This window comes from Tardiphaga sp. 813_E8_N1_3, from assembly GCF_051811025.1.
Classification (GTDB): Bacteria; Pseudomonadota; Alphaproteobacteria; order Rhizobiales; family Xanthobacteraceae; genus Tardiphaga.
Genome location: NZ_JBPWQE010000001.1, coordinates 230,277 through 342,614 on the forward strand (window position 1 = coordinate 230,277; position 112,338 = coordinate 342,614).

Genomic DNA, 112,338 nt, shown 5'->3' on the forward strand with positions numbered 1-112,338 from the left:
TGCAGGTGGAACATCCGCATGTGGCGCATCAGTCGTGGGCTCAGGAACTGGCTGACGAAGCTCTCGTCGCGGTAGTTCGCCCAGATATCGCGCAGGACCGCCATTGCATCGCCTTTGCCGGCGATATCGGGAAACCACGCGCGGTCTTCGTCGGTCGGATCGGTGACGATTTTTTCGATGTCCTGCATCATTGCGAAGCCGAGCGCATAGGGGTTGAAGCCCGAGAAGCGCCGGTCGTCGTAATTCGGCTGGAACACGACATTGGTGTGCGATTGCAGGAATTCCAGGAAGTTGCCATCCGAGATCTGTCCGGTCTGATGCAGCCGGCTCATGATGCGATAGTGCACGTAAGTGGCCGTGCCTTCGTTCATCACCTTGGTCTGACCTTGTGGGTAGAAGTATTGCGAGATGTGCCGAACGATGCGGATGAGTTCGCGCTGCCAGGTCTTCAGGCGCGGTGCGGACTTCTCCAGAAAGTACAGCAGGTTCTCCTGCGGTAGGCCTAGCAGTGCACGGCGCCGCTCGGTGCTCAGCACCGCGGCACTCTTCGTCCGCCCTGTGGGCACTGTGCGCCACAGATCGTTGAAGGCGGCCTCTGCATGGTCGCGGCGTTCCCGCGCGCGCTTTTCCTCGGCCCGCAAATCCAGTGATTTCTTGCCGGGATAGCGATCGACGCCATGCGACATCAGCGCGTGCGCGGCGTCGAGTGTCTGCTCCACCGCCGCGCGGCCGTGTTTTTCCTCGCACTGCGCCACATAGCCCTTGGCAAAATCGAGATAGTCGAGAATGCCGTCGGCGTCGGTCCACTGCTTGAACAAATAATTGTTCTTGAAGAAGTGATTGTGGCCGAAAGCGGCATGGGCAATGACCAGCGTCTGCATCGTCGCCGTGTTTTCCTCCATCAGGTAGGAAATGCATGGCGACGAGTTGATGACGATCTCATAGGCGAGACCCATCAAGCCCTTGCGATATGAGGCTTCCTGATGGGCGAATTGTTTTCCGAACGACCAGTGCTTGTAATACAGCGGCATGCCTACGGACGAGTAAGCGTCCAGCATCTGTTCGGCGGTTATGACTTCGATCTGGTTCGGGTAGACGCTGAGGCCGAGCTCTTTTTCGGCAATCTCCTCGCAGGCATCGTGGATGCGCTGCAATGTGGTGAAGTCCCAGTCGGCGCCTTCGTAGAGACGGTCTGTCATGGAGCTACCCTCTCCTTGGCCTGGCGACGCTGAAACAGGTCGTGGAACACCGGAAAGATCTCGCTGCGGTCGTTGACCTTGCGCATCGACAGCGGTGCACCTTCCGCGCGCAGCCGCTGATACAGCGTCCACAGCGAGGATTCCGACATTTCGAACGGATGGCTGCCGGATTCGCCCACTTCCAGATAGGCGAAGAACTGCGTCACCGGCAGGATCATGTCCTTGAGCAGGCGGCCGGAGAGATCACCGTCGGCATAGGAGTTGTCGCCGTCCGAGGCCTGTGCAGCATAGATATTCCAGTCGGCGGGGCGATAGCGTGACTGCACGATTTCATGCATGGCCTGCAGTGCGCTGGAAACCAGCGTGCCGCCCGATGCAGGGCCGTGGAAGAAGGTCTGCTCGTCGACTTCCTCGGCGCGGTCGGTGTGACGGATGAAGACGATCTCGACTTTGCGATAGCGACGCGTCAGGAAGACGTAGAGCAGCATGTAGAATCGCTTGGCGAGATCCTTCATGTGCTCGGACATCGAGCCGGAAACGTCCATCAGGCAGAACATCACAGCCTGCGCCACCGGCTTTGGCACGGTCTCGAAGCGGCGATAGCGGATATCGATGGGATCGATGAATGGAATCCGCCGCATCTTGGATTTCAATCGCTCGATTTCTGCCAGCAATTCGGGGCGGCGCTCGTCACTGCAATGCTCCAATTCTGCTTCCAGCTGCGCAATGGCTTCCGGTCGTGGTCGTTGTAGTGCAACCCGTCGCGCCATGGCCAAGCGCACGGTGCGGCTGACCGAGATATTGGCAGGCGAGCCGGACGTCGTATATCCGGCGCGACGCAGGCCTTCGTTTTCGACTTCGGCCAGCTTGCGCTTGGAAAGATCCGGCAGTTCCAGGTCGTCGAGGAAAATATCGACGAACTCATCCCGGCTGAGCACAAACCGGAACGCATCCTCGCCGTCGCCTTCACCGGCATCGTTCGATCTGCCGCTCTTCGATTGCGGCCGCTGAAGGTAATCACCTTCCACGAATTTCACGTTGCCGGGTAATACGCGGTCGCGAACTCCGCCTTCGCGATGAAAGCGGGGTTCGTTCATCCCGTCGAGCGGGATGGAGACTTCCCCGCCTTCCAGGACGTCTTTGATGTCGCGGTCCTGGGAGGCTTTCTTGACGGCTCCCTGAACCAGAGCTTTCGCGCGCCGCAAGAACCGCTGGCGGTTCTCTAGACTCTTGCTGCTCGGGTTCAGGCGTCTATCGACGATATGCATGGCCACGTTATGTTGGCTCCTCGCGTCAGCCGGCCTGTTTCACGCGCATATACCATTCGACGAGACGGCGAACCTGGCGTTCAGTGTAGCCACGATCGACCATTCGCGCGACGAAGTCGTCATGCTTTTTCTCGGTCTCGCCGTCCTTCTTCGATCCGAAGGAGATCACCGGAAGCAGATCTTCGACTTGAGAGAAGATGCGCTTTTCGATGACTTCCCTGATCTTCTCATAACTCGTCCAGGCCGGATTCTTTCCACCGTACTGTGCCCGCGAGCGAAGCGAGAACTTCACGACTTCGTTGCGAAAGTCCTTGGGGTTGGCGATTCCGGCCGGCTTTTCGATCTTGCTCAGTTCCTGATTGAGCAATTCGCGATCGAGCAATTGTCCGGTGTCAGGATCCTTGAAGTCCTGATCCTCGATCCAGGCATCGGCATAGTCGACGTAACGATCGAACAGGTTCTGGCCGTAGTCCGAATACGATTCCAGATAGGCTTTCTGGATTTCGTGACCGATGAACTCCGCGTAACGCGGCACGAGCTCGGCCTTGATGAATTCGAGATAACGTTTTTCGACTTCATCAGGCATCTGCTCCCTGCGGATCGCCTGCTCCAGCGTATACATCAGGTGTACGGGATCCGCCCCAATCTCCGACGTGTCGTGATTGTAGGTTGCGGCCAGGATCTTGAACGCGAAGCGCGTCGAAGCACCGTCCATGCCTTCATCAACACCGGCGGCGTCCTTGTATTCCTGAACGCTGCGGGCTTTCGGGTCCGACTCTTTCAGGCTTTCGCCGTCATAGACCCGCATCTTGGCGAAGGTCGTCGAGTTCTCGTGCTTGCGCAGCCGCGACATCACGGAGAAGCGTGCCAGGGTTTCCAGCGTCGCCGGTGCGCAAGGTGCGGTGGCGAGTTCGGAGCCCTGAATGAGCTTCTCGTAGATCTTCTGTTCTTCGGTGACGCGCAGGCAGTACGGCACCTTAATGACGCAGATACGATCGATGAAGGCTTCATTGTTCTTGTTGGCCTTGAAACTCTGCCACTCGGACTCGTTGGAGTGGGCGAGAATCACGCCAGTGAACGGAATTGCGCCGATATTTTCGGTGCCGATATAGTTGCCTTCCTGCGTCGCCGTCAGCAGCGGATGCAGCATCTTGATCGGCGCCTTGAACATTTCGACGAATTCAAGCACGCCCTGATTGGCGCGGTTGAGGCCGCCGGAATAGCTGTAGGCGTCGGGATCGTTTTGCGCGAAGATCTCGAGCTTGCGGATATCCACCTTGCCGACCAGCGAGGAGATGTCCTGGTTGTTCTCGTCGCCGGGTTCGGTCTTTGCGATAGCGATCTGGCGCAATCGCGACGGCTGGATGCGGGCGACGCGGAATTGCGAGATGTCGCCGCCGAAAGCTTCGAGCCGCTTGTAGCACCACGGACTCATAAGGCCCGTAAGCCGTCGGCGTGGAATGCCGTATTTCTCTTCGATCATCGGGCCGAGCGCGTCCGGATCGAACAGGCTGAGCGGGCTTTCATAAACCGGAGAGAGTTCGTCGCCGGCTTTCAATACATAAATGGGATGGACTTCCATCAAGGCCTTGAGGCGCTCGGCAAGCGATGACTTGCCGCCGCCGACCGGGCCGAGCAGATAGAGAATCTGCTTGCGCTCTTCGAGGCCCTGCGCCGCATGGCGGAAGAAGGCGACGATGCGTTCGATCGTATCTTCCATGCCGTGAAAGCCGGCAAAGGCTGGATAGCTACGGATGGTACGATTCAAAAAAATACGGCCAAGGCGTGGATCCTTGGCCGTGTCTATCATTTGAGGTTCGCCGATCGCCGCCAGTAGGCGTTCCGCCGCGTTCGCATATCGCATCGGGTCTCCTCTGCAGGATTCCAGATACTCGGACATCGACATGTCCGTCTCACTTCGGGCTTCGTAACTTCTAGCGAACGCATTGAACAGAGAATCGTTGTACATGATCCCTCTCTCCTTGCTGGTCGGCCGTCCTGTTGGTCGCGATGCTCCTAAGGTGGTAACGGAACGCGTCTTTCCGATCGCGACTCAACATCAGCACTATAGCCTTCAGGACACATCCAGGTCCGAAATCGCGCAATGCGATCTGAGTGCAGCGCGCGACTCATATTCAGGCACTTGCTTATAAGTTAGGCGAGTTTTGCCATCTCTCAAGGGCTAACAAAGCGATTGTGCACGCCTGTGACTCGAACGCCACAAAGTTGCCGTATGTTTTAAAGCTTTCGGAGTCCTGTACCGATGGCGCAGTTTGGATGAGTCGAAACGCGCACAAGAGTGCTGGTTAACGGAGGTTGCGCTCAGTTCCGATCGCTGGGCAGGACCGGCAGCGGAGTCACCTCGATACCTTCATCGATCAGCGACCGTGCTTCATCCGGCGTTGCTTCGCCGTAGATCGGACGATGTTCGATGTCGCCATAATGCATCTTGCGGGCTTCGGTCGGGAAGCTTTCACCGACATTGTCCGCGTTTTTGGTGACGTGATCGCGCAGTTCTTTCAGCTTGGCGCGCAGCTCGGCTTCCTGCGGCGCCATCATCAGCGGGGCTGTGGTCTCGGAACCTGCGTCAGGGGCGGGGGCCTCCGCGGGTGCCGGGCGATTCTTGCTCTTGGTCAGGATGCGCGGGGCCATAATGGCCTTCTCGACCTTCACCGATCCGCAGTTCGGGCAATTCACCAGCTTGCGCTTCACCTGGGAGTCATAGGCGCCGGAACTCTGGAACCAGCTTTCAAAAGCATGGCCCTTCTCGCAGCGCAGGTCGTAACGGATCATGTCGCTTGCCGGACAAGGTGCAGATAGTCAGGGCCCGATTTGGGATCGCTGACGCTGAAGCGGCGACCGTGCTGCAGGGACGGCACGGTCTTGCGCGCTTCCGTCACCTTCGCAGGATCGATTTTGGCCAGAATGAAGCCCGGCTCGATGCCGGTCGCTTCGGCCAGAACCACGCCCCATGGGTCGATAATCAGCGAGTGTCCATATGTCGCACGCTTGTTCTCATGCACGCCGCCCTGGGCCGCGGCGAACACAAAGCAGCCGGTCTCGATGGCGCGGGCGCGCAGCAGCGTGTGCCAATGGGCTTCACCGGTCTTCTGGGTGAAGGCCGAGGGCACGGTGAGGAATGACGCGCCGCTTTCGGCCAATGCGCGGTACAGCGCCGGGAAGCGAACGTCGTAGCAGATGGTCAGGCCGATGCGGCCCCAGGGAAGGTCGGAGATGACGGCAGTCTCGCCCGGCTGATAATTCGCGGATTCGCGATAGCTCTCACCATTTGGCAGGTCGATGTCGAACATGTGGATCTTGTCGTAGCTCGCCAGGACATTGCCGTCCGGTCCGATCAGGAACGAGCGGTTGGCCGCGCGCTCCGGATTGGCCAGCACGGCCAGCGATCCGATATGCAGGTAGATCTTCAGCTCTGCGGCGAGCGCTCGATAGGCCTTCAGGGAAAGGTCGTCTTCCTCCGGGCGCAGATGTTCGAACAGCGCCGTGCGGTTGAGCTGCATCATGTTGCTCACTTCCGGCGTGAGCACATAGTCGGCGCCGGCGAGCGCGGCTTCGCGGATCAGATGCCGGCCCTGTTCGAGGCTCGGCTCCGGCAGCAGGCCGGTGCGCATCTGCACCATGGCGGCGGTGAAGGTCTGGGGCTCGGACGTCGGGGATGTCTGGCTCATGAGGTGGCCTTCTCGCCTGCGATAATAGCGTCGAATTTGCCTTCGCGGTCCAATGCGTAGAGATCGTCGCAGCCGCCGATCAGAGTGCCGCCGATGAAGATCTGCGGGAAAGTGGCGCCGGGATAGGTACGGTCGAACATTTCCTGGCGCAGCTTCGGATCGGTCGCGGTGTCGAAATGGGTGAATGCAGCTTTCTTGCGCTGGAGCAGCGAGATCGCGGCGCTGCAATAGCCGCAGCCGGGGCGGGTGTAGATTTCAATCGCGGCGGCCATCTGGTGCTCCGGTTCGCAGGGAAGTGTCTGATTATATGGGGACCTTGTGGGCCTCCACAACCCGCGCAAAGACCAACACATCGACCTGGGCTGCCTTGGCGCGCAGCAGCGCCCGCGCGCAGGCGTCCGTCGTGGCACCCGAGGTCAGCACGTCGTCGACCAGAATGACGCGGCGGCCCTGGATTTCAGCCCGGCGTTCAGGCGGGACCTTGAAGGCGCCCTGCACATTGCTGGCACGCTCGCTGCGCGACAGGCCGATCTGGTGTTCGGTCGGGCGTATTCGCCGCAGGGCGTCGCGGGATATCGCAACGCCGCTCTGCCGGCCGATGGCCCGCGCCAGCGCGCCGGACTGGTTGAAGCGCCGGCTGAAGCCGCGGCGCCAATGCAGCGGCACCGGCACCAGAATATCGGCGTCTGCTAGCAATTCCTTCCCCGCACGCGCCATCCAGCGACCCATGGTTGGCGCGAGGTCTGTCCGGTCGTGATATTTCAACTGATGCACCAGCGTGCGGGCAACATCGTCATAGCGCACGGCTGCGCGGGCGCGCTGATAGGCCGGCGGATCGGCGATCGCCTGCATCGATAGGATGCCCGGGCCGGGATCATAGACAAACGGGATGCCGAGCCGGCTGCAGAACGGCGGCGCGATGAAGGACAGCTTGCCCCAGCAGACCGCGCAGACGCCTTCGCCGGCGACGGGTTCCCGGCAGGCGACGCAGAGCGTCGGCAATGCGATGTCGAGCGCAAGGCGGGCGGTTTGAGTCCATGCAGACCGGCAAAGCCTCAGCGCGCCGCGCAATTGCGCGGGGAGGGACCATGACACTGTGGCCTCTGCGTCCATAGGTTGAAGGCTAGAGCCCTCCTGCGCTGATCTCAAGCGCGATTGCCAGATCCCTGGTCTTCGGCGTACCAAGCCGCATGGCTCAGACCCCGAATGCCGCACCGATCCTGTTCGACCGCGCTCTGCTGCGGGCGCGGCAGGCGCGTGCGTCGCGGCTGGGCGCCGAGAATTTCCTGCTGGATCGTGTCATCGCCGACATGGATGAGCGATTGCAGGCGGTGCTGCGCCAGTTCGACAATGCCGCTGACGTCGCGACGCCGGGCAACCGTCTGCGCGATGTTGTGGCGGGGCGTGTCGGCCATCTCACACATGCCGACGTGCCCGATGTCGAAAGCGACGGTCTCAATCTCGCGCCGGCGTCGCTCGATCTCGTCATTTCCGCGCTCGGGCTGCACTTCGTTAACGATCTGCCAGGCGTGATGGCGCAGATCCGCCGCGCGCTGAAGCCTGATGGTCTGCTGCTGGCCGCAATGCTCGGCGGCGACACGCTGACCGAACTGCGGCAGAGCTTCGCCGCAGCGGAAGCCGAACGCGAAAGCGGCATCTCGCCACGTGTCGCACCGTCAGCCGATCTGCGCGATGTCGGCGCCTTGCTGCAGCGCGCGGGATTTGCGCTGCCGGTGACCGATGTCGATCGCGTCGTGGTACGCTACGACAGCGCATTCGGTCTGATGCAGGACCTCCGCAGGATGGGCGCGACCAATGTGCTGGTCGAGCGCCGCCGCGCACCGCTCCGCCGCGCGACGTTGCTGCGCATGGCGCAGATCTATAGCGAGCGTTTCGCCGACCCCGACGGCCGCATCCGCGCGACCTTTGATGTCATCTGGCTGTCCGGCTGGGCGCCGCATGAGAGCCAGCAGAAGCCGCTGAAGCCAGGCTCGGCGAAAGCAAGTCTCGCCGACGCGGTGAAGGGGCTGAAGCCCTAGAGCAGATCGATCAGATGCGGGATCAGCGGGATATCCGCGGCGGGCATCGGATAGTCGCGCAGCTTGTTCGGCCGCACCCATTTGAGGTTCTGGCCTTCCTTCGAGATCGCAAGGCCTTCCCAGCGTCGGCAGATATAGAGCGGCATCAACAGATGGAAGTCCTCATAGGCGTGGCTGGCGAAGGTCAGCGGTGCGAGGCAGGCTTCCTTCACGGAGATCCCGAGCTCCTCGTGAAGCTCGCGGATCAGCGCGGCTTCCGGCCGTTCGCCGGGCTCGAGCTTGCCGCCGGGAAATTCCCAAAGACCAGCCAGCGCCTTTCCTTCCGGCCGCTGTGCGATCAGCACGCGGCCGTCGGGATCAATCAATGCGCAGGCGACGACGAGAACCATTTTCATCGGATATATCTCACTTCAAGAGACTAGCGCTGCGCAGCTTGGAACCTCGCCCGGAGGCTGGCGCGTGAACGTCGGGTCATTGTCCTTGCGCGCAACGCCTGCAGCGGGCTTGATGCGGATATCGACAATCAACGGCTTCGTACCGCGCGGAAATTTCAGCGTATAGCCGAGCGTATCCGTGCCGTCGAACCCCGGGCGGGACCGATACACAACCTCCACGCCTTCGATTTCCAACGGCATGCAGTGCTTGGCGCCACCGAACAACACATTGCTCGGTCTGACTAGGCCGCTGCGCAGGCAGACGAAACCATGAGCGGGTGCGGTGTCGAGCTGAACCTGCGGAACGCCGACGCTCTTGCAGGCATTGTTCCAGCGTGCGCCAATGCCGATGCCGACTTCCTTGTTGCTCTCGGTCGCGCGCCGCATGCGCCCGACCGGCAGATCCTTGGCCAAGGCCTCCCTCGAAAAGACGATCGCCGCCAGACCGATGCCCGCGGCGATCCTCTTCACGACCGGTAGTCGCCGTTGATCGCGATATATTCCTTGGTGAGATCGCAAGTGAGCACGCGGTCGCGGCCCTTGCCGAGGCCGAGGGCGACCTTGATCTGGATCTCCGGGTTCTTCATCGCGTTCGAGACTTCGGTCTCATTATAGGACGGATCGCGCGCGCCTGACTTGGCGACGCGGATGCCATTGAACCAGATTGAGAGCTTGTCGCGATTGGCGGGCTCGCCGGCCTTGCCGACGGCCATCACCACGCGGCCCCAATTGGCGTCTTCGCCGCCCACGGCGGTCTTCACCAGCGGCGAATTGGCGATCGACATGGCGATCTTGCGTGCCGAGGCCTTGGTGGTCGCGCCGTCGACGATGATCTCGATCAGCTTGCGCGCGCCTTCGCCGTCGCGTGCGACCTGTTCGGCGAGATCGTTGAGAATAACGTTCAGCGCCTTCACGAAGGGTTTCAGCCTGATATCGTTGGCCTTGGTGATCTTCGGTGCGCCCTGTGCGGCTGCCGCGCCGGTGGCGAACATCAAGAGCGTGTCGGAGGTCGAGGTGTCGCCGTCGATGGTTACGGCGTTGAACGAATCTTCCACGCCGGCCTTCAGGAGTGCCTGCAATGCGGGCGCGCTGATCGGCGCATCGGTGAAGATGAAGGACAGCATCGTCGCCATGTCGGGCGCGATCATGCCCGCGCCCTTGGCCATGCCATTGATGGTAACCTTGGCCTTGCCGAGTTTCACGGTGGCGGTCGCGACCTTCGGGAAAGTGTCGGTGGTCATGATCGCCTTGGCGGCATCCATCCAGCCATCAGGTCCGGCGCTTTCCGCCAGTGTGGCGAGCACGCCGTTGAACTTGGTGGCGTCGAGCGGTTCGCCGATCACGCCGGTCGAGGCCAGGAAGATCTCGTTCGGCTTGCAGCCGACGGCCTTGGAGGCGATGTCGCCGGTGAGTTTGGTGGAGGCCTTGCCGGTCTTGCCGGTGAAGGCATTGGCATTGCCGGAATTGACCACCAGCGCCTGCGCCTTGCCGTTTTTCAGCACCGCGCGGCACCATTCCACGGGAGCCGACGGACACTTCGACTTGGTGAACACGCCCGCTGCCGCCGTGCCCTTGTCCATCACCGCGAGCAGCACGTCGGTGCGGCCCTTGTAGCGGATGCCGGCGGCGGCGGTGGCGAGGCGCACGCCTGCAATGGCGGGCATCTCGGGAACGTCGGTCGGGGCGAGGGGGGAGACGGGGGACGGCTTGGCCATGAGTGCTTTCAGCTTTCGTAAAAAGATGAAGCGCTCTGTATCACCTCCGCCACCGTGGTGGGAGAGGGCTTCATGGAGAAGGGAGCAATGTCATATCTCCGTCATGCGGCACCCGTCCGGTTGCGCATGATCCTGTCCGAAAACCGGGACTAGCCCGGGCCGAATTTGAACTTGCCGTCGTCTTCGAGGAACGGGCCGCTGCGCATATAGAGCTGGCCGTTCTCGCCGATAAAGAAGAGCGTGTTCTTCGGCACTTTCTTGGCGCCTTTCAGCAGAAACTTGGCATTGTTGGTGCCCATCTTGTACGCGAAGGTCTTGCCGGACGCGTCGTAGCCATAGCCCATGTCGGGCGAGAGCACCCAAGGGACCGTGCCCGGCGTCGGTGCCTGAGCAAGTGCAGGGCCGGCCAGGGCCGATGTCACCAGCGCCGTGGCGCACAGCATCGTAAAGGCTCGAGCGGTCATCCCAATTCTCCGAAAAGTGCTTTTGAAAGTGCATCGCGACTGCGCGGTTGTCTTGAACAAATCACGAACGGCAACAGGCCGTCAATACGACATGCGGTCGCGACAGAGTTTGTTATTTCGCAAGCCTGGTCTGGCGACTATCTTTCGCATTCGGGCTAAGCCGGTCCACGATGAATTCGGCGATGGGGATGATTCGACAATGCGAGCGATCGTGAAAAGTCTTCTGGTTGTGGGCGCGGTGGTATTGGCGCCCGGTCTTGCTGCGGCGGATGATTACAAGCTCAGCAACAACCAGCGTATTTCCTGCGGCCGCGGCCTCAGTGCCGGCAAGCTGAGCACGGCGACCTGCCGCTCCTACGCCTATCTGTTCAACACCAAGACCTCCGAATATTTCCGTTGCTCGGTGTCGCTGTCGATGACGCGCGACGCCAAGGAAGTCATCAACGTCCAGAGCGATGGCGCCTGCGTGAAGAAGCCGCGCGTGTTCGACACCGACTCCGCCTATTCGTTTGATGCGACCGAGACCGAACCGCCGAACACCAATTCGTTCTTCGGCAATGGTGGCTTTGCCATGTGGGTGAGCGACAACACCCAGCAGAAAATTCGTGGCTGTGTCACGATCCCGTCGGGGCTCGGCTCGGACGTGTCGCGCTGCATCGATATGAAATTCGAATAGACGATCTTCCTTTTTTCCCTCCCTCAAGCGGCGAAGCCGCGCAGTGGGGAGGGTGGATCGATGCGAGCTTTCAGCGAGCATCGAGACGGGTGGGGTGGTGCAGCAAGCGCCGTCCTTCCGTGGGGGGGAGACCCCACCCCGGCCTATCGGCCGACCCTCCCCACTGCGCTTCGCTTGGGGGAGGGATATCGCTGGCCCCTGTGCGTCGTTGCAGATGTGAATGTCAAACAGCCACAGCCCTTCAGACATGCGTCATCACCCCCATTATTTGCGGCGCGGGGGCGCCGTCGTGTTTCGCATTCCCGCCCCCCCTGTGAGAGGGCGTGCGGAACGCCGGGTGCCCGTTGCACCCTTGGGCCTGATGCGAATGCGGTCTTCCGCAATTTAGAGTGCATCAGGACTTTCGGAGGCGCCGAGCGATTGCCCGACGTTCCGCATGCGGTGTTTTTTCGGTTGCTTGCACTTTGCCTCAGCGAACGATCCGATCACCGAATTAAAGTCCCAAGGCGATGGGAAGGGAGCCTCAAGCGAATAGGCCGGACACGTTTTGACTTTGGTCGTCCGTCACACTGTCCAGGGCGTCTTTCCATCCCAAACTCGGCCGTCTCCTTGCCAGTGGCAGTGCTGGCGCAGATCCGTGCTGCCCGAAGACAGACGTCACCCCCAAACCACGTAACGCCGCATCTCCGGCGTCCACCGCATCCAGCCCCGCGAACGTGACGATCGCGCTCGCCCCTCTCATCGGGGCCGGACGGAGGGGAATATAAACCTGATGGGGGTGTTGTCAATGGGAGATAGGAAAAAATGTTTAGGCGCTGCTTGCCGCCCCACACTGTCATTCCGGGTTCGCACTTCGCGGCTTCGCCGCTTTCGTGCGCCCCGGAATGACGAGTGTGAAGCAGGCGCCCACCACGCCCAAAACAAAAAGGGCACGCGCGGATGCGCATGCCCTTCGATCTCTTGACGTGTATCGGAGCGAGACAGGCAGGCGTATGAAACGCCCTGCCAATCCTGCGCTGTGCTTACTCCGGCTTGATGCCGGCGAACTGGGCGACCTTGCCCCACTTTTCGATTTCAGACTGCACATAGGCATCCATGTCGGCCGGCGAACCGCCGGTCGGATCGGCGCCGAGCTTGATCAGGCGGGCGGTGCCGTCGGCCGACTTGATGAACTTGTCGGTCGAGGCATTGAGCTTCGCGATGATCTCCTTCGGCGTCTTGGCCGGCGCTGCGATGGTGAACCAGGAGGCGGCGTCGTAGCCGGGAACGCCAGCTTCCGCGATGGTCGGAATGTCCTTCATTGGCTCCCAGCGCTTGCTGGTGGAAACGGCGAGTGCGCGGATCTGGTTGCTCTCCGCGAAGGGCTGCGCCGCCGGCAGGTTGTCGATCATCACATGGACGCGGCCGCCGATCAGGTCGGTGAGCGCGGGGGCGCTGCCCTTGTAGGGCACGTGGGTCAGCTTCACGCCCGTCATCGATTTGAACAGTTCGGTCGACAGATGCGCGGTCGAGCCGAGGCCCGGCGTGCCGTAGAAATATTCGTCCGGCTTGGCCTTGGCGAGCTCGATGAATTCCTTCACGCTCTTGGCCGGCAGCGAGTTGGTCACCGAGAACAGGTTCGGCACCTTGGCGATCACGATGACCGACGCCAGATCCTTGACCGGATCATAGGTCATGTTCTTGAACACGAACTTGTTGATGGCGTGGGTGCCGGGCGTGCCGACAAGGAAGGTGTAGCCGTCGCCTTCGGCCTTGGAGACAAAATCAGCGGCGATGTTGCCGCCGGCGCCGGCCTTGTTCTCGACGATGAATTGCTGGCCCATCTCTTCGGACATCTTCTGCGCGACGACGCGGGCCAGAATGTCGGTGGTGCCGCCGGCCGCGAACGGGACGATGAACTTCACCGGCTTGGTGGGCCACTCTGCGGCGCTGGCGCGGCGCGACAGGATCGGCAGGGTGCCGAGGGCAGCCGCGCCGCCGAGGATCACGGAGCGGCGGGACGGGAAGCGGGTCGATGATGACATCTCGAAGAGTCCTTTTGCATATCGGGCAGGCCACGCGGCTGCGACGCGCGATCTGATTGAGGGTGTTTAAGACAATGACGGGAGGCCGGGATCAAGTGGGAACCGGCACGGCTGGGGTAACGAACCCGAAGACGGTCCGCTCCTGTGCCTCATCTGCGCAACCGGCAGGTCCTTCAGCTTCTCCCGATCAGGCGTTTCCATGGACAACATGCATGGGAACGTACTGGGTAGATGGTACTATGCTGCACTGCGGGTTGCTACCGCAATGCAATACCATCCTTAAGCATTCGGTACTAACGCGTGATGACGTGCGTCGGAAGGTCGCGTTTCCGGCATGGCGACGACGAACAGGATGAAGCCTAGGCCCGCCAAAGCGGCAAGCGCCAGGAATGCAGCGCTGTAGCCGGCCTTGACCACGATCACGCCAGCAATCGCGGTACTGAGCGCGCCGCCCAGCCCCGCCGCCGTCGCGATCGCGCCCTGGCTGATATTGAAGTGGCCGGTGCCGTAAGTGAGGTCCGCGACAACAAGCGGGAAGATCGCGCCGAAGATTCCGGCGCCGATGCCGTCGAGGGTTTGCACGCCGACCAGCCAGTAGGGATTGTCCGAGAGCGGATACAGCGCGCCGCGAAGGGCCAGCACTGCGAGCGCGCAGGCGAAGATCGGTTTGCGGCCCCAGACATTGGCCTTGCGGCCGACCAGCATGGCGACCGGCACCATCACCAATTGTGCCGCGACGATGCAGACCGACATCAGCGTGGTGCCGAGCTCGCTGTTCACCAGTGCGAGTTTCTGGCCGACCAGCGGCAGCATCGCTGCATTGGAGAAATGAAACAGCACGGTGGCAGCGGCAAATATCAGGAGCGGTTTGCAGGTCAGCAGCACCTGAAAGCCGGATGGCCGTTCGGCGGCATCGTGCTCGTGGGTCTCGTCGAGATCGCCGAGGCCGCGGGCCATCTGGTGATCGATGGCGTCGGCGGGGATCGTCAGCGTCGCGACAATGCTCGCGGCGGCCATGGCCGCCATCAGCCAGAACACGACGATGGGCCCGAAGGCATAGGCGAAGATGCCGGCCAATGTCGCCGCCGTCGCATTGCCGGCATGGTTGAAGGCCTCGTTGCGGCCGATGCGCCGGGCGAAGGCTCTGGGGCCGACAATGCCGAGCGTGATCGCGGCCAGTGCCGGCGCGAAGATGGCGGCAGCGACGCCGGTGAGCGCCTGCGTCGTCGCGACGAACAGGAAGCCCGGATAGAGCGGCAGCACGATCGAACCGAGCGTGACGATGACGGCGGCCACAACGACGGCTGCGCGCTTGGCCGTGGTCTTGTCGATCAGGGCGCCGGCAGGGGTCTGCGCGACGATCCCGGCGAGGGCGGCGACCGACATCACGATGCCGATCGAGGCTTCATCCCATTTCTGGACCGTGAGGAGATAGATCGCGAGATAGGGCCCCAGGCCATCGCGGACATCGGCAAGAAAGAAGTTCAGTGCGTCGAGGGGATGTTTGGTCTTGTCGGCGTCGTGCACGCGTGGTCCTCACGGCACGTGAGGTGCCCGGCAGGCAACGGCGGTTGGTTGATCTGGTTCCACGGTATTCGTTGTCCACGCGGTTCTATCAGTTGTCGTTCCGCGCAAGCGGGGACGACGTGGAGAGAATATCGCAAAACAAAGGCCGCGATGCATGTGCATCGCGGCCTCCATCACGCCCGCTGTATCGGATGTGGTCTTACTTCCCGATGCCCTTTTCCTTGAAGTATTTCAGCGCGCCTGGATGGAACGGGACCGGGGAGCGCTCCTGCACCTGGTTGTCGAGCGAGAAGCTCTCGGCCTCCTTGTGGACGGCGACGATGTCGGCCTTCTTTTCCACCAGCGTCTTGACGATGTTGTAGGCGTCGTCATCGCTCATCTTGTTGCCGGTGACGATGATGTTCCAGACTTCGGTATTGGCGTTGTCCTTGTCCATGCCGGGATAGATGCTCTTGCTGATGGTCGAGGGCGAATACAGCTTGCCGTATTTCTCGTTCATCTTGGCGGCGAGGTCGGCATGGTCGACGAACTTGATCTTCATGCCGGGTGTGGCGGCGAGATCGGTGACGGCGGCGGTCGGCACGCCGCCGACCCAGAAGAAGGCGTCGATCTTGCGGTCCTTGATGGCGTTGACGGACTCAGCGACGCCGAGACGCTCGCGCTTCATATCTTTATCCTTGTCGAGACCGGCGGCCTCGATGACGCGGAACGCCATCACCTCGGTGGCGCCGCCCGGCGAGCCCGTGGAGACGCGCTTGCCCTTGAGATCCGACATCTTTTCGATGCCGGCACCTTCGATGGTCACGATATGCATGCGGTTCGGATAGACCACGAGCAAGGTCTGCAGCGGGACCTTGCCGCTCTTGAACTTGTCCTGCCCGTTCAGCGCATCGAGCGCGGCATCGGCCATGCTGAAGCCGAGTTCGCTCTGGCCCGAGGCGATCAGCTTGAGGTTATCGACCGAACCGCCGGTGACTTCCGCGGTGGCCTGGGTGTTCGGGAGCGCCTTGGACAGCACATTGGCGATGGCGCCGCCGAGCGGATAATAGACACCGCCGGTGCCGCCGGTGCCGATCGCCATGGTCTTCTGTTGCGCGATGGCCGCGCCTGCAAGGCCGGCAGTGGCGACCAGCGCCACGGCAATCGATGTCTTTCTGAAACGCTTGAACATGGTTGTCCTCTCCTCCAGTTTTGATGATGTCGCGGTGACTATTTCACCGCGCCGACTTCCTTGAGATATTTCAGCGTGCCGGGATGATAGGGCGCCGGCGATTGCGCTGGTGTCTGCGTGGCGAGATTGATGTTCTCCGCCTCTTTATGGACGGCGACGAGATCGGCCTTGTTCTCGAAGATCGTTTTCGTGATTGCGTAGGCCGTCTCGTCCGACATCTTGTCGGTGGCCATGATCTGGTTCCAGGCGGCAAAGCCACGGCTGTCGGTGGTCTGGCCCGGATAGCTGCCGGCCTTGATCACGCTGGGTGCGAAGATCTGTCCGTATTTTTTCACGATGGGCTCGAGCAGGTAATCGATGTCGATCAGCTTGATGGTGACGCCAGGCGTTGCGGCGAGGTCGACGACGGCGGCGGTCGGCACGCCGCCGCCCCAGAAGAAGGCATCGATCTTGCGATCCTTGAGCGCAGATGCGGATTCCGCCACCGACAACCGCTCGCGCTTGACGTCCTTGTCCTTGTCGAGGCCGGCTGCCTCGAGCAGACGGAAGGTTTGCGCCTCGGTGGCGCTGCCCGGCGCGCCGCCGGAAATGCGCTTGCCTTTAAGATCGGCGAATTTCTCGATGCCAGTGCCGGCGATGGTCACCACATGCACCGGGCTGGAATAGACGGCGACGATGGTGCGTAGCGGAACGGGCTTCTTGAATTTGTTCTCGCCCTTCACGGCATCGGACGCGACGTCGCCGGTCATGAAGCCGAGATCGGCCTGGCCGGTTTCCAGCAGCTTGATGTTGTCGACGCTGCCGCCGGTGACTTCACCGGTGGCTTGGGTGTGCGGCAGCTTCTTCGACAGCAGGTTCGCGAGGCCGCCGCCGAGCGGATAGAAAATGCCGCCGGTGCCGCCGGTGGCAATGGCGATGGTCTTGTCTTCCGCAAAAGCGCCGGTCGCCATGCAGACGATCCCGAGCAGAGCAAGGCTGAAAGCTGTCCATCTCATCGCGTCACTCCCTGAAGTCGGCGGCGCCGCTTATCTGCGGCGTCCGCTGTCATGCGATAACTTGACGTTATTCGTTTCTGTCGTTGGTCATGCCGGTAACGGTTGCACCCTCGTCCTTGCCTGCCACACCAATACGCCGAGACCGATGATGAGGCCGGGCACGAATGTGTAGCTGATGTCACGACCGATGATCGATTCGATGATTGCCTCGATCAGGCTAGGGAACACCAGCAGTAATCCCGATAGCAGAAGCAGACCGCGCTCCACTGGCGTATTTTGTCGCAGGCCCCAGTTCTGCGCGACGGCGGCGAGCGCGAGCAGGCCGCAGGTGGTCTTGAGGGTGATCTCGACGATATCCACCCAGGAGCCGCCCTTCGGAATGTTCAGCAGCAGGCCGACGCCTTGCGGATCGCAGACGAAGACGAATGGCACCAGGAAGGCCGGTAGCGTGTATTTCCACGATTGCAGCGTGGTCTTGTAGGGATCGCCGCCGGTAATGGCAGCGGCTGCGAAGGGCGACAACGCGGTGGGAGGTGAGACTTCCGAGAGCACCGCATAATAGAAGATGAACATGTGGGCGGCGTAGTCAGGCACGCCGAGCTTGATCAGCGCCGGTGCCGCGATCACCGCGCAGATGATGTAGGACGCGGTGACCGGCACCGCGAGGCCGATGATCCAGACGATCAGTGCCGTATAGATCGCCGTTAGCAGCAGGCTGCCGCCCGCGTAGGAAATCACGATCGACGAAAACTTGAGGCCGAGGCCGGTGAGCGTGACGACGCCGACCACGATGCCGGCGCAGGCGCAGGTGGTTGCGGCGTTGAGTGCGCCGATCGAGCCGTCGGCCAGTGCCTTCACCAGCTTCTTCGGCACCAGCGCGGTATCCTTGCGCAGGAAACTGAGCACGAAGGTGACGCAGGTGGCGTAGAACACGGACAGCGATGGCGAGTAGCCGATGATCATGAAGACGACGACGGCGAGCAGAGAGATGAAGTGGAACCCGTAACGCTTCATCATCACGCCGAGGCTGAGCTCAGGCCTGACATTAACATTGTGGGCGCCGTATCGCTTGGCGTCGATCTCGACCATGATCAGCAGCGACAGGTAGTAGAGACAGGTCGGAATGGTCGCCATCCAGATCACGTCGAGATAGCTGATCTTGAGGAATTCGGCGATCAGGAACGCGGCAGCGCCGAGCACCGGCGGCGACAAGATCGCGCCGAGACCACCTGCGGCCAGCAAGCCGCCGGCAGCGTTCTTCTCGAAACCGGCCTTGGCCAGCATCGGGGCGGCAACGGTGCCGATCATCACCGTGGTAGCGACGCCGGAGCCGGAAGGCCCGCCGAGCAGGAACGAGGACAGCACCACGGTGCGGCCCGCGGCGTTCGACTTGTTCCCCATCAACGACAGCGAGAAATCGATGAAGAATTTTCCAGCGCCGGACATCGACAGGAAGGCGCCGTAGATCGTGAACAGGATGATCAGCGTGGCCGACACGTCGACCGCGACGCCGAAGATGCCCTCCAGCGTGATGAAGAGATGGCCGACGAGACGCGGCAGGTCATAGCCGCGATGGGTCCATGGCGCCGGCAGATGCGGACCGAGCATCGCATAGGCGATGAAGAACACGGACACGACCGGCATGATCAGGCCCGTGGTACGGCGCGTCGCTTCCAGCAGCAGCACGATGAAGACGATGCCGACGATGACGTCCATATGATCTGGCAGCGTGGCGCGGTCGGTGAAGTCGTCGCCGCCCCACAGCGCATAGACGATGGTGCCGATGGCGACGATGCCCGGCACGATGTCCCACCAGCGCACGCGGTTGCGGAAGCGGGCGGCGACGGGGAATAGCAGGAAGCTCAGGACCAATGTGAAGGCGACGTGGACGTAACGCAGTTCCTGCGTCGGCACGATCGCGTACGCGGCATAGAGATGAAACAGGCTCATCACCACGGCGATACCGGTGGAGATCGTTCCGGCCCAGCCCAGCAGGCGATTTGTTGCGCCTTCATCGGCTTCGATGAAGGCTTCAGCCTTCGCCAATGCCTCGTCGGAGACGGCAACGGTGTCATCGCTCGCGTTTGATTTCTGGTCAGCCATGTTTCATCCCCCGGGATATTTCCCGCAGCCGGCTTTGCCGGCCTTATTATTCTGAGTGCGGCGCATTCATGCCGTTTTACCCGGCTGGCGCAAGGGCTTACCGGTGAAACTTTCGTCGCGGCAACGGCGTTCGCTGTGGTGACGCCGTTGACCGCATGAGGGCTGCGGTTCACGTTCGCGGCCTGAATGACAGGAATAAAATGAGTATGAGGGAGCGTCTGATAGCGGCCATGACGACTGTGGTCGTCATGTGCAGCGCAGCGGCATGCGCCGAGCCGTCGATCACGCTGCTGACCGGCAATACGTCCGGGATCTATTTTCCGCTCGGCGTGTCGATCGCGATGATCTATGCGGATATTCCCGGCGCGAAAGTTCAGGTGCAGACAACCGATGGTTCGGTCGAGAACCTCTCGCGGCTGCAGCAAGGCACCGGGCAGGTGGGTTTTGCGCTTGGCGATGCCCTGAAGGACGCCTGGGCCGGCAATGCCACGGCGGGCTTCGACGGCAAGCAGGACCGGTTGCGGGTGATCGGCGCGCTCTATCCGAATTACATCCAGATCGTTGCCACCAAAGAGAGCGGGATCAGGACGCTGAGCGATCTCAAGGGCCGAAGCCTCTCGGTTGGCGAGCGGAGATCGGGCACCGAGTTGAACGCCCGTGCCATTCTCGGCGCTGCGGGGCTGCGCTACGAAAATCTCGGCGAGATCAGGTATGTCTCCTTTGCCGAATCTACCACGATGATGATCGAGAAAAAGCTGGACGCGACGCTGCAGTCTGCCGGTCTCGGTGTCACGTCGATCAAGGAACTCAGCGAAGCCACGGATATCGTCATCGTGCCGGTGCCGCCGCCCCTGGTGAAAAAGATCGGCGCGCCGTTCAAGCCAGACAGGATTCCAGCCGGGACCTATGTCAGCCAGGACAAATCCGTGCCGACTGCATCGGTGATGAACTATCTGGTGACGAGCAATGCCGTGCCGGATGAACTCGTCTATCAGATGACGAAGCGCCTGTTCGACGGCCTCGACGAATTGGCCATCGCGCACCGTGCCGGCCACGAGATCAAGCTGGCGAGCGCCGTGAGCAAAAGTCCGGTGCCACTGCATCCCGGCGCGTTGCGCTACTATCGGGAGCGGGGCCTGATCAGGTAGAGTATTCCGGCTGGCTTGCTGGGGCTTTTATGGGTCATTCGTTTCGGACGTTGGTTCTGTGCGCCGCTCTTGCGGCGCCATCGCTGCCCTCTGCGGCCGTCCGGGCGCAGGGTGCGGCCGAGGCCGCTGCCACCTGCGCGAATGATGACGCCTTGCCGCCCGAGCAGATGCTCGGCATCTGCGGCCTGGTGATCGGCTCGACGGCGGCATTGCCGGATCGCGTTCATGCCCTGATCGTGCGCGCCGGGCTGCAACTCAGGCTGGAACAGGTCGACCTCGCCGTTGCGGATGGCGATCTGGCGGTTCAGCTCGATCCTCTCTCTGCAGCAGCGCTCGAAGCCCGCGGCAAGGCACTTGCGGCCGGCAAGAAGTTCGATCGTGCGCTCGATGATTTCGATAGGGCCATCAAGCTGGATCCGCATGACGCCCAGCTGTTCGCGGGGCGCGCTGCGACTTTCGCGGCCATGCATGAAAATCGCCTCGCAGTTCGCGACTATACTGAAGCAGTTCGCCTCGATCCGACGCGGGTGCAGGGTCTCATCGATCGCGCCGCCGCCTATGCCAAGGTCAAACGCTTCGATCTGGTCATCGACGACCAGAGCGACATCATTCGTCTGGAGCCGACCGCGGAACACTACGATGCGCGCGGGCGGTCCTATGCACGCAACAATGCCTATACCCGCGCGATTGCGGATTTCGACGCGGCAATCAGGCTGGAGCCGAAGGCCAGCTATTTCGTGAATCGCGGAAATTCGTTCAGCCTCAGCGGCGCATATGATCGCGCTATCACCGACTACACGACGGCGCTGCAGCTTCAGCCCGAGCTGGCGATGGCCTACAACAATCGCGGCGTCGCCTGGCGCGACAAGGGTGACCCTGCGCGCGCGCTGGCCGATTTCGACGCAGCCGTTCAGATCGATTCAACGCTGGATATCGCTTTGCGACATCGCAAGCAGCTTGAGAAATATCGGGTGGCGGCGCGCAAGTCGGCGATCGGATTGCATCCATCCGCCGATGCGAGCACGCGATAGACGATGACTTGTCGCGTTTCATATATGGGCAGCGTACTGCGCGTGATCAGCGTCGTGTTCGTATTATGTTGCGTGGCTCTCGACAGGGCATGGCCAGCAGTCAATGAGCCCGCAGCCGCCGTGCCCGTCGATCCCGCGCTGTGCGTTGCGGCTGTTGCGTCCGGCGATGACGAGAAGATTCTCGCAGTTTGCAGCACGCTGATCGACAACGAAAAGACCGACCGGCCCGACCGGCTGAAAGCGTTGATTGCGCGCGCCGGTGTCTACACCCGCAAGGAGGAGACCGATCGTGCCATCGCCGATTACGATGCGGCGCTGCGGCTCGATCCGACGCAGGCCGTTCTGTTCAATGCGCGCGGCGAACTCTGGCGCAAGAAGGGTGATCGGCCGCGCGCAGTCCGCGATTTTGGCGCCGCGATCAAGCTCGATCCGCAACTGGACGTAGCGCGTGTCAATTACAAGGCGCTGGCGCAGGAGATCGAGCGGATCGGCGTGGAGATGTCAGTCAAGCCACAACCAAAGGCACCCTTGAAATAGCCGGCCATCCCGTGACAATGACGTGACAATGAACTCCGGCGGTAAAGCCGGGGCGGGAGAGACGCCAATGACAAATCGCAATGCCAGCCGCTATCACGAGGTTCACGCGCACTCGCTCGCGGATCCTGCGGGCTTCTGGGGCGAGGCCGCGCAGGCGATCGACTGGATCGAACCGGCGAAGAAGGTGTTCGATCCGTCGATGGGGCTTTACGGCCGCTGGTTTGTCGGCGGCGTGCTCAACACCTGCTACAATGCGCTGGATCGCCATGTCGCGGGTGGCCGCGCCGATCAGGTCGCGCTGATCCACGACTCGCCGCTGACGGGTGAGGTCCGGAAATTCACCTATGCGCAGCTGCTGCATGAGGTGCAGGTGCTCGGCGCCATCCTGCAGGACCTCGGCGTCGGCAAAAGCGATCGCGTCATTCTCTATATGCCGATGGTGCCTGAGGCTGTGGTCGCCATGCTGGCCTGCGCGCGCATCGGCGCGGTGCATTCGGTGGTGTTCGGCGGCTTCGCGGCGAAAGAGCTCGCAACACGCATCGAGGATGCGCGGCCGAAACTGATCCTGTCCGCGAGCTGCGGCATCGAGCCCGGCCGCATCGTGCAATACAAGCCGCTGCTGGATGAAGCGATCGCGCTCGCCAGCGTGAAGCCCGATGGCTGTATCATCCTGCAACGCCCGCAGCATGGCTGCGATCTTGTGGCCGGCCGCGATCACGACTGGGCCGAGTTACGCAGCAAGGCGATGGCGGCGAAGAAGTCCGCGGATTGCGTGCCGGTGCTGGCAACCGATCCGCTCTACATCCTCTATACGTCCGGTACAACCGGGAAGCCGAAGGGCGTCGTGCGCGACAATGGCGGCCACGCGGTCGCGCTCGCCTGGTCGATGTGGAATCTCTACGGCGTGAAGCCGGGCGAGGTCTGGTGGTGCGGCTCCGATATCGGCTGGGTGGTCGGCCATAGCTACATCGTCTATGCGCCGCTGTTCCATGGCGCGACCTCGGTCATGTATGAGGGCAAGCCGGTCGGCACGCCGGATGCCGGCGCGTTCTGGCGTGTCATCTCCCAACACAAGGCCGTTGCTTTCTTCACGGCTCCGACCGCTTTTCGTGCCATCCGCAAGGACGATCCGGACGGCAGTTTCATCCGCAAATACGATCTCTCGCATTTCCGCACGCTGTTTCTGGCCGGAGAGCGCGCCGATCCGCCAACGGTGGACTGGGCCGAGAAACAACTGAAGGTGCCGGTGATCGATCACTGGTGGCAGACCGAAACCGGCTGGTGCATCGCCGGCAATCCGGTGGGCCTTGGCCAGTTGCCGGTGAAACACGGTTCGCCGACGGTGCCGATGCCCGGTTACAAGGTCGAGGTGGTGGATGAAGCTGCGAAGCCGCTGCCTGCCGGCACGATGGGCTCCATCGTGATCAAGCTGCCGATGCCGCCAGCCTGTCTGCCGACATTGTGGGAGCAGGACGAGCGCTGCAAGGACGCCTATTTCAACGAATTCCCCGGCTATTACAAAACCTCCGATGCGGGCTATCTCGACGAGGATGGCTACGTCTATGTGATGGGCCGTACCGACGACATTATCAATGTCGCTGGCCATCGCCTCTCCACCGGCGGCATGGAAGAGATTCTGGCCTCGCATCCCGACGTCGCCGAATGCGCCGTGCTGGGCATCAAGGATAGCATCAAGGGCGAGGTGCCATGCGGCTTCCTGGTGCTGAAAGCCGGCGTCGAACGCTCCAATGCCGAGATCGAGAAGGAAGTTGTCGCTCTGGTGCGCGACAAGCTCGGCCCCGTCGCTGCATTCAAGCTCGCGATTGCCGTGACGCGCCTGCCAAAGACCCGCTCCGGCAAAATCCTGCGCGGCACCATCAAGAAGATCGCGGATGGTGACGCCTGGACCATGCCAGCGACCATCGAGGATCCGAAGTCGCTGGACGAAATCGGCGCGGCGCTGAAGGGGAGGGTCTGAGCAGACCTTACAAATCCCGCATTTCGCGCTAAACACGGCGTCACCGACGTGACAGGAACCATGCATGCGACTGACCTCGACCTCTCTCATTGCGCTGACGCTGGCCGCGACGCTGCTTGGCGCCTGCGCGCGCCGCACCGACATTCCGATGTCGAGCCTCGGCGATGACGATGACGCGATCTGCCGTGCCAATGGTGTTGCTGTCGGTTCGCCCGAATATGCGGCCTGCCGCAAGGACCGCGACGTTCAGCGCAGCAATGCCATCAATCGCGCCGACCGTGCGCAGCGCAATCTCGGCGAGTATATGCTGAACAATCCAAACCGGCCGTAACACCGGCGGATTGATATTCCGCAAAACTGTGTCACCCAAAGGCAACGACCGTGCGGCGAGACGCTGTGCGGTCGTTTGCTTTTGATTGAGATCAACGTGTGAGCGCCGCCGCAAGCGTCTTTCGGATTTGATCGGGTGAGATCGTTCACCCCGAACGAATCGAAAGACAGGGCGCTTCGCGATGAAGAGAATTTTGACGACGATGTCGTTGCTGATAGCAGCACCGGCGATGACCAGCATGGCGACACCGGCAGGCGCGGCGGATCTTCCGGCGGCGACGCCGTACACCAAGGCGCCGGTGGTCGAGTCGTGGAATCCCTGGATGATCCGTCTGCGCGTGCTTGGCGTCATTCCGGAGAATGGTGGTACGGTTCACCAGGTGCCGGGCTCCAGCCTGAAGACCTCCGATCAGGTCGTTCCCGAACTCGACATCTCGTATTTCTTCACGCCGAACCTCGCAGCCGAACTGATCCTTGGCGTCACCAAGCATCACGTCACCGGTGACGGCGCCATCGCCGGCCTCGATGTCGGCAAGGCCTGGTTGCTGCCGCCGACGCTGACCTTCCAGTATCACTTCACGCAGTTCGGCGCCTTCAAGCCCTATATCGGCGCTGGCGTGAACTACACCTGGTTCTTCAGCCAGAGTGCCAGCGGCGTGGGCGTGACCAGCAGCCGTCTGAAAGACACCGCGGCGCCGGTGCTGCAGTTCGGCTTCGACTACATGATCGACAAGCATTGGGGCTGGAACGTCGACGTGAAGAAGATGTGGATGCGCCCGGATTGGGAAGGCACGCTGGCCAGCGGTGCGGCGATCACCGGTCAGGTCAAACTCGACCCGTGGCTGGTCGGCACCGGCATCACCTACAAGTTCTGATCCTTTCGATCTCTCACTGTGTGACTGAAGGGCCGATGTCAGTCGGCCCTTCTTTTTTGCCATTTTGCCGCACAACTGTTGCTTTCGGCGCTCCCATCCTGTTGGGTGCGCCGCTCCACACCATCGCACCATCAGGAAGACATCATGGACATCAAGGTCAGGGATTCGAACGGCGCGCTGCTCGCCGAAGGCGATACCGTCACGCTGATCAAGGACCTCAAGCTGAAAGGCTCGTCCACCGTGCTCAAGCGTGGCACCGTGATCAAGAACATCCATCTCACCGACAATGAAGACGAGATCGAAGGCCGCACCGACAAGGTCAAGGGCCTGGTGCTGCGCACGGAATTTCTGAAGAAGGCGTGACGGCTACGATATCACTCCCGCCCTTCCTCATGCTCGCGGAACGTCGATAGTCGCGACAGGAATGCGAGCATCAGTCCGATGCCACAGATCGAGAACAGCATCGTGAAGATCTTGGCGATGGCAGTGGTCGGCGACAGCGTGGCGTCGCCGACGGTCGTGAGCGCCATCGCGCTGAAATAGGCGGCGTCGATCCATGGCCAGCCTTCCGCAATGTGAAAGAACACGGCGCCGCCGGTCATGGCGATGGCCAGCAGGAACAGGATCGCGCGAAATTCGGGATCGCGCAGGCCGCGGCGGAAGCCGGCCAGCAATCGCACCAGACCGAGCCAGAGAGATGCCATCGTCGCCACTCCATGCGTTGCCGTCCATGCGCGATGTCGCAGGATTCGATGGTGTTTGGAAAGTGAAGATTGTGCGTCGGGCGCGACCATGAACCTTGCTTTACCTCCGCAGCACCAAGGGAGGCACCGCTCAGGCGGGATCCCTTACGCACCAGCGGAGTACACAATGGCGAACGAATTCAGGTTCGAAGACTATCCCGACGCGATGACATTCAAGCCTGTCACGGACAAGGCCCTTGCAGCCTTTGCCGCCGAGCAGGGTATCGTCTTCTCACCGGACTACACGGCGTTTCTTAAAGCGCATAACGGCTTCTATTTCGATCTCGACCGCGCGCAGCCGCTGGCCAAGGGCATCGAGACCTTCGATTATATCAACTATTTGCGCGGTCTCGACACCGGTTTCGAATATAACGACCTGCGCGTTTTTCTTACCAATGCCGGCCTCTGGGACAAAGTGTTTCGCGCCTTCTGCTATCCGGTGGCGGAAGGTCGCGGCGGCGATCCGATCGTCGAGATTTTCAAGGGCAATGCGAAGGGCAAGATCTACTTCGTCGATCAGGACGTCATTCCGGAGATCGACGAACTGGCCGAGGCCGGTGTCGATCTGCAGAATGCCGACGATGTCCTCGCTTACATGATCCATCAGCAAGGCTGCTTCAACGAAGTCGCCACGTCGTTCTCGAATTTCCTCGCCAAGCTTGTGGTCTATGACGACGACGGCAGCTTCAATGTCAGCATCCGTCGCCCGCTGGCGTGAGCAGGCGGCGCGTCATCTGAAACAAAAAAAACGCGGCGGGTCATCCCGCCGCGTTTTTTATTCTGTGAGGACCGCCGCGCATCTGTGCGCAGCGCAGGCGCTTATTCGTCGTCGTCCTGCTTCTTGCCGCCGCCGATGCCCTTCAGCTTGGCGAACACGGCATCGACATTGAGGTCGTCGCGGCCGCCTTCGGCGGTCTCGAACTCGTCCTTGCGGGTGGTTTCCGAGGCCGGCAGCAGGGTGGCGCCGCCATAGGCCTGATCGGTCGGCTTTTCCTTGGCCGCGCGCTGCACTTCGAAATCGAGTTCGATCTGCGAGCACAGGCCGAGGGTCACCGGATCCATCGGGGTCAGGGTCGAAGCGTTCCAGTGGGTCCGGTCGCGGATCGAGGCGATGGTGGTCTTGGTGGTGCCGACCAGACGCATGATCTGGCTGTCCTTGAGCTCGGGATGGCTGCGGACCAGCCACAGGATCGCGCTCGGGCGCTCGTGGCGGCGCGACACCGGGGTGTAGCGCGGGCCCTTCTTCTTGGCGGCAGGGGGCAGGATGACCTTGCTCTCTTCGAGCTTGAGCCGGTAATTCTTGTCCTGCTCGCCCTTTTCGATCTCGTCGCGGGTCAGCTGACCGTTGGAAATCGGGTCCATGCCCTTGATGCCCTGGGCGGCGTCGCCGTCGGCAATGGCGCGGATCTCGAGCGGGTGCATCTTGGTGAAATCGGCGACCTGATCGAAGGTCAGCGCCGTATTGTCGACCAGCCACACGGCCGTCGCCTTTGGCATCAGCGGGGCATTGCTCATGGCAAATCTCCTTTGCGCTTCGCCCACCTCTTTGGGAGGCGAAGCCGTCTGGTCATCGGTGATGACGGGAATTAAGCCTCTATATAATCTGTCCGAGGGCAACCGCGCAATGCCCGACAGTTCGGCCTTGACACCGCCGCAAACCGGCCCCAAGTCCTTATTCAGACAAGCCCTTTGGCTGATTTTCCGTTGTATTGAGCGCTCGTACCCGCCGTTTTGGGGGCTGAGGCTGCTCCAAGGACCCTGGATCGCCCGATATGACGACCAAACCGCCCCTTAAAATCGTGCTTTGCTCGCCGCGCGGCTTCTGTGCCGGCGTCGTCCGGGCGATCGATACGGTCGAACGCGCACTCGCCATCCATGGCGCGCCGGTCTATGTCCGGCACGAAATCGTCCATAACAAGTATGTGGTGGACAGCCTCAAGACCAAGGGCGCGATTTTCGTCGAGGAACTGGCCGAGATTCCAGATAATACCTCCGCACCGGTTGTATTTTCCGCCCACGGCGTGCCGAAGTCGGTTCCGGAAGATGCACGCCAGCGCAATTTCTTCTCGCTGGACGCGACCTGCCCGCTGGTGACCAAAGTCCACCGCGAGGCGGCAATCCATTTCAAACGTGGTCGCGAGATCCTGCTGATTGGGCATTCCCATCATCCGGAAGTGGTCGGTACGGTCGGCCAGCTGCCGCCGGGCGCCGTCCAGCTGATCGAGACCGCCGAGGACGCACAGACCTTCCAGCCGAAGGATCCGAACAACCTCGCTTTCGTGACGCAGACGACGCTGTCGATCGACGACACGGCGGAGATCGTCGCCGTGCTCAAGGCGCGCTTCCCGACCATCAACGGGCCGCACAAGGAAGACATCTGCTACGCCACCACCAACCGCCAGCTCGCGGTGAAGAAGGTGGCACCGGTGGTCGATGCGCTGATCGTGGTCGGCGCGCCGAACTCGTCGAATTCGCAGCGGCTGCGTGAAGTGGCCGAGCGCGAAGGCTGCAAGGTCTCGGTCCTGGCGCAGCGCGCCAGCGATCTCGACTGGTCCATGTTCGAGGGGATCACGAGCCTTGGCATCACGGCGGGCGCCTCGGCGCCGGAAGTGATCGTCGAGGAGATCATGGATGCTTTCGCGCAGCGTTATGAGCTGCATGTCGAGACCGTATCGGCTGCCGAAGAAAACGAGTTCTTCCCGCTGCCGCGCTCGCTGCGTCCCGAAGCCGCCGCGTAACCGCCATGGCGGTTTACACCGATGTCGCCAGCGATGATCTCGCGGACTTTCTGACAGGCTACGACATCGGCGAATTGCTCTCCTACAAGGGCATCGCCGAAGGCGTCGAGAATTCCAACTTCCTGCTGCACACCTCCAAGGGCGCGTATATCCTCACGCTCTATGAGAAGCGCGTGGCGGCGGATGACCTGCCATATTTTCTAGGCCTGATGGCGCATCTCTGCGCGCGCGGTGTGAATTGCCCGCAGCCGCAGAAGAATCGCGATGGCGAGGTCTACAGCACGCTCGCGGGCCGGCCGGCGGCGGTCATCAATTTTCTTGAAGGCATGTGGCCGCGCCGTCCCAACGTAATGCATTGCGCCGGTGTCGGCGAAGCGCTGGCGAAGATGCATGTCGCCGGGCGCGATTTCCCGCTGGTGCGCAAGAACCCGCTCTCGGTGGATGGTTGGCACACGCTGCTCGAGGCGGCGGGGCCGCGCGCGGATAGCGTACAGCACGGCTTGTTCAACTTTCTGCAGACCGAACTGGATTATCTCACCGCGCGTTGGCCGGGCGATCTGCCGGTCGGCGTCATCCATGCGGATCTGTTTCCGGACAATGTCTTCTTCCTCGGCGACAAGCTCTCCGGCCTGATCGACTTCCCGTTCGCCTGCAATGACCTGCTGGCCTATGACGTGGCGATCTGCCTGAATGCCTGGTGCTTCGAGCAGGACTATTCCTTCAACGCCACCAAGGCCCGTGCATTCTTCAACGCCTATAACAGCGTGCGGCAGTTGACCGAAGCCGAGCAGAAGGTGTTGCCGCTGCTGGCCCGCGGTGCTGCAATCCGCTTCCTGCTTACGCGTCTGGTGGATTTTCTCAACGTGCCGGAAGGCGCCTTCGTGAAGCCGAAGAACCCGCTGGAATATGTCCGCATCTTGCGCTTCCACCAGTCGGTGACCTGCATGGCGGATTACGGCGTCGAAGCTCCCAAACTGCCTGCATGAGATTGCCCGCGTGACGACATCGACGCCTGTGACGATCTATACGGACGGCGCCTGCTCGGGGAATCCCGGTCCCGGCGGCTGGGGCGCGATCCTTCGGTTCGGCGATGCCGAGAAGGAACTGAAGGGCGGCGAGGCGCACACCACCAATAATCGCATGGAGCTGATGGCGGCGATCTCCGCGCTGGAAGCGCTGAAGAAGCCGTGTTCGGTGGATCTGCACACCGACAGCCAGTATCTGCGCAACGGCATCATGACCTGGATTCACGGCTGGAAGAAAAACGGCTGGAAGACGTCGGACAAGAAGCCGGTGAAGAATGTCGACCTGTGGCAGCGGCTCGACGCCGCGCTGAAGACCCATGACGTGCGCTGGCACTGGGTCAAGGGCCATGCCGGCCACGCGGAGAACGAACGCGCCGATCAGTTGTCGCGCGATGGCCTGGCGGAGAACAGGGGCCGGTAGAAGCGGCTCTTCTCTTTCCCCTCTCCCCTTGCGGGAGAGGGTGCCTTCGCGAAGCGAAGGCGGGAGAGGGGGTAGCCACAAAGTACGGTGCCTGCGGTCATCCCTCTCCCGTCTCGAACCCGCTTCGCATGTTCGATCCACCCTCTCCCGCGGCGCGCAGCTTCGCTGCGCTTGGGGAGAGGGAAAGTAAGATAGTTCCAGCTCAGAGCTGACCCAGCAGCGTGTCGCCGCCCGACACTTCGACCTTGCCCGGTGCCGGCTCGAGGTTAAGCTTCGTCACCTTGCCGTCTTCCACCAGCATCGAATAGCGATGCGAGCGGATGCCGAGGCCGTTGCCCGATGCGTCGAGCTCCATGCCGATCGCCTTGGTGAAGTCGGCATTGCCGTCGGCCAGGAAGGTCGCTTCGTCGCGCAGGTCGGTGTCTTTCTTCCAGGCGTTCATCACGAACACATCGTTGACGGAGATGATCGCGATGGTGTCGACGCCCTTGTCCTTGATGGCATAGGCGTTGAGGAAGATGCTCGGCAGATGCATCTTGTGGCAGGTGCCGGTATAGGCGCCGGGGACGGCGAACAGCGCCACTTTCTTGCCCTTGAAAATATCGTCGGTGGTCTTCACGGCCGGACCTTCGGAGGTCATGACACGGAGCTTGGACTCGGGCAGCTTGTCGCCAACTTGAATGGTCATCGTCGGTCTCTCCTGAAAGTAAGGGTGAGTGTGTTTAGACCGGCTGCATGACGCGGGCAATATTATGTGCTGCGCAAAACTTGGCCTGCTGCGCGCTTCATGATGACGTCAGCCGCCGAAGCCGCCGGCATCTAGAAACGCCTGCTCCTCCGCCGTGGTGCTGCGCCCCAGCACCCGGTTACGGTGCGGGAAACGACCGAAGCGCCGGATGATGTCGGCGTGCTCGTCGGCATATTTCAAATTGTCGCTCTCGCCGGCGGCGCGAAACAGCGCGCAGCAGCGCTCCTGATCGGCGAGGTCTTCCGAATGCATCAGCGGCATATAGACGAACTGCTGCATCTGCTGTTCGACGCGCTGATCGATGCCGCGCTCAACGGCCCTGATCGTAAGGTCGCAAGCGAGGCGATCGCTGGAAAAGGCCCGCGGATCGTTGCGGAACATGTTGCGGGGAAACTGGTCGAGCACGAGGATCAAAGCGAGCGCGCCCTCGTCACTGGCCTCCCATGACGCGAGTCCGCCCGCGACAGCCTCGTCCCACAGCGCACGGAAGCGGCGGGTGATTTCGGCGTCGAAATCGTCGTTCTTGGCGTACCAGCGGTCCCAGCCGGCGTCTGTCCAGAAGGCGATGATGTCGGCGGGAGTCGTTGCAGTCATATTGAAATCCATAGGGCGGGCCATGCGAAAGCGGGCCCACCCTATAGCAGTGTGTCAGGCCGCTGAGGCCTGCTTCTTCTCGTCGCGGAGTTCGCGGCGCAGGATCTTGCCGACATTGGTCTTCGGCAGAGCGGTGCGGAATTCGATCTGTTTCGGCACCTTGTAGTTGGTGAGCTGGGTGCCGCAGAACTTGATGATGTCCTCGGCGGTGACGTTCGGGTCCTTCTTGACGACGAAGGCTTTCACCGCCTCGGTGGTCTTCGGATCGGGTACGCCGATCACGGCGCATTCCAGCACGCCTGGATGGCTGGCGATGACGTCCTCGACCTCGTTCGGATAGACGTTGAAGCCCGAGACCAGCACCATGTCCTTCTTGCGATCGACGATCTTGGTGAAGCCGTCGGGGGTCATGATGCCGATGTCGCCGGTGCGGAAGAAGCCGTCCGCGGTCATCACCTTGGCGGTCTCGTCCGGCCGGTTCCAGTAGCCCGACATGATCTGCGGACCCTTGGCGCAAATCTCGCCGGGCTCGCCGAGCGGGACTTCGTTGCCGTCGTCGTCGCGGATCGAGATGTAGGTCGATGGCACTGGCACGCCGATCGAGCCGTTGAACTGATCGACGTCGGCCGGGTTACAGGTCAGCGTCGGCGAGGTTTCCGACAGGCCATAGCCTTCGGCGACGAAGCAGCCGGTCGTCTTCAGCCAGCGCTCGGCCACGGCCTTCTGCACCGCCATGCCGCCGCCGTTGGAAATCTTCAGCTTGGAGAAATCCACCTGGTCGAAGCCGGGCGTATTCAGCAGGCCGTTATAGAGCGTGTTGACGGCCGGGAAGCTGTTGACCTGATACTTCATCAGCTCCTTCACGAAGCCCGGCATATCGCGCGGGTTCGGGATCAGGAGGTTGACGCCGCCGGCGCGCACGGCAAGCAGGAAGCAGGCCGTCAGCGCGAAGATATGATAGAGCGGCAGCGCGCAGACGATGAACAGCTGGTCCACATGCGGCGGCTTGCGCAGTGCCGGCTGCAGCCAGGCATCGTTCTGCAGCACATTGGCCAGAATGTTGCGATGGCGCAGCGTCGCGCCCTTGGAAACGCCGGTGGTGCCGCCGGTATATTGCAGGAAGGCGACGTCGTCGGGCCCGATCACCGGCTTCTTCATCTTCATGCTGCGGCCGGCAGAGACTGCATCGTTGAACCAGACGGCGCCCGGCAATTCGTAAGCCGGCACCATCTTCTTCACGCGGCGGACCACGAGATTGACGATCACGCCCTTGAAGCCGAGCATGTCGCCCATGCTGCCAAGGATGACGTGTTTTACATTGGTCTTGGCGATCACCTGCTGCACCGTGGAGGCGAAGTTCTCCAGCACGATGATGGCTTCGGCGCCGGAATCCTTGAGCTGATGCTCGAGCTCGCGCGGGGTGTAGAGCGGGTTGACGTTGACCACGGCATAGCCGGCGCGCAGCACCGCGGAGGTGGCGATCGGATATTGCAGCACGTTCGGCATCATCAGCGCGACGCGGGCCCCCTTGGCGAGGCCCTTGCTCTGCAGATAGGCGCCAAGCGCCAGGGACATTTCGTCGAGCTCACGATAGGTGATCGACTTGTCCATGCAGATGAAGGCTTTGCGATCGCGGAATTTGGCAAAGCTCTCTTCGAGCAGATCGACCAGCGACGGATACAGACTGACGTCGATGTCGGCTGGCACGCCTGCCGGATATTGTTTGAGCCAGATACGCTCCATGACACTTCCCCCTCGATTTGATTATTTCAGGGAAGTATTGAGCAAAGCTGCCCTTGATAGCAAGGCGCGGCGCAACATGACGCGGCCGGAAACCGGCCGCGTTAACGATGATAGTTGAGCCTTGTCGACGAAGGTCTAAGTGCGCGGAGCTGCCGCAGCCGGCTTGGCTTCGCCGGTGGTAGCCTTCGGTGCGGGTTTGGCCGCTGCCTTCGGCTTGGCCGGCGTTGTGGCCGGCGCGGCGGTGGCTGCTGTGGCAGGCTTGCCGGCTGTAGGTTTGGCTGCTGCAGGTTTCGCTGTTGCGGGCGCGGCTGCCGCTGCAGGCTTTGGCGCGGCGGCATCGGGCCTGACGGCTGCCTGTTTGGAGGCGGCGGGTTTGGCCGCAGGCTTGGCGGCTGGTTTCGCCTCGGCCGATGCTGCGGTTTTGGCGTCCTTGCTGTCGGCTGCCGCGTCAGGCTTCTTGGCGGCGGTCTTGGTGCCCTTCTTGCCCTTGGGCTTCGGCGTCTGCCGGGCTTCTTCCACCGCATTGGCGGCGATCAGGTCGGCCCCCACTTTTTTCGGTCCGGTATAGACGATCACCGGTTCGACCGGCGCGGCAGCTGCGGCGATCATGTCGACCGGGCGCAGCGTTGGCGGCTGCAGGCCGGCGGTGAAGAACGACATGGCCTGGCTGCCGGCTTCGTTGCTGGCGACGACCTCGTCATCGGCGTCGCTGGCCGGGCGCTTGCGCTTCGGTCCGCACATTTCGTCGCGCAGGTTCGGAGGCGCGGCGTCGATCGGCGCGAGGGCATCCACAGTGCCGAGGGCCGGACGCAGCCAGGTGAGGCCGCCGGCGCCATTGTTGAAGCCGCGCTCCAGCAGTTGCGCCGCCTTGACGGCACGGGCCTGGCCTGAGGAGGCACCGAGCACCACGGCGATCAGCCGCTTGTTGCCGCGGGTGGCAGTGGCGACGAGATTGTAGCCGGAGGCGCAAATGAAGCCGGTCTTCATGCCGTCGGCGCCGGGATAGCGGCCGATCAGCTTGTTGAAGTTCGGCGTGATGCGGCGGCCGAATTTGATCGCAGGAATGTGGACGAAATATTCGTATTCCGGCAGGTCATGGATGATCGCGCGGGCGAGGATCGCAAGATCGCGCGCCGAGGTGACCTGACCGTCGGCCGGCAGGCCGTTCGGATTGACGTAGTTGGTCTGCGTCATGCCGAGTTTCTGCGCGGTGGCATTCATCATCGCCGAGAAACCGTCGACAGAGCCGCCGACGCCTTCAGCGAGCACGACGGCCATATCATTGGCCGACTTCACCATCATCATCTTCAACGCGTTGTCGATGGTGACCTGCGTGCCGGCGTTGAATCCCATCTTCGACGGTGACTGCGCCGCGGCGATCGGCGACACCGTGACCACCGTATCGAGGCTGATGCGTCCCTGCTTCACCGCCTGCAGCGTGACATAGGTCGTCATCAGCTTGGTGACGGAGGCGGGATACCACGGATAGGTCGCGTTCTCGGCTTGCAGCACCTTGCCGGTATCAACTTCGACGACAAGCAGCGCTTCAGCACTGGCCGTGCGCGGCGCGGCCACGCCGAGCGCAAGAGCCGCGGCGAGAACGAACCAGTTGAGTGATAGCAGGCGGCGCGATGCGAAGTGAAACTGCACTATCCGATTCCGGTCCTTTGCGGCCCGCCTGCAGTGCTCATGCACCGCGCGCAGCAATTTTTGGATTTGAGGTTCGGGGCTCTCAGGTCGGTTTAGCGTCACGCGGTGACAGCCGCAAACCTATACCGGTCGAGAGCATCAGAACAGTGGTGAGCCAGTTAAATCGGTGATGAAAGGGGCCAAATTTCGACCGGTTCTCCAGAGACATCAAAGGGGTTCGGCGGCATCGGGCAGCGCCATGCTGGCGCGTGCGTCCTCCTGAACCATGAACTGGGCGGCGGCCAGACTGGCGAAATAGCCGCCCTGCATCACGAGTTCATCGAAAGTTCCCGCTTCGATCACGCGGCCGTTCTCAAATACGAGGATGCGCGTGGCATTGCGGATGGTGGACAGCCTGTGCGCGATCACGAAGGTGGTGCGGCCCTTCATCACTTCATCGAGAGCGACGTTGAGCTTGGCCTCAGTCACGGCATCGAGCGCGCTGGTGGCCTCGTCGAGGATCAGGATCGGCGGATCCTTCAGCAGTGCACGGGCGATCGACAGCCGCTGCCGCTCGCCGCCGGACAGCATGCGGCCGCGCTCGCCGGCATTGGTGTTGAAACCGTTATCGCTGCGCTCGATAAAATCGAGCGCCTGGGCGCGGGCGGCGGCAATGCGCAACTCTTCATCGGTCGCGTCCGGTTTGCCGACGCGCAGATTGTCGGCGATGGAGCGATTGAACAGCAGCGCCTCCTGGAACACGACGCCGATGTTCCGGCGCAGGCCCGACAGTGTGAGTGCACGGATATCCATGCCGTCGATCGAGATGATGCCGGATTGCGGATCGAAGGCCCGGTGCAGCAGTGCGATGGCCGTGGATTTACCGGCGCCGGTGGCGCCGACGAGGGCGATCGTCTGGCCGGGCAGGGCCGTGAAGGACAGATCCGCGATGGCCGGCCGCTTGCCGTCATAGGAGAACGACACGTCGTTGAACTCGACCATGCCTTGCAGCCGGCCGGGGTCCATGGCGTCGATACGGTCGCGCACGGCAGGCACGGCATCAAGGACATTCATGAAATCGCGCAGCCGCGGCGCTTCCATGAAAATCGTGTTGATGAAGGAGACCACCTGTTCGAGCTTCTGGATCAGCATCGTCGCGAAACTGACGAACATCACGATCTCGCCCACGGTGGTGAGACCCTGCTGATGCAGCGCGATGCCGACGGTGAAGATCGCCAGCACCGTGATGGTGGTGGAGGCGCGCGTCATCACAGAGACCAGTGCCCACCACGACAGCACCGGCATTTGCTTTTCGAGCAACTGGCTGGAGACGCCGCGCAGGCCCTGCACCTCGGCATCGATGCGCGTGAAGCTCTGCACCAGCGCGACGTTACCCAGCGCATCGGACGCACGCGCGGAAAGGTCGCCGTAATGTTCCTCGACATCGCTTTGCATGCCCGATGTCTTGCGCACGACCATTGTGGTCAGCACCGTGAATACGACGCACAGGATCACGAGCAGGATGGCCAGCCGCCAGTTCAGATAGATCGACAGTGGCAGCAGGACGAACAGCGAGACGATGGAGGCGAAGTGTTCGCGGAAGAAGCCGAGCCAGACACGCCACAGGGCGTCGGTGCCGGCCAGCATCACTTTCATCAGGCGTCCTGAATGCGTGCCGGTGTGGAAGGTCAGCGGCAATTGCATGATGTGTTCGAAGTAATCGGTCAGCACTGCCTGACGCTGGCGATGCGCGAGGCGATCGGCATGAAGCGCCACCACGGCGCCGCAGACGATGGTGAACAGGCCGAACGCGACCCAGGCCGCCAGCAGCGGCCAGGGCGATGCGCTGTCCGTCTGCATCGCGGCCGTCGAGAGATTGCCGGAGAGCACGTCGATGATCCGGCCGAACAGCACCGGTTCGGCGAATTGCGCGCCGGCCAGCAGCAGGTTGGCGCCCGCAAGGATCCAGCCGAGGCGCTTCTCCTTGCCGAGCAGCTCCAGCACACGGGTGTAAAGACGGATCATGGGAGGTCACTCAGCGCAGCGCGAACGGGATAACCGATTGCGCATAGTCTAGGCGGGGATGGCAGCCGAATACAGCTTCGGGAAAAGTTGTTCAGTTGAACTTCTTCAGTTCATCTTGCGGCCGACCGAGCCCGGCAGGAAGCTGTCGTCGAAGATGTCCGCGGCTGAGGGGCGCTTCTTGAAGGTAAAATCTTCGGCGATCTCGTCGAGCGACGCCTCAAAGCGCGCGGCGTCGATGCCACCCAGCCCGTCGCGGCGGACGTCGTCGGTCAGGATATTGTCGGTAATGGCGGTGTGCAGCCGCGTCAGTTCGAGCTCGCGCGAACCATTCTCCATCTGGGTCATGACGTCGGTGATCGCCTTGGCCGGGTCCTGGATCGCCAACTGCGTCCCGGCGGTGACGGCGCGAATGAATGCTTTCACGGCCTCGGGTCTGGTGGCAGCGAATTTCGGATTGACGATCAGCGCGAGGCCATAAGCGGCGGACCCGAAGTCGGCGAAACGAAACACTGCCAGGTCATCGGCGGGGACGCCGCGGTCGCGCAGGTTGACCGCCGAGAGATACGAGAAGCCGGTGATCGCATCGACCTGACCGGCGGAGAGCATCGGTTCACGCACTGCGGCGCTGATCTTCTCCAGCTTCACGGCTGCAAGCTTGATGTTGTTGCGCTTGGCCAGCGCCGGCCATAGCCGGACTGCGAGATCGCGGTCAGCGACCCCAAGCACTTTTCCTTCAAGGCTGCCGAGCGAGATCACACCGCGGCTCTTGCGGGCGACGATGGCGTAGGGTGCTACATTGAGCAGCACGAAGACGGCTTTCACTGTCGCGGCGTCGGTGTCGCCGCGATAGCGGATCAACGCATTGAGATCGGCCAGCGCCATGTCGCTGGCACCGGAGGCGACCCGCGCAATGGTCTCCTTCGATCCTGCGGCGACGGTGGTGGTTACATTCAGGTTCTCGGCCCGGTACAGGCCGCGGGCATCCGCCAGCACGAAGGGTGCAGCAATCGCATCGATCGCGCGATCGAGCGCAAACTGGATGTTGGTCGGTGTTTTGTCGTCAGCAATCTTGTCGTCGGCGGAGGCTTGTACCGATGATGCGCAAAAAGCCACGGATCCCAGCGCGCTCAGCGAGAGGAGGACATGCCGCCGGGAAATGTTGGTCGGGGTTCTGGGCATCAAGATACTTAACAACTGACGGACCGGCAGTTACCCCGCCGGGCATGTTTGATCGATGGCGGTATGGTGCGACATCTTGCGCGTCGTTTCTAACCGTAAAAGGCTGAACGGGAGATGACTGCCCCGATTTGGACACCGATCGTTCAGCTGCCGTTGGGGTTGGGGAACTCATAGTGGCCGAAGTGGTTGGCTATACAGAGGCCCACAGGGCCAGACGACCACGGAGGACATTGAGATGTTCGTACGAAATGGATTGTTTAATAAGACTGGCCGCGCCGCTATCGTGGCGACCGTTGCGGCCATGACCATCTCGGCAATTGCGCCGACCGGAGCAATCGCGGCGCCTGTCGCCAAGAGCACGAGCCAGGCCGCGGCCACGCACGGCACCAGCGATGCGACCGATTTCAGCAGCGCACGCCGTCGCTATTATCGCGGTGGCGGCAATGCCGCCGGCCTTGCGGCCTTTGGCGCCATCGTCGGCACCATTGGCGCGATCGCCGCCACGCAGAGCCGTCGCGACTATTACTACGATAATGGCCCGGGCTACGGTTATTACGGCGGTGGCCCAGCCTATTATGATGGCGGTCCTGCCTATTACGGTGGCGTACCGTATCGCGGCTACGGCGGTGGCCATGGTTACGATAATTCGCGTCGCATGACCTGGTAGTTCGCGATCGGTCACAACTCGTTTCGTCATGCAACTGTCACTTAACTATCAAACGCCGGTCGCGCTTGCGGCCGGCGTTTTGACGTTGTTGCAGACACTTGAACGCCAGCCGTTAACGCGCTGGCCACAGCTTTGAGATAGTGTAGTTGCATGAGTGATTCGCTCGACCGGCTTTATCAGGCGGTGATCGCGGCCAAGGATCTCGATCCGTCGGTCTCGCGAACGGCCCGGCTTTATCAGCAGGGGCCGGAAAAGATGGCGAAGAAGCTGGCCGAGGAGGCCATCGAGGTCGTCATCGATGCGATCAATCGCAAGCCGGACGCCGTGATCCGTGAAAGCGCCGATCTTCTCTACAATTTGACTGTGTTGTGGGCGGCTGCGGGTGTGCGTCCTGAGCAGGTCTGGGCTGAGATGAGCCGGCGCGAAGATATGCTCGGTATCGCTGAAAAGCTCCCGAAACCCCCGAAGCGGCCGAAATCCATCGAGCAAAGCGCTGCGCGGCGACCAATTGTCGCGTTGGAAGGTCGTCGCCTCCGCAAGTTGAGCTGAGCTTTTCGTCTCGCGCGTGTCAGTCCAGCCATAGACAAATCGGCGTCAGGATGGTTCATCGCGGACCATGCTCAGACGAATGTATGACTGGTGTATCGACGCCGCCCACAAGCCCTATGCCCTCTGGATTTTGGGCATCGTGTCCTTCGCGGAAAGTTCGTTCTTTCCGGTGCCGCCGGATGTGATGCTGATTCCGATGGCGCTGGCCCGGCCACAGAAGGCCTGGCTCTATGCGGGCATCTGCACCATTACCTCAGTGCTTGGCGGTGTGGTGGGATATCTCATCGGCGCGGTGCTGTATGACTCCGTCGGCCAATGGGTCATTCATTTCTATGGCTATGGCGACAAGGTCGAGGCATTCCGCGCCGGCTATGCCGAATATGGCGCATGGATCATCCTGCTGAAGGGGTTGACGCCGATCCCCTACAAACTTGTCACCATCACGTCAGGTTTCGCCAACTATAATATCTGGATGTTCATCGCGCTGTCGGTGGTTGCCCGTGGCGTGCGCTTCTATGTCGTTGCCATTCTGCTCAACCGGTACGGTGTGTGGATTCGCGAGACCATCGAGAAGCGTCTGGGTCTGTGGGTTGCGCTGGGCGTCGGCGTTCTGGTGCTCGGCTTCATCATCGCATTCCGGCTGTTCTAGATCAGGATGCTTCCCCCGGCGCAGGTGCCGGGATACATTTCGCATCATGTTCGATTTGACCTGTCTGTTTGCTCCGGTAACCCGCAACTGCGTCGTCGCTGCGATCGCGGCGCTGGCCGTCGGCGCAGCCACCATGTGTGCCTGGTCGCAGGCCATGCAGCAGCAACCGGCGCCGCAGAAGTCGATCACGATTCAGGTCGTCCCGGCTCCCTCGGCGCCACCGCCGCCTGCGGCGGCTTTCGCGCCGGCGCCGATGGCTGAACAGGCGTCGCCGCCGTCACCGCCGCCGGCGCCCGAAAATCCCGGCCTGTTCAACGAGATCGGCAAGCTGTTCAAGAATTCCACTTCACTGCTGCCGTCGCTGCCTGCCATGCCCTCGCTGGGGACTGACAGCCTGACCAAGCTGAACACGGTGGTGAAGGGAAGGGTGGTTTGTCCGGTCGCTGCCAATGGCGCACCGGACTGCAAGGCGGCCTCCGACAAGCTCTGTCAGAGCAAGGGCTTCAAGGACGGCAAAAGCCTCGACACCGACGCAGCGCAAAGCTGCTCGCCCAGGGCCATGATCCCCGGCCGCGCGCCGGAGCCGGGTGACTGCAAGACGGAAAATTACGTCACCCAGGCGCTCTGCCAATAGGTCTATGCCGGCAACAGACCCGCTGCGCGATAGCTCTCGATGAGCGCGTCATAGAGCGAGACATCCGCGCGGCTTCTTGCCATCAGCTGGGCGCCGGTGATGGCGGCGAAGATGGCGCGTGCACGCGGTTCGCTCTTCTCAGGGCTCGCGGCGGTCACAGCGGTGAGAACCTTGCTCAGCCATGCCACATTGATATCCGTGAAGGTCCGGATCTCTTTCTTCACCGGCTCCGGCAGGTCGTCATATTCGGCGGCCATGAAGCTGCAGAGACACATGCGGTTGCCGCTCTCCAGCGCCTTGCGGAACGTGCCGGGATATTGGCGCAGGCACGCGGCCGGATCGGTGGCTTCGGCGAGCAGTGTCTCCAGATAGGCGGCCGAGTCCTCCCAATAGCGCCTGGCGACGGCGGCGCCGAGATCGGCCTTGCTCGGGAAGTGATGGTAGATGCTCGCAGCCTTGATGCCGACCTCTGCCGCGAGATCGCGGAAATTCAGACCGCTGTAGCCATGGGCCTGCGCGGTCAGTTTCGCTGCCGCCAGGATGGCTTCCCTGGAATTCGAACTCATATCCCGGTCTCACAATCCTGTGTTTGCGGCCTACCAAGTGATAGATAGGCGTTGACGCCGATAAATCAAAGCCGTAAATGCAGTCTACCAACTGATAGGTAGGAAAATGATGAGCGCTCAAATCACCAATGGCGACGCGACAAAGCTCCCGATGATGACGATTCACGATTGGAGCACGGGGCCTTACCCGGCGCGCGTCCGAATCGCTGTGGCCGAGAAGAACCTCCGATCGCGTATCAATTTCGTGTCGGTCGATCTCACGAAAGGCGAGCACAAGAAGCCGGCGTTTCTCGCCAAGAACTATTCAGGCACGCTGCCGGTGCTCGAACTCGACGACGGAACTTTCATTGCCGAGTGCACGGCCATTACCGAGTATCTCGACGGACTTGACGGCTCCCCCACGCTCACCGGCGGCACGCCGCGCGAGAAGGGCCTGATCCACATGATGAGCAAGCGTGCCGAGCTGGAGCTGCTCGACGCCATTAGTGTCTATTTTCATCACGCGACACCGGGGCTCGGGCCTCACGTCGAGATTTATCAAAATGCCGAGTGGGGCTTCCGCCAGCGCGACAAGGCGCTGAGGGGGATGGCATACTTCGACGGGGTGCTGAAAAAGCAGCCGTTTATCGCCGGCGAGTTTTTCTCGATGGCCGATATCACGGTGATTGGCGGTTTGATCTTCGCCGGACTCGTGAAGCTGGAGGTGCCTGCGGAGTGCGCGGCGCTTCAAGCATGGTATGCGCGGATGCAGGAGCGCCCCAGCATCAAGAACCGGGTGACGATGTCAGACCCGGCTTGATGAGGCGCATGGCTGCCATCGCGCAGTCATCCCGATAACGGAACCTCGCCTGGATAGTGGGCGCCCCATTATTCCGCGTACTGAAACCAACGCCGTTCAGCCCGGTTTTTTCTCCCGCAGCGCAATTGCCATCCGCCCTACGCTTCTGGCATCGTCCGCCCGCTCCCGGATCGACCGGGGGCGGGCGCGCAGGATCGCGCACAAATCAAGAAAAGAAGTCGAGGAATTTTCCATGTCGATGCCGGCTTTGTTCAAGAACCGCCTGTCGCTGCCCGTGATCGGTTCGCCGCTATTCATCATTTCGGTGCCGGATCTCGTCATCGCGCAGTGCAAGGCCGGTATCGTCGGCGCGTTTCCCGCGCTGAATGCGCGTCCGGCGGCGCTGCTGGATGAGTGGCTGCACCGGATCAAGGAAGAACTCGCCGCGCATGACAAGGCTCATCCGGATCGACTCTCCGCACCCTTCGCGGTCAACCAGATCGTGCACAAGTCCAACAACCGGCTCGAGCAGGACATGGCACTTTGCGAAAAGCATAAGGTGCCGATGATGATCACCTCGCTCGGCGCGCGCGAAGAACTCAATCAGGCCGCACATGCCTGGGGCGGCATCGTGTTTCACGACGTCATCAACCAGCGCTTTGCGCATAAGGCGATCGAGAAGGGCGCAGACGGTCTGATCCTTGTCGCGGCCGGCGCCGGCGGTCATGCCGGCGAAATCTCGCCGCTCGCGTTCGTCGCCGAGACCCGGCAGTGGTTCGACGGTCCGATCGCGTTGTCCGGCGCCATCGGTAATGGCCGCGCGATCCGTGCCGCGCGCGTGCTCGGTGCCGACTTTGCTTATGTCGGTTCGGCCTTCATCGCCACCACCGAAGCTAATGCGGTGCCGGGCTACAAGGACATGATCGCGGCCTCCGCCTCGGAAGACATCGTCTATTCGAATCTCTTCACCGGCGTTCACGGCAACTATCTGAAGCCGTCCATCGTGGCCGCCGGCATGGATCCGAACAATCTGCCGGAGTCCGATCCGACCAAGATGAATTTTGGCACCGACGCCAGTGGCGAGCGTGCCAAGCCGAAGGCCTGGAAGGAAATCTGGGGCAGCGGCCAGGGCATCGGCAGCGTGTCGAAGGTCGTGCCGGTGGCCGAGCTCGTTGCACGCTTCAAGAAGGAATATGACGAAGCGATCGATCCGCCGCTCTGATCCTGCATTGAGAAGGCCGATCTGATGGACGCCATCTATCGCGTGGACGGCAGTCATGTCGTCACCGGCCCGCATGCTGCGGGTCCATGGAACGAGACCATGCAGCATGGCTCGGCACCTTCCGCATTGGTGACTTGGCTCGCCGAGCAGATGCCCACCGCAAGCCCGATGCATGTGACCCGCGTCACCATCGATCTGCTACGGCCGGTGCCGGTGGCGCCGCTCACTTTCGAGACGGAAGTGCTGCGCGAGGGTCGCAAGATCCAGCTGTGTGGCATTCGTCTCATGGCGAACGGCACCGTTGTGGTGCGTGCGACGGTGCTGAAGATCAGAGCGGAGGCGCAGCAGCTGCCGCCGGAGATCGCCGATCCGCCGGTCACGGTGCCGCCGCCCGATCAGGGCGGATTGCTGGAGCCGCGCTATGCCAGCAGTCCCTTCGTCACCGGCATGACCATCCGCGCAGTGCGCGGCGGCTTCCTGTCGCTGGGGCCGGGCGCGATCTGGTACCGGGCCAATCGGCCGATCGTCGAAGGCGCCGGCCTCTCGCAGGTGATGCGTGCCGTTATCGCGGCCGACTTCAGCAACGGCTCGTCGCCTGTGTTGAGTTTCGACGACTGGACCTTCCTCAATGCCGACCTCACCGTGAGCCTGTCGCGTCCGCCGGTGGGCGACTGGATCCTGCTGGACGGGGAGAGCTGGATCGGGCCGGACGGCGCCGGTCTTGCTGCGTCGAAGCTCGCCGATATCAATGGCTATTTCGGCCGGGCGGTGCAGAGCCTGGTGATCGAGAAGCGCTGACCGCCCTGCGCTGATCGATAACTTTTTAGCACTAGCTCGGAACCACCTGATACTGCGCGTGTTATTTGGCGTCAGGGGGCGGTATGAGTTCGACGCACGTGCAAAACGAAAAGGCCAGAACCGGCATCTGGGGGTTGGATGCCATCCTCTCCGGTGGTTTTTCCCGAGGACATGTTTTCCTCGTCGAGGGCGCGCCCGGCACCGGCAAGACGACGGTTGCCTTGCAGTTTCTGCTCGAAGGTGCGCGCGCCGGCGAGAAGAGCCTCTACATTACACTGTCGGAAACCGAGAAGGAATTGCGCGAGGGTGCGGCCTCTCATGGTTGGGAGCTCGGCGATCGCATCGCCGTCTATGAGCTGCTGCCGCCCGAGAGTCTGCTCGATGAAGACCAGCAGCAGAGCCTCCTGTATTCGTCCGATCTCGAACTCGGCGAAACAACCAAGCAGATTTTCGAGGCCGTCGAGCGCCTCAAGCCGAGCCGCGTGGTACTGGACAGCCTCTCTGAAATCCGGCTGCTGGCGCAGAGCTCGCTGCGCTACCGGCGTCAAATCCTCGCGATCAAGCATTACTTCGCCAAATTCGGCACCACGGTGATGCTGCTCGATGACCTCACGGCGGAAGTCGCCGACAAGACCGTCCACAGCGTTGCTCATGGTGTGCTGCGGCTCGAAGAACTCGCGCCGTCCTATGGCGCCGAACGGCGACGCGCACGCGTCATGAAATATCGCGGTGTTAAATTCCGCGGCGGCTACCACGACGCCACCATCACGACGGGCGGGGTCAATGTCTTTCCGCGTCTGGTCGCATCGGAATTCCGCGGCACCCTGGAGCGCAGCACCAAATCGACGGGAAGCGCCGAGTTCGACGGCTTGCTGGGTGGTGGCATCGAAACCGGATCGAGCACACTGGTGCTCGGGCCGGCAGGTACCGGCAAGTCTCTTGTCGTCATCAGCAATGTGGTTGCTGCGATCAAGCGCGGTGAGAAGGCCGCGATGTTCGTGTTCGACGAGGAGCTCGGACTGCTGTTCGACCGAATGATCAAACTTGGGATCGATTTGCGCGCAATGCAGGAAGCCGGCAACCTTTTCGTCGAGCAGGTCGACGCGGCCGAATTGTCGCCCGGCGAATTCGCCCATCGGGTGCGTCGGCAGGTCGACGAGAAAAATATCAAGATCGTCGTGATCGACAGTCTGAACGGATATCAGGCGGCGATGCCGGAAGAAAATTCGCTGATCCTGCACATGCACGAGCTGCTGCAATATCTGAACCGGCGGGGAGCAGCGACATTCATGACCGTCGCTCAACATGGCCTGGTCGGCGATATGAAGGCGCCGGTGGATGTGACCTATCTCGCGGACACCGTGATTTTGCTCCGCTATTTCGAGGCGCTGGGGAGCGTCCGTCGCGCCATCTCTGTCATCAAGAAGCGAACCGGTGTGCATGAAGCGACGATCCGGGAATACAAGATAGACCAGAGAGGGCTCACCATCGGCGCGCCCTTGAACGAGTTTCAGGGCGTGCTGAGCGGCGTGCCGGTTTATGCCGGCGAGCGCCAGTTTCTTGATGGACAAACGGAGTGAAACCGGGGCGTTCATCCGAGCGCGCCGTCATCCTTGCGCCGACAGGGCGCGATGCCGCTGTCGCCGCGGCGCTGATCCGCGAAGCCGGTTTTTACGCGCAGACCTGCGCGGATTTTCAGGCGCTCCTGGAAGAGATCAAAGGCGGCGCCGGTGTCGCCGTCATCGCCGATGAGGCGATCAAGTCAATCGATCTGCGCGGTCTCGGCACCTGGTTACATGATCAGGCGTCATGGTCCGACTTTCCCATCGTATTGCTGACCCGCCGCGGCGGTGGTCCCGAGCGCAATCCGGATGCGGCGCGTCTCGGACAGTTGCTCGGCAATGTGACGTTCATTGAACGCCCGTTTCACCCGACAACCCTGATTTCGATCGTCGGTTCGGCCGTTCGCGCGCGCCGGCGCCAATATCAGACGCGTACCATTCTCGAAGACCTCGGCGACAGTCAGGGACTGTTGCAGACGGCGCTCGATGCGGGAAGGCTCGGGACGCTCGAATTGCATCTGCCCGAACTACGGCTTGAGGTTTCGGATACGACCAAGGCATGCTTCGGCCGCGGCCCGGATCAGTCCTTCACGTTCAGCGAATTGCAGGCCGCGGTTCATCCTGATGATCGCGAGCAACGCCAGCAAGCGCTCGATGCGACGCTGATGGCCGGTGCGGACTACAATGTCGAATACCGCAATATCTGGCCGGACGGCTCGGTGCATTGGGTCGAGACGCGTGCGCGCATGGTCCGTGGGCCTGACGGCAAGCCGAAAACGCTGGTCGGTGTCTCCGTCGATATCACTGCGCGAAAGTCTGCCGATATCGATCGCGACAACTTGCTGGAGCAGTTGACGGCGGAGCGGTCCGCGCTTGCCGAACTCACGGCGACGCTCGAACAGCGCGTCGAGGAACGCACCAATGACCTGATGAAGGAAGTCGCGGCGCGCGAGAAGGCGCAGGATCAACTGCGTCAAGCGCAGAAGATGGAGACCATCGGCCAGCTCACCGGCGGCGTGGCGCATGACTTCAACAATCTGCTGATGGCGGTGATGGGTAATCTCGATCTGCTGCGCAAGCGCATGCCCGATGATCCGCGCCTGAAGCGTCTGGTCGATGGCGCGATGCAGGGTGCCGAACGCGGCGCCTCGCTGACGCAGCGGCTACTGGCCTTTGCGCGGCAGCAGGATCTGAAAGCCGTGGCCGTCGATCTCGGTGCGCTGGTCCGCGGCATGAGCGATCTGCTCGAGCGCTCGCTCGGCCCGCGCGTTGCGCTGCGTCTCGATATTCCCGAGGATCTGCCGCGGGCGCAGATCGATCACAATCAGCTCGAACTCGCCATCCTCAATCTCGCGATCAATGCGCGCGACGCCATGCAGGACGGTGGCTCCATCGATATCAAGGTGAAGAAGCATCGGGTCGGCAAAGGCGACCCGATTCTGAAGCCTGGCGACTATCTCAAGGTGTCTATCATCGACAATGGCGCCGGCATGTCGCCGGAGACGTTGAAGAAGGCGATCGAACCGTTCTTCTCGACCAAGCCGGTCGGCAAGGGAACTGGTCTCGGTCTGTCCATGGTACACGGTCTCGCTGTACAGCTCGGCGGCACGCTCGATCTCTCAAGCGTCGTCGGCAAGGGAACGACGGCGACCCTCGTGCTGCCGGTCACCGACAGGAAGCCAGAGGTGGCCGATACGGCCCATGTCATGCGCCATGCCGCGCGCTCTGCCGTGATCCTGTTTGTCGATGACGATCCCCTCATCGCGATGTCGACAACGGAGATGCTGGAGGATCTCGGCCATCGCGTCATCCCGGCGAGTTCGGGGCGGCATGCGCTGGAGATTCTGAAAAGCGACGAGCCGCTCGATCTGATGATGACGGATCATGTGATGCCCGGCATGACGGGCATCGAGCTTGCAGCTTACTCCCGCGAAATGCGGCCGTCGTTGCCGATCCTGCTCGCCACCGGCTATGCGGATTTGCCCGAAGGCGCGCAGCTCGATCTGCCGCGGCTTGCCAAGCCGTATCATCAGGACCAGCTCCGGGATCGGCTCGATCAACTGCTGGGCTGAGCCTCCACGCAGCGGTGGTATCAATCTGCTGATGGCGCAGCGAAATTAACCATTCATTAAATCCTGTGGAACCAACAATGCCCTGATCGGGAATCAACCGATTCAGGGGCCATCATGGATATCGAAGCCTATTTCGCGAAGACGCCGGCCACGATCGAGGAGATCAAGGCACGCGTGGCCGCAGCTTTCGGCCGTCATCCGCTGTGCCGCGAGGTGCAGTTCGACATTGTCAGCACGCCCCGCGCCGGAAAAGGCGCAAACTGGACCATAAGCATGCAGTCGGTCGCCCCGGATGCGCTGTGGGAAGCCTCCGATATCGTGAGCGACATCCAGGAAGCCTATGTTCTCGCCAACGCCGCCTGAACGTCTGTGAGTATTATCGCACCGTTGCGGTATGGTTAGGCCTTAATTAATCTCCATTTGTGAGGACAGGTACCTCTGGTAGTCCTGAATTTCGGAGACTGGCTTGACGCGTGCGCTGACCCTTCTTGTGCTGGGCTGCCTGTTGCTGACCGGCGTGGCTGTTGCGAGCATCCTCGGTCGCGATAGCATCCCATCGCTGTCGCTGTCATATGGCGACAGCGCCGCGCAAAATTCGGTCGCCGTGTCGCGCGGACCGGTTTCCAATACGCAAGGCAAGAAGGACAAGCTGCCATTGGCCGGCGCCATGATGGCGTCGCTTGATCCGCAGCAGGTCCCGAGCGTTGACGGCAGTCCGTTGCGCCAGGCCTTTGCATCCGACAGTCCGATCGAAGTGCCCGGCTCGACGGTGCTTGCGCCGATTGTGGTACCGCAGCCGACTGCCAAGCCCAAGGCCGCTGCCAAGCCGGTGCAGAAGACCTATACGCTGCTCAGCGATGCGCAGATTTCGGCGATCAAGACGCGGCTCAATCTGACCACGTCGCAGGAATCCTACTGGCCCGGCGTCGAAGCGGCGCTGCGCAACGTAGCGCGCAGGATCCACGAGACCAAGCAGGCCAGTTCGTCGGTAGGCGCGCCGCCGATCGATCCCGATAGCGACGAGGTGCAGCAGCTCAAGTCCGCTGCCATGCCGTTGCTGTTCCAATTGCGTGAGGATCAGAAGCGCGAAGTCCGTGCACTGGCGCGCATGATCGGACTCGAAAAGGTCGCGTCCGCGATCTGAGTGCCTGTCACCTGCCGGCCCGTCGGCGACGCAGGACTGTCACAACCCGTAACAGACAAATTGTCGCGCCTGTCATCCGGGTTTCGCATCCGTGGTGCAGAGATTAACGCCTCTTAACCTGTAACGGGGGCGTTTCATGACCGATTTCACACTCAATCAACCCATTTCCGGGAGCGGGCAAGTCGAGCCGGCATCGCGGCCCAATCTCGACAAGGGTTTTAACCCGCTGACGATGATCCTGTTTTTCGGGATCCTGGCCGCCGGCCTCCTGTTCGTCGCCTACAGCATCTATGTGGACGTCAATGCCACCGGGACCCGCGTCACCAGCTACCTGCCTTACCTGCTGCTGTTCGTAGCGCTGCTGATCGCGCTTGGCTTCGAATTCGTCAACGGCTTCCATGACACCGCCAATGCGGTGGCCACCGTGATTTACACCCACTCGCTGCCGGCGGAATTCGCCGTGATGTGGTCGGGCTTCTTCAACTTCCTCGGCGTGCTGTTCTCTACGGGCGCGGTGGCTTTCGGCATCGTTTCGCTGCTGCCGGTGGAATTGATCCTGCAGGTCTCCAGCGGCGCCGGCTTTGCCATGGTGTTCGCGCTGCTGATCGCGGCGATCATCTGGAATCTCGGCACCTGGTATCTCGGTCTGCCGGCCTCCAGCTCGCACACGCTGATCGGTTCGATTATCGGCGTCGGTATCGCTAATGCGTTGATGCGCGGCCGCGACGGCACCTCGGGCGTCGATTGGGGCAAGGCCACCGAAATAGGCTACGCGCTGCTGTTGTCGCCGCTGTTCGGCTTCGCCTGCGCTGCGATCCTGCTGCTGGTGCTGAAATTCCTCGTGCGTAACCCCGCTTTGTACGCGGCGCCCGACGGCAACAAGGCGCCCCCACTGTGGATCCGCGGCATTCTGATCGCGACCTGTACCGGCGTATCCTTCGCGCATGGTTCGAATGACGGTCAGAAGGGCATGGGCCTGATCATGCTGGTGCTGATCGGCACCGTGCCGACCGCCTATGCGCTGAACCGCGCATTGCCGGAATCCCGCGTCGCGCAGTTCCAGGTCAACTCCATCGCGGCCGCCAAGGTGATCGCAGCCAAGGGTGCTGGCCACAGCATCATCGGCGATCCCCGTCCGGCGGTGACCACTTACGTGTCGCAGCGCAAGATCAGCGAAGGCACCTATCCGTCGCTCGCCGTTCTCGTGCAGCAGGTCGGCGATCAGGTTCGCAGCTACGGCACGCTCGACAAGGTTCCTGCGGAATCCGTCGGCAATACCCGTAACGACATGTATCTCGCATCGGAAGCCATCCGCTTCCTGATGAAGGACAAGGAAAACGACCTCAACAAGGAAGATGTCGCGACCCTCAATGCCTATAAAGGCTCGCTCGATGCCGCCACCAAGTTCATCCCGGATTGGGTGAAGATCGCCGTGGCCATCGCACTCGGCCTCGGCACCATGGTCGGCTGGAAGCGCATTGTCGTCACCGTCGGCGAGAAGATCGGCAAGACGCATCTGACCTATGCGCAGGGCGCCTCCGCCGAACTCGTGGCCGCTGCCACCATCGGTGCGGCCGACGTGTTCGGTCTGCCGGTCTCGACGACCCATGTGCTGTCGTCCGGCGTCGCCGGCACCATGGCGGCGAATGGTTCGGGCCTGCAGATGGCCACCATCCGCAACCTGCTGATGGCATGGGTGCTCACGCTGCCCTGCGCCATCATGCTGTCGGCTTCGCTCTACGTGCTGTTCAGCCAGTTGTTCTGAGGATAGACGAGGCCGCTGCGGAAACGCCGCGGCCTCGTTCTTTCAGACCGCGAAAAGAAATGGCCCGCGCAGATGATGCGCGGGCCATTTCTTATTGGGACGTATCGTCGGTCAGGAACCGCTCTCGCGATGCACGTCGTGGACCACGATGCCCTTGCCTTGCTCCGGCAGCGCCAGCCAGTCGCGACGTTTCAATGTGCGGCGGGTATCGTCGAGGCCGCTCTGCCAGTGTTCGCGCATCGAGGTCGCCGAGAATTCGTGATCCTTGGAATCGCCCTCATAAGCCTTCTGCTGATAGATCATCTGCAGGATGGTGATCTCCGGCAGATCCGACAGGCTGTCGCGCCGCGCACGTTCCTCGTCGCTCAGCTGGTCGTCGGGAATGCGCTGCAGCACCTTGTAGAGCTCCGACTTCAGATTGTTCATGCGCCGGTAGATGTCGGTGTTGTGGCGGGTGCGGGACGAATAGACGATGTCCTTGTGCCGGGCCAGAACCTCCTGGATATCGCGCGGCAGCACGCCGCGTGCGCTGAACAGGTCGACCTGAAAGACCAGTGAGTTCATTTTGTCTTCCTGGTCGAGCAGGTGCTGCAGCGGCGTGTTGGAGACGATGCCGCCATCCCAGAAATGATCGGTGCCGATCTTCACCATCGGCAGGGCCGGCGGCAGTGCGCCTGATGCCATCACGTGCTCCGGCGCGATGACTTCCTTCTTGTTGTCGAAATACAGGAAGTTGCCGGTGATAACGTTGACCGCGCCGACGGCGAAATGGGTTTTGCGCGAATTGATCAGGTCGAAGTCGACCAGTTCGAGCAGGGTGTCGCGCAGCGGTGAGGTGTCGTAATAGCTCGTCGCCGTCTTTGCACCGGCCGGGCTGAACCACGGATTGACCTCGTGCGGCTTGAAGAAACCGGGCTGGCCGAGGGTCGTGGTCATGAACGAGCTCGCGAGATTGCGGGCCTTGCGATAGACGTCGCCGTCCGGTGTGTAGTGCCAGACCTTGCGGGCGGTGATGCGGTCCCAGAAGATCTGCAGCTTCTCCAGCCGGTCTTCCGGCGGATTGCCGGCGATGATCGCCGAATTGATCGCGCCGATCGATACGCCGCACACCCAGTCCGGCTCCATGCCTTCTTCATGCAGCGCCTGATACACGCCAGCCTGATAGGCGCCGAGGGCGCCGCCGCCCTGCAGCACAAGTGCTACACGATCGCAGCGGTCGGGGCGCCAGCCGGCTTCGGCCGTCATGTCTGAATCGGGTGTCCGCGCATCCATCTGGGTCTTCTCCTCAACGATCACATGATGTTGGCGGCAGAATTCAGATGAGCAGTGACGGCGTTGTGACAAATAGCAAATTCGATGACTGCGCGTCGGTCCATGAAGCGCGTCACGTGGCTGAAGGAAATTCCTCATACCGCCGTCAAACAGGATCGCTAGCAAAGAAGCAGATATTAACGTTTGCTTACGAAGGGTTGCGCGCATGCTGTCTGGAAAGTCCGCCATCATTACCGGCTCCACCAGCGGCATCGGCCTTGGTATCGCGCGCGGCCTTGCGGCCAGCGGCGTCAATATTGTGCTCAACGGCTTCGGCGACGCCAATGAGATCGAGGCGATCCGCAGCGAGATTGCTGATAGCCATCAGGTCCGGGTGCTCTATAGCGGCGCCAACATGGCCGACGGCAATGACATCGCGGCGATGATGGCGCAGGCCGAGCAGGAATTCGGCGGCGTCGATATCCTGGTCAACAATGCCGGCATCCAGTATGTCGCGCCGCTCGAGGAATTCCCGGTCGAGAAGTGGGATGCGATCGTGGCGATCAACCTGTCGAGTGCGTTTCACACCACACGTCTCGCCATCCCCCACATGAAGGCGAAGTCCTGGGGCCGCATTGTCAACATCGCCTCAGCCCATGCGCTGGTCGCCTCGCCGTTCAAGTCGGCCTATGTCGCGGCCAAGCATGGCATTGCCGGGCTGACCAAGACGGCGGCGCTGGAAGTCGCCGAACACGGCATCACAGTAAATGCGGTGTGCCCGGGCTACGTGATGACACCGCTGGTCGAGAAGCAGATCCCGGAGCAGGCCAAGGCGCGCGGCATCACCGAGCAGCAGGTGATCTCGGATGTGCTGTTGGCCGCCCAGCCCACCAAACGTTTCGTGACCGTCGAAGAACTGTCCTCGGTCGTCAACTTCCTCTGTACCGACCACGCCCGCTCGATCACCGGCATCACGCTGCCGGTGGATGGCGGCTGGACCGCTCACTGATTTTTATTCCGCGATTTCACACCCCAAGATCTCCAATCAAGGAGTTTCCGATGCGCCAGGAAGACATCCTCCGTTTGCCGTCGATGCCGATGGCCGGCCCGAGCTATCCCGCCGGTCCCTATCGCTTCATCAATCGCGAATTCCTTGTCATCACCTATGAGACCGATCCTGATCTGATCCGGATGGGCCTGCCCGAACCGCTGGAGCCGATCGAGCAGCCCATCGTCCATTATGAATGGATCAAGATGCCGGACTCGTCCGGCTTCGGCAGTTACACGGAAACGGGCCTCGTGATCCCCGCGCGCTTCAAGGGCGAGGACGTCAATTTCGTCTCGCAGATGTATCTGGACGATGATCCGCCGATCGCCGCCGGCCGCGAGATCTGGGGCTTTCCGAAGAAATACGCCCATCCGAAACTCGAAGTGGTCAAGGACACGCTGACCGGCACGCTCGAATATGCCGGGCAGCAGGTCGCCATGGGCACGATGGCCTACAAGCACGGTGCCATGGCCGGCAATGGCGAGGCGACGCTTGCGACGCTGTCCAAGACCCAGATCAATCTGAAGCTGATCCCCGGTGTCGATGGCAGCGCGGAAGTCTGTCAGCTCGTCGCAATCAATCTGACCGACATCACCGTGAAGGGCTCATGGTTCGGGCCGGGACGCCTGCACCTGGTCCCGCATGTTAACGCGCCGGTCGCCGACTTTCCGGTGCGCCGCGTGATCGGTGCGCATCATTTCCTGGCCGATCTGACTTTGCCCTATGGCCGCGTCGTTCATGACTACAACAAGCAGAGCGATACACTCGCCGAAGCCGCCGAATAGAGCATGATCCGGAAAAGTGGAAACCGGTTTTCCGAAAGATCATGCTCAAGACCAACAGATGAGATGACGGTCCGATTTTTCCAATCGGATTATCGTCTCACCTCGGCTGACAAGTGCCTGCGGCGGACTGACACAGTTGGAAAGCCGCAGGCATATTTTTTCAATTTTGGTGATGCATGCGTTTTGCGTGGCGTGAAGAGAAGCTGGTGCCCCATGCAGCTTGAGGTCCCGGTCGCATCGACACAGAGCGATTTCGCCTTGAACCCGTCCGATCCGATTCCGGGTCTGGTCTGGGCTTTCCGCATCCATTCGGATGGCAAGCCGGAGCCGCTGCCTGTCGATGCGGGTATCGACATTGCCCATGGCGGCTTGCTGTGGCTGCATTTCAATCTTGCGGATACACGCGCACTGCAATGGCTGGCGCAGATCCCGTTGCATGCGCCGGAGCAGGCGCGGACGCTGCTGTTGTCCAAGGACACCTATCAGCAGCTCCATGCCACCGATGACAGCATCTATGGCGTGATCTCGGACCTGCTGCGCGATATCGACGAGGCGACCGAAGATACCGGCTATCTGCGCTTCGTGATGACCGAGCGTCTGTTGGTCAGCGGTCGACATCACGCGCTGTGCGCCGTCGATGCCACGCGCCGTTCGCTCGAGCAGGGCCAACGCATCGACAGCATGGCCGCGCTGCTTGAAGCCATCGTCGAAAATGTCTGCGACACCATGGACGGCGTCGCCGACAGCCTCGCACTGTCGCTCGACGGGATCGAGGAGCAGGTGGTGTCCGGCGACTCCCGTGACCTGCTGCAGAAGCTCGGGCGTCTGCGCCGGACCTGCGTGCGGCTGCACCGGCAACTCTCGGGACTGCGCATCGTATTCCAGCGGCTCGAGGCCAAAGGCCAGCGCGAGCTGAAGCCTGCGCTGCAATTGCGCGCCGGCAAGCTGGCGCAGCGGCTCGACGGGCTGGATCACAATGTGGTCGAGATGCGCGAGCGCAGCCGCCTCTTGCAGGAAGAGCTGCATCTGCAGATCGAGGAACGCGGCAATGAAAGCCTGCGTGTGCTCTCGGTACTCACGGCACTGTTGCTGCCGCCGACCCTGGTCACCGGCATCTTCGGTATGAACACCAAGGGCCTGCCGCTGACCGATACCGAAACCGGATTTCTCTGGGCGGGGGCGCTGATCCTGGTGTCGTCGGCATCGGCCTATGCCGTGATGAAGCGCCTCAAGATCATCAGGTAGCTGTCATGGTCGGTGCGTTTCCGTGCTCGATGACCCGTGCGATGACGGTGCTCGCCGGTTTTGTCGTGTATTGCATGATCTCGCTGTCATCTGCGCATGCCGGTGACTGGCGCGATAGCGGACTGAAGCCGATCAATGACCGGCTCGCCGAATGGGGTGTGGCGCTGTCGGCCACCTATATCGGCGAGGCGCTTGGCAATGCCTCCGGCGGCATCCGGCGTGGTGCGGTCTATGAGGGGCGCTTCGATTTCGGTGTCGATGTCGATCTCGACAAGGCGGTCGGCTGGAGCGGCGCGACCTTTCACGCCAATGTCTATCAGATCCACGGACCTGGCCTGTCGCGCGACTATATCGGCAATCTGATGCTGGTCAGCGGCATCGAGGCGCTGCCGGCGACCCGGCTCTATGAATTCTGGATCGAACAGGCGCTGTTCGGCGGGAAGCTCCTGGTGAAGGTCGGTCAGCAGCCTTCCGACCTTGAATTCATCGACAGCAAATATGACGACATCTTCGTCAATTCGGCGCTGGGCTGGCCCGGCATCACCGGCGTGATCCTGCCGGCGGGCGGACCGTCGCCGCCGCTCGCGGTGCCGGGTATTCGCCTGAAAGCGTTTCTGTCGGAGCAGTTCACGGCCTATCTCGCAGTTTTTAACGGCAGCGCGGCGGCGCCCGGTCCCGACGATCCGCAGATCAGCAATCCGCACGGTCTCGCCTTTCGCGTCAACGATCCGCCATGGGTGATCGGTCAGCTGAAATACGGCTACAAGCTCGGTCCATCGGAGCTGCCCGGATCGATCACCGGCGGCGGCTGGTATCACTTCAATGAGTTCGACGACGAGCGCTGGACGCCGGAGGGCCTGTCGCAGGCCGATCCGCTCGGCACTGGTGAGCCCGCCATGCGGCGCGGCAATCGCGGTATCTTTGCCGTCTATGAGCAGCGGCTGGCCTTCAGCACGCTTGGCCCGGACAAGGGCATCGGCTTCTTCGCGCGTGCGTCGCTGAGTCCGTCGGATCGCAATCTGATCAGCTTCTATCTCGACGGCGGCATTCAGTTCTCGGGCTTTTCGGCGGAACGACCCGATGACAAGATCGGTGTTGCCATGACCTATGCACGGATTTCGGACAGAGCACGTGCGCTTGATCGTGATGTTCAGCAGTTCACGGGCATTGCGACGCCGGTCCGCGATTTTGAAGCTGTGCTGGAAATGACCTATCTCGCAATGGTCGCGCCGGGCGTGGCGGTGCAGCCGGTGTTTCAATATGTGATGCATCCCGCCGGCGGCGCCGTCGATCCTAACGATGCCACGCAGACAAAGCGCATCAAGGACGCCGCGGTATTCGGCGTCCGCACCACCATCAATTTCTAGAGTTTCTCGTCATTCCGGGATTTGCCAGAGCCGGCTTGCCGGCGGCGGCAAAGACCCGGAATCCCGTCGTGTTCAACATTCTGAGATTCCCCGCCACTCCAATTGGAGTGGCTGAGGTTCGCGCGCGCGAAGATGCGCACGCGCCCCGGAATGACGCGTTTCTTGGCTATTCAGCAGCTACGGTTTTCGGTGTCTTGTTGAGATCCGCGGTGGCCTCCGCGATCATCTCATAGGACTTCAACCGCGTGGCGTGGTCGTAGACGTCGGAGACGATCATCAGCTCATCCGCGCCGGTCTCTTCGACCAGCGCGGCGATGCCGGCGCGAACCGTTTCCTTGGAGCCGATGATCGAACGCCGCAGCATGCCCATGGCCTGCATCTTCTCGGCTGGCGCCCAGTAGGTCTCGATATCGTCGATCGGCGGCGCGCTCAGGCCGCGGGTGCCGCGGAACATGTTGGTGAACGACATCTGCTGCGTGGTCCATAACCGCTTGGCCTCGGCATCGGTGTCGGCGGCGATGATGTTGACGCCGACCATTGCATGCGGCTTCGTCGACTGTTCGGAGGCTTCGAAGTGCTGATGATAGATCTGCAGCGCCTGCAGCAACTGGTCGGGCGCGAAATGCGAAGCGAAAGCATAGGGCAGGCCGAGGGCGGCGGCGAGCTGCGCGCCATAGGTCGAGGAGCCGAGAATCCACAGCGGCACGTCGGTGCCCGCGGCAGGCACCGCCTGCAGGCGCTGGTTTGGGCCGGCCGGAGCGAAATAGGCCTGCAGCTCCTGGATGTCTTGCGGAAAATTGTCGGAATTCTGCAGCGAACGGCGCAGCGCCCGCATGGTCATCTGGTCGGTGCCCGGCGCGCGGCCGAGGCCGAGATCGATGCGGCCGGGAAACAGCCGGGCCAGCGTGCCGAACTGTTCGGCGATGACGATGGGCGCATGATTCGGCAGCATGATGCCGCCGGCGCCGACGCGGATGGTTTTAGTCCCCGCCGCGATATGGCCGATCACCACCGATGTGGCTGCGCTGGCGATGCCGATCATGTTGTGATGTTCGGCGACCCAGAACCGCTGATAGCCCCATTTCTCAGCATGGCCGGCCAGATCCCGGGAATTGTCGAGCGCGCCGCGCGCATCGGTGTCCTGGGTGACGCGGACGAGGTCGAGGATCGAAAGTGCAGTCATGACGGGGCTCCCATTGCCCTTGCAATGTGGGAACGGCGGTGGCGGATTGCCAGCCGGTTGCGCGCCCGGCATGGCAGCCCGGCGTTACTCCCGAGCGGTCAGGTCAGGCCGGCGTGGAAGGCGCGGACGATCGCGGCGCATTCGGCCGGCTTTTCCATCTGCATGAAATGCGAGGCGTCAGGCGCGGTAGTGAAGGCGAAGCCGCCATCGCGCGCGAAGGCACGCTCCATGTCGACGAACGGGCTGGTTCTCGTCTTTGGTTCGCCGGCGACGAGCAGCACCGGCAGCCTGACGCTGCACATCCGCTCCCAGGCGCCCGGGAGATCCTGCATGGTGAAGATGCTGGCCTCGAATTCCCTGGCGCAGGCGAGTTCATAGAGCAGCCTGTCATCATTCCAGCGCAGCGTGGATGCGGCGAGTGCTTGCAGTCCGGCATCGTCGACGCCGGCAAATGCCCGGCTGCGGCGATAGGAGTCAAACAGCTCCTGCACATTCGGAAAGCTGGTGCGACGTTGCGCGGCGCGTCCGGCGAGTCTGTCATTTTCCGTGCGGAAACTCTGGAACTCCGGATAGCTCGCCGGCGGCGTTGCCGGTGGCTCGAAGCCGACGATGCCGATCCACGGCGTCTCATATTCGGCGGCATGCAGCAGGGTCGTCAGTGCGCTCATCGAATGAAATGCGCCGAGGCTGGGCGCCGCGCCGAGTTCGCGCGTGATCCCTTGCATGATCGCCTCATAGTCGCGGATGAGCTGTGGCCAGACATGCGGAATGGGCTGGCGATACGGACTGCTGCGGCCGTGATGACGAAAGTCAAACACCACGGTCTCGTAGTCATCGGTGAAGTGGTGCCAGAAGCTTTGAAAGGCATCGATGGCGAGGCCATTACCATGGCTGCAGATGATCCGTGGGCCTCTTCCATAAACGCGTATGCTCGCGGTGGCGCCGTCTTCGAGCAGAACCTGAAAAGCGTGCGTCTCGGCAGCAAGGGCCGGGGCGGAAGGCGCATAGTCCATATGGGGAAGAATCCGTTATATTTTGGAGCAAAAGGCGAAGCCGTCGGATGCTTGGCCGGACCGCAGAGTCTGAAAGACTTCGCTGCTCACCGTCAGTTCGTACGCAATTGCACGATACAAAGCGCGGCGGGGTGGTTCAAGCCACACCCGGTCATACCAGCTCAGCTGGAACGCCTGACGATTGCCACGCGGCCGTCGAGCGGGATCGTCGCGTGTCCGTCGGTCACCGGCACGCGGCGCCAGTCGGCATCGTCATTCGGACGGTTGAAGGAGAGCGAAGCGGCAGGGCCATCGACGGCGATGTCGATCGGCTCCGTAGGCACCGGGATGTCTTCAGCCTTCTCCACATTCCAGCAGCGCACCGCGCGCCATACCGCAAGCAGCGGTTGTCCCTGCGCATCCTGAAACGCGATATGCCGCAGGTCCGGTGCCGTGGATGCCACGCGTAGCGGCGGATCGTTGTTGGCGCGGCGTGCGCCTTTCAGTGCGGACAGGAGATTCCGGATCGCATGGTAGCCGGGCTTCGGCGAGCCGTCATTGCGGACGAGGCCCCAATGATGTTCTCCGTCGTTGGGATCGGTACCGCCATCGAAGAATTCGTAGAGGAATGTCCGGAGAATGCCGAGGCGGAAGTTGTTGAGCAGCAGCCGCGGCAGATAGAGCGCCGCCGCCGTTTCCGAGACGCCGGAGGTACCGGGCTTCACGACATTGCAATAGCCGCATTCGGTTGCCAGCGCGGGTGCGCCGGGTTTGAAGGCGTCGCGCATATTGTGCAGATACCAGGACACGGCGGCGTAGTCGTTGGTTGTTTCCGGCTCTTGCGCCTTCTGTACATAGGAATGGATCGCGACGGCATCGCTGAACTGCGCGGCCGGGCGCAGCAGCGCGACGTCGGCGGGCTTCCAGTTGATGACGCTGGGCGACAGCAGCGGCAACTCCGCCGCCGCATATCGCGCGCGCAGCGCAGCGTGCACCTCGCGCTGATAGTTCACGACGACATTGCTCCAGCCCGGCTTCGCCAGCGGCAGCGACAGGAACCAGTCGCTGTTGCCCTCGTTCTGGCCCTCCATCGCCGAGACGCGCTCGATGCCCAGTGCGGCGAGATAGCTTATCATCTCCGGCACGGTGTTAGTCGCCGGCGACACCACAAGATTGAACAGGATGTTCGAGCGCTTGTTCAGCGCGCGCCAGCGATCGAGATCGTTGCCCGGCCGCAACTCGTCGCGCAGATGGTGAATGCCGCTGGCTGTAAGTAGATCGTGAAAACGGTCGAAATTACTCGCATATGGCTCGCTGCTGATATGCACATTGACGCCTACACTGTCGGTAAAGGTATCGGACGGGCCGGGAAGCGGCAGCGCGGCCAATGGACCCGAGCGCAGCATCATAGATGCCGCTCCTCCTATCATGAGTGCTCGCCTGCTCAGGCTGGGCATTTCGATCTCGCACACTTGAAGCCCCAGTGACGCCTCGGGGCAGTCTGGGCCTGTTAGACTCAATAAACCGCCGATCGACAAGAGATGTTCTCGTCAGCGATCAACCGCGCGCTGGTTATGCTTTCGGCAAACCACTTGCACGCTCGCAAAAACGTGAGCTGCGACGGCCCTCGGCCTGTCGGCTCCGGCCCGTCCCATGCGTCTTCCACTCAGAGAGCGCTGACATGGAGACCAGGAATGACCAATTCTCACTATCGCTGGGTAATCGTCGCCGCGGGCGGCCTTCTGGGCTGCGTCGCGATCGGCGGCATGTTTTCGCTGCCGGTGTTCCTGCAGCTGATCGCGCGGGATACCGGCTGGTCGGTCACCGGTATATCGAGCGCCATGACAATTGGCTTCCTCGCGATGGCTGTCACCAGCATGATCTGGGGCACCTTGTCCGACCGACTGGGGCCACTCCCGGTGGTGTTGTCCGGGTCGGTCGTGCTCGCGTCAAGCCTGGCGCTGGCGAGCCTCGCGACATCTCTGGTCGCATTTCAATTTGTCTTCGGGCTGATGGTCGGCGGCGCCACTGCCGCGATCTTTGCGCCGATGATGGCGACTGTCACCGGCTGGTTCGATACGCATCGCAGCCTGGCCGTCTCGCTGGTTTCGGCGGGGATGGGCATGGCGCCCATGACCATGTCGCCGCTGGCGGCCTGGCTCGTTTCGAACCACGATTGGCGCACCTCGATGCAGATCGTGGCCCTCGTCGTGGCCGCGATCATGATTCCAGTCTCACTGCTGGTGCGCCGCGCGCCGGCGCTGGAGGGCGCGCCTCCCGTTCCATCCGGCGAGCCGGTGCAAGCAGAGATGTCGCGCGCGCAGGCGCTACGCTCGCCACAGTTCATCATCCTGCTGCTGACGAATTTCTTCTGCTGCGCCACGCATTCTGGGCCGATCATCCATACTGTGAGCTATGCGATCAGCTGCGGCATACCGATTGTCGCCGCGGTCACGATTTATAGCGTCGAAGGTTTGGCAGGGATGGGCGGCCGTATCGCCTTCGGCCTGCTCGGCGACCGTTTTGGCGCCAAGCGTGTACTGGTCCTTGGCTTGCTCGCCCAGGCGTTCGGCGCGCTCGGTTTTGTCTTCGTGCGTGAACTCGGCGGGTTCTACACGGTGGCGGCGGTCTTTGGCTTCATCTACGCCGGCACCATGCCGCTCTACGCCGTTCTCGCGCGCGAAAACTTTCCGCTGCGGATGATGGGCACGGTGATCGGCGGAACGGCCATGGCCGGCAGCCTTGGCATGGCGACTGGACCTCTCGCCGGAGGTTTGATCTACGACGCGTTCGCCAGCTACGCTTGGCTCTATATCGGCTCCTGGATCATGGGGCTCGGCGCTTTCCTGATCGCCATGACATTTAGGCCGATGCCGGTCGCGAAAGCGGAGCCCGTGCCCCTGCCGGCGTGAGGACAAATCTTCCAGTCGCCATTTGCGGGTGACGCGCTTCGGAAATATAGCCCGTCGTCAACGGATTATGCTGATGAACTGTTGGTGCCCCTGGCCGGAATCGAATCCAGCTATTATGGCTTATTGTTCGTCATCATTGATAGTTGTTCGCTGCTCAAGCGGTTGAACAGACTACAGAAATCTGGATCACTACCCATCGCTGATTATCATCGCATTTCACCTCATCGAACGAGGGAGTGTGGAAACAGGTGGGCAAGGATCAATGGCGACAGGTCGCGACAAACTCTCGGCAGTCAGAGTGAAGCAGGCTCCAGCGGGCAAATACGGAGACGGGGGCGGTCTGTGGCTATTTAAGAGCAGTAAGGACGCCGGCAGTTGGGTCTTGCGGATCGCGGTGCATGGACGTCTCCGCCATATGGGGCTGGGCTCGATCTCGGACGTCGGCTTAAAAGATGCCCGCGAGAGTGCTGCGAAGTGGCGTGGCGTGGTCCGAAACGGCGGCGATCCGATCAAGGAACGAGAACGCCAAAATCGCGAACTCGCGAAAAATAAGTATCTGCTCTGTGATGTTGCGAAGGATGCATTCGAAAGCCGCAAGGCTGAATTAAAAGGGGATGGCAAGGCGGGGAGATGGTTCACGCCCATCGAGCTCCATATCCTGCCCAAGTTAGGCAAGGTGCCGGTCGCTGAGATCGACCAGATCGACATTCGCGACGTGATAGCTCCAATTTGGCACGCGAAGGCCGAGACTGCCCGCAAGGCGATGAATCGACTCAATATCGTTATGCGGCACGCAGCAGCTCTTGGTCTCGATGTGGATCTGCAGGCGGTAGAAAAGGCAAGGGAGTTGCTCGGCAGATCGCGGCACAAAGCTGGTAACATTCCTGCAATGCCCTGGCAGGACGTTCCAGCATTCTACGCGACGTTGAGCGATGGTACGATAACGCACCTCGCGCTGCGTCTTTTGATTTTGACGGGAGTTCGTTCGCTTCCCTTGCGCTTCATTCGCGAAGATCAGATTGCACGCACGAAAATTGTCGGCCGGGAAGTCGCTGTATGGACGGTGCCGGGCGAGGCCATGAAGGGTCGCAAGGATGCGACTGATGATTTTCGGGTTCCTCTCTCGGCGGAGGCTTTATCAGTAATCGAAAAGGCGCAATGTCACGCTCGATTTGGCTTTCTATTTCCGAGCACGAAGCGAGGCGTCGTCAGCGATATGACGCTCGGCATGTATATGCGACGTGCAAAGCTCGATGCTCGTCCGCACGGGTTTCGCTCATCATTGCGCGATTGGTTAGCGGAGGCCACCGATGCACCCCATGAGGTTGCCGAGACAGTGCTGCAGCATGTTGCCGGCAACAGGGTTGTTCGGGCGTACCGACGAACTGATTTTCTGGAACAGCGATCAGCGCTGATGGAAAGATGGGGCGAGTTCGTTGCCGGCAGAAGCGGGCAAGTTCTCCGGTTGATATCAGGACAGTGATTACCAAAAATAGTAATCATTTTAACTGATGGACAGAACAACCATTTGAAAACTACTTATGATCATCGACCATATGTGAGGAACAACGATGATCAAGGATGTTGCTGCCGATCCCCTTCTGACTGTAGGCGAGTGCTGTAAGATACTGAAATGCTCGGAGCCGACGCTGTGGCGATGGGCAGGCAACGGGACTGTTCCAAAGCCCGTGAAGCTTGGGAAATTCCGGCGTTGGCCGAAGTCGGAAATTTTGGAAGTAATTGAGAAGGCAAAGACCGCACGCCACGTCGTTGCTTAAACGATCCGCCACGCCGGGCATGAAAAACGCCCGGCTCAAAGAGAACCGGGCGGGTCTGATTTCCATTTCGCTTCTTGGCAGTTGCGATTTTTACATCACGGACTCGTCCTTTGCAATACTGCAGAGGCACCAATGAATGCTCACACTCGATCGATAGAGTTTTCCGACAGCGAGTTCCTCGATCCATTCGATACCATCGACCCGGCTATCACACAAAACGCGCGTGGCCTTCACCGTGTTCGGCGATGGGTTTTCTTCCCCTATGGTTGGTGGGAGGAGGCGGACGGTTCACTGGTCATTTTTGATCGTCGATCGCATCCGCTCTGCCGCAAGCGGTTGGACGGATCGATCGAAGTCCTTCCAATGCTGAACTTTAACATGCCGCTGTCAATTAAATTCAAGGCGCAACATTTTCTCTATTCGGGCGGGCGTGATCACGCGTGCGAAGACGAGAAAACGCAACAACGCCTCCTTCGGATTGTGCAGCGGCTGGGAATTGAGAATGAAGTTTCGAGCCGTTACGAGGCTTTTCAGGTGGAGAGATTAGGCCGTCGCCGTCGCTTTCTCCGACACTATCGGTGATCGAAATGCCGGGGATTGTTGGAGAACGGCAGGTTGGCGGTTCCCGTCAGGTGATCGTGGTTGCTGGTGAAACGTGCCGCGACAAACTCGCCGCCGCGACTGGCCGCGACGTCGTGTCGTGGGCAGGCGGAACGCAGGGCGTTAAACACGCCGACTGGAAACCTTTCGCCGGCCGCAACGTAGTGATCTGGCCGGACGCTGACGGGCCGGGTCTGGCTATGGCGAATGAGATAGCCAAGCACGTGAGCCAGCTTGGCTCTACGGTCCGCATCGTGGACGTATTCGGCCAAGCGATGCCGAGGGGCTGGAATGCGGAAATGGCAATCCGCGAAGGCTGGGACAAGTCCCGTTTAGACGGCTTCATGCGCGAGGCTGTGAAGCCCTATCCGCTGACCGCCCAGTCGAAACCTACCGTTGCATTGCCGCCGTCACCAAAGCTCGTCAGCGAAGAATTTCCTGGCGGGCAAGTCAAGCCGACGTATGAGGCAGAAACCGCCGACCAAGGCAAGCTTGTCCGCATGGTTCCCGCGCATCACGTCGTATGGGGCAGTGAAGTTGAGGTCGCCGGCATCTTGGCACGCGAACTGTCCGTCGATCGCGGAGGCAAAGTCGTGCGAGCGGAGGGGCAGTTCTGGGAGTTCGACCGAACACAATGGTCTGAAATTCCAGAACAGCGCATGCGGCTCATGGTCCATCAATTCGATGGGGCACGCGTCGGCGACAAGGGAACCCCGCTGAAGGTGGGCAAGCGGATGATCGACGGCGTTCTTAGCGAACTCGGCTCGATCCTGGGGAAACCCGATTATTTTGAAAGGGGCACAGTCGGCGTTAACGCTGCGAATGGCGTAATCACATTCGACGACGCGGGCAATCTGTCGCTTCGTCCACACAGTGCCGACGATAGGTTTCGGTTCACGATCCCAGCCGATTTCAAAGCTCATGACGATATGGAACCGCCGGACGGCTCTTTCCTCCATCACCTCCTATCTGGTGCGTTTCGCGACGACGCCGATGCGCGCGCCAAGCAGCAATTGGTCGGTGAGATGCTGGGCGCGGCGGCGCTTGGTCTGGCAACGAAGCTACTACAACCGAAAGCGTTCGTTTTCTTGGGTGAGACTGCGAGTAACGGCAAGAGCACGATCGCACGGCTCCTGTCATGCCTGCTGCCGGACGGCTCCGTTTCTTCAATCTCGCCCGCCGCGTTCGGCGACGAGCGGCGCATCATCAACCTAGCGGGTAAGGCCGCGAATGTTGCCGACGAACTTTCTGCGTCAGCGATTGCAGGTGAATCGTTCAAGGCAGCTGTGACCGGTGACGCATTAGAAGGCCGCGACGTCTACCGTTCTGCCGTGACGTTTCGACCTAGAGCGTTGCACTGTTTCACGACGAATACGCTGCCACGCTTCAACGGCGGGCTTGATCGGGGGCTTCAGCGCCGCCTCGTGGTTGTCCGCTTCAACCGCACCATTCCAGAAAGCGAGATCATCCCGGACATCATTGAGAAAATTCGTAATGACGAGCTTCATCTACTGCTTCAGTTTGCTATTGCCGGAGCCCAGCGGCTGATCCGAAATAAGGCTTATACAATCCCGGCCTCGTCGAAGGAGGCTCTGCAGAGCTGGCTCATGCTCGATCCGGTCCAGGAGTGGTTGACGGTTCAGACTACGAAGGTCACTGACGAACCTGCCGGCGGATGGCAGGCGACCGGCAAGTTGTATGCTGCCTTCAAGGGCTGGGCACTTGATGAGGGGCACAATGAGCGGTTCTTGCCGCCAGTGAATACGTTCTCGCAGCGCTTGAAGGCCTCGGGCATTCAGATCGTGCGGCGATCGAGCGGCTCAGTCGCCGTTGGCGTCTGCCACAAGACAAGGATAGACTGGTAATCGACGATCCCGTTTTGATGATCGTAGTGATCTGTACGTAACGTCGAATCGACGGGGGCGGGGCCTGCAATGAAGCATATTATCGTTGGTGCCGGTGCAACTTATGGTGAGGCAATCGCACTCGGACATCCAGCTGAACTTTGCCCTCCGCTCATCAATAACTTCGCACGAAAGACCTGGGAGAATTACTCTCCGCATCCTTTCTTAGAAGCCTATTTAAATCAACTTGGTCACCAAGATTTGGGGGCCGATCCGAGGGAGCTTTTCTATCAACTTGAGGAGACCGGCGCTGCCAACATTGAGCGATTTATGGAGTTCGTATGGAACAATCGAAATGCTGAGTTCAAAGTAAGCGATAGACCGCCTCCTGGGTATATTTCAGGGTTGCGGATCACATCGGCTGGCGTTCCGGACGATGGCCGGACACCTGCATTCTGGGATGATCTTCTCTATCATGGCATCGGAAATCCGATCGCCTTCAGTATGATGCAATGTTTTCATGAAAACGGTTCTGGGTGGCGAAGTCTTGATCTGACGAAATCGGTCGCTGCTCGTCTGCAGCCCGGAGACCTCATTCTCAACTTAAACTACGATACTGTCTTTGAATTAGCTTTAGAGCAGATCGGATCACCCTTCGTTTACGCTCCAGGCATCGCCAAAAATGGTCAGTTGTTGGTTTGCAAGCCTCACGGCTCACTCAATATGGTGACGAACGAAGCTGGATTCACCTTCGGACAACCGGGCTGGCTCGGCTTGCCACAGCCGGCGGGATATAGAAGCTTCAGTGGCATTATGCCGCCTCGTCTTAACAAGCGGTTCGATCAGCATCCAACCGCAAGAATGATCATTGACGCAATCAAGCACCGGAAACCTCGACAAGTAGTTATGTGGGGCATTGGACTGACGGACAGTGATGCCGACCTGATCGCCCTTTATTCAAATTGGATCCGCAGGGCAGGCTCGGTGGATATCATCAACCCGCGCGCCGACGTAGCTGCAAAGGCAGAGAGTCTCTTTAGGCGGAATGTCCGGCACTTCAGCGATGTGGCGAGCTGGCTGACTAGCGGATAGGTGAGTATCACCGCGCCGCTCAGTGCCAAGAATATACAGCGTCACCGCATAGCAATTGCTGATCTTTGATATCCCACTAATGCAGTACCGATGCGCCCAATGCCGGCAAGGTTAGGGTGTTCTTCGTAAGAGAGCAGCGCCTCCGTTAGAAAATGATCAGCATTCAAGAAGCCCTCTGGTGGCGCTCCTTTGAAAGAGCTGCTCACCTTGTGCATGGCGTCGCGGAAGCCGGTGGTGAACGCGTCGGGCTTCATGCCGGTTGACTTAGCCGTTCGCACCAGGAGTTCCAAATCTTCCAAGTGTTCTTCGATCGTGGTCACTGGTTAACTCCATGACAGACGATTGCGCACATCGGACGTCGCCTGCGAGGCGGCAATCTGAAGATTTCAACAGGTTGGTCACAAGTGAGGGTTAAAAGCTCGATACTCCATATATTCGCGTCATACCCGACTACATAACCCGGTATACACACAACCCTACATGAAATTTTCGACAATGGGTCTGTCACTTGCATGTAACGGTTTGAACGGACTCAACTTTCGGTCTCTCATATGCAGCACTAATGCGCAATCGTGCGCAATTTCACGTTGATCTTCCGCACGTTCCGCATGCGGTCTAGGTCAGGTACTCAGGATGCTCGAATGAGACCGATCAACAGGCAGGCATCCTTTGGCATTAGTTTCGGGCCCGCCGAAAAGCGATGCCCGCCGAGTGAGCGGATGACAGACGCAAAAGTTTTGTTGCGTCGGACCAGTCGTGCCGAAACGCTGCTGCTTAAGCGCGAACGGATGAAAAAAAGAAACAAAGCCAAGAAGGCGAAAAAAAACCGCATCAAGGCTCGAACCATTCAGGCCTAAATGTCGTGCGCACTCGTCGGATGGCTCGTTAGCAAAACTTAGTCAGCGAGTGGTGACGGCAACCATTCGCGGTTTATGCGTTGGGAATGATGAAGCCCGACGCACCATCTGCTGGCCTGACCCCGAAGCAACAGCGCTTCGTCGCCGAGTATCTGATCGACCTCAACGGCACCAAAGCCGCTATCCGTGCTGGTTACAGCGCGCGCACGGCCAATGAGCAGGCGGTCGCGCTTCTGAAGCATCCGGGCATTGCTGCTACGATTGATGCTGCAAAGATTGCTCGATTCGAACGCCTCGATGTTGATGCCGACTACGTGCTGCAGCGGCTGTTCGCGGAAGCCCAGGCCGATCTTGCCGACCTGTACACCCACGCCGGTGATCTCAAACCCGTTGATGAGTGGCCGCCCATCTGGCGCACCGGCCTTGTCGCCGGCCTCGATATCGAGGCGCTGTATGACGGTTACGGGAAAGACCGGGTTCAGATCGGCGTGGTGAAGAAGCTTCGCTTGTCCGATCGCCTGCGCCGGATCGAATTGATCGGCAAGCATATCAGGGTCAACGCGTTCCAGGACACCGTGCAGCACAACGGCCTTGATGGCTTGGCCGATCGCTTGGCGCGCGCGAAGGCAAGGATTATCGCGGCCGGGACTGAGGACACGGCGGTCGATATCGCGTCTGTCGCCTCCGCAACTCCGTCCAATACTGAGCAAGATCAGCCCAGGCCCGAGCCTGTGGCACGTGAAGCAACACCCCCGCCGCAGGCCGCGCCAACGCCGCCGCCGAGAATTCACCGGCCAATCATGCCGGCTGCACCATGGCCGGACTTCTCCGGTCCCGTTCAAACCGACTACGACCCCCTCAAAGATTGATCTGAAAGGCATCTGACAAATGGCAACCGTCGCCGCCAACATCGCCACGATCGTAAACCAGGCTGCCGCTCTGGACACGCTTGTCACTCAGTTTCGCGCAGCCAAGGCGATCATCGAAGCCGCCGAGCTAGAAATCCGGCAGGCGCAGCCTAACGCAAACCACGACACACGCGCGGGCCGCATTCGTCTTGCCGATTATGCGGTTGGCCGCATGACCGATCAGAGCCAGTTCAACGGACCCACTGTCGCTTCGTTTGCGGCATCAGCATGGGCAGGAGTTTGACATGAGCATGTTAGCAAACGCGAACGTCGCGACGCTCACTTCCGCGCAGATCGATGGCAATCTCGCAGTGGCACGTGATCTGATCGGCCAACTCGAAGACCAATCGCGGGACTTTTCTCTTCCGGCCGCTTCTGGTGATGAGGCCGCCGTTGCCTTGCTCGCAAACGTGCGGGCGCAGATTCGGCAGGCGACGGAGGATGTGTCTGTTTTGGAGTTGGCAAGACAGGTTGCCATTGCCAGCGAGCTGAACGCGGCGAAGATGAAAGATGAGGCCTACCGGGCACGTCATCATCAAACCGCACGGGAGCGTGCTGCCGAGATCGTGAAGCGCGCGGTGCGCGCTGACGAGTTACTTGCCGAATTGAAAGCCGCTATTGGCGGCATTGCCGAGACAGAACGGGCAATCTGGAACGCGTTGCGTGACGCCGGTGAACCGCCGGGAGATGCGATCGTGGGGCGCAAGAATTTATCACAGTTCGCCGTCGATCGGGTCGTGGCGTTCTCAAATGGCAACGATCGGCTCAATGCCAATCGTCCCCTCGTTGCAGAGATTGCGCGCCGCGCTTGGGCAAATCTCTTGATCGTGGAAGATGAAGCAGATGACATCTGAAGCCTCTTACATCCTCTTCCCCAATGACGCGCCCGTGCCTTTGCGAACGCCAGAATATTTCAAGGTGCAGCAGTCAGAGGCAGAAGCGCGCCTGATGCGCTCGGAAAAGCCGGACGCTGACGCAGCGGCTACCCGACTGTTCCCCAACGAATCGGCGGGTGCGGCCGATACTGCTAAGCCCGCAGTTGCGGAAGGTCAGAACGTCGCCGACCGGCTCTTTCCGAAAGATTCTCAAGACTTCGACAGCACCAGTGCAGCGGACTTCTTCGACGGCTTTGCCAATTCGGCGGTGGCCGACGGTGATGTCGATCGTGCGCAAGCCCTTAATGCGGCGGGGGAAGCGCTGATCGATGATGCGCGTACTGCAGGGACGCAGGCTGCCGATTTGACTGCGGCTCTGGATATTGTTCGGGAGCGGCAAGGTGACACCGTTGCAGCACCTTCCGAGGAGAAAAGGGGCGAGGAATTCGCCTCCAGCATGGCAGCGATCCAGGCCGAGTGCGGCGAAGACTATCTGCATGACCTTGGAGCGGCCCAGGCGTTCATTCGCGACCTGGAAATAATCGCTCCTGGCACAATCGCCTCTCTCAATCACACCGGGTCCGGCAATGATATCCGGCTCATTCGAGCAGCTATCAAAGAAGCTCGCCGACGCGGGTATGGGAGTTCGAAATGACGTTTGAGCCCATCCCGTGCCCTTGTTGCAGCCAGCCGGTGCGAGTCCCTTCGCTCGAAATATTGATTGATCGGTTCCGCGTGTCGCCGATGGAGGCGCGCGTTCTCGGTGCGGTCTGGCGCGGAAAGGGGCGCCCGGTTCAAACGAGTCGTATATTCGATGCGATGTGGATTGATGACATTGATGGAGGTCCTGCACTTCAGCGCATGTACGCAGCATTCAAATCTGCGCTCTGTCATCTCCGCGATCGGCTGGAAGGATCCGGAATTAGCATCGAGAACGTGGGCTATCGCCGGGGCTACCGTTTGGTAATGAAAGCAGACTGATCATGGTGAAAGTTCCGTCCTACGAACAGAACGTTCAACTGCGGCCCGAGTTTAGGCAAGACCTTGTGTCGTCGGCGACGCCGCAAGCGTTCGGTTCAGACATCGGCAATGGCATGGAGCAGCTTGCCAAGGGCGGTATGGACCTGGCGAAGGGTGTCGGGCATATCTTGGATCTTCAGGACGCGTTGCGCGCGAAAGACGCCGACAACGACTATGCAAATTGGATGCGCGAGCGGCAGTATGGCCCTGGCGGATTCATGACGCTGGAAGGTCGCGCCGCCGTCGATGGCCGGGTGGCTTTTGAGCGAGAAGCTGCCGAGAAGCGGAAGGAGTTTGGGCGGGACCTTACGCCTGGCGCTGGCCTGCATTATCATCAAGCGTCACAAGCACGACTGCAGGCAACCTTGAATCAGTCGATTCAGCACACCGGGCAAGCCACCAAGCAGTGGTTCAATCAGGCCTCGGCGGCCCGCATCGAGACGTTCGGTAACGACGCGCTAGCAAACTTCGACAAGCCGAACGTAGTGATGAAGAACATCGCGGCGGGTCAAGCAGAGCTGCGGCAAGCGGGCGCGATGCACGGATGGGACGCTGACACGTTAAGTGCTAAAGAACGCGAATATGTGTCCGGCGTTCACAAGAACATCACGCTCCAGATAGCGACGACCGATGCGCTCGCTGCCGACAAGTATATGAAAGCGAACGCTTCGTCCCTCAGTGGCGCTGACAGATATTCGCTCGACACCGCGCTCTCGACAGAGATCAAGTCCGAGCTTTCAAAGCGCGAAGCCGACAACATCCTGCAGAACGGCCGCAAGGTCGATGCGCCGACGCAAACGCAGGGCCGCACCATCGGACAGTCCGGGCCGTCGAGCGCACGCGCATTGGTGTCAACTCGCCTAACGTCGGGCAAGGCCGCCGATCACATCGACGGGCTTGACGAAAGCTTCGCAACCAACCTGGGCGCGATGATTCAGGACGCGCCTCCGGGCATCCGTGAAAAGCTCGGCGTGCTGTCCGGCTATCGGTCGAATGATCGGCAGCAGCAGCTTTGGACCGAAGCGCTCCAGAAATACGGATCGCCAGAAGCCGCGCGCAAATGGGTCGCGCCTCCTGGCAGTTCGAAGCACAACCACGGGCAGGCGGTCGATTTGGCCTATGACGGGCAGTCCCTCGCGCAGGCTCCGAAAGAGGTTGTCGATTGGGTCCACGCCAATGCCGGTAAATACGGCATGTTCTTCCCGATGGCGCATGAGCCTTGGCACGTCGAGCCCACTGGATCGCGATCCGGTACGGTCTCGCCGCGCAATAACATGGTCGCACCGCGTGCGGCGATGGCGTCCTATGACGATATCGAGGGGCGGCTCGCCGCGATCTCCGATCCGAAGGTTCGCGATCTGACGCGTCAACGTGTCATGTCGGGCATTGAGATGCAGAACAAGGCGACGGAAGCGCGCCAGAAGCAGGCCCAGGCCGAACTTTGGCAGTACATCGACCAGGGCAAGAGCCCGGATCAAGTGCCCATGGAGACGCGGCAGGCGGCGGGCATGGCGGCGGTGTCGTCGGCGTGGGGCTATATGGCGACGGCGAAGACTGGCCGCGAAGTCCAGAGCGATGAAACGCTTGTCTATGACATGCGCCGATATGCTGCCAGCAACCCGACTGAGTTTGCGAAGGTCGATCTCAACGACTATCGCGACCGTTTGTCGAAAGACACGATCAAGGAATTCACAGGGCTCCAGTCCGGGGCTTTGACGGATCAGCGCAAGGCGCGCGAGGAAGGCTTGAACCTGACGACGGCGTTTTCGCAGGCCGAAACGCAACTGGCCTCTGTGGGCATTTCAACGGCGGGCAAGAAGGGTGCCGAGCTGGAAGCGGCCAACCGCCGCGTCGCTCAATTCAACAATGCGCTGTCGTCGCAAATGGATGAGTTTAAACGCGCGAACAAAGACCGCCGCCCGAACCAAATGGAAATTCAGTCGATGATCAACGCGCTGCTCTTGCCTGTCGTTGTCAAGACGCCCGGCACCGCGTGGGCATGGACCGAAGCCACCTGGGACTACTTGACCGGATTTAAAACGGGCCGCCGACCAGACGGCAATCCGAGTTGGGGTACCAACGAATGGAAGCCCAAGATTTCGGTTCCCGTCAACGGCTTCTTCTCAAACGAAAAGGTCTTCGAGCCTGCGCGAACTTTTGCATTTGAGGCCGCCAACCGCCCCGATGGCTCATTCGTCGATGCCGTGGTGAAGTATGAGGACATTCCGATCGATCTCCGACGAACGATTGCGCGGGACTTGGAGAACGAAATGGGTAGGCAGCCTGGAAAGGGGGACGTTATGCAGCGATACGAGAAGTTCCTGTTACATACCCAGGATGCCGCCAAACGGAGATAGTCGCCACCGAGCGTCGCTGAATAACTATTGTAGTTTGCTTCGAAGCTTCTGAAGTTCGTAGGTGGCGTTTCTCGCATCGTTAGCGGCACGACTTGCCGAGTCGCGCGCTTCTCGAGCGGAATAAGACGCGTCCTCAGCTTCGCTGCTTGCAGATAGAGCGGCCAATAAGGTGAAAATCTGCAGGAGGAGTGCGACGGCGATTACCAAATTGACCCTGTTGATAACAGCCCAGCCGAAGGGACGTGATGCTTTGATCTCAGAAACGATGCCGCGCACTGTCATTGACCAACCCCAGGAAGAACGAAATGAGTGAAAATACGATCAGAACATATGCTGAGCTTTTGCTCAATGATCAGCGATGTGCAGTCAATCTGGTTTATTTGCCGGGTGGAGCGCGAGATTTCGAGCGTGACCTAATCGCAGCAACAACCGCTGAGGTTAGTGATGCTGCCGGGCTGGCGCAGCTTGTCTCTCTTGCACATGCGGCATTCGTCGTTGCAGACACCGGAGCCGAAGGCGTAGCGCCACCCTGGTATCGCGAGATCGGGTTGCGGCTACTGAGGCGCTCAATGGATGCCATGACCGTAATCCAGGCTGATCGCGAGCGGGAGACATCTAGCGTCCACTGACGTGCCAGAACTGAGCAACAATGCCGCTCGCTCGAACTTCCCTAAAAATGCGCTGATGGTTTTAAGAAACAACCATCGCGGCGGAATGGTGCCTCACAGATTCACAGTGAGGCACCATGACCGTTCCCAGCAACGTTGCACGATCCGGGCCGTACACCGGCAACGGCGTGACCACGATTTTCAATTACGGGTTCCGAATCGTCGACGAGGGCCATCTAACCGTTTACCTGTCGCAAGACAGCGGCGAGGAAATTCTGACGCTCGGCGATGACTATTCGGTCTCGAACGTGGGCGATGTGGCGGGCGGGCATATCACGGCGACCGTCCCGCCGACTGCCGCGCAGCAAATCACGATCCTGCGCAACGTCCCGAACACGCAGGAAACCGACCTTGAAAATCAGGGGGCGTTTTTTGCCGAGACCATTGAACGCGCGCTGGACCTGGGCGTGATGCGCGATCAGCAGATGAGCGAGCGCCTTGACCGCGCTTTGACAGTCCCGCCGACCGCGTCTGCTGACGCTTTAAACAACCTGATCAGTGACGTTCTCCGCTTGGCTGAGAGTGTCGACAGCATCGATACTGTCGCCAGCATCGCGGGCAACGTTACCGCTGTGGCCGGGATCGCGGCGGACGTCACGACGGTTGCGGGCGTCACGGGGGATATTGCCGCCGTTCTTCCGTTCACGGACGAGATTACGGCTGTGGCTGGTGTGGCCGGCGACGTCGCAATTGTCGCGGACAACATCGCCGACGTCCAGAATTTCGCGGACGTCTACCAGGGAGCGAAGGCCGCCGATCCCACGTTGCGCAACGACGGAACGGCGCTCCACGTTGGCGATCTCTATTTCAACAGCGTCATCCAACAAATGAAGATGCGCGGTGCGGCTGTCTGGACGTCGGTATCGGATCAGGCGCTAAACATTTCGACCAAATCGTTCGTTGGCAACGGTGCGGCCACGGCCTTTGCGCTCAGTGTCGCTCCAGTCACCGTGCGCAATCTCGTGGTGACGCTCAACGGCGTGGTGAAAACTCCCGTAACGGATTACACCGTTGACGGTCTGACGCTGATTTTCACGGTAGCGCCTGGGAACGCTGTCAAGATCGACACTTGGGTACTCGCGATCACGGCGGAAATTGCCGTGCCTGCTGCCGGTAGCGTCACCGCAACATCAATCACGGACGATCCGATCGGGCTCACGGCAATCCGGCTCAAGCTAGGCGCGGACGGTGGTAGCGGGGGCGGAGCCGGGGGCACTACCGTTTCGCTGCTTGCATTGGCGTTGTCGGAAGCCACGAGCAACCCGGTTGTTCTCGGCGAAATGTTTGCTGACGCCTTTAAGTCACTAGGCATGGTTGATGTCGCAGGCGCAACGATGCTCGACACCAGCGAGGCCGGACTGCTGAAAGTTGGCCTCGGCTATGGTGCGGATCTTACGACGGTCGGGCAGGCTATCGCGGGCAGTGAGGCGTCCACGGGTGCAGCTCATGATATGGGAAACGCCTTCGATAATGGATCGGGCTCATGGTTCTCGGCGGAAACAGGCGCGGCGACGGCCGCGGTTTCTTACATAGGACAAACATTTCCGGTGGCGCGGCGCGTCCGCCGCGTCACGATTTTGCAGAATTTTACCCCAGGAAATACGGCCACGGGTGCGTGGGTCCAGTATTACAACGGCTCGACTTGGGTTATTGCCGGGTCGAATAGCGCGCTTGTCTTTAACGTCAAAGGTGTAATTGACCTGCCTGACGTTGGGGCGTGGCAGAATTGGCGTGTCCTAAACGCCAGTGGCGTAGTTGCTGGCAATAGTTGGGCCGTCAATGAAATCGAGATGATGGAGGGTGCGACCGGCTCAATGATTGTCGCGTCGCAGCTTCTTCCATCGTCGCAGCAGCCGACCGGGATCTCTGCGGTTCTGCGCGTTGTGCCGACCGATGCCCTCACGCTTAATACGGACATTTTCTTGGACGTATCGCGCGATGGTGTCACCTGGACGCAAGCCGTACTGGCGCTTGGGTTCGTCGATGGCGGGACGTCGATCCTGACCACGAACATTGTAAACGTCACCGGCCAGCCGGCGGGCAATACTCCGCGCTGGCGAATCCGGAGCGGCGTCACGCCGAAGAGCTACAAGATCGACGGCATTGCGCTGGGCTTCGCACAATGACGGTCATCGGTCCTTCAACTGGTTTCTTCGATCCGACGCATTCCGGCTTTGGGTACACCGATCATGCTGGCGTTGCAGTCGCGAGCGACAAGGCGCGGTTCACTCGGCCTCTGGTGTTTATAGACTATGAGCGTGCTTCGCCGGGCGCGCGCGTGCGGTTCCGCACCGATGCGCCGAATGTGACGCTCAAGCTGTTCATGAACAACCTTGCGCCGAATAACGGCACGAATTCCATAGCCGCCTATATCGACGGCGTGTTCTCCAGCGACAACGCACCGACGCGCGGCGTGGCAATGTCCTACGATATTGCGCTCGTCGGAACCGGCTTCCGTCTGATCGAATTGATGATGCCGTTCGCGGCCGGCGTCGATTTCGTCGGGGCGGTCATCGATCCTCGATATCGCATCCTGCCGGCGCTGCCTCGGCCTCCGATCCTCATGACTGTCGGCGATAGCATCACGCATGGGTTCGAATCGACACTGACGCGATTGTCGTGGCCGACACGTCTGTCGCAAGCGGTCGGGATGCAACTGGTCAATATGGGGTTCGGCAGCTCACGAACGATCCACCACATGGCAGGCGATTCAGCAGCCGCGATCCAACCGGCGAAGATCATCACGGCGCTGGGCCATAACGACTTTGGCGCGCAGGTTGATGGAAACACGTTGAAGTCGCAGTACACCAGCATGTTGAACACATGGCTGACGGGAACGTCCGCGAAGATCTACGTTGTTACGCCGTTTTGGACGAACCTAACGGGCGCGCTGACAATTGCGCAATATCGGACGGCGATCACTGAGGCTGCAACCGCAATCGGCAATTCACGCATCACGGTCATCGACGGGTTGGCGCGGGCGACGAACTCGACCGCCAGTTTCCCCGATGGCATCCACCCGAACGACGCGGGCTCGGCTGAGATTGCCGCGTCGCTGCTGCCATTCATCGCCGCGTGATCTGTTGCGCCGTAGTTGCGATCTTCGCAACAAGGTCATGAATTTAGCTACAGACGCAACGTTCATCGGCCCGGTAGTCTGTCTACTATTTTCGCGAAGCCTGCTTCTTGCGCAGCGACGTTTGTTCGCGTCGCTCGACCTCATGGTCAATCGATGTGCGGATTAGATCAAGCCTGCTTTCACCCTCAAGGAGAACGGCATCCATTCTCTCCTTCGCACCATCAGGCAAAGTGAGATTTATGTTTTCTGCCCACAGTTTTTTGCGTCCCATGTTGCACCGAATAACGTGTACATGTTTTTGTGTCAATGTTGCGTTTTTCGTGTACATGTTATTGACAGCGATATCGTGTACACGATATGTTGGTGGCACCACTTCATCGGCATAGAAAAGGGCTCCGCAATGCGCGCTAATATCAATCAAGCAAAGTTTTCCGTTGTTTCCCTGGGCGCTGTCTTGCATCAGGCAGCTCTCGCGTCGCGGGCAATTATTGATGCGATCCCTGACGATGTCAGCATCGACGACGAAATGAGCCTAATCGCAGGGGCAATCGCGCCGGTCGATAGAATCGCTTGGATGATCCTAAACACTCCCAGCTTGAATGATGAGGCTGAGGAGATCACGTCGCGCGCGTGCGCTTGGCTCGACGACCAATATTGGAAGGAGGCCGCATGAACACTGCTTTCCTGCTCATGGCGCAGTACAACGGCGCAGCGGTGATTCCATTGGAATTAGTCTGTCGCGACTACTTTTCCCACCTTACGCCGGTTGAGTTCGTGCGGCGGGCGACTGCGGGTGAGATAGCGCTGCCTGTTATCCGGATGACGACGAGCCAAAAAGCGGCGCGAGGTGTTCATCTGCAAGATCTCGCTGACTGGATTGATGCGCGGCGAGCCGATGCCAGGAAAGAGTGTGATCAATTGCGCAGGCGATGATTCAGGAGAGTGGCTCGATATCTTATGGAATGCCGCGCAATCCGTAGCTTTCCACTATACGTTCGTCGTCAAGAGTAAAGGTGCTTGGATCACACGGGTAAAGCAACGGCGGCGCAAGTATTGAAAGAGCGTCTAGCTGCACATGTTTTCGATATTCTGGGCTGTTCCGCGTTCCGAACTGAAAAAGCTGCCCGAAAGTCGAACTCGTGCGGCGCACGTGCTGATCTTCGATCCAGCAAAGGAATTGGTGCCGGAAATACGCGGCCTTTCTCAGATGTTCCAATACGCAATCGGATTCCTGCAGGGGCAAGTCGGCGTGCCGCAAAAGATCTGGTTGCTTCTGGATGTCGGTGGGGTGAGGCCTTATGTAGTGACTTTTATATCCGTCGTCTGTCGATGGAAGACTGAGGAAATTCCAGAGGACAATTATGCTGAACTTTGAAAAGTGATGCTGCGCGAAGTTCACATCCTTTTCCATGTATAATCGAAATACACGTTCGGCAGGTCCAAGAAAAACGGAATAGAGAAATATAAACGCTGCTGGGTCATAGCTGCCGAGGTCTACAGACACAGTCTTCGGGGTCAATTTCGCTTTGTAGTGGTCCTTGGCTAGATTTGGACATCGCCGGGCAAATAAAGGTATGAAGCCGGTCTTCTCTTTTACCACTTTAGTGAAACTGAAGCTTTCCTCTTGGTCGTTGCCCACGCGATAAGTGTGATGAATCGTATTAATGCCGTGTGGGCTGTCCGGGCTGGTCCAGATGGAATACCTTTGTTCATCCACTAGCTTCCCCACCCTGTCGTCCGTCTTAGCGTAAGGATTGTGGAATTTCGTTCGTCTGAAGAACAGCTTTAAATCGCCTGTCTTCAAATTTTCTAGAAAGAAGAAGACTTCGCGTCTCTCATTCGTTGCGCCGATATTGAACGATACCCGATTGCTCATTTTCCTGACTGACTTTCGGTAGCGTCGTCACCTTCCGTGCATCTTCACTCGACAACACTAGCGCATATCGCTGCGGCCTAACCATTCATTCCGTCGGATTGTAACTTTGCAGTCTCGATTGCGAGGCCTTACTTTGGCACTTCGAACTTGCCAGCAATGGTAGCGTTGCCATGGCAGCTTTCACAGACTGGTCCATCGTATCGTCTCCCATCTGGCAATCGATAGTCATAAGTGTGCGGCTGCAGCCGTTCACAGAAGTAGCAGTACTGTTCATTTGGAACGGATTTCTTGCGGGCCATGTGATTCCCTCTCGCGAGGATGCTACAGTCTCCTGCTATGAACCTGCGAGGGGCCTGTTTCGGCCAACAATGTTTGCTCTAACAACAAACCGGCATTTGCCTGAAGACAGGCGCACGCAGAGATCTAGAAACCTGTGGAGATTTCCATTTGACGCAGGGTGTGTATTCAGGCGTGTAAAGACGACTGTGTTGGTCTGCTAACTAGCTGAATCAACAAATGTTTTTTGCGATGAATGGTGCCCCTGGCCGGAATCGAACCAGCACTCCTTGCGGAACTCGATTTTGAGTCGAGCGCGTCTACCAATTCCGCCACAGGGGCCTTCTGACGCCGGCCGGAGACCGGGGGCGCGAAGCGGGCGGAATATAGCGGGCGCGGGCGGCGGGTCAACCTGCGGTTTGGCCGATAGGGCCGCCGCGCACACTCCAGTGTGATCGGGGCTGTCTCGACAGGGTGGTGGCCCCGGGATAGGACGCAACAGCCACTCCGGAGAGCACCGTGACTGCCCAGACTGCCCCTCAATCCGCGCCCTTGCAGGCGTCATCCGATCCAGCGCTGGTCGCCGCACTGGTGGTCGGCCTGATTGCACTGGCGACGCTGGCGGGAGCCTGGTTCTTCCAGCTGGTGCTGGATATCCGGCCGTGCCCGCTCTGCCTCGAACAGCGCTATGCCTATTATCTCGCGATCCCGCTGGCGGTGCTGGTGGCGATTGCTGCCGGCAGGAACGCGCCGCGCGGCCTTGTTGTGACTGGCCTCGTTGTGCTGGCGCTGGCGGCGCTCGCCAATGCGGTGCTCGGCGGCTATCACGCCGGCGTCGAATGGAAATTCTGGCAGGGTCCGACGGACTGTTCGGGTCCGGTGGTCGATCTCGGCAAGGCCGGCAGCCTGCTGGAGCGCCTCGACACCGTGAAGGTGATCCGCTGCGACGAGGTGCAGTGGCGTTTCCTTGGCCTGTCGCTGGCCGGCTACAATGTGCTGATCTCGCTGCTGATGGCGGCGATCGCACTGTGGGGCGCAGGCAAGACCGCACGGCGCTAATCGTCGATGTCGTCCTGCGCCTTGCCGAACAGATGCACGATGCCGGGCGTGACGATCGACACATAGATGAAGCGCGACAGATGATGCGCGCCGACGAACACCGGATCGATATGCAGCGTCAGCGCCAGTGCGAGCATGGCGTCCATGGCGCCGGGCGCGAAGGCGACAACGACATCGCTCAGCTTCACAGTCGTGGTGAGCGCGATGATCGTGACGAACACGGCCGATATGGCGATGGCCACCGTGAACGAGCCGAGCGCGGCCCAGACGTGACTGAGAATCGTGCGCGGCGAGATCTTGCCGAAGCGCGAGCCGATCAGGCTGCCGATGCCGACGAGGGCGGTGATGTAAGCCCATTGCGGCAGCGTGCCGTGGACCCAGCCGGTGCCGTGCAGCACCGATGAGGCCATCATCGCGCCGAACATCCAGCTTGCCGGAAACTTGATCCAGCGCATGATCAGCGAGACCGCAACGGCCGCGGCGGCGAGCTCGGCGAGTGCCAGCGGCGAGGCTTCCGGTCCGCGCGATGGCAGCGGGCCATGACCCATCAGGCCGGTGGCGGCGAGCAGCAGCGGCACCATGCCGGTCAGGATGATGACGCGGAAAATCTGCACGACCGCGATGCCCGGTACGTCGGCATTGCGCTCGGTGGCCAGCATGATGATTTGCGATAGCGCGCCGGGACTGCCGGCCAGCAGCGCGGAGGTGCGGTCCCAGCCATGGACGCGCTGCAGATAGATGCTGCTGCCGAAGGTGGCGCAGAACGTAGCCAGCGCCAGCAGCGCGATGGTCACCGGATAGGCGCTGAGATTGTGCACCATCTCCGGCGACACCATCGAGCCGAGCGATAGGCCCAGTGTCATCAGGATGACATGGGCCATCGGCTGTGGCAGTCCGACCGGACGGCCGAGGATGCCGTAGGCGGCGACCGCGATCATTGCGCCGGAGATCAGCCCGCCCGGCAATTCCGCCAAATAGAATAGCGCGCCGCCAATCGTGCCGATGACGAGCGTCTCAAGGGTGGTGCGAATCTGCAGGGGGCTGGGAAGAGCGATGGCCATTTGCACGGGAAGCTGAAGGAGCCCGCTTTATGGCAAAGTCTGCATCTGGCGACAAATGCGGTGTGGTCTACCTGTCCCTCGCTTTCCGGGCGAGGGACAGGTGGATGACGAGAGTTTAGTTCGGTTTTGCGGTCTTCTTGCATTCCGAGCGGAATTTACGGCGGGCGTCGCCATGCAGGCCCTTGGCGTCAGCCTGTTTCGAACATTCAAGCGATGCCGCCGTGCGGGGCTTCTCGGCTGTCTTGTCCGCAGGCGCCATCTTGTCGGCGGGGGCCGCCTTGGCGGGCGCAGTCTTGGTGGCCGCCGGCGCAGGTGCCTGAGCGGTGGTCTGTGCGGATGCCGCCCCCATCAGCAGGACTGAGGCAACGGCGGCAGTGGCAAGGCTAGAAGCGAATCGGATCATGGCAGCACCTCGAATTGAACAGGGAGGACAGGGTGGGCGCGCCGGGCTGAACGGCAGGTGAATGAGTTGAAATATATCTGGCAGTGCGATCACGATAATTTTTCGCAGGGAGCTGCGGTCCCGTTGCTACGTGCAACGGTAGCGATAGGATGCCGTCGTCTACTTTTACTTAGTGTAGCAAAGGGAGAGAACGCCATGACGATGCCCGTCAAATTCGCCTGCGCGATTGCAGTATCCAGTTTTGCTCTGCTTGCTTTCAGTCCGGCCCATGCACTTACCGCGACTGAATGCAGTGCAAAATATCAGGCGGCCAAGACCGCCGGCACGCTGAACGGCCAGAAATGGAATGACTTCCGCAAAGCCGAATGCGGGACTGATGCCGCTGCGACGACGCCCGCTGCTGCACCTGCGGCAACCGCGGCGCCAAAGGCTGCTGAAACCAAACCTGCGGCTGCGCCGAAACCTGCTGCGGCCCCCAAGCCGGCTGCGACGACAGCTGCGGCTCCGGCAGGCCCTGCCACCTTCCCGTCGGCGGTCGATCCGAAATACGCCAAGGAGACGGCTGGCAAGGCGCGGATGCACACCTGCGTGGATCAGTACAATGCCAACAAGGCCGGCAATGCCAATGGCGGCATGAAGTGGATCGAAAAGGGTGGCGGCTACTACAGCGAGTGCACCAAGAAGCTGAAGGGCGCCGCCTGATCGGATCAGCCGTGCGCTGAGGTTGATCGACATCACTTGCTTCGCGGGCGATAACGATCGGTCATCCGCGGAGTCCCCATGATTGCCAGTCTGTCCCTGATCCTGCTGTGCCAGCTCGCTGGCGAGATCGCCGTGCGCGCTTTTGCATGGCCGGTGCCCGGCCCGGTGCTCGGCATGCTGTTGCTGCTCGTTCTGCTGTTGCTGCGTGACCGTGCCGTGCTGTTCGCGCAGGGGCCGCTGCAGGGCGGCGGCGTGGAGAATGCCGCCAAGGGCCTGCTTGCACATCTGTCGCTGATGTTTATCCCCGCCGGTGTCGGCGTGGTGCAGAAGCTCGATCTGCTGGCCGAGCATGGCACGGCCATCGTCGGCGTTCTGGCGATCTCGGTGGTGATCACGCTGCTGGTGACGGTGGCGACGTTCCTCGTTATCAGCCGGGTGATGACACGCGGGCGGAGCGCGTGATGACCGCCAATCCGTTCTCACTCTGGGTCTATCTCTCGCAACAGCCGCTGCTGTGGCTGACCGTGACGCTGCTGGTCTATGCGACGGCGGATGCGCTGTCGCTGACGACCGGCCGGCATCCGTTCGCCAACCCGGTATTCCACTCGATGTGGATCATCGCCGTGTTCCTGCTGCTGACCGGGACGTCCTACACGACCTATTTCAGCGGTGCGCAATTCGTGCACTTCCTGCTCGGTCCGGCGACGGTGGCGCTGGCCGTACCGCTCTACGAAAATCGCAAGGTGGTGGCGGCAGCGATCGTGCCGATGCTGGCTGCGCTCGTGGTCGGCTGTGCCACGGCGATCGTCTCGGTCGTGTTGCTGGCAAAGGCCTTCGGCCTGCCGCAAAACGTGGTGCTGTCGCTGGCGCCGAAATCGGTCACCGCCGGTGTCGCCATGGGCATCAGCGAATCGCTCGGCGCCGACGCATCGCTGACCGCGGTGGCAGTGGTGCTTACCGGCATCATGGGCGCGATCATCGTCACGCCGATGATGAACCGTATGGGCATCACCGATTATCGCGCCCGTGGCTTTGCCGTCGGATTGGCGTCGCATGGGATCGGCACAGCGCGGGCCTTTCAGGTCGATGCCGTGGCCGGCGTCTTCGCCGGCATCGCCATGAGCCTGAATGCGCTGGTGACCTCCCTGCTGGTTCCGCTTGCCGTCACCCTTCTGGTGCGCTGATGGTCACGACAGCGTTTTCCCGGCAGGCGGATTTGTGATGCTGACTGCATGGAGCCGGGCCGGAAAGGTCACTATGGTCACGCCGTTGCGCGCATGATCCGAACAAGTGGACACTGATTTTTTCGAAAGATCATGCTCAGATGAGAAGATGAGAATCAGCCGTTCATGATGACTGTGATGCAGGGGGCGCTCGGCCTGGCTTCGGGCGCACTGGTCGGCTTCTCGCTCGGCCTGGTCGGTGGCGGCGGCTCGATCCTCGCTGTGCCGCTGATGGTCTATGTCGTCGGCGTGCCTGAGCCGCATGTCGCGATCGGCACCAGCGCCATTGCGGTCGCGGCCAATGCGGCGGTCAATCTCGGTAATCATGCGCGTGGCGGCAACGTGCACTGGTCATGCGCGCTGGTGTTTGCCGCCGCAGGAATCGCCGGTGCGCTCGGAGGCTCGATTCTCGGCAAGCAGGTGGACGGGCAGAATTTGCTGGCGCTGTTCGCAGTCCTGATGCTGGTGATCGCCGTGCTGATGCTGAAGACGCGCGCCCAGGTCGGCGAACACCGCGTCGAGATCAGCATGTCGAACACGCCTTCGCTGCTTGCGCTGGGTCTTGTCACCGGCGCGCTGTCCGGCTTCTTCGGAATCGGTGGCGGCTTTCTGATCGTGCCGGCGCTGATGGCGGCCACGGGCATGTCGATCATGAGTGCGATCTCGTCATCGCTGGTGGCGGTCACCGCCTTCGGTCTCACCACGGCATCGAGCTATGCCTGGTCCGGGTTGATCTCCTGGAAACTCGCGCTGGTGTTCATTCTGGGTGGTCTGCTCGGCGGACTGTTGGGAACCAGCCTGGCGCGGCATCTGTCGCTGCGGCGCGGCGCGTTGAATACCGTTTTTGCGTCTATCATTATCGTCGTGGCGCTCTATATGTTGGCCCGCAACATCTACATTACCTGAGCGCTGGCGCATGATGCGTCTTCGGAGAACATCATGACTGCCGCAATCCGCGATACCTCGAAGACCGCCACGACGCGCCGCGCTGCGCTCGGGCTTTTCGGTGGCGCCATGCTGCTTGGCGTGTCCGGCAAGGTGCTCGCGGCATCTGGTGCCGCCAAGGACGAAGACGTCCTCAACGAAGCCGCGGTGCTGCGCGATCCGGATATCCCGGCCGCCGGCAACCCGAAGGGCGACATCACCATCGTCGAATTTTTCGACTATCAATGCCCCTATTGCCGCAAGATTGCGCCTGACCTGCGCGCCTTGGTGAAGGAAGACGGCAAGGTTCGCCTGGTGTCGAAGGACTGGCCGATCCTGGGGCCGGTGTCGGTCTATGCGGCCCGTCTCGTGCTCGCGGCGAGATACCAGAACAAGTTCATCGAGGCGCAGGACGCCCTGATCAGCCTCGATACCAAACTGACCGAAGCGATTGCGCGTGACCGGCTTGCCAAGGCCGGCATCGATGTCGATCGCGCCGTCGCCGATCTGCAGAAAAATCAGGATGCGATCGTTGCCAAGCTGAAGCAGATCGACGAGCAGGCGACGGCTTTCGGCTTCAACGGCACGCCATCCTTCATCGTCGGCAAGTTCCGGATTCCCGGCCCGATCACCAAAGAACAGTTCGTTCTCGCGATCGCCGATGCGCGCAAAGCTGCGGCTGCGAAGAAGTAAAAGTCTGCACGTTCACGACAGAAAAAAGCCCTCGCTCATCAGCGAGGGCTTTTTTTGGCTGGCTTCAGCCGGTTTGTCGTTGGTGACGTGTCGTCTTACGACTTCACTTGCGAGGTCAGCTTGGCCCAATCCTGCCTGGTGCGCGTTTTCAGCGCTTCCCATTCGTTGGCGGCGACGTCCCAGTTGACGATGGTCCGTCGCTCCTGCGCCGTCTGGCCGTTCGCCACAGACGAGGTCGACATCGAATCGTAGATGTAAACGCCGATGCCCAGGATCAGCGCACCCAGGATCATTCCAAAAAACGTCCGCATGTCGATAAGCCTCCGTTGAATGTGGATAACGTGTCTTCCAAGGCTTTGGTTCCCGGCCGGGTGGTGCACCATTGCCGCAGCGCATTCATCAGCGGCATTGATCTTGCGGTCGCGGCATGATGATCCTTGGGAATCATGACCGTTCATCTCACCGATCAATCCGTGCTCGACGACGCCGTGATGAAGCTGGTGAAGCTGGACCCGCGCCTGAAGCCGATCCTGGCCATGGCCGGGATGCCGGCGCTGCGCCAGCGTGCCCCGGGCTTCGAAGGGCTTGCGCAGATCGTCTGCGGGCAGCAGGTCTCGGTGGCATCGGCTTCGGCGATCTGGGGCCGCGTCTCCGGCGCCTTCTCGCCATTCGATCATCATGCCATCCGCAAGGCGCGCACCGATCGTCTGGGCCGGCTTGGCCTGTCGGCGGCGAAGATCAAGACGTTGAAAGCGCTGGCGCGTGAACTCGCCGAGGAGCGGCTGAATCTCGACGTGCTCGCCGAGGAAGACGCCGACGCTGCGCATAACACCTTGGTCGCATTGCACGGCATCGGCCCGTGGACGGCCGACGTCTATCTGCTGTTTTGTCTCGGCCATGGCGACGCTTGGCCCGCGGGCGATGTCGCCATTCAGGAATCCATCAAGGTCGGGCTCGGTCTCAACGAGCGTCCGACCGTGAAGCAGATGGCGCCGCTGGCAGAACCATGGCGTCCGCTGCGCGGTGCGGCGGCGCATCTGTGGTGGGCTTACTATCACGCCATCAAGAAGCGTGAAGGCGTGATCGGCAAGGTGACGACGTAGGACGGTCTGTCTTAAACAGCGTTTGAAACGGACGTTGTTTTAAACAACTCCGCTGTCGCAAAACAGACATTGGCGGTGGGAATGATCGCAGCAGCAAAACGCTGCGGAGGTCGAACATGAGTAATTGCACGCAATTCAATATCGCGAAGAATGATTTTCAAGGCACGGCGCTGGTGCAGATGTCGCTGCCACGACTGGACGAACTGTCCGATGATTGCCTGCTGGTCGAGGTCGAACGCTTCGCCTTCACCGCAAACAACATCACCTATGCGATGCTGGGTGACCAGATGAAATACTGGCAGTTGTTCAAGGCGCCGGAAGGCTTCGGCAATATTCCGGTCTGGGGTTTAGGCAGAGTGATTGCGTCGATGCATCCGCAGATCGCCGAAGGCGAGCGGCTGTTCGGCTATTTCCCGATGGCCTCGCACCTGGTGATCGAGGCCGCGGATGTCAGCAAGCGCGGCCTGCGTGATGGCGCGGCGCACCGGCAGGGCGTGGCGCCAGTCTACAATGCCTATGCGCGGGTGACCGGCGATCCAGCCTTTGCCGGGCGCAACGGCGACTATCAGGCGCTGCTGCGGCCGCTCTTCATGCTCTCGTTTCTGGTCGATGATTTTCTCGCCGAGCAGGAATTCTTCGATGCGCGCACTGTCATTCTCTCCAGTGCCTCTAGCAAGACCGCTTTCGGTCTGGCGCATCTGCTGCACGGCAAGCGCAAACCGATCCGCGTAATCGGTCTCACCTCGGTAGGGAATGCCGATTTCGTGCGGTCGCTCGGCTGCTACGACGATGTCGTGCTCTACGATCATATCGATACGCTGCCCGCCGATCAGCCGGTGGCCTTCGTCGATATGGCCGGGAATGCCGACCTGCGCGGCCGGCTACATCGGCATTTCAACGACAAGCTCGTCTATAGCGGGCGTGTCGGGCTTACCCATCAGGATGCAGCGGTGGATGAGGAGCTTCCCGGCGCCAAGCCCTCATGGTTCTTCGCGCCGGACCAGATCCGCAAGCGCGCCAAAGAATGGGGACCGGGCGGCATCGATACCCGGTTCAACGCGGCGTGGTCCGGCTTCATACCATTGCTGGAACAATCGCTCGCGATCGTCGAGAGCCGTGGCGTTGTGGCTGTCGAGGCAATCTATCGCGATACGCTGGCGGGGCAGGTGCCCCCTGATCAGGGGCACATACTGTCGCTCACGGACGGCTGACGACAGACCGTTACATCTCGCCGATCGCTTCGCGGCGGCGCTGCTCGGACTCTTCGGCATAGCGCCGTGTCGCATGGGCTTCCGAGAGCGTGCCGAGCACGCGGTGGCTTTCTGGCTCGACCACGGCCAGCGATTCCGCTTCGGCGCCCTCGAATACCACCATGGCGTCGCGGATGTTCATGTCGGGATGCAGGACGACGTCGCGACAATGCAGCAGGCTGTCGAGCCGGAACGCTGCCACATCAGGCGAATGCGCTTCAGCGACGATGGCGAGGCCGACATAGCGGCCTTCGGGATCGACGGCGACGACCTGGGTCTTCGAGCCGAGCGGGAACTTCTCGCGGAATTCGTCGAGCGGCATGGTGGAGTCGACAGTCGGCACGTCCGGGCGGAGCAGTCGCTTGACAGTGAGATCGCGGATCCAGCCCACGTCAGCGGCGCTGCGGATGGTCTCGCCGCGCAGATGCAGGCGCCATGTGGCGAAGGAGTAGCCGAACAGTTCGCGCGTCATCTGGGTGGAGATGATGACGGCCACCAGCACCGCGGTGGTGAGCCAGAGATTGCCGGTGGATTCGAGCGCGATGAACGACATGGTGAGCGGCCCGCCGATCACCGAGGCCGACAGCGCGCTCATGCCGATGATGGTGTAGACGGCGGGATCGATGGTGAAGCCGGCGCCGATCGCATTGAAGCCGACCGCGAACAGATGGCCGCCGAGTGCGCCGAGAAACAGCGTGGCAAAAAACAGACCGCCACGAAAACCGGTGCCGAGCGAGACGATCGAGGCGAGCGTTTTCAGCGCCATCACAAAGGCAACCAATGCGACCGGATAGGCCGTCATGCCGCCGAAATGCAGCGCGCCGTGTCCGGATGCCATGACTTGCGGCGTCAGCAGCGCCATCAGGCCGACCAGCAGCCCGCCCAGCGCTGGACGCAGCGGCGGCCACAATTTGATTTTGGTGAGCAGCGCTTCGGTCCAGGCGACGACACGCATGATGCCGATGCCATAGGTCGCGGCGAAGACGCCGAGCAGGGCCGCCACTGCGAGATCGCGGCCGAGCACGTCGCCGAATCGGCCGGCAACGACGCCAAGCGACAGCGGATCGAAGGCATGGGCCACGAAATAGCCAATCACTGCGGCGATGCCGACCGGCATCAGGCTCGCCGATGTGTAGCCGCCGATGACGAGTTCGAAGGCATAAAATGCACCGGCCAGCGGCGCGCCGAATGCGCCGGCGATCGCGGCCGCCGCACCGCAGCCGACCATCACGCGCTGGTCGCCGCGCCGCAGATGGAAGGCGCGCCCGATGGAGGCACCGAGCCCGCTGGCGAGCTGGGTGTAGCCGGCCTCGAGACCGACCGAGGCGCCGACGCCGCTCGACCACACGGTTTGCAGCGCGACGATGATGCTGCCGCGGAACGACATCCGCCCCCCATGGAGCGCGTTGGCCTCGATGGGGTCGACCTCGCGGGCCGGTCGCCAGCGCAACAGAAGCAGGAAGGCGACCCCCAGCAGCAGCCCGCCAAAGGTGGGAACCAGAAGCGCGCGCACCGGATCGATCCAGAACTGGCTGGAGAGCCGCTGGCCCCATTCCAGATTGAACAACACGGCGTGAAGGACGCTGACCGCAGCGCTCATGGCGGCCACAACGAGACCCCCGATCACGCCGATCAGCGCTGCCAGAATCGCAAGGCTGGTTTCATGCGCGCGGACGAAGGCGCGCAGCCGTTGCGGGGCCTCGAGATAGCGGGAGGAAGGGACCATCGGGCAGCGTCCGGTATTCGCGGCCGCGAACCGGGCGCGCGCCACGGGGTTTAGCGGCAGGCGCTGCGACAGACCACCCGCAGTTCCCAGAAAAGCGACCCAACCCGGCGCTTTTGTGAGGGGATAAGGTCTGCCCTATGCCCTTCACAACCCTGTCACGCTGCCTGTAGTATGTGGAGACAGGTTGCTTCGCAGCCATATGTGGGGGTCAGGAGCGTTACTTGAACGCACATGTCTCGCAAGGCGGTTGGCCGGTTCTGGTCCTCAATGCGGACTTCCGGCCGCTGAGTTACTACCCACTGTCGCTGTGGTCGTGGCAAGACGCGATCAAGGCAGTGTTTCTCGACCGTGTGAATATCGTAGAGCACTACGATCACGCGGTGCGGAGTCCTTCGTTCGAATTCCAGCTGCCCAGCGTGGTGTCGCTGAAGTCGTTCGTGAAGCCGACGACGCATCCCGCCTTCACCCGGTTCAACGTTTTCCTGCGCGACCGCTTCTCCTGCCAGTATTGCGGCTCGCATGACGATCTGACCTTCGATCACATCGTTCCGCGCTCCAAGGGCGGGCAGACCACCTGGGAGAACGTTGTTGCGGCCTGCTCGCCCTGCAATTTGCGCAAGGGCAACATGACCACGCAGCAGGCGCGCATGTTCCCGCGCCAGACGGCCTTCGCGCCGACGGTGCACCAGCTCCATCGCAACGGCCGGCTGTTTCCGCCGAACTATCTGCACGGCAGCTGGCTGGACTATCTCTACTGGGATACGGAACTGGATCCGTAGGCGTCGTTGGGCGCTACGCCAAGATCGCTATTCCTGCTTCAGCTCGAGCTTGCGGATGATATCGCCCCATTTGGCGATCTCTCCACGCACATAGTTCTGGGAGTCGGTCACCGAACCGCCAACGGCCGCGAAGCCGATGCGGTCGAATTGTTCGCGAACACCTGCATCTGCGAGCGTCTTGTTCACGTCGGCGTTGAGCTTGTCGATGACTGCCTGCGGCGTCTTGGCCGGCACCAGGAATGCCACCCAGGTTGCATCCTCGTCGTCACTCAGTCCGAGCTCGCGCGCGGTCGGGACATCCGGAAGCGATGGCATACGCTCGCGGCTTGTCACGGCCAGCGCCTTCACCTGTTTGCCCTTCACCAGCTCCATCGCCGCGGGCAAGGCGACACTGGCCAGAGGCGTGTGACCGCCCATCACCGCATTTAGCGCGGGACCTGCACCCGTGAATGGCGCATGCACGATGTTGGCCTTGGCGTTGAGCTTGAATATTTTCTCGGCCGACAGATGCGGCGTGGTGCCGACACCGGCGGTGCCATAGGTGAAGTTTTCCTTGGCGGCAGAGGCAATTACCTCGCGCAGGGTCGATGCTGTGAGATTCGGTGCGCCGACGATCAGATTGGGCGTGGTCGCCGCGACCACCACGGTCTTGAACTCATCCGGCGAATAGCCGGCCTTAGCCGACAGGCTCGGATTGACGGCGAATGCGCTTGTTGTCACCAGCACGGTATAGCCATTGGGTTCGGCTCTTGCAGCAGCGGCAGCCGCAATATTGCCGCCGGCACCACCGCGATTCTCGATCACGACGGGTTCGCGCCACTGGTCGTTCAGTTTCTGTCCGACAATGCGGGCGATGATATCGGCGGGGCCGCCGGGCGCGAAAGCGACGAGCAGGCGCACCGGCTGCGCCGGATAGGGCTGCTGGGCGACGGCGGGACTGATCGCCGTCAGCAGCGCTGCGGTGATGACGACCGCGCTGGATGCGCGCTTGAAGAAGTGCGTCATGATATTCCTCCTCGATATTCTTTTCGGGAGGCTTTAGCGCCCCCTCAACGGGTGTGGTTCAGAACACCTCGTCCTTGAACCACCGGCCCTGCGCCAGCGCGTATTCGGCAATCTCCATACGCGTGCCGATCCAGACATCGTCGCGCTTGCGGGCCAGCTTGATCATGGCGTCGTAAACCCATGCGCCTGCCGGCCGACCGAACACATGGGTGTGCGCGGTGACATCAAGCATGAACGGTGCCGCGTCGGCCTGGCTTGCATTGTCGAGGATGGCGCGGAACTGGTCGATCAGCGTTGCCGGCGCATTGCCGTAGCGGATGCTGTGCGGCAGATCGTTAACGTCCATCGTCAGCGGAATGCCGACGATGCGTTGGTCCGGCGCATCTTTCTGCGTGATAATCGAGGGCAGGTCGTCGTCATTGCAGTCGCCGAACCAGACATAGCCTTCCTCAGCGAGCAGCTTTGGCGAAATCGGGCTTCCGGTGCCACGCGGGCTGATCCATCCCTTCGGACGTTCGCCGGTGACGGCGGCGATGAGGTCACCGGTGCGGCGGATATTGGCGCGCTCACCGGCCTCGTCGAAATAGACCGGGATGACATCCATGCCATAGGAATGCGCCACGATCTCGTGACCAGCGGCATGAAGCTCCTTCAGCACGGTCGGGTGGGTCTCGGCCAGCACGCCGTTGACCATGATGCTGGTCTTCACATTGTTTGCGGCGGCGATGCGCGTGAGGCGCTGGATGCCGCGCACGGCGCCGTAGCTTGCCCAGGAATGTGCGTTGGTATCGAAAAAGCCGGGCTGCAACACGTTGCCCATCGGCCCGATACCCGGTGCCTTGCCAGGCGACCAGGCTTCGTAGGCCAGGTTGAAGACGATGCCGATGCGCGCGTCATTCGGCCAGCGAAAGTCCGACGTCGCACGCTGAACACGGAATGTCCGGGAGTCACTCATGTTGTTTTCCTTGTTTTGGCGAGTGCGTTGCCGTGTCAGGCCACGATGCTGTTGGACAGGATGCCGATGCCCTCGATCTCGGCTGTGACGCGATCCCCCTTGAGCAGGAAGCGCGGCGGCGTCATCGCATAGCCGACCCCGGACGGAGTTCCGGTGGCGATCACATCTCCGGGCTCCAGCGTGAGACCGCGCGTCAGATGTTCGATGATGGCTGGGATATCGAAGATCATGCGGCTGGTGCGGCTGTCCTGGCGTACCTCGCCATTGACCGTGCTGAAGATCCGAAGGTCGGCAACATTCGGCAGCGCGGACGCATGGACCACAACCGGCCCGAACGGGCAGGAGCGATCGAGGCCCTTGCCTTTGAACCACTGGCCGTAACGGCGTTGCACGTCGCGACCGGTGATATCGTTGATGATCGAATAGCCGAACACATGATCGAAGGCGTTCTGCGCGGAAATGTTGCTGCCCGGCTTGCCGATGATGACGGCGAGCTCGACTTCGTAATCGAGTTGTTCGGTGACATTGGCATGCTGCGGAATCGTTTCACCTGAAGCGATCACGGCGGTCGGCGGTTTGGTGAAGAATTCCGGCACGCTTGGCAGCGGGGCGGGTGCCTTGCCCTGCGCGCGCATCCCTTCGTCGATATGGTCCTTGTAATTGCGGCCGACGCAGAAAACGTTCTTCTTCGGCCGCGGGATCGGTGCCATCAGCGTCAGCGAGGCCAGCGCAGCAAGGTTCGCGGCATTCGCGGTGGATGCGAGATCACGCACGATAGCGAGCCCCGCTTCGCCGGCTTCGGCGAGATCGCCGACATGGCGTGGCGCGGAGGCCTGGCCTGCGGCGGGCCACGCCTTCGTCAGATCGAGAACATTGTCATCGATCAAGAGGCCGAGATGCGATCCGTCTGCGGCTGCAAAAGTCAGGAAGATCATGTTGTGGTCTCATTCTGTTCGTGGAGGTCGAATTCTTTCAACGACGCCGCTGCCTGGTCGCGCAGCAGACGGACATGCCGTCGCGCGAGTGTTTCTGCGCGGTCGGGATCGCGCTGTGCGATCGCGTCGATGATGTCGTGGTGCTCATGAAACGATTGCGAGCCGCGATTGAGACGCTCGATGAACCGCAGTCCCGCCATTTTCAGATGGCCGAATGAGTCCCATGTCTTGCCGAGCAGGGCGTTGCCGCTCTCTTTGATCATCAGCGCATGAAAGGCCGTGTTGGCAGCGGCATATTCGGCGGGGCGTGCCAGCGCGCCGGCTTCATCGAAACCGGCGAACACGGCCCGCAGGCGGAGCGCGACATCGTTCGCACCGTTGAGGGCCACTTCACGCGCTGCCAGACCTTCCAGCATTTCCCGGATCGACAGCCATTCGAGATATTCCGGCAGCGATGTCGGCATCAGCCGCGCGCCGCGGCGCGGACGAAACGTGATCAGCCCTTCCTGTTCGAGCCTGCGCATGGCTTCGCGTACGGGAGTCCGGCTGACCCCGAGTTCTGCCGCAAGCTCTTCTTCTCGAAGTCGCAAGGGGGCCGTGAGGCCGGCCGCGCGCACCCCCAGCCGAACTTTCAAGGCCGTATAGACTTCGTCTCTCAGATAGGGCCGGGCGGCGATCGGGCTGATGCTCATGGATTTTGTATATGTATACAAAATCGGAAAGTCCACGGTATTTCAATGTTGCGTTGCGGCGATTTTGTCGGATGTGGGCGATTTGGATGATCAGTAGCTAGGGCTGACAGATCTCGCAGGGCGCGGAGATGGCCGCTTTGCCGTCGTATCAGTATGGTCTTTGGCCTCTCGCTCGGTCCTGGGTTGATAGGGCCAAACGATTTGCCCGGAGTTTCCGATGAGCGACATTGTCGTCGACGATATCGTGGTGCTGTTGCCGCCGCTGCTGCAGTCGCTTGAGGCGCTGCAATTCGTTGCGCGCAATCTGCATCCGCCGACTTTCGGTGCCGTCATGGAAGCGGTGGGCGAGCCCGATCAGGCGCTCAAGGCGGTACGCGCAGAGCTCAACGCATGGCCGGATGATTTTAGTGATCTGCGGGCTCATCTCGATGCGGCGAGCGACGCGGCGCTGACAGCCTTTACCGGCCTGCGCGCGGCCCAGCAGCCTGGGGGCGATCTGCCGATGGTGTTTCGTGCGCTACGTCACGCCACGCGCGCGCAGGAGGCGCTTTATGCCACGGTGGCGCGGCTGCCGCCTGTGAGTACGTTCTTTCTTCCGCCTGACATGCGCGAGAACACGGCACTGCTCGAACGACTGGCCTCGCCTTCGGCAGAGAATACGGGCGTCATTCATGACGGCGAGCCCGGACGTCGCGGCGGTTTCTCGATGTATGTGCCGGAAACCTACACGCCGGATCGTGCCTGGCCGCTGGTGATGGCGCTGCATGGCGGCAGCGGCAACGGCCGGGCTTTCTTGTGGAGCTGGCTCGCCGATGCCCGCAGCTCCGGTGCGATCGTGATCGCGCCGACGGCGATCGGCAGCACCTGGGCGCTGATGGGCGACGATGCCGATACGCCGAATCTTTCGCGCATTCTCGAACTGGTGCAGTCGCGCTGGCACATCGATCCCGCGCAATTGCTGCTGACCGGCATGAGCGATGGCGGCACCTTCTGTTATGTCAGCGGCCTCCGCGCCGAGTCGCCCTTCACCCATCTGGCTCCGGTGGCCTCGACCTTCCATCCGCTGATGGCGCAGTTCGCCGATGCAGATCGCCTGCGCGGACTTCCCATCCATCTCGTCCATGGCCGTCTCGACTGGATGTTTCCGGTGCAGACCGCGCGCGAGGCGCAGCAGGCGCTCACGATCGCCGGCGCCGATGTCACCTATCGCGAGATCGACGATCTCAGCCACTGCTATCCGCGCGAGGTCAATGCGGTGCTGCTGGCGTGGCTCGCACAACGTCACGGTGCGTAACCAAACGCCGCAGGGCCGCTAAGTTCACAGGCTGGACTTCCGCGTCCGCGATCGGTTCTTATATGGCGGGGACTGGCCATTCCGGACAAAGGAGATTTTGCATGCCTTCACTGACCGAATGGAAAGTGCCCCCTGGCGTGCAGCCGCGTGCTGAGGATTACGGCTTCGACCTCGAACAGGCGCTGGACGCGGTGGTTGGGCTGCATTGCATCATCCCGGAAGATGCTTTCACGGCAGAAACGCTCGGCACCGAGCGCGCCGGCAATGGCGTGCTGATCGGTGACGGTCTCATCCTCACCATCGGCTATCTCATCACCGAAGCCGAAACGATCTGGGTGCATCTTGGCGACGGCCGCGTGGTGCAGGGCACGGCGCTGGGCGTCGATCAGGAAAGCGGCTTCGGACTCGTACAGGCGCTCGGCGAAATCGACATCGCGCCGCTGCCGCTCGGCGAGTCGGCGAGCGCGAAGATCGGCGATCGCGTGGTGGTCGGCGGCGTCGGCGGACGCACGCGGTCCGTGGCCGGCAAGATCGCCGCGACACAGGAATTTGCCGGCTATTGGGAATACCTGCTCGACGACGCGATTTTCACGCATCCGGCGCATCCGAACTGGGGCGGTGCCGCCCTGATCAACGCCAAGGGTGAACTGATCGGCATCGGCTCGCTGCAGATCGAGCGCGAGCATGGCGGGAAGAACGAGCATCTCAACATGGTCGTGCCGATCGACCTGCTGAAGCCGGTCCTCGACGATCTCAAGACCTATGGTCGTGCCAACAAGCCGCCGCGGCCGTGGCTCGGGCTGTATGCCGCCGAGGTCGAGGACAAGGTCGTCGTGGTCGGGATCGCCAAGAAGGGGCCCGCGGCCCGGGCCGAGCTCAAGACCGGCGACGTGATTCTTGCCGTCAACGGCGAGGAGGTATCCGATTCCGTCGAGTTCTATCGCGCGCTCTGGGCGCTAGGTCCGGCCGGTGTCGATGTGCCACTGACGCTCTATCGCGGTGGCGATACATTCGATGTCGAACTGGTATCCACGGACCGCTCCAAAATGTTGAAAGCTCCCCGGCTGCATTAACGCCAGGTAGAGCCGCGGCCTGCAACGATGGTGGATTGCATGCCAGACCGTTGCGTGAGGGAGCACTGACAAAAAATTGAGACATTCAGAATTGCAAGCTATCAGAATTAGCTAAATATTATGAGCGAAGCGACTTCTGATTCGTGCTGGCCTGATTCACATCAATTGCAGGTCAATGTCATTGTCACGTGCACCATTTGACAGTTCGCAACGGGGCGGACTGTTTGTCGTCAAGAGTTCTGACATGCCTCATCGTGCCATGCCGTTCGGCAATGACAATATCCGCACCAGCCACTTGAAATGCGACCAGTGCAAGACGCGCACGTCCTTGCAGGGGATCGAACGATCCCAGGGTTTCGAGACCAGGCTGTTCGGCTGCGCCCATTGCGGTGCAGTCAAGACAATCCAGATAGGTGCACCCGACCCAATCGCGGTCTCGTCCTAGACATCAGGCGCACCGCAACATGTGCGGTGCGCAGCATCTCGACGCGATCAGTGCGCGTGTCCGCCGCCGGCCGGTGCCGAGGCGCCAACGGCGTTGACGTCGAGTTCGATGTCCACCTTGCCGGCCTTCTCGAACTGTAGCTGCACCTTCACCTTGTCGCCCTTGGCGAACGGCTTGGCGAGATCCATCAGCATCAGATGATAGCCGCCGGGCTCGAGCTTCACGGTGGCGCCGGGCTTGATCTCGAGCCCCTCATTGAGCGGGCGCATTTTCATCACGCCATCGGTCACGCTCATCTCATGCACCTCGATGCGGCTGCCGCCGGTGAATGTCCCGCCGAGCAGCTTGTCGCTGGTCTTGCCGCTGTTGGTGATGGTGAGATAGCCGCCGGCCACTTTGGCGCCGGGCGGTGTGGCGCGCGTCCAGGGCGTCATGATCATCAAGTCGCCCGCATGGACCATGCCGGCCATCTGCGCCATTGCATCATGTGGTGATGCCGCGGCAAGGCGCACGGCCGGCGCCGGTGATTTCAGGCTGTGCGGATCCTGCCCCGCAGCCGGGATCTGCGCCCAGTCTTCCGAGCCCTGCTCGCAGCTCTGCAGTGTTGGCAGATACAGCGGTGCATCGGCCTTCAATGCGGCAGGCAGGTAGGCCGAGAATACGAACTCGTCATAGAGGTCGTTGTCGAGTTTGCCGGTCCAGGTGATTTCCTTGACGCCTTCCGACGCCTTCATGCCGTGCATGAAATCGTAGGTTTGCGCATAGGCGCCTTTCTTTACTGCGATGGTCCAGCCCGGCTTCGCCATCGGCTTGACCGCGATCATGCCTTCCGGAATCTGCACGGTGATCTTTGTCGTGGGCGAGGCGCCGCAGCCATGCGGTACGGCGAGCACCGCGCGATAGGAGCCGCCGACCGTGGCCGGGCCGCTCTGCACGAAGACATGGGCATAAGCAGGCGATGTCACTGCGCCCAGCGCAGCGAGAAGCAACAGCATGGAGCGGTTGGTCATGGAACGTCCTTTCGTGGATTGAAGCATAGCGGAAATCGTCATCTTCACCACCTCGCCTTGACGCCGGCATAGATGGCGCGGCCGGTGCCGGGTTCGAACAGCGGTGACGTCGCCGTGGCCTGATTGAGAATGCTGGCGGAGGCGATGTGGCGGGTGTCGAGCACGTTACGTGCTTCGATATAGCCCGAGTAAGTGCCGCCATTGTCGACGCCGGCTTTCAGGCCGAGCAGCGCATAGGGCTCGGTCTTCAGCGTATTGGCGCTGTCGACATAGTAGGATTCCGGCACCCATTCGACATTGGGACCGAGATAGAAGCCGTTGGCGTGTTTGTAGAGCAGTTCCGCGCGCAGATAATGCCGCGGCGCGCCCGGCAGCAGGTTGTTGCCGAAAGTCGCGTCATTGTCGAAGCGGAAGTCGTTGAACGTATAGGCCATGTTGAGCCAGAGCTTGTCCGGCTGCGGCGAGGCGTCGAACATGCCCTTGAAGACAGCGATGCCGAGACCGGCCTCGATGCCCTGATGGATCGTACGATCCGCATTGGTGACGTTGCAATTTCCGAAGGCGCTATAGATGCATTGCAATTCGTCGGTGATGTTGGCGCGGTAGCCAGTCAGCTCCCATGTCAGGTCCGGCCGTCGCCCGCGCGTGCCGATCTCATAGGTTGTGGCGCGCTGTGGCCGGATGCTGGTGAAGGGGATCGTCGGGATGCCCGGGCCGTTGGAGCTTTCGCCAAAGCTTGGCACTTCGGCGCTGCGTGAGACGTTCGCGTAAGCCTGCCAGGTCGGATCGATGTTCCACAGCAGTCCACCTTTCGGGCTCCACAGGTTGAATTCGGTCGAGCCCGATCCGTCGATACCATTGGGCTTCAAACGATCCTGTCTGTCGCGCGTCGCATAAAGGAATTGCGTGCCACCGATGACAGCGACAGTCGGCAGGAAATAGAACGAATTTTCCGCGTAGACCGAGGTGTTCTTCGATCGATCGATGGACGAGAACGTCAACGCGCCCTTCTGTCCGGCGACATTGACATACTGGTTGTTGTCGATGCGGCCGTTGATGACATTCACGCCCGCGACAAACACGTTGCGATAGCCGCCAATATTGCGGTCGTCGGTCACTTTCGCGAAGCCGCCATAGTCCTGATAGCTGTAGTCCAGATACTGGAAGATCGGATGCATCAGGTGCCGGTCGACGGCGAAGGCGCCAAAGTCGATCGTGGTGTTGTCGAGCCGGATGGTGGTTTTGTTGGCAAGGCGCACGGTGTCGATGTTGCGCTGCTGGTCGCCGGTGAGGTTGCTGGCCGCCGCGGTGGTCGGCGAATTCAGCGCGCTGTCTTTGCTGACCGAGCCGGGAATGCGCTGCCGCACGCTGTTGGCATTGAGATAGAACCGCGTCTCGAAATCCGGCGAGAACTGGTAGCCGACATTGCCGCTGACGCGCGTCGCCTCGCCGTAGCTGTGATCGCGGAAGCCATCGGCGGATTGCGTCGAGGCCGTGATGAAACCGTCCCACGGACCATTGGCGCCGCCGGTGTTGGCCTGCAGGCGACGGAAGCCGAAAGCGCCCATGTCGACCGACGCGCCATTTACGAATGGGTCGCGGCCGGTGGGCGTCACGAAATTGATCGCGCCGCCGAGCGAATTGGCGCCAAAGCGCAATGCGTTGCCGCCCTTGAACACCTCGACATATTTATAGGCGGTCGGATCGATCTCCTGGAAATCGCCATAGCCGTCGGCGGTGTTGATCGGGATGCCGTCCATATAGAGCTGCACGCCGCGCAGATGGAAATTGCGCGACAGGCTCGATCCGCGGATCGACAGGCGGGTATCGTCGCCCCATTTCGGCTGCGCGAACACGCCCGGCACATAATCGAGGATGTCCTTGATGGTGTTCGAGGGCGTCGATGTTCGCCACGCATCTGCGGTCACCAGCGCGACGCCGCCCGGCGTCTGCTGGATCTCGCGCAGCGCCTGCTGGGCTGTGAGCACGGTGAGGGCGCCCGGGACGCTCGGAGCCTGTGCGCCAGCAGGTGTTGGCGTTGCCGCAGGGCCGGTACGGGCCGCGCGGGCGTTCGGCGCAATTTGAGTTTGGCGCGGTTTGCGCGAGGCGACAGCGCGCTGCTGTGCGGGCGCATCGACGGTGACCGCCGGAAGCGAAGTGAAGGGGGCCGATTGGGCTGATGCCGCGCCTGAGATGAGCGTGGCCGCGGATGCGAGCAGGGCGCTGCGCAGCCGCATGGAAACGGATAGCATGGGGAAAACTCCACCGGGATTGAACTGAGCAACGCGCGCGTTGATGCGCGGCGTCTGACGGCGTGGAACGTCAGCTCAGGCGCGGTGGCGCGCGGGCCCGGTGGTCGGAGGTTGCGGCTTCCGCGATGATGCGATCATCGAGGGCAGCCACGGGAACGATCGCGATGGCGATGCGTGAGACGAGGAAAGTCGCGGAGGCAGGCGGGGCCCCCGGCGCATGGGTGCCGACGCAGACCGGGCAATGCACCGCAGGAGCGCCAGTGGTCTTGCCGGCGTCGTCCGGGGATGCGGCAAGGTCGGGATGGGTGAGGCAGAGCTCGAAGCCTGCGGCCTGCGCGGTCGGCGAGATCGCGGCGAGCAACAGGCTGGAGAGCACGACATTGAGCACAAGCGCATAGGCAGCGGCCAAAGATGCCACGGCCCCAAACCAGCGTTTGCGCGAAACATGTGTCACAGGAACGATCCTCGCCTCCCGATTAACACGGGGGCGGAACCTGTCAAAGCCGTTCGTGACCGGATCCGTTGATCCAGGTCAGAGAACCACGATGCCGGAATGTTTGGCCTTGTCGTCGGGTTCGACATGGATGGTGATCAGAGCCTCGCCGATCTCCTGGCGGATCGCGGTCTCGAGCTTGTCGCAAATGTCGTGCGCGGCGCTCACGGTGGTCGATCCTGCCACCACCAGATGGAAATCGATAAAGGTCATGCTGCCGGCGCGGCGGGTGCGCAGGTCATGGGCCTCGATGGCGCCGTCGGCATGGGCCGATATGGTCTGCTTGATGCTCGCGAGCATGGCTGGCGGGATGGCCTCATCCATCAATCCGCTGAGCGACTCCTTCATCAGGCCCCAACCGGCCCACAGGATGTTGAGCGCGACCAGCGCCGCAAGGATTGGGTCGAGAATCGCGATCCCCGACAGTGCGGCTACTCCGACGCCGCCGAGAACGCCGATCGAAGAATACACGTCGGACAATAAATGGCGGCCGTCTGCTATGAGGGCGGGCGAGCGGTGGATGCGACCCTGCCTGATCAGCACCCATGCCCAACCGGCATTGATGATGCTCGCCGCTGCGTTGACGAGCAGCCCGACCCAGGGCGCTTCGACGAGTCGCGGCGTCAGATAGCCTTGATAAGCTTCACGCAGGATCAGGATCGCGGCGAGCACGATCAGCACGCCTTCGAGCACGGCCGAAAAATATTCAACCTTATGATGACCGTAGGGATGATCGTCGTCAGCCGGTTTCGCGCTCAGCGTGGTCGCAAGCAAAACGACGATGGCCGTCACAACATTGACGATGCTTTCAATCGCGTCGGACAGCAGTGCGACGCTGCCGGTCAGATGATAGGCGGCGTATTTCATACCGAGGACCAGCAGGCCAACGGCAATGCTGCCTTGCGCAAGACTGCGAACGCTTGTCATCTGAAAATCTCGTTGGGGTAACGCGAAGTCTCACGCGGCTGTGTGCTCTAATATGCCGGTTACAACGATGCAAGCCGTGAAATCCAGCTGCAAGTGCTTCGCATTACAATGCGCGTGTACTTCATCGGGCAGGTCGTCCCGCCAACGGACATCATATCGATCTCGTCATGCGCGTGGCGTTCGTAGCGACCGTCTGCGCATTGATAGTTGTGGGACCACATCGTGCTGAATCGCGTTGCCATGGCGCGGTCCTCAATGTCGCCGGTCTCAACGAGGCTGGCGAGACCCATGGTGGAGCGCTTCGGCACGCGTCGGCTGGCATCGTCGCTGCGGTTCCGTGGCCAGGATCGTGCTGCGCGCTGGCTGACCCTCAGAGGTGATTGATCAACCTGAGGTTATTCGTGAGCCTGCGCGGCTGTGGCGCGATCACCACAGCGACGCGCAAAGTGCATCGCAGAGCTGTTCCATGAGCCAAATGACACGCTGTTGAGCCTGATTTGATCGCTCAGCCCTGTATGAGGTGCGGGTCGTCCGCGTTGGGCGCGTTGCAGTAAGGGTTGGGAATGACAGGTTTCGGTGGATCACGCGGGCTGCGCCTTCTGGCGCTTTTGATGTTGCCCGCTGTGCTGGCAGGATGTGCAAGCAGCGGTGGGATGATGTCATCCACCGGCTTTGGTGGTCCGTCCGCCAGCTATGCCGAGTTGAATGACGGCGGGCACACGCTGCCGGCCATCGACGTCTCCGCAATCGATTCGGCGATGCTGCGTCAGCGCGTCGCCTACCGCACCAAGGAGCCCGTCGGCACCATCGTGGTCGATACGGCCGCGCGTCATCTCTATCTCGTGGAAGGCGACGGCAAGGCGATGCGCTACGGCATCGGCGTCGGCAAGGCCGGCCTCGCTTTTGCCGGCGCTGCCGTGATCAAGCGCAAGGCCGAGTGGCCGCATTGGACCCCGACGGAAAACATGATGAACCGCGAACCCGCGCGCTATCGCAAGATGGCGGGCGGCATGGAGGGCGGCATCGATAATCCGCTCGGGCCGCGTGCGATGTATCTCTATCAGGGCGACCGCGACACCATGTTCCGCATCCATGGCACCACCGAGCCCGAGACCATTGGCCACGCGGTGTCCAGCGGCTGCATCCGGCTGATGAACCAGGACATCGTCGATCTTTATAGCCGCGTGAAGATCGGCAGCCGCGTGGTGGTGATCCAGAGCGGCCGCGCCGAGTCCTGAGGCGCGCCTTCGACCGAGAATTCAAAACGCCGGGTGTCCTCTGATACCCGGCGTTGCGTTCGGCGCCGCAAATTTTGCCGTAGCCGGTTTCGTTGCACCGCCTTATGGTGCATTTTACATTGAATACATCTTTTGATTGTTTCTGAGCGACCGTGAGGCCCAGATGTCTTTCCGCGAAGATAACAGTGCATATGAGGACTGGCTGCGCGACCAGTGCGACGTCGTGGAAAAGGATCTCAAGCTCAAGCACAGGCTGATGCGCGAGGACTCCTTTGTCTTTTTGCGTGGCACGTATTTTCGGTGGGCAAAGAAGATCGAAGAACTCTGCGCGATTTTATGTGACGCGCCGCATGTCCTGTGCGTCGGAGACGTGCATCTCGAGAATTACGGCACCTGGCGCGATGCCGAAGGGCGTCTCGTATGGGGCATCAACGATTTCGATGAGGCGGCGAAGATGCCGTATCTGTTCGATCTCGTTCGTCTTGCGACCAGCGCGCAGCTCGCGCCGGGCATGAAGCTTGGGCGAGCGACGATCTCGCGTGCCATTCTCGCCGGCTACCGCAAAGGCCTTACCGATCCGCATCCGGCACTCTTGGATCAACGCGAATTCTGGATGCGGCCCTATGCCGTTCGCGCACGCAAGAAGCCGGCAAAATTCTGGAACGAGGTGAAGAAGTATCCGACCGCCAAGCCGCCTGCAAAGGTCGTCAAGGCACTGAAAAGGTCGCTAAAGGGCGCAACGATCGAGAGATTTGGCAGCCGTGTCGCGGGCACCGGCGGCCTCGGACGGCCACGATACGTGGCCGTCGCCACTGCAGAAGGCGGCTTCTGCCTGAGGGAGGCAAAGGCGCTCGTCCCTTCGGCCTGGCTGTGGGCGCATGGGTCAAAATCCGGAGTCTCGCATCTTCACGCTCTGGCGTTTGGACGCTATCGCGCGCCGGATCCGTTTCTGGCCATTGACGGCAAGTTCGTGATCCGCCGGCTTGCACCGGACTCCCGCAAGATTGAACTTGGCAAGAGTCCGGGCGCTGAGCTGGCCAAACTGACCACGCAGCTATTGAACGCGATGGGGCAGGACCTCGCTGCCATTCATGTCGCGGGCAAGATCGGCGCAAGGGCTTTGCGCGCCGATCTCAAGAAGCGCCCTCCGGGATGGCTCGGCAGGGCCGCTGAGACCATGTCAGAACTGGTCGAAAGCGACTACCGCGCCTGGAAGAAGAAATAGAGCACGGCAGTCGCTCTAATCTCACACAAGCCCGCCATTGGCGCGCAGCACCTGGGCGTTGATCCAGCCGCCTTCAGGGCCGACCAGGAAGGCAACGGCATTGGCGATGTCTTCGGGTGTGCCGAGACGCTCCATTGGCGTCGCCTTGGCGAAACGCTCGATCAGTTCCGGTGACTTGCCATTTAGGAACAGGTCGGTTGCGGTCGGGCCGGGTGCGATGGCGTTTACGGTGATCGAGCGGCCACGCATTTCCTTGGCCATGATACCCGTCATGGTTTCGACCGCAGCCTTGGTGGCGGCATAGATGCCGTAGCTCTCAAGCTTGGTGCCAACGACGCCAGTGGAGAAGTTCACGACCCTGCCGCCATCGCGCAGCCGCTTTGCGGCTTCGCGCATGGTGTTGAACGTGCCTTTCAGATTGACCGCGATCTGCTGGTCGAAGGACGCATCATCGGCATTGGCGAATGTGGCGAGCTTCATGATGCCGGCATTGTTGATCAGCACGTCGATGCCGCCAAAGGCGGTCTCGGCTGCATCGAACATTCCGCGCACGGCGGCGGGATCGCTGACGTCCGCCTTGGCGGTGAGCGCGCGGCCGCCGGCCGCCTCGATCTTTTGCGCGATGGCTTCGGCCGGCGCGGCACTCCCGGAGTAATTGACGATCACCGTGAAGCCGTCGCGGCCCAGCCGCTCGGCGATGGCTGCGCCGATGCCGCGGGACGCCCCCGTGACGATAGCTACCTTGCTGGATGGGTTGGTCATTTCGCTTCTCCTCGTTGGGGCGGCCGACTGGCAGAGCCGTTCTGATGAGGGAAATCTAGATCGTTTTATTTTTCGGATAATGATACATTATCTGGCATCACAATTCGGATTTAACGAACAAAGGCATGGACCGTTTCGAGACGATGCGGGTGTTCACCCGGGTGGTGGAGCGGCGCAGCTTTACGGCTGCGGCGGCGGATCTCGGCCTGCCGCGGTCGACCGTCACCGATGCGGTCAAGCAGATCGAGGCACGGCTCGGCGTGCGGCTACTCGAGCGCACCACGCGGCTGGTGCGGCCGACGCTGGACGGCGAGGCCTATCACCAGCGCTGCCTGACGCTGATCGCCGATCTCGAAGACGCCGAAAGCGCTTTTTGCGGTGCCAAGCCCAAGGGGCCGTTGCGGGTGGATATGAATGGCACGCTGGCGCGTAATTTCGTGCTGCCGCATCTGCTGGACTTTCTCGCCGAATATCCCGACATCCAGCTCTATCTCAGCGAGGGCGACCGGCTGGTCGACCTGATCCGCGAGGGCATCGACTGCGTGGTGCGTGTCGGCGAGCTCCGCGACAGCGATATGGTGGCGCGGCGGCTGACGATGATGGACGAAGTCACCTGCGCGGCACCGTCCTATCTCGCGCGCATGGGCATGCCTTTGTCCATTGATGCGCTCGAAGGTCATCGCATGGTCGGCTATCACTCCTCGGCGACAGGCGCGGTGCTGCCGCTGGAATTTCAGGACAACGGTGCGTTGCGTCATGTCACGTTGCCGGTGGCGATCACGGTGAATAGCGCCGACAATTACGCGGCGATGGCGAAACTCGGCTTCGGTCTGGTGCAGGTGCCGCGCTATCGCATCAAGGATGAACTCGCCGACGGCACGCTGGTCGAGGTGCTGCCGCAATATCCACCGATGCCGTCGCCGGTGTCGCTGCTCTATCCGCGCAATCGCCAGCTCTCGCCGCGGGTGCGCGTGTTCATGGACTGGTTGACGCGTGCTTTCGCGCGCGACGTGATCTAAGCAAACCTGTGATGGCCCCTGTTTTTCGTTTCGCGCCCAGCCCCAATGGTTATCTGCATCTCGGCCACGCCGCTTCGGCGCTGCTGAATTTCGATCTGGCGCGCGAGGTCCGCGGCCGATTGCTGCTGCGGATCGAGGATATCGATGTCACGCGTTGCCGGCCGGCTGGAATGTGCTGCGCTGATCAATCGGGCTCTGTCACGTAACAAGGATAGCTTTTCTGTTTTTCTTTAACGGAAGCGATATCAAGCTCGATTATCGCGAGTGGTTTTTCTGGAGACGTCATGTCGAGCAATTCTCCATTCGGCCCGCATGCGAACCCTTTGCCCCCAAACGTCGGCCCGTTTGATCCTTGTCCAACGCGGTTGGAACTCACGACATAACAGCCAGAAACAATCGAAGCCATCGCGCCTGCGATGCGGAATACGTCCAAGGTTCTTCCCGTGGCTCTCGGTACAACGATCAACTCGGCGCCTTGTTTGCGGTAATGGCGAGCATGTTCGTTGAACATCACTTCCGTGCATAGAAGCACCCCTACGCATACACCGCAAACGACGACCGGCTCGAATTCGCGCGACTGAGTCGCGTACCAATTCGACTCATACCAACCTGCCTCCGAGGGAAAATATTGCTTTGTGTGGAGGTGCTTTATTTCTCCCCCTTCAAGGCAGAAAGCTTCATTTGCGAGCCGGGATCCCTCCCAAACGGGCCGAGAAGAAATGACCGCAGGGAAATTTAGCTTTTCGAGTACCGTTAAGCCCGCCCGATGACACTCAATGCTGTATTCGGCTAATTTCGGATCAAAATCCCGAGCTGATGCAATCCACGGACCGAAAGGCATCTCATTCGTAATCAGTATATCGATTTTCGCCTTGGAAAGATCGTCTGCCAAACTACGCCATTGGTCACTGTCGGCAATCAAGTTTTCTGGCCACTCAACAAATCCCACACGCATCGCCGACCTCCTGGTGTCACGCCTCGGCGTTATATGAAAACAAATCACTGAGGCAAATGGCTTGCATTACACCGGTCCTCCCTTGTTTCGTTTCGCACCCAGCCCCAATGGCCATTTGCATCTCGGCCACGCTTATTCGGCGCTACTGAATGCCGATCTGGCGCGGGCAGCCGGCGGGCGGTTGCTGCTGCGGATCGAGGACATCGATGTCACGCGTTGCCGGCCGGAATTCGAGGCGGCGATCTACGAGGATCTCGCCTGGCTCGGCATCGCCTGGGAGGTGCCGGTACGGCGACAGTCGCAGCATTTCGCCGACTACCGCGCCGCGACCGAGCGGCTCGCCGCCATGGGACTGCTGTATCCCAGCTTCGAGAGCCGTGCCGAGATCGCACGTATGATCGCGGCCGAAGAAGCGAAAGGCTCATGGCCACGCGATCCCGACGGTGCGCCTCTCTATCCAGGCATTGCCAGATCGTTGTCGTCGCAGGCTGTCGCCGAACTCAGACAGGCAGATGCCCCGATGGCGCTGCGGCTCGATATGGCCACAGCCATTGCAGTCAGCGGTTCGCTCACATGGACCGAGCAGGGCACGGGTCCGGGCGGCGAGACGGGTACCGTCGCCGCGCAGCCGGAGGCTTGGGGTGATGTCATCCTGGCCCGCAAGGAAACGCCGACCAGCTATCATCTCTCGGTCGTGATCGACGATGCGCTGCAGGGCGTGACCCATGTGGTGCGCGGCCAGGACCTGTTCTGGTCGACCAGCGTGCACCGGCTGCTGCAGCAATTGCTCGGCCTGCCGCAACCGGTCTATCGGCATCATTTGCTCGTGCGCGATAGCACCGGCGCTAAACTGTCCAAATCGACCGGCTCGACCAGCCTGCGTGAGTTGCGGGCGCAAGGCGCCACACCGGCGGATATCCGCCGCATGGTCGGGCTGCCCGACCCGTCTGCCGCAAGTTAGCCGCAAGCGCGCCGCAAGAAATTCGCAAGCTAGACTTGGCCTGCTGCGTGACTCCGCGCGCCCCGCCGTGGCATGGTGCCTCCGGGACGGGTGGGCAACATATGGCGCTGACATCGCGCTCTCCGCGCAAGATGCGGACGCGCACCAAGCAAACGCTGAAAAAACGCGTGGCCAAGAAGCGTGCGGTGAAGAAGCCCGCGCCGAAGCCGCGCGCCAAGCGCAGGTCCGTGCGTGCCGATACAATGGTGGAAACCGCGCTGGCGGTGTTCGCCCATGAGGTGCGCACGCCGCTGACCGGCATTCTTGCGGTCAGCGATCTGCTGGCCACCTCCGACCTCGACGAGCGCGAGCGGCGCTGGGTCGAGACGATCAAAGCTGGCGCCGAACATCTGGCAGGTCTCGCGACGCTGTTCGTCGATGCCGCGCGCAGCAGCAAATCCAGATTCGAACTGCGGCAGGATTTCTTCGATCTGCGTGCGCTTGCCCGCAACATCGGCGACTCGCTCGCGGGCCGCGCCGCTGCCAAGGGGCTGCTGTCGCGGGTCGCGATCTCCGACAGATTGCCGGTATTCGTGGTCGGCGATCCCGTGCGGCTGCGCGCGGCGCTGGAAAATCTGATCGACAATGCGGTGAAGTTCACCGAGCAGGGCAATGTGGCGCTGAAAGTTTCGCCCGTGCGCATGGCGGGCAAGGTCGGCGTCTCCTTTGCCGTCTCCGACAGCGGCATCGGTCTCACGCTGGCCGAGATCAAGCGGCTGTTCAAACCGTTCTCGCAGGCCAATGTGTCGATCGCCTCGCGCTTCGGCGGCGCGGGTCTCGGCCTGTCGTCGGTGAAGCAACTCGCCCGCGCCATGGGTGGCGACATTACGGTGGCGCAGCGCCGTGGTGGCGGAACGCTGTTCACGCTCACGGTGGCGCTCGACAAGACGAGCGGCCCGATTACCATCATGACGAGCGATGACGCGTCTGTTGCGCCGGGACAGGCGCTGCGGGTCTTGAGCGTCGAGGACAATCCGTTCGGTCGTGTCGTACTCAATGCCATTCTCACCGAACTCGGCCATCAGGCCGAGTTCATCGGTCGTGGCGAAGCAGCGGCGGAGCGCGTTGCGCAGGGCACGTTCGATGCGGTGCTGATGGATATGGTGCTGCCGGGCATCGATGGCGTCGAGGCGATCCGGCAAATCCGTGCGTTGAAGGCGCCGCATGGCCGCGTCGCGATCATCGGCGTGTCCGGTCGCAGCGAAGACGAAGCCGCATCGCGTCAGGCGGGGGCCGACGCGTTCCTGATCAAACCGGTGTCTCCGCGGGCGCTAGCGACTGCGCTGCTTGAAGCGAGACGCCGTGGGGCAGCCGCGACTTGATGATCGCGGCATTGAGTTCGCCGCCGAACACGAAGATCGCCGCAATGAAGTACAGAAACACCAGCGCGATAATCACCGACGCCAGGCCGGCATACATCGTCACGTAGTTGTTGGCGAAGCGCGCCAGATAAAGACCGAAGCCGATACCGGACGCCAGCGACGCCAGCATGGTGAAGATAATGCCGGGCAGGATTTGGCCGAAGGTGCGGCGGCCTGATGGAAGCCACGCATGCAGGATGAACAAGGCGGTCACCATGGCGACGATGGTGATGCCGTAACGCGCCACCGTCAGCAGCCGCTCGTTGTTCTCGACCATCAGCGGGACATAGCGCCTGATGATTTCAAGCATCAGCGGGCCGAGCACGATGAGGAACGCCATGGCGAGCGCGGTGACGGCAGCGACCAGCGTGTAGCCGATCGACTCCAGCCGCAGCCAGTACCAGCGCCGCGGCTCGATCACCGAATAGGCGCGGTTCAGCGCGACGCGCAGGCTCTCGACGCCGTTGGAGGCGAAATACACTGCGAGCACGAGACCGATGGTCAGCGCATCGCCGCGGGTGGTGGTCAGCACGTCGTGGATCTGCCCAGATAGCGCGCCGGCCACCTGATCCGGCCAGATTTCCAGCAACAATCCGACGGCCTGATCGGCGAGATCCTTGGAACCGAAGAAGCCGGCCAGCGAGGCCAGCACGATCAGGAACGGAAACAGCGCCATCAGGGTGGAAAGGGCGATATGGCTGGCGATCGCCCAGCCGTCATCGGCGAGAAACGTATAGAAGGCGTCCAGTACGACATCGTAGACGGTGCGTATCTGTCTCACATGCCACCTGGTTCGGGATCGGCCGGCAAATCACCGGTCGTCATGTTAGCTTCTGATATCTAACGCGAAAAAGCCAGATCGTTGCGTTGCGGCCTGCGCTTATCGCCCAGTCATTTTGACGGCCGGCAATAGCGCAGCCTGTGACGCAGTGTTATGTAGCCGATATGACATCAACGCTCAGCAACATCATTCTCCCCATCGCGGTCGGCGCCGTTGCGCTGGTCCTGCTGCTCGGCCTCTTCAATATGATGCGTGGCGGTTCGCCCGATCGCTCGCAAAAGCTAATGCGGTGGCGCGTGGTGCTGCAATTCGTCGCCATCATACTCACCATGGCCACCGTCTGGGCGATGGGCCGCTAACGCAAATTCCTCAACTGACGCTGGATCAATTCGATGGTCGTTCTCAACCGCATCTATACCCGCACCGGCGATGACGGCACGACGGCTCTCGGCACCGGCGAGCGTCGGCCGAAATACGATCTCCGCGTCAGCGCCTATGGAACAGTGGACGAGACCAACGCCGCGATCGGTGTCGTCCGGCTGCATCTCGCCCATGCGCGATCGCTCGATGGGATGCTGGGATTGATCCAGAACGACCTATTTGATCTCGGGGCTGATCTCGCGGTTCCGCAGCGTGAGGGCAAGGTCGAGCGGCTGCGTCTGCTGGCCAGCCAGGTCGAACGGCTGGAGAACGACATCGACATGCTCAATGCGCCGTTGGCCGATCTGACCTCGTTTGTTTTGCCTGGCGGAACTCCTGCCGCCGCTCACCTTCATGTCGCCCGGACGATTTGCCGTCGTGCGGAACGGATCATGGTGGAACTCGCTGCCCAGCCCGATGAGCCGGTCTCGGATGCTGGTATCCAGTATATGAACCGGCTGTCGGACTTCCTGTTCGTCGCCAGCCGCTCGCAGAATGATAATGGCGCCGGCGACGTGCTCTGGGTGCCCGGCCAGAACCGGTAATTTCGGCTAAATCGGCTGGCCTAGAGACATTCGATTTTAGGGTCTGGCGCGTTGACCCCGTGTGGCAGGGGCTTTAGGTTCCGCGCCCAAGCTTCCGAGCAAGCTCTGAAACAATAAAACTCACACGAAAGAGGATCGATGAAGGTTCTGGTCGCGGTCAAACGGGTGGTCGATTACAACGTCAAGGTTCGCGTCAAGAGCGACGGATCGGGCGTCGAACTGTCCAACGTCAAGATGTCGATGAATCCGTTCGACGAAATCGCCGTCGAGGAAGCCCTGCGCCTGAAAGAGGCCGGCAAGGCAACCGAAGTGGTGGTGGTGTCGATCGGTCCCGCACAGGCGTCCGAAACCCTCCGCACCGGCCTCGCGATGGGCGCCGACCGTGGCATCCTCGTCAAGGTTGAAGGCACCGTCGAGCCGCTCGCCGTGGCGAAGATCCTCAAGGCCGTGGCCGATGAGGAAAAGCCGGGTCTCGTGATCCTCGGCAAGCAGGCGATCGACGACGACGCCAACCAGACCGGCCAGATGCTGGCTGCGCTGCTCGGCTGGCCGCAGGCGACCTTCGCCAACAAGCTGGTTGTCGAGGGCGACGACGTCACCGTGACCCGTGAAGTCGATGGCGGTCTGCAGACCGTCAAGCTCAAGGGACCGGCCATCGTCACCACCGATCTTCGTCTGAACGAGCCGCGCTACGCTTCGCTGCCGAACATCATGAAGGCGAAGAAGAAGCCGATCGACGAGAAGACCGCCGATGGTTACGGCGTCGATATCTCTCCGCGTCTCGAGATCATCAAGACCAGCGAACCGGGCGGCCGCAAGGCCGGCGTCAAGGTCAAGGACGTCGCCGAACTGGTATCGAAACTCAAGACTGAAGCCGGGGTGCTCTAATGCCGACATTGCTGCTTGCCGATCACGACAACGCCACCCTGAAGGATTCCACCAACAAGGCGCTCACCGCCGCGACCCAGATCGGCGGCGAGGTGCATATCCTCGTTGCCGGCCAGAATGCGAAGCCGGCCGCGGAAGCTGCCGCCAAGCTGCAGGGCGTCACCAAGGTGCTGCTCGCCGACGACGCCTCCTATGCCCATGATCTTGCCGAGCCGCTGGCCGCGCTGATCGTGTCGCTGGCGCCCGCCTATGACGTGCTGATCGCCGCTGCGACCACGCGCTCGAAGAATGTGATGCCGCGCGTCGCCGCTTTGCTCGACGTGATGCAGGTGTCGGAAATCACCAAGGTGATTGCGCCCGACACCTATGAGCGTCCGATCTATGCCGGTAACGCCATCCAGACCGTGAAGTCCAAGGATGCCAAGAAGGTCATTACGGTGCGTACCTCGACCTTCGGTGCAGCCGGTGAAGGCGGCAGCGCGGCGGTGGAAGACGTCAAGACGGCCGAGAATCCCGGTCTGTCGACCTTCGTCGGCGAGGACATGGCCAAGAGCGATCGTCCGGAACTGACCTCGGCGAAGATCATCGTGTCTGGTGGCCGTGCCATGCAGAGCCGCGAGAACTTCGCCAAATACATCGAACCGCTCGCCGACAAGCTCGGTGCCGGTGTCGGCGCCTCGCGCGCCGCGGTAGATGCCGGCTATGCCCCGAACGACTGGCAGGTCGGCCAGACCGGCAAGGTCGTGGCTCCGGAGCTGTATATCGCCATCGGCATTTCCGGCGCGATCCAGCATCTCGCCGGCATGAAGGACTCCAAGGTGATCGTCGCGATCAACAAGGACGAAGACGCGCCGATCTTCCAGGTCGCCGATTACGGCCTGGTCGCTGACCTCTACCAGGCCGTGCCGGAGCTGACCGAGGCACTCGGCAAGTAGAGGCTCTGCAGGCAAGGATTGGGCAAATAAGGCCTTGCTGAATTATGGCTTTGCGCCTCAATTAACGACATCGGCCGGAGTGACTGACTCCGGCCGATATTTTATGTAAAGATGGCTTTCCGAACGCGGCATGCGCGGGCGGCGTGTTCTCAGAGATGACAAGCAAGATGGCGGTTATGATCAAGAAAGTCGGCGTGATCGGCTCCGGCCAGATGGGCAATGGCATTGCGCATGTGGCTGCATTGGGCGGCCTCGAAGTTGTGCTGAACGATGTCTCCGCCGACCGCCTTAAGTCTGCCATGGCGACGATCAACGGCAACCTGTCGCGTCAGGTGTCGAAGAAGGTCATCACCGAGGATGCGCGCAAGCAGGCGCTGGATCGCATCACCTCGTCGGACACGATGGATGGTCTCGCCGATTGCGATCTCGTGATCGAATCCGCGGTCGAGAAGGAAGAGATCAAGCGCAAGATCTTTCACGATCTCTGTGCGGTGCTGAAGCCGGAGGCGATCGTCGCTTCCAATACCTCGTCGATCTCGATCACGCGCCTCGCTGCCTCGACCGACCGTCCCGAGAAGTTCATCGGTATTCACTTCATGAATCCGGTGCCGGTGATGGAGCTGGTCGAACTGATCCGCGGCATCGCCACCGATGACGCGACCTTCGAGGCGTCCAAGGAATTCGTCACCAGGCTCGGCAAGCAGATCGCCGTCTCGGAGGACTTCCCGGCCTTCATCG

At 61.3% G+C, this 112,338-nt stretch carries 115 protein-coding genes, 1 tRNA gene and 1 pseudogene (2 of these 117 running past the window's edge); 68 read left to right on the top strand and 49 right to left on the bottom strand.

Annotation, left to right across the window (positions count from 1 at the left end; all coding sequences use genetic code 11):
- The 7 genes from AB8A33_RS01035 to AB8A33_RS01065 form a co-directional block, all read right to left on the bottom strand.
- Positions 1-1,199, bottom strand: partial view of a SpoVR family protein gene (locus tag AB8A33_RS01035; protein WP_439091067.1) — the 5' portion only. It extends 337 nt beyond the left edge of the window; only the first 1,199 of its 1,536 coding nucleotides appear in the window; it begins with the start codon at positions 1,197-1,199; the stop codon falls past the left edge of the window.
- Entirely contained in the window at positions 1,196-2,467 is a 1,272-nt protein-coding gene (locus tag AB8A33_RS01040; protein ID WP_439095823.1) for a YeaH/YhbH family protein, read from the bottom strand. Before AB8A33_RS01040 ends, AB8A33_RS01035 begins: the two co-directional genes overlap by 4 nt.
- Positions 2,468-2,492: 25 nt before the next feature.
- The gene (locus AB8A33_RS01045) at positions 2,493-4,436 is read right to left on the bottom strand and encodes a PrkA family serine protein kinase (protein ID WP_439091068.1); all 1,944 of its coding nucleotides are present in this window, start codon (positions 4,434-4,436) and stop codon (positions 2,493-2,495) included.
- A gap of 353 nt (positions 4,437-4,789) precedes the next feature.
- Complete coding sequence (locus AB8A33_RS01050; RefSeq protein WP_439091069.1) at positions 4,790-5,260, bottom strand: DUF1178 family protein; 471 nt, start codon at positions 5,258-5,260, stop codon at positions 4,790-4,792.
- The gene (locus AB8A33_RS01055; protein WP_093757467.1) at positions 5,257-6,156 is read right to left on the bottom strand and encodes a carbon-nitrogen hydrolase family protein; all 900 of its coding nucleotides are present in this window, start codon (positions 6,154-6,156) and stop codon (positions 5,257-5,259) included. Before AB8A33_RS01055 ends, AB8A33_RS01050 begins: the two co-directional genes overlap by 4 nt.
- Positions 6,153-6,428, bottom strand: a complete 276-nt coding sequence (gene grxC / locus AB8A33_RS01060; protein WP_439091070.1) for a glutaredoxin 3 — start codon at positions 6,426-6,428, stop codon at positions 6,153-6,155. The genes AB8A33_RS01055 and grxC overlap by 4 nt, the downstream gene beginning before the upstream one ends.
- Positions 6,429-6,459: 31 nt before the next feature.
- On the bottom strand, positions 6,460-7,269 hold the full coding sequence (locus tag AB8A33_RS01065) for a ComF family protein (protein ID WP_439091071.1): 810 nt from the start codon (positions 7,267-7,269) through the stop codon (positions 6,460-6,462).
- A 77-nt stretch (positions 7,270-7,346) separates the two neighbouring features.
- On the opposite strand from AB8A33_RS01065, the gene AB8A33_RS01070 reads away from it, so the two are divergent.
- Complete coding sequence (locus AB8A33_RS01070) at positions 7,347-8,195, top strand: methyltransferase domain-containing protein (RefSeq protein WP_439091072.1); 849 nt, start codon at positions 7,347-7,349, stop codon at positions 8,193-8,195.
- Here the strand turns inward: AB8A33_RS01070 and AB8A33_RS01075 are convergent.
- The 4 genes from AB8A33_RS01075 to AB8A33_RS01090 all read right to left on the bottom strand — a co-directional run bounded on the left by AB8A33_RS01075 (position 8,192) and on the right by AB8A33_RS01090 (position 10,808).
- A complete protein-coding gene (locus AB8A33_RS01075) occupies positions 8,192-8,590 on the bottom strand; it encodes a (deoxy)nucleoside triphosphate pyrophosphohydrolase (RefSeq protein ID WP_439091073.1) in 399 nt (132 codons plus the stop codon). The genes AB8A33_RS01070 and AB8A33_RS01075 overlap by 4 nt on opposite strands.
- 15 nt (positions 8,591-8,605) lie before the next feature.
- Positions 8,606-9,100 carry a hypothetical protein gene (locus AB8A33_RS01080; RefSeq protein ID WP_439091074.1) on the bottom strand — a complete coding sequence of 165 codons (495 nt, stop codon included), beginning with the start codon at positions 9,098-9,100 and terminating at the stop codon, positions 8,606-8,608.
- Positions 9,097-10,344, bottom strand: coding sequence for a bifunctional glutamate N-acetyltransferase/amino-acid acetyltransferase ArgJ (gene argJ / locus AB8A33_RS01085; protein ID WP_439091075.1), 1,248 nt, complete (start codon positions 10,342-10,344; stop codon positions 9,097-9,099). The genes AB8A33_RS01080 and argJ overlap by 4 nt, the downstream gene beginning before the upstream one ends.
- A gap of 149 nt (positions 10,345-10,493) precedes the next feature.
- Positions 10,494-10,808 (bottom strand): hypothetical protein, encoded by a 315-nt coding sequence (locus AB8A33_RS01090; RefSeq protein ID WP_439091076.1) that lies wholly within the window; start codon positions 10,806-10,808, stop codon positions 10,494-10,496.
- Between the two features lie 199 nt (positions 10,809-11,007).
- On the opposite strand from AB8A33_RS01090, the gene AB8A33_RS01095 reads away from it, so the two are divergent.
- Positions 11,008-11,484, top strand: coding sequence for a hypothetical protein (locus AB8A33_RS01095; protein WP_439091077.1), 477 nt, complete (start codon positions 11,008-11,010; stop codon positions 11,482-11,484).
- A gap of 1,022 nt (positions 11,485-12,506) precedes the next feature.
- On the opposite strand, the gene AB8A33_RS01100 is transcribed toward AB8A33_RS01095, so the two are convergent.
- From AB8A33_RS01100 to AB8A33_RS01120, 5 genes are all read right to left on the bottom strand, one after another.
- Complete coding sequence (locus tag AB8A33_RS01100) at positions 12,507-13,508, bottom strand: Bug family tripartite tricarboxylate transporter substrate binding protein (protein WP_439091078.1); 1,002 nt, start codon at positions 13,506-13,508, stop codon at positions 12,507-12,509.
- 279 nt (positions 13,509-13,787) lie between these two features.
- Positions 13,788-15,035, bottom strand: a complete 1,248-nt coding sequence (locus AB8A33_RS01105) for an MFS transporter (RefSeq protein ID WP_439091079.1) — start codon at positions 15,033-15,035, stop codon at positions 13,788-13,790.
- A 199-nt stretch (positions 15,036-15,234) separates the two neighbouring features.
- Entirely contained in the window at positions 15,235-16,206 is a 972-nt protein-coding gene (locus tag AB8A33_RS01110) for a TAXI family TRAP transporter solute-binding subunit (protein ID WP_068729346.1), read from the bottom strand.
- A gap of 38 nt (positions 16,207-16,244) precedes the next feature.
- Positions 16,245-17,201, bottom strand: a complete 957-nt coding sequence (locus tag AB8A33_RS01115) for a TAXI family TRAP transporter solute-binding subunit (RefSeq protein WP_439091080.1) — start codon at positions 17,199-17,201, stop codon at positions 16,245-16,247.
- 87 nt (positions 17,202-17,288) lie between these two features.
- The gene (locus AB8A33_RS01120) at positions 17,289-19,304 is read right to left on the bottom strand and encodes a TRAP transporter permease (protein ID WP_439091081.1); all 2,016 of its coding nucleotides are present in this window, start codon (positions 19,302-19,304) and stop codon (positions 17,289-17,291) included.
- Positions 19,305-19,510: 206 nt separating this feature from the next.
- On the opposite strand from AB8A33_RS01120, the gene AB8A33_RS01125 reads away from it, so the two are divergent.
- The 7 genes from AB8A33_RS01125 to AB8A33_RS01155 all read left to right on the top strand — a co-directional run bounded on the left by AB8A33_RS01125 (position 19,511) and on the right by AB8A33_RS01155 (position 25,566).
- Positions 19,511-20,452 (top strand): TAXI family TRAP transporter solute-binding subunit, encoded by a 942-nt coding sequence (locus AB8A33_RS01125; protein ID WP_439091082.1) that lies wholly within the window; start codon positions 19,511-19,513, stop codon positions 20,450-20,452.
- A 29-nt stretch (positions 20,453-20,481) separates the two neighbouring features.
- On the top strand, positions 20,482-21,483 hold the full coding sequence (locus tag AB8A33_RS01130) for a tetratricopeptide repeat protein (RefSeq protein ID WP_439091083.1): 1,002 nt from the start codon (positions 20,482-20,484) through the stop codon (positions 21,481-21,483).
- 3 nt (positions 21,484-21,486) lie between these two features.
- Positions 21,487-22,020 carry a tetratricopeptide repeat protein gene (locus AB8A33_RS01135; protein WP_439091084.1) on the top strand — a complete coding sequence of 178 codons (534 nt, stop codon included), beginning with the start codon at positions 21,487-21,489 and terminating at the stop codon, positions 22,018-22,020.
- 67 nt (positions 22,021-22,087) lie between these two features.
- Positions 22,088-23,998 (top strand): propionyl-CoA synthetase, encoded by a 1,911-nt coding sequence (locus AB8A33_RS01140; RefSeq protein WP_439091085.1) that lies wholly within the window; start codon positions 22,088-22,090, stop codon positions 23,996-23,998.
- 64 nt (positions 23,999-24,062) lie between these two features.
- Complete coding sequence (locus tag AB8A33_RS01145; protein WP_315844059.1) at positions 24,063-24,329, top strand: hypothetical protein; 267 nt, start codon at positions 24,063-24,065, stop codon at positions 24,327-24,329.
- Between the two features lie 181 nt (positions 24,330-24,510).
- Positions 24,511-25,203 carry an OmpW/AlkL family protein gene (locus tag AB8A33_RS01150; protein ID WP_439091086.1) on the top strand — a complete coding sequence of 231 codons (693 nt, stop codon included), beginning with the start codon at positions 24,511-24,513 and terminating at the stop codon, positions 25,201-25,203.
- 144 nt (positions 25,204-25,347) lie between these two features.
- Positions 25,348-25,566, top strand: a complete 219-nt coding sequence (locus tag AB8A33_RS01155) for an alkylphosphonate utilization protein (RefSeq protein ID WP_011665834.1) — start codon at positions 25,348-25,350, stop codon at positions 25,564-25,566.
- An 11-nt stretch (positions 25,567-25,577) separates the two neighbouring features.
- Here AB8A33_RS01155 and AB8A33_RS01160 read toward each other — a convergent pair whose 3' ends face one another.
- Positions 25,578-25,907 (bottom strand): potassium channel family protein, encoded by a 330-nt coding sequence (locus AB8A33_RS01160; protein WP_439091087.1) that lies wholly within the window; start codon positions 25,905-25,907, stop codon positions 25,578-25,580.
- A gap of 166 nt (positions 25,908-26,073) precedes the next feature.
- Between AB8A33_RS01160 and AB8A33_RS01165 the strand changes: the two genes are divergently transcribed.
- The gene (locus AB8A33_RS01165) at positions 26,074-26,664 is read left to right on the top strand and encodes an SMI1/KNR4 family protein (protein ID WP_439091088.1); all 591 of its coding nucleotides are present in this window, start codon (positions 26,074-26,076) and stop codon (positions 26,662-26,664) included.
- Positions 26,665-26,765: 101 nt separating this feature from the next.
- Here AB8A33_RS01165 and AB8A33_RS01170 read toward each other — a convergent pair whose 3' ends face one another.
- Positions 26,766-27,461: a DUF1013 domain-containing protein gene (locus AB8A33_RS01170; protein WP_439091089.1), complete on the bottom strand. Its 696-nt coding sequence runs from the start codon at positions 27,459-27,461 to the stop codon at positions 26,766-26,768.
- A 257-nt stretch (positions 27,462-27,718) separates the two neighbouring features.
- On the opposite strand from AB8A33_RS01170, the gene ispH reads away from it, so the two are divergent.
- The 3 genes from ispH to rnhA are packed head-to-tail and all read left to right on the top strand — an operon-like array spanning position 27,719 to position 30,130.
- Positions 27,719-28,684 carry a 4-hydroxy-3-methylbut-2-enyl diphosphate reductase gene (gene ispH / locus AB8A33_RS01175; RefSeq protein ID WP_439091090.1) on the top strand — a complete coding sequence of 322 codons (966 nt, stop codon included), beginning with the start codon at positions 27,719-27,721 and terminating at the stop codon, positions 28,682-28,684.
- 5 nt (positions 28,685-28,689) lie between these two features.
- The gene (locus AB8A33_RS01180; RefSeq protein WP_439091091.1) at positions 28,690-29,670 is read left to right on the top strand and encodes a homoserine kinase; all 981 of its coding nucleotides are present in this window, start codon (positions 28,690-28,692) and stop codon (positions 29,668-29,670) included.
- Positions 29,671-29,680: 10 nt separating this feature from the next.
- Entirely contained in the window at positions 29,681-30,130 is a 450-nt protein-coding gene (gene rnhA / locus AB8A33_RS01185) for a ribonuclease HI (protein WP_439091092.1), read from the top strand.
- Positions 30,131-30,332: 202 nt separating this feature from the next.
- Here the strand turns inward: rnhA and AB8A33_RS01190 are convergent, their stop codons facing one another.
- From AB8A33_RS01190 to AB8A33_RS01215, 6 genes are all read right to left on the bottom strand, one after another.
- Positions 30,333-30,818 (bottom strand): peroxiredoxin, encoded by a 486-nt coding sequence (locus AB8A33_RS01190; RefSeq protein ID WP_439091093.1) that lies wholly within the window; start codon positions 30,816-30,818, stop codon positions 30,333-30,335.
- Positions 30,819-30,926: 108 nt separating this feature from the next.
- Entirely contained in the window at positions 30,927-31,472 is a 546-nt protein-coding gene (locus AB8A33_RS01195) for a DUF924 family protein (RefSeq protein ID WP_439091094.1), read from the bottom strand.
- Positions 31,473-31,526: 54 nt separating this feature from the next.
- A complete protein-coding gene (locus AB8A33_RS01200) occupies positions 31,527-33,215 on the bottom strand; it encodes a long-chain fatty acid--CoA ligase (protein ID WP_439091095.1) in 1,689 nt (562 codons plus the stop codon).
- Between the two features lie 135 nt (positions 33,216-33,350).
- On the bottom strand, positions 33,351-34,865 hold the full coding sequence (locus AB8A33_RS01205) for a D-alanyl-D-alanine carboxypeptidase family protein (protein ID WP_439091096.1): 1,515 nt from the start codon (positions 34,863-34,865) through the stop codon (positions 33,351-33,353).
- 207 nt (positions 34,866-35,072) lie between these two features.
- Entirely contained in the window at positions 35,073-36,869 is a 1,797-nt protein-coding gene (locus AB8A33_RS01210; protein ID WP_439091097.1) for a glucan ABC transporter ATP-binding protein/ permease, read from the bottom strand.
- Positions 36,870-36,974: 105 nt separating this feature from the next.
- On the bottom strand, positions 36,975-38,048 hold the full coding sequence (locus AB8A33_RS01215) for an ABC transporter substrate-binding protein (protein WP_439091098.1): 1,074 nt from the start codon (positions 38,046-38,048) through the stop codon (positions 36,975-36,977).
- A 253-nt stretch (positions 38,049-38,301) separates the two neighbouring features.
- On the opposite strand from AB8A33_RS01215, the gene AB8A33_RS01220 reads away from it, so the two are divergent.
- The 4 genes from AB8A33_RS01220 to AB8A33_RS01235 all read left to right on the top strand — a co-directional run bounded on the left by AB8A33_RS01220 (position 38,302) and on the right by AB8A33_RS01235 (position 40,547).
- On the top strand, positions 38,302-38,715 hold the full coding sequence (locus tag AB8A33_RS01220; protein WP_439091099.1) for a hypothetical protein: 414 nt from the start codon (positions 38,302-38,304) through the stop codon (positions 38,713-38,715).
- 150 nt (positions 38,716-38,865) lie between these two features.
- The gene (gene hisE / locus AB8A33_RS01225) at positions 38,866-39,264 is read left to right on the top strand and encodes a phosphoribosyl-ATP diphosphatase (RefSeq protein WP_089267666.1); all 399 of its coding nucleotides are present in this window, start codon (positions 38,866-38,868) and stop codon (positions 39,262-39,264) included.
- A gap of 67 nt (positions 39,265-39,331) precedes the next feature.
- Positions 39,332-39,913, top strand: a complete 582-nt coding sequence (locus AB8A33_RS01230) for a YqaA family protein (RefSeq protein WP_089267665.1) — start codon at positions 39,332-39,334, stop codon at positions 39,911-39,913.
- 46 nt (positions 39,914-39,959) lie between these two features.
- A complete protein-coding gene (locus AB8A33_RS01235; protein ID WP_439091100.1) occupies positions 39,960-40,547 on the top strand; it encodes a hypothetical protein in 588 nt (195 codons plus the stop codon).
- Positions 40,548-40,549: 2 nt separating this feature from the next.
- Here the strand turns inward: AB8A33_RS01235 and AB8A33_RS01240 are convergent, their stop codons facing one another.
- Complete coding sequence (locus AB8A33_RS01240) at positions 40,550-41,113, bottom strand: TetR/AcrR family transcriptional regulator (protein WP_439091101.1); 564 nt, start codon at positions 41,111-41,113, stop codon at positions 40,550-40,552.
- A 154-nt stretch (positions 41,114-41,267) separates the two neighbouring features.
- Between AB8A33_RS01240 and AB8A33_RS01245 the strand changes: the two genes are divergently transcribed.
- From AB8A33_RS01245 to AB8A33_RS01280, 8 genes are all read left to right on the top strand, one after another.
- The gene (locus AB8A33_RS01245) at positions 41,268-41,912 is read left to right on the top strand and encodes a glutathione S-transferase (RefSeq protein ID WP_439095824.1); all 645 of its coding nucleotides are present in this window, start codon (positions 41,268-41,270) and stop codon (positions 41,910-41,912) included.
- Between the two features lie 232 nt (positions 41,913-42,144).
- Complete coding sequence (locus AB8A33_RS01250) at positions 42,145-43,113, top strand: NAD(P)H-dependent flavin oxidoreductase (RefSeq protein WP_439091102.1); 969 nt, start codon at positions 42,145-42,147, stop codon at positions 43,111-43,113.
- A 24-nt stretch (positions 43,114-43,137) separates the two neighbouring features.
- Positions 43,138-43,911, top strand: a complete 774-nt coding sequence (locus tag AB8A33_RS01255) for a thioesterase family protein (protein ID WP_439091103.1) — start codon at positions 43,138-43,140, stop codon at positions 43,909-43,911.
- Positions 43,912-43,994: 83 nt separating this feature from the next.
- Positions 43,995-45,491 (top strand): ATPase domain-containing protein, encoded by a 1,497-nt coding sequence (locus tag AB8A33_RS01260; protein ID WP_439091104.1) that lies wholly within the window; start codon positions 43,995-43,997, stop codon positions 45,489-45,491.
- The gene (locus AB8A33_RS01265; RefSeq protein ID WP_439091105.1) at positions 45,488-47,545 is read left to right on the top strand and encodes an ATP-binding protein; all 2,058 of its coding nucleotides are present in this window, start codon (positions 45,488-45,490) and stop codon (positions 47,543-47,545) included. Before AB8A33_RS01260 ends, AB8A33_RS01265 begins: the two co-directional genes overlap by 4 nt.
- Positions 47,546-47,659: 114 nt before the next feature.
- Entirely contained in the window at positions 47,660-47,908 is a 249-nt protein-coding gene (locus AB8A33_RS01270; protein WP_068729285.1) for a hypothetical protein, read from the top strand.
- 103 nt (positions 47,909-48,011) lie between these two features.
- Positions 48,012-48,689 carry a hypothetical protein gene (locus tag AB8A33_RS01275; protein WP_439091106.1) on the top strand — a complete coding sequence of 226 codons (678 nt, stop codon included), beginning with the start codon at positions 48,012-48,014 and terminating at the stop codon, positions 48,687-48,689.
- 136 nt (positions 48,690-48,825) lie between these two features.
- Positions 48,826-50,454, top strand: a complete 1,629-nt coding sequence (locus AB8A33_RS01280) for an inorganic phosphate transporter (RefSeq protein WP_439091107.1) — start codon at positions 48,826-48,828, stop codon at positions 50,452-50,454.
- A gap of 111 nt (positions 50,455-50,565) precedes the next feature.
- Here AB8A33_RS01280 and AB8A33_RS01285 read toward each other — a convergent pair whose 3' ends face one another.
- Positions 50,566-51,726, bottom strand: coding sequence for a patatin-like phospholipase family protein (locus AB8A33_RS01285; RefSeq protein WP_439091108.1), 1,161 nt, complete (start codon positions 51,724-51,726; stop codon positions 50,566-50,568).
- A gap of 205 nt (positions 51,727-51,931) precedes the next feature.
- On the opposite strand from AB8A33_RS01285, the gene AB8A33_RS01290 reads away from it, so the two are divergent.
- From AB8A33_RS01290 to AB8A33_RS01305, 4 genes are all read left to right on the top strand, one after another.
- Complete coding sequence (locus tag AB8A33_RS01290; RefSeq protein ID WP_093757438.1) at positions 51,932-52,714, top strand: 3-hydroxybutyrate dehydrogenase; 783 nt, start codon at positions 51,932-51,934, stop codon at positions 52,712-52,714.
- A 50-nt stretch (positions 52,715-52,764) separates the two neighbouring features.
- A complete protein-coding gene (locus tag AB8A33_RS01295) occupies positions 52,765-53,538 on the top strand; it encodes an acetoacetate decarboxylase (protein ID WP_439091109.1) in 774 nt (257 codons plus the stop codon).
- Between the two features lie 213 nt (positions 53,539-53,751).
- Complete coding sequence (locus tag AB8A33_RS01300; protein ID WP_439091110.1) at positions 53,752-54,783, top strand: transporter; 1,032 nt, start codon at positions 53,752-53,754, stop codon at positions 54,781-54,783.
- Between the two features lie 5 nt (positions 54,784-54,788).
- Complete coding sequence (locus AB8A33_RS01305) at positions 54,789-56,150, top strand: carbohydrate porin (protein ID WP_439091111.1); 1,362 nt, start codon at positions 54,789-54,791, stop codon at positions 56,148-56,150.
- Between the two features lie 166 nt (positions 56,151-56,316).
- Here the strand turns inward: AB8A33_RS01305 and AB8A33_RS01310 are convergent, their stop codons facing one another.
- The 3 genes from AB8A33_RS01310 to AB8A33_RS01320 all read right to left on the bottom strand — a co-directional run bounded on the left by AB8A33_RS01310 (position 56,317) and on the right by AB8A33_RS01320 (position 59,734).
- Complete coding sequence (locus tag AB8A33_RS01310; protein ID WP_439091112.1) at positions 56,317-57,333, bottom strand: LLM class flavin-dependent oxidoreductase; 1,017 nt, start codon at positions 57,331-57,333, stop codon at positions 56,317-56,319.
- A 98-nt stretch (positions 57,334-57,431) separates the two neighbouring features.
- Positions 57,432-58,346 (bottom strand): alpha/beta fold hydrolase, encoded by a 915-nt coding sequence (locus AB8A33_RS01315; protein ID WP_439091113.1) that lies wholly within the window; start codon positions 58,344-58,346, stop codon positions 57,432-57,434.
- Between the two features lie 161 nt (positions 58,347-58,507).
- Complete coding sequence (locus tag AB8A33_RS01320) at positions 58,508-59,734, bottom strand: hypothetical protein (protein WP_439091114.1); 1,227 nt, start codon at positions 59,732-59,734, stop codon at positions 58,508-58,510.
- Positions 59,735-60,019: 285 nt separating this feature from the next.
- Between AB8A33_RS01320 and AB8A33_RS01325 the strand changes: the two genes are divergently transcribed.
- From AB8A33_RS01325 to AB8A33_RS01350, 6 genes are all read left to right on the top strand, one after another.
- Positions 60,020-61,237, top strand: coding sequence for an MFS transporter (locus tag AB8A33_RS01325; RefSeq protein WP_439091115.1), 1,218 nt, complete (start codon positions 60,020-60,022; stop codon positions 61,235-61,237).
- 262 nt (positions 61,238-61,499) lie between these two features.
- The gene (locus AB8A33_RS01330; protein WP_439091116.1) at positions 61,500-62,720 is read left to right on the top strand and encodes a tyrosine-type recombinase/integrase; all 1,221 of its coding nucleotides are present in this window, start codon (positions 61,500-61,502) and stop codon (positions 62,718-62,720) included.
- Between the two features lie 88 nt (positions 62,721-62,808).
- A complete protein-coding gene (locus AB8A33_RS01335) occupies positions 62,809-63,015 on the top strand; it encodes a helix-turn-helix transcriptional regulator (protein WP_439091117.1) in 207 nt (68 codons plus the stop codon).
- A gap of 132 nt (positions 63,016-63,147) precedes the next feature.
- Entirely contained in the window at positions 63,148-63,597 is a 450-nt protein-coding gene (locus AB8A33_RS01340) for a hypothetical protein (protein WP_439091118.1), read from the top strand.
- 5 nt (positions 63,598-63,602) lie between these two features.
- Positions 63,603-65,480 (top strand): DUF5906 domain-containing protein, encoded by a 1,878-nt coding sequence (locus AB8A33_RS01345; RefSeq protein WP_439095825.1) that lies wholly within the window; start codon positions 63,603-63,605, stop codon positions 65,478-65,480.
- 69 nt (positions 65,481-65,549) lie between these two features.
- A complete protein-coding gene (locus AB8A33_RS01350; RefSeq protein WP_439091119.1) occupies positions 65,550-66,551 on the top strand; it encodes a hypothetical protein in 1,002 nt (333 codons plus the stop codon).
- Between the two features lie 41 nt (positions 66,552-66,592).
- Here AB8A33_RS01350 and AB8A33_RS01355 read toward each other — a convergent pair whose 3' ends face one another.
- The gene (locus AB8A33_RS01355) at positions 66,593-66,871 is read right to left on the bottom strand and encodes a hypothetical protein (RefSeq protein WP_439091120.1); all 279 of its coding nucleotides are present in this window, start codon (positions 66,869-66,871) and stop codon (positions 66,593-66,595) included.
- A gap of 321 nt (positions 66,872-67,192) precedes the next feature.
- Here AB8A33_RS01355 and AB8A33_RS01360 point away from each other — a divergent pair, with 321 nt between their 5' ends.
- The 7 genes from AB8A33_RS01360 (at position 67,193) to AB8A33_RS01390 (ending at position 72,568) form a co-directional block, all read left to right on the top strand.
- Positions 67,193-67,408 carry a hypothetical protein gene (locus tag AB8A33_RS01360; protein ID WP_439091121.1) on the top strand — a complete coding sequence of 72 codons (216 nt, stop codon included), beginning with the start codon at positions 67,193-67,195 and terminating at the stop codon, positions 67,406-67,408.
- A gap of 86 nt (positions 67,409-67,494) precedes the next feature.
- Positions 67,495-68,277, top strand: a complete 783-nt coding sequence (locus AB8A33_RS01365) for a terminase small subunit (protein WP_439091122.1) — start codon at positions 67,495-67,497, stop codon at positions 68,275-68,277.
- 19 nt (positions 68,278-68,296) lie between these two features.
- Positions 68,297-68,560 carry a hypothetical protein gene (locus AB8A33_RS01370; RefSeq protein ID WP_439091123.1) on the top strand — a complete coding sequence of 88 codons (264 nt, stop codon included), beginning with the start codon at positions 68,297-68,299 and terminating at the stop codon, positions 68,558-68,560.
- A gap of 1 nt (position 68,561) precedes the next feature.
- Positions 68,562-69,170, top strand: coding sequence for a hypothetical protein (locus tag AB8A33_RS01375; protein WP_439091124.1), 609 nt, complete (start codon positions 68,562-68,564; stop codon positions 69,168-69,170).
- Positions 69,151-69,846, top strand: coding sequence for a hypothetical protein (locus AB8A33_RS01380; protein WP_439091125.1), 696 nt, complete (start codon positions 69,151-69,153; stop codon positions 69,844-69,846). Before AB8A33_RS01375 ends, AB8A33_RS01380 begins: the two co-directional genes overlap by 20 nt.
- Positions 69,843-70,172, top strand: a complete 330-nt coding sequence (locus AB8A33_RS01385; RefSeq protein ID WP_439091126.1) for a hypothetical protein — start codon at positions 69,843-69,845, stop codon at positions 70,170-70,172. Before AB8A33_RS01380 ends, AB8A33_RS01385 begins: the two co-directional genes overlap by 4 nt.
- Before the next feature lie 2 nt (positions 70,173-70,174).
- Complete coding sequence (locus AB8A33_RS01390) at positions 70,175-72,568, top strand: M15 family metallopeptidase (RefSeq protein ID WP_439091127.1); 2,394 nt, start codon at positions 70,175-70,177, stop codon at positions 72,566-72,568.
- Between the two features lie 24 nt (positions 72,569-72,592).
- Here the strand turns inward: AB8A33_RS01390 and AB8A33_RS01395 are convergent, their stop codons facing one another.
- Positions 72,593-72,850, bottom strand: a complete 258-nt coding sequence (locus tag AB8A33_RS01395; RefSeq protein ID WP_439091128.1) for a hypothetical protein — start codon at positions 72,848-72,850, stop codon at positions 72,593-72,595.
- 23 nt (positions 72,851-72,873) lie between these two features.
- Here AB8A33_RS01395 and AB8A33_RS01400 point away from each other — a divergent pair, with 23 nt between their 5' ends.
- The 3 genes from AB8A33_RS01400 (at position 72,874) to AB8A33_RS01410 (ending at position 76,315) form a co-directional block, all read left to right on the top strand.
- The gene (locus AB8A33_RS01400) at positions 72,874-73,197 is read left to right on the top strand and encodes a hypothetical protein (RefSeq protein ID WP_439091129.1); all 324 of its coding nucleotides are present in this window, start codon (positions 72,874-72,876) and stop codon (positions 73,195-73,197) included.
- A gap of 116 nt (positions 73,198-73,313) precedes the next feature.
- Positions 73,314-75,362 carry a hypothetical protein gene (locus AB8A33_RS01405; RefSeq protein ID WP_439091130.1) on the top strand — a complete coding sequence of 683 codons (2,049 nt, stop codon included), beginning with the start codon at positions 73,314-73,316 and terminating at the stop codon, positions 75,360-75,362.
- Positions 75,359-76,315, top strand: coding sequence for an SGNH/GDSL hydrolase family protein (locus AB8A33_RS01410; protein WP_439091131.1), 957 nt, complete (start codon positions 75,359-75,361; stop codon positions 76,313-76,315). The genes AB8A33_RS01405 and AB8A33_RS01410 overlap by 4 nt, the downstream gene beginning before the upstream one ends.
- A gap of 85 nt (positions 76,316-76,400) precedes the next feature.
- On the opposite strand, the gene AB8A33_RS01415 is transcribed toward AB8A33_RS01410, so the two are convergent.
- The gene (locus AB8A33_RS01415) at positions 76,401-76,775 is read right to left on the bottom strand and encodes a hypothetical protein (protein WP_439091132.1); all 375 of its coding nucleotides are present in this window, start codon (positions 76,773-76,775) and stop codon (positions 76,401-76,403) included.
- A gap of 209 nt (positions 76,776-76,984) precedes the next feature.
- Here AB8A33_RS01415 and AB8A33_RS01420 point away from each other — a divergent pair, with 209 nt between their 5' ends.
- On the top strand, positions 76,985-77,248 hold the full coding sequence (locus AB8A33_RS01420) for a pyocin activator PrtN family protein (RefSeq protein WP_439091133.1): 264 nt from the start codon (positions 76,985-76,987) through the stop codon (positions 77,246-77,248).
- A 22-nt stretch (positions 77,249-77,270) separates the two neighbouring features.
- Here AB8A33_RS01420 and AB8A33_RS01425 read toward each other — a convergent pair whose 3' ends face one another.
- Positions 77,271-78,191 (bottom strand): hypothetical protein, encoded by a 921-nt coding sequence (locus tag AB8A33_RS01425; protein ID WP_439091134.1) that lies wholly within the window; start codon positions 78,189-78,191, stop codon positions 77,271-77,273.
- Between the two features lie 533 nt (positions 78,192-78,724).
- Positions 78,725-78,809: transfer RNA gene (locus AB8A33_RS01430), tRNA-Leu, on the bottom strand.
- 177 nt (positions 78,810-78,986) lie between these two features.
- Between AB8A33_RS01430 and AB8A33_RS01435 the strand changes: the two genes are divergently transcribed.
- Positions 78,987-79,526, top strand: a complete 540-nt coding sequence (locus tag AB8A33_RS01435) for a disulfide bond formation protein B (RefSeq protein ID WP_439091135.1) — start codon at positions 78,987-78,989, stop codon at positions 79,524-79,526.
- Here the strand turns inward: AB8A33_RS01435 and AB8A33_RS01440 are convergent.
- Both AB8A33_RS01440 and AB8A33_RS01445 read right to left on the bottom strand, forming a co-directional pair.
- Positions 79,523-80,587, bottom strand: coding sequence for an AbrB family transcriptional regulator (locus tag AB8A33_RS01440; protein ID WP_439091136.1), 1,065 nt, complete (start codon positions 80,585-80,587; stop codon positions 79,523-79,525). The two genes, AB8A33_RS01435 and AB8A33_RS01440, sit on opposite strands and share 4 nt — an antisense overlap.
- Before the next feature lie 115 nt (positions 80,588-80,702).
- A complete protein-coding gene (locus tag AB8A33_RS01445) occupies positions 80,703-80,987 on the bottom strand; it encodes a PsiF family protein (protein WP_439095826.1) in 285 nt (94 codons plus the stop codon).
- A 198-nt stretch (positions 80,988-81,185) separates the two neighbouring features.
- On the opposite strand from AB8A33_RS01445, the gene AB8A33_RS01450 reads away from it, so the two are divergent.
- The 5 genes from AB8A33_RS01450 (at position 81,186) to AB8A33_RS01470 (ending at position 84,532) form a co-directional block, all read left to right on the top strand.
- A complete protein-coding gene (locus tag AB8A33_RS01450) occupies positions 81,186-81,692 on the top strand; it encodes a hypothetical protein (protein ID WP_439091137.1) in 507 nt (168 codons plus the stop codon).
- Between the two features lie 78 nt (positions 81,693-81,770).
- Entirely contained in the window at positions 81,771-82,154 is a 384-nt protein-coding gene (locus AB8A33_RS01455) for a CidA/LrgA family protein (protein WP_439074521.1), read from the top strand.
- Positions 82,154-82,876, top strand: coding sequence for an LrgB family protein (locus AB8A33_RS01460; RefSeq protein WP_439091138.1), 723 nt, complete (start codon positions 82,154-82,156; stop codon positions 82,874-82,876). Before AB8A33_RS01455 ends, AB8A33_RS01460 begins: the two co-directional genes overlap by 1 nt.
- A 165-nt stretch (positions 82,877-83,041) precedes the next feature.
- Positions 83,042-83,821: a sulfite exporter TauE/SafE family protein gene (locus AB8A33_RS01465; protein ID WP_068729255.1), complete on the top strand. Its 780-nt coding sequence runs from the start codon at positions 83,042-83,044 to the stop codon at positions 83,819-83,821.
- A gap of 33 nt (positions 83,822-83,854) precedes the next feature.
- Entirely contained in the window at positions 83,855-84,532 is a 678-nt protein-coding gene (locus AB8A33_RS01470; RefSeq protein ID WP_439091139.1) for a DsbA family protein, read from the top strand.
- Positions 84,533-84,627: 95 nt separating this feature from the next.
- Here AB8A33_RS01470 and AB8A33_RS01475 read toward each other — a convergent pair whose 3' ends face one another.
- Complete coding sequence (locus tag AB8A33_RS01475) at positions 84,628-84,843, bottom strand: hypothetical protein (RefSeq protein ID WP_315844026.1); 216 nt, start codon at positions 84,841-84,843, stop codon at positions 84,628-84,630.
- A gap of 135 nt (positions 84,844-84,978) precedes the next feature.
- On the opposite strand from AB8A33_RS01475, the gene AB8A33_RS01480 reads away from it, so the two are divergent.
- Positions 84,979-85,635: a DNA-3-methyladenine glycosylase family protein gene (locus AB8A33_RS01480; protein WP_439091140.1), complete on the top strand. Its 657-nt coding sequence runs from the start codon at positions 84,979-84,981 to the stop codon at positions 85,633-85,635.
- Positions 85,636-85,751: 116 nt separating this feature from the next.
- Positions 85,752-86,846, top strand: coding sequence for a DUF2855 family protein (locus AB8A33_RS01485; protein ID WP_439091141.1), 1,095 nt, complete (start codon positions 85,752-85,754; stop codon positions 86,844-86,846).
- Positions 86,847-86,856: 10 nt separating this feature from the next.
- Here the strand turns inward: AB8A33_RS01485 and AB8A33_RS01490 are convergent, their stop codons facing one another.
- On the bottom strand, positions 86,857-88,611 hold the full coding sequence (locus AB8A33_RS01490) for a chloride channel protein (protein ID WP_439091142.1): 1,755 nt from the start codon (positions 88,609-88,611) through the stop codon (positions 86,857-86,859).
- Between the two features lie 221 nt (positions 88,612-88,832).
- Between AB8A33_RS01490 and AB8A33_RS01495 the strand changes: the two genes are divergently transcribed.
- Entirely contained in the window at positions 88,833-89,390 is a 558-nt protein-coding gene (locus AB8A33_RS01495; RefSeq protein WP_439091143.1) for an HNH endonuclease, read from the top strand.
- 27 nt (positions 89,391-89,417) lie between these two features.
- Here AB8A33_RS01495 and AB8A33_RS01500 read toward each other — a convergent pair whose 3' ends face one another.
- The 4 genes from AB8A33_RS01500 to AB8A33_RS01515 are packed head-to-tail and all read right to left on the bottom strand — an operon-like array spanning position 89,418 to position 92,977.
- Positions 89,418-90,395 carry a Bug family tripartite tricarboxylate transporter substrate binding protein gene (locus AB8A33_RS01500; RefSeq protein ID WP_439091144.1) on the bottom strand — a complete coding sequence of 326 codons (978 nt, stop codon included), beginning with the start codon at positions 90,393-90,395 and terminating at the stop codon, positions 89,418-89,420.
- A gap of 58 nt (positions 90,396-90,453) precedes the next feature.
- Positions 90,454-91,350, bottom strand: a complete 897-nt coding sequence (locus tag AB8A33_RS01505) for a polysaccharide deacetylase family protein (protein ID WP_439091145.1) — start codon at positions 91,348-91,350, stop codon at positions 90,454-90,456.
- A 35-nt stretch (positions 91,351-91,385) separates the two neighbouring features.
- A complete protein-coding gene (locus tag AB8A33_RS01510; protein WP_439091146.1) occupies positions 91,386-92,285 on the bottom strand; it encodes a fumarylacetoacetate hydrolase family protein in 900 nt (299 codons plus the stop codon).
- The gene (locus tag AB8A33_RS01515; protein ID WP_439091147.1) at positions 92,282-92,977 is read right to left on the bottom strand and encodes a GntR family transcriptional regulator; all 696 of its coding nucleotides are present in this window, start codon (positions 92,975-92,977) and stop codon (positions 92,282-92,284) included. The genes AB8A33_RS01510 and AB8A33_RS01515 overlap by 4 nt, the downstream gene beginning before the upstream one ends.
- Before the next feature lie 217 nt (positions 92,978-93,194).
- On the opposite strand from AB8A33_RS01515, the gene AB8A33_RS01520 reads away from it, so the two are divergent.
- Together AB8A33_RS01520 and AB8A33_RS01525 are read left to right on the top strand one after the other, a co-directional pair.
- Positions 93,195-94,271 (top strand): phospholipase, encoded by a 1,077-nt coding sequence (locus tag AB8A33_RS01520; RefSeq protein ID WP_439091148.1) that lies wholly within the window; start codon positions 93,195-93,197, stop codon positions 94,269-94,271.
- A 101-nt stretch (positions 94,272-94,372) separates the two neighbouring features.
- Positions 94,373-95,344: a S1C family serine protease gene (locus AB8A33_RS01525; protein ID WP_439091149.1), complete on the top strand. Its 972-nt coding sequence runs from the start codon at positions 94,373-94,375 to the stop codon at positions 95,342-95,344.
- A gap of 492 nt (positions 95,345-95,836) precedes the next feature.
- Here AB8A33_RS01525 and AB8A33_RS01530 read toward each other — a convergent pair whose 3' ends face one another.
- The 4 genes from AB8A33_RS01530 to AB8A33_RS01545 form a co-directional block, all read right to left on the bottom strand.
- A complete protein-coding gene (locus AB8A33_RS01530) occupies positions 95,837-96,799 on the bottom strand; it encodes a DUF1775 domain-containing protein (protein ID WP_439091150.1) in 963 nt (320 codons plus the stop codon).
- 44 nt (positions 96,800-96,843) lie between these two features.
- Positions 96,844-99,051 carry a TonB-dependent receptor domain-containing protein gene (locus tag AB8A33_RS01535; RefSeq protein ID WP_439091151.1) on the bottom strand — a complete coding sequence of 736 codons (2,208 nt, stop codon included), beginning with the start codon at positions 99,049-99,051 and terminating at the stop codon, positions 96,844-96,846.
- A 70-nt stretch (positions 99,052-99,121) separates the two neighbouring features.
- On the bottom strand, positions 99,122-99,469 hold the full coding sequence (locus AB8A33_RS01540) for a DUF2946 family protein (RefSeq protein WP_439091152.1): 348 nt from the start codon (positions 99,467-99,469) through the stop codon (positions 99,122-99,124).
- Between the two features lie 114 nt (positions 99,470-99,583).
- Positions 99,584-100,471, bottom strand: coding sequence for a cation diffusion facilitator family transporter (locus AB8A33_RS01545; RefSeq protein ID WP_439091153.1), 888 nt, complete (start codon positions 100,469-100,471; stop codon positions 99,584-99,586).
- A gap of 653 nt (positions 100,472-101,124) precedes the next feature.
- Here AB8A33_RS01545 and AB8A33_RS01550 point away from each other — a divergent pair.
- Complete coding sequence (locus AB8A33_RS01550; RefSeq protein WP_439091154.1) at positions 101,125-101,709, top strand: L,D-transpeptidase; 585 nt, start codon at positions 101,125-101,127, stop codon at positions 101,707-101,709.
- 163 nt (positions 101,710-101,872) lie between these two features.
- Complete coding sequence (locus tag AB8A33_RS01555; RefSeq protein WP_439091155.1) at positions 101,873-102,934, top strand: DUF2252 family protein; 1,062 nt, start codon at positions 101,873-101,875, stop codon at positions 102,932-102,934.
- 21 nt (positions 102,935-102,955) lie between these two features.
- On the opposite strand, the gene AB8A33_RS01560 is transcribed toward AB8A33_RS01555, so the two are convergent.
- A complete protein-coding gene (locus tag AB8A33_RS01560) occupies positions 102,956-103,696 on the bottom strand; it encodes an SDR family oxidoreductase (protein WP_439091156.1) in 741 nt (246 codons plus the stop codon).
- A gap of 125 nt (positions 103,697-103,821) precedes the next feature.
- Between AB8A33_RS01560 and AB8A33_RS01565 the strand changes: the two genes are divergently transcribed.
- On the top strand, positions 103,822-104,715 hold the full coding sequence (locus tag AB8A33_RS01565) for a LysR family transcriptional regulator (protein WP_439091157.1): 894 nt from the start codon (positions 103,822-103,824) through the stop codon (positions 104,713-104,715).
- A gap of 11 nt (positions 104,716-104,726) precedes the next feature.
- Positions 104,727-104,879: pseudogene (locus AB8A33_RS01570) on the top strand (glutamate--tRNA ligase family protein); the annotation flags it as partial.
- A 20-nt stretch (positions 104,880-104,899) separates the two neighbouring features.
- On the opposite strand, the gene AB8A33_RS01575 reads toward AB8A33_RS01570, so the two are convergent.
- Positions 104,900-105,670: a carbon-nitrogen hydrolase family protein gene (locus tag AB8A33_RS01575; RefSeq protein ID WP_439091158.1), complete on the bottom strand. Its 771-nt coding sequence runs from the start codon at positions 105,668-105,670 to the stop codon at positions 104,900-104,902.
- 82 nt (positions 105,671-105,752) lie between these two features.
- On the opposite strand from AB8A33_RS01575, the gene gluQRS reads away from it, so the two are divergent.
- Together gluQRS and AB8A33_RS01585 are read left to right on the top strand one after the other, a co-directional pair.
- Complete coding sequence (gene gluQRS, locus AB8A33_RS01580; RefSeq protein ID WP_439091159.1) at positions 105,753-106,631, top strand: tRNA glutamyl-Q(34) synthetase GluQRS; 879 nt, start codon at positions 105,753-105,755, stop codon at positions 106,629-106,631.
- Positions 106,632-106,732: 101 nt separating this feature from the next.
- Positions 106,733-107,992: an ATP-binding protein gene (locus AB8A33_RS01585; protein ID WP_439091160.1), complete on the top strand. Its 1,260-nt coding sequence runs from the start codon at positions 106,733-106,735 to the stop codon at positions 107,990-107,992.
- On the opposite strand, the gene AB8A33_RS01590 is transcribed toward AB8A33_RS01585, so the two are convergent.
- Entirely contained in the window at positions 107,919-108,812 is an 894-nt protein-coding gene (locus AB8A33_RS01590; RefSeq protein WP_439091161.1) for a YihY/virulence factor BrkB family protein, read from the bottom strand. The genes AB8A33_RS01585 and AB8A33_RS01590 overlap by 74 nt on opposite strands.
- A gap of 164 nt (positions 108,813-108,976) precedes the next feature.
- Here AB8A33_RS01590 and AB8A33_RS01595 point away from each other — a divergent pair, with 164 nt between their 5' ends.
- From AB8A33_RS01595 to AB8A33_RS01615, 5 genes are all read left to right on the top strand, one after another.
- Positions 108,977-109,171, top strand: coding sequence for a twin transmembrane helix small protein (locus AB8A33_RS01595; protein ID WP_068730376.1), 195 nt, complete (start codon positions 108,977-108,979; stop codon positions 109,169-109,171).
- A 33-nt stretch (positions 109,172-109,204) separates the two neighbouring features.
- Positions 109,205-109,777 (top strand): cob(I)yrinic acid a,c-diamide adenosyltransferase, encoded by a 573-nt coding sequence (locus AB8A33_RS01600; RefSeq protein WP_092150450.1) that lies wholly within the window; start codon positions 109,205-109,207, stop codon positions 109,775-109,777.
- Positions 109,778-109,915: 138 nt separating this feature from the next.
- On the top strand, positions 109,916-110,665 hold the full coding sequence (locus tag AB8A33_RS01605) for an electron transfer flavoprotein subunit beta/FixA family protein (protein ID WP_089267624.1): 750 nt from the start codon (positions 109,916-109,918) through the stop codon (positions 110,663-110,665).
- Entirely contained in the window at positions 110,665-111,600 is a 936-nt protein-coding gene (locus AB8A33_RS01610) for an electron transfer flavoprotein subunit alpha/FixB family protein (RefSeq protein ID WP_439091162.1), read from the top strand. The genes AB8A33_RS01605 and AB8A33_RS01610 overlap by 1 nt, the downstream gene beginning before the upstream one ends.
- A gap of 167 nt (positions 111,601-111,767) precedes the next feature.
- Positions 111,768-112,338 carry the 5' portion of a 3-hydroxybutyryl-CoA dehydrogenase gene (locus AB8A33_RS01615; RefSeq protein ID WP_439091163.1) on the top strand. Its footprint extends 311 nt past the window's final position, so only the first 571 of its 882 coding nucleotides appear in the window; the start codon lies at positions 111,768-111,770; the stop codon falls past the right edge of the window.

Coding starts and splice junctions, on each gene's coding strand:
- AB8A33_RS01550 (WP_439091154.1), top strand. CDS start 101,125: ATGATGTCATCCACCGGCTTTGGTGGTCCGTCCGCCAGCTATGCCGAG.
- AB8A33_RS01310 (WP_439091112.1), bottom strand. CDS start 57,333: ATGACTGCACTTTCGATCCTCGACCTCGTCCGCGTCACCCAGGACACC.
- AB8A33_RS01455 (WP_439074521.1), top strand. CDS start 81,771: ATGATTGCCAGTCTGTCCCTGATCCTGCTGTGCCAGCTCGCTGGCGAG.
- grxC (WP_439091070.1), bottom strand. CDS start 6,428: ATGGCCGCCGCGATTGAAATCTACACCCGCCCCGGCTGCGGCTATTGC.
- AB8A33_RS01120 (WP_439091081.1), bottom strand. CDS start 19,304: ATGGCTGACCAGAAATCAAACGCGAGCGATGACACCGTTGCCGTCTCC.
- AB8A33_RS01525 (WP_439091149.1), top strand. CDS start 94,373: ATGCCTTCACTGACCGAATGGAAAGTGCCCCCTGGCGTGCAGCCGCGT.
- AB8A33_RS01045 (WP_439091068.1), bottom strand. CDS start 4,436: ATGTACAACGATTCTCTGTTCAATGCGTTCGCTAGAAGTTACGAAGCC.
- AB8A33_RS01330 (WP_439091116.1), top strand. CDS start 61,500: ATGGCGACAGGTCGCGACAAACTCTCGGCAGTCAGAGTGAAGCAGGCT.
- AB8A33_RS01070 (WP_439091072.1), top strand. CDS start 7,347: ATGGCTCAGACCCCGAATGCCGCACCGATCCTGTTCGACCGCGCTCTG.
- AB8A33_RS01440 (WP_439091136.1), bottom strand. CDS start 80,587: ATGGCCATCGCTCTTCCCAGCCCCCTGCAGATTCGCACCACCCTTGAG.
- AB8A33_RS01315 (WP_439091113.1), bottom strand. CDS start 58,346: ATGGACTATGCGCCTTCCGCCCCGGCCCTTGCTGCCGAGACGCACGCT.
- AB8A33_RS01395 (WP_439091128.1), bottom strand. CDS start 72,850: ATGACAGTGCGCGGCATCGTTTCTGAGATCAAAGCATCACGTCCCTTC.
- AB8A33_RS01365 (WP_439091122.1), top strand. CDS start 67,495: ATGATGAAGCCCGACGCACCATCTGCTGGCCTGACCCCGAAGCAACAG.
- AB8A33_RS01135 (WP_439091084.1), top strand. CDS start 21,487: ATGACTTGTCGCGTTTCATATATGGGCAGCGTACTGCGCGTGATCAGC.
- AB8A33_RS01335 (WP_439091117.1), top strand. CDS start 62,809: ATGATCAAGGATGTTGCTGCCGATCCCCTTCTGACTGTAGGCGAGTGC.
- AB8A33_RS01520 (WP_439091148.1), top strand. CDS start 93,195: ATGAGCGACATTGTCGTCGACGATATCGTGGTGCTGTTGCCGCCGCTG.
- AB8A33_RS01150 (WP_439091086.1), top strand. CDS start 24,511: ATGAAGAGAATTTTGACGACGATGTCGTTGCTGATAGCAGCACCGGCG.
- AB8A33_RS01320 (WP_439091114.1), bottom strand. CDS start 59,734: ATGATGCTGCGCTCGGGTCCATTGGCCGCGCTGCCGCTTCCCGGCCCG.
- AB8A33_RS01555 (WP_439091155.1), top strand. CDS start 101,873: ATGTCTTTCCGCGAAGATAACAGTGCATATGAGGACTGGCTGCGCGAC.
- AB8A33_RS01350 (WP_439091119.1), top strand. CDS start 65,550: ATGAAGCATATTATCGTTGGTGCCGGTGCAACTTATGGTGAGGCAATC.
- AB8A33_RS01115 (WP_439091080.1), bottom strand. CDS start 17,201: ATGAGATGGACAGCTTTCAGCCTTGCTCTGCTCGGGATCGTCTGCATG.
- AB8A33_RS01415 (WP_439091132.1), bottom strand. CDS start 76,775: ATGCAAGACAGCGCCCAGGGAAACAACGGAAAACTTTGCTTGATTGAT.
- AB8A33_RS01250 (WP_439091102.1), top strand. CDS start 42,145: ATGTCGATGCCGGCTTTGTTCAAGAACCGCCTGTCGCTGCCCGTGATC.
- AB8A33_RS01450 (WP_439091137.1), top strand. CDS start 81,186: ATGACGATGCCCGTCAAATTCGCCTGCGCGATTGCAGTATCCAGTTTT.
- AB8A33_RS01595 (WP_068730376.1), top strand. CDS start 108,977: ATGACATCAACGCTCAGCAACATCATTCTCCCCATCGCGGTCGGCGCC.
- AB8A33_RS01600 (WP_092150450.1), top strand. CDS start 109,205: ATGGTCGTTCTCAACCGCATCTATACCCGCACCGGCGATGACGGCACG.
- AB8A33_RS01270 (WP_068729285.1), top strand. CDS start 47,660: ATGGATATCGAAGCCTATTTCGCGAAGACGCCGGCCACGATCGAGGAG.
- AB8A33_RS01490 (WP_439091142.1), bottom strand. CDS start 88,611: ATGGTCCCTTCCTCCCGCTATCTCGAGGCCCCGCAACGGCTGCGCGCC.
- AB8A33_RS01380 (WP_439091125.1), top strand. CDS start 69,151: ATGAAGCAGATGACATCTGAAGCCTCTTACATCCTCTTCCCCAATGAC.
- hisE (WP_089267666.1), top strand. CDS start 38,866: ATGAGTGATTCGCTCGACCGGCTTTATCAGGCGGTGATCGCGGCCAAG.
- argJ (WP_439091075.1), bottom strand. CDS start 10,344: ATGGCCAAGCCGTCCCCCGTCTCCCCCCTCGCCCCGACCGACGTTCCC.
- AB8A33_RS01235 (WP_439091100.1), top strand. CDS start 39,960: ATGTTCGATTTGACCTGTCTGTTTGCTCCGGTAACCCGCAACTGCGTC.
- AB8A33_RS01390 (WP_439091127.1), top strand. CDS start 70,175: ATGGTGAAAGTTCCGTCCTACGAACAGAACGTTCAACTGCGGCCCGAG.
- AB8A33_RS01095 (WP_439091077.1), top strand. CDS start 11,008: ATGCGAGCGATCGTGAAAAGTCTTCTGGTTGTGGGCGCGGTGGTATTG.
- AB8A33_RS01230 (WP_089267665.1), top strand. CDS start 39,332: ATGCTCAGACGAATGTATGACTGGTGTATCGACGCCGCCCACAAGCCC.
- AB8A33_RS01065 (WP_439091071.1), bottom strand. CDS start 7,269: ATGGACGCAGAGGCCACAGTGTCATGGTCCCTCCCCGCGCAATTGCGC.
- AB8A33_RS01510 (WP_439091146.1), bottom strand. CDS start 92,285: ATGATCTTCCTGACTTTTGCAGCCGCAGACGGATCGCATCTCGGCCTC.
- AB8A33_RS01465 (WP_068729255.1), top strand. CDS start 83,042: ATGATGACTGTGATGCAGGGGGCGCTCGGCCTGGCTTCGGGCGCACTG.
- AB8A33_RS01575 (WP_439091158.1), bottom strand. CDS start 105,670: ATGCGTGTGGGATTTGTTGAGTGGCCAGAAAACTTGATTGCCGACAGT.
- AB8A33_RS01260 (WP_439091104.1), top strand. CDS start 43,995: ATGAGTTCGACGCACGTGCAAAACGAAAAGGCCAGAACCGGCATCTGG.
- AB8A33_RS01140 (WP_439091085.1), top strand. CDS start 22,088: ATGACAAATCGCAATGCCAGCCGCTATCACGAGGTTCACGCGCACTCG.
- AB8A33_RS01200 (WP_439091095.1), bottom strand. CDS start 33,215: ATGGAGCGTATCTGGCTCAAACAATATCCGGCAGGCGTGCCAGCCGAC.
- AB8A33_RS01410 (WP_439091131.1), top strand. CDS start 75,359: ATGACGGTCATCGGTCCTTCAACTGGTTTCTTCGATCCGACGCATTCC.
- AB8A33_RS01370 (WP_439091123.1), top strand. CDS start 68,297: ATGGCAACCGTCGCCGCCAACATCGCCACGATCGTAAACCAGGCTGCC.
- AB8A33_RS01165 (WP_439091088.1), top strand. CDS start 26,074: ATGGCGAACGAATTCAGGTTCGAAGACTATCCCGACGCGATGACATTC.
- AB8A33_RS01305 (WP_439091111.1), top strand. CDS start 54,789: ATGGTCGGTGCGTTTCCGTGCTCGATGACCCGTGCGATGACGGTGCTC.
- AB8A33_RS01605 (WP_089267624.1), top strand. CDS start 109,916: ATGAAGGTTCTGGTCGCGGTCAAACGGGTGGTCGATTACAACGTCAAG.
- AB8A33_RS01345 (WP_439095825.1), top strand. CDS start 63,603: ATGCCGGGGATTGTTGGAGAACGGCAGGTTGGCGGTTCCCGTCAGGTG.
- AB8A33_RS01420 (WP_439091133.1), top strand. CDS start 76,985: ATGAACACTGCTTTCCTGCTCATGGCGCAGTACAACGGCGCAGCGGTG.
- AB8A33_RS01255 (WP_439091103.1), top strand. CDS start 43,138: ATGGACGCCATCTATCGCGTGGACGGCAGTCATGTCGTCACCGGCCCG.
- AB8A33_RS01110 (WP_068729346.1), bottom strand. CDS start 16,206: ATGTTCAAGCGTTTCAGAAAGACATCGATTGCCGTGGCGCTGGTCGCC.
- AB8A33_RS01475 (WP_315844026.1), bottom strand. CDS start 84,843: ATGCGGACGTTTTTTGGAATGATCCTGGGTGCGCTGATCCTGGGCATC.
- AB8A33_RS01050 (WP_439091069.1), bottom strand. CDS start 5,260: ATGATCCGTTACGACCTGCGCTGCGAGAAGGGCCATGCTTTTGAAAGC.
- AB8A33_RS01160 (WP_439091087.1), bottom strand. CDS start 25,907: ATGGCATCTCTCTGGCTCGGTCTGGTGCGATTGCTGGCCGGCTTCCGC.
- AB8A33_RS01340 (WP_439091118.1), top strand. CDS start 63,148: ATGAATGCTCACACTCGATCGATAGAGTTTTCCGACAGCGAGTTCCTC.
- AB8A33_RS01325 (WP_439091115.1), top strand. CDS start 60,020: ATGACCAATTCTCACTATCGCTGGGTAATCGTCGCCGCGGGCGGCCTT.
- AB8A33_RS01300 (WP_439091110.1), top strand. CDS start 53,752: ATGCAGCTTGAGGTCCCGGTCGCATCGACACAGAGCGATTTCGCCTTG.
- AB8A33_RS01240 (WP_439091101.1), bottom strand. CDS start 41,113: ATGAGTTCGAATTCCAGGGAAGCCATCCTGGCGGCAGCGAAACTGACC.
- AB8A33_RS01145 (WP_315844059.1), top strand. CDS start 24,063: ATGCGACTGACCTCGACCTCTCTCATTGCGCTGACGCTGGCCGCGACG.
- AB8A33_RS01530 (WP_439091150.1), bottom strand. CDS start 96,799: ATGACCAACCGCTCCATGCTGTTGCTTCTCGCTGCGCTGGGCGCAGTG.
- AB8A33_RS01505 (WP_439091145.1), bottom strand. CDS start 91,350: ATGAGTGACTCCCGGACATTCCGTGTTCAGCGTGCGACGTCGGACTTT.
- AB8A33_RS01295 (WP_439091109.1), top strand. CDS start 52,765: ATGCGCCAGGAAGACATCCTCCGTTTGCCGTCGATGCCGATGGCCGGC.
- AB8A33_RS01405 (WP_439091130.1), top strand. CDS start 73,314: ATGACCGTTCCCAGCAACGTTGCACGATCCGGGCCGTACACCGGCAAC.
- AB8A33_RS01285 (WP_439091108.1), bottom strand. CDS start 51,726: ATGGATGCGCGGACACCCGATTCAGACATGACGGCCGAAGCCGGCTGG.
- AB8A33_RS01425 (WP_439091134.1), bottom strand. CDS start 78,191: ATGAGCAATCGGGTATCGTTCAATATCGGCGCAACGAATGAGAGACGC.
- AB8A33_RS01400 (WP_439091129.1), top strand. CDS start 72,874: ATGAGTGAAAATACGATCAGAACATATGCTGAGCTTTTGCTCAATGAT.
- AB8A33_RS01290 (WP_093757438.1), top strand. CDS start 51,932: ATGCTGTCTGGAAAGTCCGCCATCATTACCGGCTCCACCAGCGGCATC.
- AB8A33_RS01385 (WP_439091126.1), top strand. CDS start 69,843: ATGACGTTTGAGCCCATCCCGTGCCCTTGTTGCAGCCAGCCGGTGCGA.
- AB8A33_RS01210 (WP_439091097.1), bottom strand. CDS start 36,869: ATGATCCGTCTTTACACCCGTGTGCTGGAGCTGCTCGGCAAGGAGAAG.
- AB8A33_RS01485 (WP_439091141.1), top strand. CDS start 85,752: ATGAGTAATTGCACGCAATTCAATATCGCGAAGAATGATTTTCAAGGC.
- AB8A33_RS01040 (WP_439095823.1), bottom strand. CDS start 2,467: ATGCATATCGTCGATAGACGCCTGAACCCGAGCAGCAAGAGTCTAGAG.
- AB8A33_RS01500 (WP_439091144.1), bottom strand. CDS start 90,395: ATGACGCACTTCTTCAAGCGCGCATCCAGCGCGGTCGTCATCACCGCA.
- AB8A33_RS01245 (WP_439095824.1), top strand. CDS start 41,268: ATGACGATTCACGATTGGAGCACGGGGCCTTACCCGGCGCGCGTCCGA.
- AB8A33_RS01610 (WP_439091162.1), top strand. CDS start 110,665: ATGCCGACATTGCTGCTTGCCGATCACGACAACGCCACCCTGAAGGAT.
- AB8A33_RS01585 (WP_439091160.1), top strand. CDS start 106,733: ATGGCGCTGACATCGCGCTCTCCGCGCAAGATGCGGACGCGCACCAAG.
- AB8A33_RS01565 (WP_439091157.1), top strand. CDS start 103,822: ATGGACCGTTTCGAGACGATGCGGGTGTTCACCCGGGTGGTGGAGCGG.
- AB8A33_RS01535 (WP_439091151.1), bottom strand. CDS start 99,051: ATGCTATCCGTTTCCATGCGGCTGCGCAGCGCCCTGCTCGCATCCGCG.
- AB8A33_RS01155 (WP_011665834.1), top strand. CDS start 25,348: ATGGACATCAAGGTCAGGGATTCGAACGGCGCGCTGCTCGCCGAAGGC.
- AB8A33_RS01130 (WP_439091083.1), top strand. CDS start 20,482: ATGGGTCATTCGTTTCGGACGTTGGTTCTGTGCGCCGCTCTTGCGGCG.
- AB8A33_RS01470 (WP_439091139.1), top strand. CDS start 83,855: ATGACTGCCGCAATCCGCGATACCTCGAAGACCGCCACGACGCGCCGC.
- AB8A33_RS01190 (WP_439091093.1), bottom strand. CDS start 30,818: ATGACCATTCAAGTTGGCGACAAGCTGCCCGAGTCCAAGCTCCGTGTC.
- AB8A33_RS01125 (WP_439091082.1), top strand. CDS start 19,511: ATGAGGGAGCGTCTGATAGCGGCCATGACGACTGTGGTCGTCATGTGC.
- AB8A33_RS01170 (WP_439091089.1), bottom strand. CDS start 27,461: ATGAGCAATGCCCCGCTGATGCCAAAGGCGACGGCCGTGTGGCTGGTC.
- AB8A33_RS01460 (WP_439091138.1), top strand. CDS start 82,154: ATGACCGCCAATCCGTTCTCACTCTGGGTCTATCTCTCGCAACAGCCG.
- AB8A33_RS01090 (WP_439091076.1), bottom strand. CDS start 10,808: ATGACCGCTCGAGCCTTTACGATGCTGTGCGCCACGGCGCTGGTGACA.
- AB8A33_RS01055 (WP_093757467.1), bottom strand. CDS start 6,156: ATGAGCCAGACATCCCCGACGTCCGAGCCCCAGACCTTCACCGCCGCC.
- AB8A33_RS01100 (WP_439091078.1), bottom strand. CDS start 13,508: ATGTCATCATCGACCCGCTTCCCGTCCCGCCGCTCCGTGATCCTCGGC.
- AB8A33_RS01480 (WP_439091140.1), top strand. CDS start 84,979: ATGACCGTTCATCTCACCGATCAATCCGTGCTCGACGACGCCGTGATG.
- AB8A33_RS01360 (WP_439091121.1), top strand. CDS start 67,193: ATGAGACCGATCAACAGGCAGGCATCCTTTGGCATTAGTTTCGGGCCC.
- AB8A33_RS01075 (WP_439091073.1), bottom strand. CDS start 8,590: ATGAAAATGGTTCTCGTCGTCGCCTGCGCATTGATTGATCCCGACGGC.
- AB8A33_RS01515 (WP_439091147.1), bottom strand. CDS start 92,977: ATGAGCATCAGCCCGATCGCCGCCCGGCCCTATCTGAGAGACGAAGTC.
- AB8A33_RS01180 (WP_439091091.1), top strand. CDS start 28,690: ATGGCGGTTTACACCGATGTCGCCAGCGATGATCTCGCGGACTTTCTG.
- AB8A33_RS01215 (WP_439091098.1), bottom strand. CDS start 38,048: ATGCCCAGAACCCCGACCAACATTTCCCGGCGGCATGTCCTCCTCTCG.
- AB8A33_RS01545 (WP_439091153.1), bottom strand. CDS start 100,471: ATGACAAGCGTTCGCAGTCTTGCGCAAGGCAGCATTGCCGTTGGCCTG.
- AB8A33_RS01375 (WP_439091124.1), top strand. CDS start 68,562: ATGAGCATGTTAGCAAACGCGAACGTCGCGACGCTCACTTCCGCGCAG.
- AB8A33_RS01195 (WP_439091094.1), bottom strand. CDS start 31,472: ATGACTGCAACGACTCCCGCCGACATCATCGCCTTCTGGACAGACGCC.
- AB8A33_RS01280 (WP_439091107.1), top strand. CDS start 48,826: ATGACCGATTTCACACTCAATCAACCCATTTCCGGGAGCGGGCAAGTC.
- ispH (WP_439091090.1), top strand. CDS start 27,719: ATGACGACCAAACCGCCCCTTAAAATCGTGCTTTGCTCGCCGCGCGGC.
- AB8A33_RS01560 (WP_439091156.1), bottom strand. CDS start 103,696: ATGACCAACCCATCCAGCAAGGTAGCTATCGTCACGGGGGCGTCCCGC.